The 115,343-nt window shown below is 41.8% G+C and carries 107 protein-coding genes (2 of these 107 running past the window's edge); 59 read left to right on the top strand and 48 right to left on the bottom strand.

The window, feature by feature from the left end; translation table 11 throughout:
- The 5 genes from AC5YCI_RS01450 to AC5YCI_RS01430 all read left to right on the top strand — a co-directional run.
- On the top strand, positions 1-5,593 hold part of the coding region annotated (locus AC5YCI_RS01450; RefSeq protein WP_496175125.1) for a BapA/Bap/LapF family large adhesin (this coding region is incomplete at its 5' end). Its footprint begins 733 nt before the window's first position; 5,593 of 6,326 annotated nt are visible.
- Between the two features lie 72 nt (positions 5,594-5,665).
- Positions 5,666-6,034 (top strand): hypothetical protein, encoded by a 369-nt coding sequence (locus tag AC5YCI_RS01445; protein WP_496129000.1) that lies wholly within the window; start codon positions 5,666-5,668, stop codon positions 6,032-6,034.
- Positions 6,035-6,126: 92 nt separating this feature from the next.
- Positions 6,127-6,723 carry an IMPACT family protein gene (locus tag AC5YCI_RS01440; protein WP_496129001.1) on the top strand — a complete coding sequence of 199 codons (597 nt, stop codon included), beginning with the start codon at positions 6,127-6,129 and terminating at the stop codon, positions 6,721-6,723.
- Positions 6,716-7,333 (top strand): DapH/DapD/GlmU-related protein, encoded by a 618-nt coding sequence (locus tag AC5YCI_RS01435; RefSeq protein WP_496129002.1) that lies wholly within the window; start codon positions 6,716-6,718, stop codon positions 7,331-7,333. The genes AC5YCI_RS01440 and AC5YCI_RS01435 overlap by 8 nt, the downstream gene beginning before the upstream one ends.
- Before the next feature lie 83 nt (positions 7,334-7,416).
- Complete coding sequence (locus AC5YCI_RS01430) at positions 7,417-8,259, top strand: universal stress protein (RefSeq protein WP_496129003.1); 843 nt, start codon at positions 7,417-7,419, stop codon at positions 8,257-8,259.
- A gap of 128 nt (positions 8,260-8,387) precedes the next feature.
- Here AC5YCI_RS01430 and AC5YCI_RS01425 read toward each other — a convergent pair whose 3' ends face one another.
- From AC5YCI_RS01425 to mutS, 4 genes are all read right to left on the bottom strand, one after another.
- A complete protein-coding gene (locus AC5YCI_RS01425; RefSeq protein ID WP_122898154.1) occupies positions 8,388-9,053 on the bottom strand; it encodes an O-methyltransferase in 666 nt (221 codons plus the stop codon).
- 115 nt (positions 9,054-9,168) lie between these two features.
- Complete coding sequence (locus tag AC5YCI_RS01420) at positions 9,169-9,894, bottom strand: D-Ala-D-Ala carboxypeptidase family metallohydrolase (protein WP_496175124.1); 726 nt, start codon at positions 9,892-9,894, stop codon at positions 9,169-9,171.
- 135 nt (positions 9,895-10,029) lie between these two features.
- On the bottom strand, positions 10,030-10,353 hold the full coding sequence (gene fdxA, locus AC5YCI_RS01415; RefSeq protein WP_004696359.1) for a ferredoxin FdxA: 324 nt from the start codon (positions 10,351-10,353) through the stop codon (positions 10,030-10,032).
- A gap of 201 nt (positions 10,354-10,554) precedes the next feature.
- The gene (gene mutS / locus AC5YCI_RS01410) at positions 10,555-13,179 is read right to left on the bottom strand and encodes a DNA mismatch repair protein MutS (RefSeq protein ID WP_496129005.1); all 2,625 of its coding nucleotides are present in this window, start codon (positions 13,177-13,179) and stop codon (positions 10,555-10,557) included.
- Between the two features lie 167 nt (positions 13,180-13,346).
- Here mutS and AC5YCI_RS01405 point away from each other — a divergent pair, with 167 nt between their 5' ends.
- Together AC5YCI_RS01405 and AC5YCI_RS01400 are read left to right on the top strand one after the other, a co-directional pair.
- The gene (locus AC5YCI_RS01405; RefSeq protein ID WP_496129006.1) at positions 13,347-15,410 is read left to right on the top strand and encodes an McrB family protein; all 2,064 of its coding nucleotides are present in this window, start codon (positions 13,347-13,349) and stop codon (positions 15,408-15,410) included.
- Positions 15,407-16,501 carry a 5-methylcytosine restriction system specificity protein McrC gene (locus AC5YCI_RS01400; RefSeq protein WP_496175123.1) on the top strand — a complete coding sequence of 365 codons (1,095 nt, stop codon included), beginning with the start codon at positions 15,407-15,409 and terminating at the stop codon, positions 16,499-16,501. The genes AC5YCI_RS01405 and AC5YCI_RS01400 overlap by 4 nt, the downstream gene beginning before the upstream one ends.
- Here the strand turns inward: AC5YCI_RS01400 and AC5YCI_RS01395 are convergent.
- Positions 16,428-17,636 (bottom strand): GGDEF domain-containing protein, encoded by a 1,209-nt coding sequence (locus AC5YCI_RS01395; protein WP_496129008.1) that lies wholly within the window; start codon positions 17,634-17,636, stop codon positions 16,428-16,430. The genes AC5YCI_RS01400 and AC5YCI_RS01395 overlap by 74 nt on opposite strands.
- Positions 17,637-17,982: 346 nt before the next feature.
- Between AC5YCI_RS01395 and AC5YCI_RS01390 the strand changes: the two genes are divergently transcribed.
- Positions 17,983-18,753, top strand: coding sequence for an iron-containing redox enzyme family protein (locus tag AC5YCI_RS01390; protein WP_496129009.1), 771 nt, complete (start codon positions 17,983-17,985; stop codon positions 18,751-18,753).
- Between the two features lie 38 nt (positions 18,754-18,791).
- Here the strand turns inward: AC5YCI_RS01390 and AC5YCI_RS01385 are convergent, their stop codons facing one another.
- The 8 genes from AC5YCI_RS01385 to AC5YCI_RS01350 form a co-directional block, all read right to left on the bottom strand.
- Positions 18,792-20,783 (bottom strand): esterase/lipase family protein, encoded by a 1,992-nt coding sequence (locus AC5YCI_RS01385; protein WP_496129010.1) that lies wholly within the window; start codon positions 20,781-20,783, stop codon positions 18,792-18,794.
- Between the two features lie 113 nt (positions 20,784-20,896).
- Positions 20,897-21,796: an ABUW_2363 family tetratricopeptide repeat lipoprotein gene (locus AC5YCI_RS01380; RefSeq protein ID WP_496129205.1), complete on the bottom strand. Its 900-nt coding sequence runs from the start codon at positions 21,794-21,796 to the stop codon at positions 20,897-20,899.
- A gap of 108 nt (positions 21,797-21,904) precedes the next feature.
- Positions 21,905-22,708, bottom strand: coding sequence for a serine O-acetyltransferase (gene cysE, locus AC5YCI_RS01375; protein WP_496175122.1), 804 nt, complete (start codon positions 22,706-22,708; stop codon positions 21,905-21,907).
- On the bottom strand, positions 22,708-23,556 hold the full coding sequence (locus tag AC5YCI_RS01370) for an RNA methyltransferase (protein WP_496129012.1): 849 nt from the start codon (positions 23,554-23,556) through the stop codon (positions 22,708-22,710). The genes cysE and AC5YCI_RS01370 overlap by 1 nt, the downstream gene beginning before the upstream one ends.
- 18 nt (positions 23,557-23,574) lie before the next feature.
- Positions 23,575-27,147: a DNA polymerase III subunit alpha gene (dnaE, locus tag AC5YCI_RS01365; RefSeq protein WP_496129013.1), complete on the bottom strand. Its 3,573-nt coding sequence runs from the start codon at positions 27,145-27,147 to the stop codon at positions 23,575-23,577.
- Positions 27,148-27,268: 121 nt separating this feature from the next.
- Positions 27,269-27,964, bottom strand: coding sequence for a methionine ABC transporter permease (locus AC5YCI_RS01360; RefSeq protein WP_496129014.1), 696 nt, complete (start codon positions 27,962-27,964; stop codon positions 27,269-27,271).
- Entirely contained in the window at positions 27,961-28,986 is a 1,026-nt protein-coding gene (locus tag AC5YCI_RS01355; RefSeq protein ID WP_496129015.1) for a methionine ABC transporter ATP-binding protein, read from the bottom strand. The genes AC5YCI_RS01360 and AC5YCI_RS01355 overlap by 4 nt, the downstream gene beginning before the upstream one ends.
- A 73-nt stretch (positions 28,987-29,059) precedes the next feature.
- Positions 29,060-29,926 (bottom strand): MetQ/NlpA family ABC transporter substrate-binding protein, encoded by an 867-nt coding sequence (locus AC5YCI_RS01350; protein WP_496129016.1) that lies wholly within the window; start codon positions 29,924-29,926, stop codon positions 29,060-29,062.
- A gap of 1,031 nt (positions 29,927-30,957) precedes the next feature.
- Between AC5YCI_RS01350 and AC5YCI_RS01345 the strand changes: the two genes are divergently transcribed.
- Entirely contained in the window at positions 30,958-31,584 is a 627-nt protein-coding gene (locus AC5YCI_RS01345; protein ID WP_496129017.1) for a hypothetical protein, read from the top strand.
- A gap of 183 nt (positions 31,585-31,767) precedes the next feature.
- On the opposite strand, the gene AC5YCI_RS01340 is transcribed toward AC5YCI_RS01345, so the two are convergent.
- The 7 genes from AC5YCI_RS01340 to AC5YCI_RS01310 form a co-directional block, all read right to left on the bottom strand.
- Positions 31,768-32,766 carry a hypothetical protein gene (locus AC5YCI_RS01340; RefSeq protein WP_496129018.1) on the bottom strand — a complete coding sequence of 333 codons (999 nt, stop codon included), beginning with the start codon at positions 32,764-32,766 and terminating at the stop codon, positions 31,768-31,770.
- An 85-nt stretch (positions 32,767-32,851) separates the two neighbouring features.
- The gene (gene purD, locus AC5YCI_RS01335; protein ID WP_496129019.1) at positions 32,852-34,135 is read right to left on the bottom strand and encodes a phosphoribosylamine--glycine ligase; all 1,284 of its coding nucleotides are present in this window, start codon (positions 34,133-34,135) and stop codon (positions 32,852-32,854) included.
- 129 nt (positions 34,136-34,264) lie between these two features.
- On the bottom strand, positions 34,265-35,839 hold the full coding sequence (purH, locus tag AC5YCI_RS01330) for a bifunctional phosphoribosylaminoimidazolecarboxamide formyltransferase/IMP cyclohydrolase (protein WP_496129020.1): 1,575 nt from the start codon (positions 35,837-35,839) through the stop codon (positions 34,265-34,267).
- 95 nt (positions 35,840-35,934) lie between these two features.
- On the bottom strand, positions 35,935-36,204 hold the full coding sequence (gene fis / locus AC5YCI_RS01325) for a DNA-binding transcriptional regulator Fis (RefSeq protein ID WP_001086304.1): 270 nt from the start codon (positions 36,202-36,204) through the stop codon (positions 35,935-35,937).
- A gap of 388 nt (positions 36,205-36,592) precedes the next feature.
- On the bottom strand, positions 36,593-37,456 hold the full coding sequence (locus AC5YCI_RS01320; RefSeq protein ID WP_496129021.1) for an MJ0042-type zinc finger domain-containing protein: 864 nt from the start codon (positions 37,454-37,456) through the stop codon (positions 36,593-36,595).
- 14 nt (positions 37,457-37,470) lie between these two features.
- Positions 37,471-38,373 carry a 50S ribosomal protein L11 methyltransferase gene (prmA, locus tag AC5YCI_RS01315; protein ID WP_496129022.1) on the bottom strand — a complete coding sequence of 301 codons (903 nt, stop codon included), beginning with the start codon at positions 38,371-38,373 and terminating at the stop codon, positions 37,471-37,473.
- 179 nt (positions 38,374-38,552) lie between these two features.
- Positions 38,553-38,912, bottom strand: coding sequence for a hypothetical protein (locus AC5YCI_RS01310; RefSeq protein WP_496129206.1), 360 nt, complete (start codon positions 38,910-38,912; stop codon positions 38,553-38,555).
- A 241-nt stretch (positions 38,913-39,153) separates the two neighbouring features.
- Between AC5YCI_RS01310 and mnmG the strand changes: the two genes are divergently transcribed.
- Positions 39,154-41,034: a tRNA uridine-5-carboxymethylaminomethyl(34) synthesis enzyme MnmG gene (mnmG, locus tag AC5YCI_RS01305; protein ID WP_496129023.1), complete on the top strand. Its 1,881-nt coding sequence runs from the start codon at positions 39,154-39,156 to the stop codon at positions 41,032-41,034.
- 298 nt (positions 41,035-41,332) lie between these two features.
- On the top strand, positions 41,333-42,532 hold the full coding sequence (gene mhpT, locus AC5YCI_RS01300; protein WP_496129025.1) for a 3-(3-hydroxy-phenyl)propionate transporter MhpT: 1,200 nt from the start codon (positions 41,333-41,335) through the stop codon (positions 42,530-42,532).
- A gap of 352 nt (positions 42,533-42,884) precedes the next feature.
- On the opposite strand, the gene AC5YCI_RS01295 is transcribed toward mhpT, so the two are convergent.
- Positions 42,885-43,892 carry a helix-turn-helix transcriptional regulator gene (locus AC5YCI_RS01295; RefSeq protein ID WP_496129026.1) on the bottom strand — a complete coding sequence of 336 codons (1,008 nt, stop codon included), beginning with the start codon at positions 43,890-43,892 and terminating at the stop codon, positions 42,885-42,887.
- A 244-nt stretch (positions 43,893-44,136) separates the two neighbouring features.
- On the opposite strand from AC5YCI_RS01295, the gene AC5YCI_RS01290 reads away from it, so the two are divergent.
- From AC5YCI_RS01290 to AC5YCI_RS01270, 5 genes are read left to right on the top strand one after another with little or no spacing between them, the layout of a single operon-like run.
- Positions 44,137-45,678, top strand: coding sequence for a circularly permuted type 2 ATP-grasp protein (locus AC5YCI_RS01290; RefSeq protein ID WP_496129027.1), 1,542 nt, complete (start codon positions 44,137-44,139; stop codon positions 45,676-45,678).
- Positions 45,679-45,705: 27 nt separating this feature from the next.
- Positions 45,706-46,308 (top strand): alpha-E domain-containing protein, encoded by a 603-nt coding sequence (locus AC5YCI_RS01285; protein WP_496175121.1) that lies wholly within the window; start codon positions 45,706-45,708, stop codon positions 46,306-46,308.
- Positions 46,305-47,084, top strand: coding sequence for a transglutaminase family protein (locus tag AC5YCI_RS01280; RefSeq protein WP_496175120.1), 780 nt, complete (start codon positions 46,305-46,307; stop codon positions 47,082-47,084). Before AC5YCI_RS01285 ends, AC5YCI_RS01280 begins: the two co-directional genes overlap by 4 nt.
- A 26-nt stretch (positions 47,085-47,110) precedes the next feature.
- Entirely contained in the window at positions 47,111-47,845 is a 735-nt protein-coding gene (locus AC5YCI_RS01275; protein WP_496129031.1) for a proteasome-type protease, read from the top strand.
- Positions 47,846-47,849: 4 nt separating this feature from the next.
- On the top strand, positions 47,850-48,275 hold the full coding sequence (locus AC5YCI_RS01270) for a BLUF domain-containing protein (protein WP_496129032.1): 426 nt from the start codon (positions 47,850-47,852) through the stop codon (positions 48,273-48,275).
- A gap of 35 nt (positions 48,276-48,310) precedes the next feature.
- Here the strand turns inward: AC5YCI_RS01270 and alr are convergent, their stop codons facing one another.
- From alr to ppsA, 12 genes are all read right to left on the bottom strand, one after another.
- Positions 48,311-49,381, bottom strand: coding sequence for an alanine racemase (alr, locus tag AC5YCI_RS01265; RefSeq protein WP_496129033.1), 1,071 nt, complete (start codon positions 49,379-49,381; stop codon positions 48,311-48,313).
- 25 nt (positions 49,382-49,406) lie between these two features.
- Positions 49,407-50,828: a replicative DNA helicase gene (gene dnaB / locus AC5YCI_RS01260; RefSeq protein ID WP_496129034.1), complete on the bottom strand. Its 1,422-nt coding sequence runs from the start codon at positions 50,826-50,828 to the stop codon at positions 49,407-49,409.
- Between the two features lie 141 nt (positions 50,829-50,969).
- The gene (gene rplI / locus AC5YCI_RS01255; RefSeq protein ID WP_122898061.1) at positions 50,970-51,416 is read right to left on the bottom strand and encodes a 50S ribosomal protein L9; all 447 of its coding nucleotides are present in this window, start codon (positions 51,414-51,416) and stop codon (positions 50,970-50,972) included.
- Positions 51,417-51,425: 9 nt separating this feature from the next.
- Positions 51,426-51,653 (bottom strand): 30S ribosomal protein S18, encoded by a 228-nt coding sequence (gene rpsR, locus AC5YCI_RS01250; protein ID WP_004278792.1) that lies wholly within the window; start codon positions 51,651-51,653, stop codon positions 51,426-51,428.
- A 12-nt stretch (positions 51,654-51,665) separates the two neighbouring features.
- On the bottom strand, positions 51,666-52,055 hold the full coding sequence (rpsF, locus tag AC5YCI_RS01245) for a 30S ribosomal protein S6 (protein ID WP_122898059.1): 390 nt from the start codon (positions 52,053-52,055) through the stop codon (positions 51,666-51,668).
- Positions 52,056-52,248: 193 nt separating this feature from the next.
- Positions 52,249-53,133 (bottom strand): heme o synthase, encoded by an 885-nt coding sequence (gene cyoE, locus AC5YCI_RS01240; protein WP_496129036.1) that lies wholly within the window; start codon positions 53,131-53,133, stop codon positions 52,249-52,251.
- A gap of 10 nt (positions 53,134-53,143) precedes the next feature.
- Positions 53,144-53,479 (bottom strand): cytochrome o ubiquinol oxidase subunit IV, encoded by a 336-nt coding sequence (cyoD, locus tag AC5YCI_RS01235; RefSeq protein WP_122898146.1) that lies wholly within the window; start codon positions 53,477-53,479, stop codon positions 53,144-53,146.
- A complete protein-coding gene (cyoC, locus tag AC5YCI_RS01230; protein ID WP_122898055.1) occupies positions 53,476-54,096 on the bottom strand; it encodes a cytochrome o ubiquinol oxidase subunit III in 621 nt (206 codons plus the stop codon). Before cyoC ends, cyoD begins: the two co-directional genes overlap by 4 nt.
- 4 nt (positions 54,097-54,100) lie before the next feature.
- A complete protein-coding gene (cyoB, locus tag AC5YCI_RS01225; protein ID WP_496129038.1) occupies positions 54,101-56,089 on the bottom strand; it encodes a cytochrome o ubiquinol oxidase subunit I in 1,989 nt (662 codons plus the stop codon).
- Positions 56,090-56,092: 3 nt separating this feature from the next.
- Positions 56,093-57,187 (bottom strand): ubiquinol oxidase subunit II, encoded by a 1,095-nt coding sequence (gene cyoA / locus AC5YCI_RS01220; protein ID WP_496129039.1) that lies wholly within the window; start codon positions 57,185-57,187, stop codon positions 56,093-56,095.
- 292 nt (positions 57,188-57,479) lie between these two features.
- Positions 57,480-58,238, bottom strand: coding sequence for an RDD family protein (locus tag AC5YCI_RS01215; protein WP_496129040.1), 759 nt, complete (start codon positions 58,236-58,238; stop codon positions 57,480-57,482).
- A gap of 69 nt (positions 58,239-58,307) precedes the next feature.
- Positions 58,308-60,689 carry a phosphoenolpyruvate synthase gene (gene ppsA, locus AC5YCI_RS01210; protein ID WP_496129041.1) on the bottom strand — a complete coding sequence of 794 codons (2,382 nt, stop codon included), beginning with the start codon at positions 60,687-60,689 and terminating at the stop codon, positions 58,308-58,310.
- Positions 60,690-60,844: 155 nt separating this feature from the next.
- Here ppsA and ppsR point away from each other — a divergent pair, with 155 nt between their 5' ends.
- The gene (gene ppsR, locus AC5YCI_RS01205; RefSeq protein ID WP_496129042.1) at positions 60,845-61,681 is read left to right on the top strand and encodes a posphoenolpyruvate synthetase regulatory kinase/phosphorylase PpsR; all 837 of its coding nucleotides are present in this window, start codon (positions 60,845-60,847) and stop codon (positions 61,679-61,681) included.
- A gap of 233 nt (positions 61,682-61,914) precedes the next feature.
- Here the strand turns inward: ppsR and AC5YCI_RS01200 are convergent, their stop codons facing one another.
- The 3 genes from AC5YCI_RS01200 to AC5YCI_RS01190 form a co-directional block, all read right to left on the bottom strand.
- The gene (locus AC5YCI_RS01200) at positions 61,915-62,916 is read right to left on the bottom strand and encodes an LLM class flavin-dependent oxidoreductase (RefSeq protein WP_496129207.1); all 1,002 of its coding nucleotides are present in this window, start codon (positions 62,914-62,916) and stop codon (positions 61,915-61,917) included.
- A gap of 117 nt (positions 62,917-63,033) precedes the next feature.
- Positions 63,034-63,501: a hypothetical protein gene (locus tag AC5YCI_RS01195; protein WP_496129043.1), complete on the bottom strand. Its 468-nt coding sequence runs from the start codon at positions 63,499-63,501 to the stop codon at positions 63,034-63,036.
- Between the two features lie 195 nt (positions 63,502-63,696).
- Positions 63,697-64,113, bottom strand: coding sequence for a glycine zipper domain-containing protein (locus AC5YCI_RS01190; protein ID WP_496129044.1), 417 nt, complete (start codon positions 64,111-64,113; stop codon positions 63,697-63,699).
- A 335-nt stretch (positions 64,114-64,448) separates the two neighbouring features.
- Between AC5YCI_RS01190 and prfA the strand changes: the two genes are divergently transcribed.
- Both prfA and prmC read left to right on the top strand, forming a co-directional pair.
- The gene (gene prfA / locus AC5YCI_RS01185; protein WP_496129045.1) at positions 64,449-65,537 is read left to right on the top strand and encodes a peptide chain release factor 1; all 1,089 of its coding nucleotides are present in this window, start codon (positions 64,449-64,451) and stop codon (positions 65,535-65,537) included.
- On the top strand, positions 65,537-66,355 hold the full coding sequence (gene prmC / locus AC5YCI_RS01180; RefSeq protein ID WP_496129046.1) for a peptide chain release factor N(5)-glutamine methyltransferase: 819 nt from the start codon (positions 65,537-65,539) through the stop codon (positions 66,353-66,355). Before prfA ends, prmC begins: the two co-directional genes overlap by 1 nt.
- Positions 66,356-66,389: 34 nt before the next feature.
- Here prmC and AC5YCI_RS01175 read toward each other — a convergent pair whose 3' ends face one another.
- Both AC5YCI_RS01175 and AC5YCI_RS01170 read right to left on the bottom strand, forming a co-directional pair.
- A complete protein-coding gene (locus AC5YCI_RS01175) occupies positions 66,390-66,743 on the bottom strand; it encodes a hypothetical protein (protein WP_496129047.1) in 354 nt (117 codons plus the stop codon).
- Between the two features lie 156 nt (positions 66,744-66,899).
- A complete protein-coding gene (locus AC5YCI_RS01170; RefSeq protein ID WP_496129048.1) occupies positions 66,900-67,874 on the bottom strand; it encodes an AraC family transcriptional regulator in 975 nt (324 codons plus the stop codon).
- 158 nt (positions 67,875-68,032) lie between these two features.
- Between AC5YCI_RS01170 and AC5YCI_RS01165 the strand changes: the two genes are divergently transcribed.
- The 3 genes from AC5YCI_RS01165 to AC5YCI_RS01155 all read left to right on the top strand — a co-directional run bounded on the left by AC5YCI_RS01165 (position 68,033) and on the right by AC5YCI_RS01155 (position 71,740).
- Positions 68,033-68,797 carry a 3-hydroxyacyl-CoA dehydrogenase gene (locus AC5YCI_RS01165; RefSeq protein ID WP_496129049.1) on the top strand — a complete coding sequence of 255 codons (765 nt, stop codon included), beginning with the start codon at positions 68,033-68,035 and terminating at the stop codon, positions 68,795-68,797.
- Positions 68,798-68,818: 21 nt separating this feature from the next.
- The gene (locus tag AC5YCI_RS01160; RefSeq protein ID WP_496129050.1) at positions 68,819-69,955 is read left to right on the top strand and encodes an acyl-CoA dehydrogenase family protein; all 1,137 of its coding nucleotides are present in this window, start codon (positions 68,819-68,821) and stop codon (positions 69,953-69,955) included.
- A gap of 138 nt (positions 69,956-70,093) precedes the next feature.
- Positions 70,094-71,740, top strand: coding sequence for an AMP-binding protein (locus tag AC5YCI_RS01155; protein WP_496129051.1), 1,647 nt, complete (start codon positions 70,094-70,096; stop codon positions 71,738-71,740).
- Positions 71,741-71,852: 112 nt separating this feature from the next.
- Here the strand turns inward: AC5YCI_RS01155 and exaC are convergent, their stop codons facing one another.
- A complete protein-coding gene (gene exaC, locus AC5YCI_RS01150) occupies positions 71,853-73,364 on the bottom strand; it encodes an acetaldehyde dehydrogenase ExaC (RefSeq protein WP_496129052.1) in 1,512 nt (503 codons plus the stop codon).
- Between the two features lie 211 nt (positions 73,365-73,575).
- Here exaC and AC5YCI_RS01145 point away from each other — a divergent pair, with 211 nt between their 5' ends.
- A complete protein-coding gene (locus tag AC5YCI_RS01145) occupies positions 73,576-74,751 on the top strand; it encodes a sigma-54-dependent transcriptional regulator family protein (RefSeq protein ID WP_496129053.1) in 1,176 nt (391 codons plus the stop codon).
- Here AC5YCI_RS01145 and AC5YCI_RS01140 read toward each other — a convergent pair.
- Positions 74,748-75,719: an alpha/beta hydrolase gene (locus tag AC5YCI_RS01140; protein ID WP_496129054.1), complete on the bottom strand. Its 972-nt coding sequence runs from the start codon at positions 75,717-75,719 to the stop codon at positions 74,748-74,750. The genes AC5YCI_RS01145 and AC5YCI_RS01140 overlap by 4 nt on opposite strands.
- Positions 75,720-75,846: 127 nt before the next feature.
- A complete protein-coding gene (gene mdh, locus AC5YCI_RS01135; protein WP_496129055.1) occupies positions 75,847-77,061 on the bottom strand; it encodes an iron-dependent methanol dehydrogenase in 1,215 nt (404 codons plus the stop codon).
- 232 nt (positions 77,062-77,293) lie between these two features.
- Between mdh and AC5YCI_RS01130 the strand changes: the two genes are divergently transcribed.
- The 3 genes from AC5YCI_RS01130 to AC5YCI_RS01120 all read left to right on the top strand — a co-directional run bounded on the left by AC5YCI_RS01130 (position 77,294) and on the right by AC5YCI_RS01120 (position 81,373).
- A complete protein-coding gene (locus tag AC5YCI_RS01130; protein WP_496129056.1) occupies positions 77,294-79,006 on the top strand; it encodes an AAA family ATPase in 1,713 nt (570 codons plus the stop codon).
- A 195-nt stretch (positions 79,007-79,201) separates the two neighbouring features.
- Positions 79,202-80,119, top strand: coding sequence for a LysR family transcriptional regulator (locus AC5YCI_RS01125; protein WP_496129057.1), 918 nt, complete (start codon positions 79,202-79,204; stop codon positions 80,117-80,119).
- Positions 80,120-80,197: 78 nt separating this feature from the next.
- Positions 80,198-81,373 carry an MFS transporter gene (locus tag AC5YCI_RS01120; RefSeq protein ID WP_496175119.1) on the top strand — a complete coding sequence of 392 codons (1,176 nt, stop codon included), beginning with the start codon at positions 80,198-80,200 and terminating at the stop codon, positions 81,371-81,373.
- Here AC5YCI_RS01120 and AC5YCI_RS01115 read toward each other — a convergent pair.
- Complete coding sequence (locus AC5YCI_RS01115) at positions 81,353-81,808, bottom strand: DUF441 domain-containing protein (protein WP_496129208.1); 456 nt, start codon at positions 81,806-81,808, stop codon at positions 81,353-81,355. The genes AC5YCI_RS01120 and AC5YCI_RS01115 overlap by 21 nt on opposite strands.
- 103 nt (positions 81,809-81,911) lie before the next feature.
- Here AC5YCI_RS01115 and AC5YCI_RS01110 point away from each other — a divergent pair, with 103 nt between their 5' ends.
- Positions 81,912-82,628 (top strand): pseudouridine synthase, encoded by a 717-nt coding sequence (locus AC5YCI_RS01110; protein ID WP_496129059.1) that lies wholly within the window; start codon positions 81,912-81,914, stop codon positions 82,626-82,628.
- Here the strand turns inward: AC5YCI_RS01110 and AC5YCI_RS01105 are convergent.
- The 3 genes from AC5YCI_RS01105 to AC5YCI_RS01095 form a co-directional block, all read right to left on the bottom strand.
- Positions 82,620-83,063, bottom strand: coding sequence for a GNAT family N-acetyltransferase (locus AC5YCI_RS01105; protein ID WP_496129060.1), 444 nt, complete (start codon positions 83,061-83,063; stop codon positions 82,620-82,622). The genes AC5YCI_RS01110 and AC5YCI_RS01105 overlap by 9 nt on opposite strands.
- Positions 83,064-83,137: 74 nt before the next feature.
- Positions 83,138-83,437 (bottom strand): type II toxin-antitoxin system RelB/DinJ family antitoxin, encoded by a 300-nt coding sequence (locus AC5YCI_RS01100; RefSeq protein WP_496129061.1) that lies wholly within the window; start codon positions 83,435-83,437, stop codon positions 83,138-83,140.
- Positions 83,438-83,466: 29 nt separating this feature from the next.
- The gene (locus AC5YCI_RS01095; protein WP_496175118.1) at positions 83,467-84,393 is read right to left on the bottom strand and encodes a pseudouridine synthase; all 927 of its coding nucleotides are present in this window, start codon (positions 84,391-84,393) and stop codon (positions 83,467-83,469) included.
- A 101-nt stretch (positions 84,394-84,494) separates the two neighbouring features.
- On the opposite strand from AC5YCI_RS01095, the gene tsaE reads away from it, so the two are divergent.
- From tsaE to hfq, 4 genes are all read left to right on the top strand, one after another.
- The gene (gene tsaE / locus AC5YCI_RS01090) at positions 84,495-84,971 is read left to right on the top strand and encodes a tRNA (adenosine(37)-N6)-threonylcarbamoyltransferase complex ATPase subunit type 1 TsaE (protein WP_496129209.1); all 477 of its coding nucleotides are present in this window, start codon (positions 84,495-84,497) and stop codon (positions 84,969-84,971) included.
- Positions 84,964-86,892, top strand: coding sequence for a DNA mismatch repair endonuclease MutL (gene mutL, locus AC5YCI_RS01085; RefSeq protein WP_496129063.1), 1,929 nt, complete (start codon positions 84,964-84,966; stop codon positions 86,890-86,892). The genes tsaE and mutL overlap by 8 nt, the downstream gene beginning before the upstream one ends.
- Positions 86,893-86,897: 5 nt before the next feature.
- On the top strand, positions 86,898-87,842 hold the full coding sequence (gene miaA / locus AC5YCI_RS01080; protein ID WP_496129064.1) for a tRNA (adenosine(37)-N6)-dimethylallyltransferase MiaA: 945 nt from the start codon (positions 86,898-86,900) through the stop codon (positions 87,840-87,842).
- Between the two features lie 96 nt (positions 87,843-87,938).
- Positions 87,939-88,457, top strand: a complete 519-nt coding sequence (gene hfq / locus AC5YCI_RS01075) for an RNA chaperone Hfq (protein ID WP_496129065.1) — start codon at positions 87,939-87,941, stop codon at positions 88,455-88,457.
- A gap of 217 nt (positions 88,458-88,674) precedes the next feature.
- Here hfq and AC5YCI_RS01070 read toward each other — a convergent pair whose 3' ends face one another.
- On the bottom strand, positions 88,675-89,979 hold the full coding sequence (locus AC5YCI_RS01070) for a peptidylprolyl isomerase (RefSeq protein WP_496175117.1): 1,305 nt from the start codon (positions 89,977-89,979) through the stop codon (positions 88,675-88,677).
- Positions 89,979-92,438: an LPS-assembly protein LptD gene (locus tag AC5YCI_RS01065; RefSeq protein ID WP_496129067.1), complete on the bottom strand. Its 2,460-nt coding sequence runs from the start codon at positions 92,436-92,438 to the stop codon at positions 89,979-89,981. Before AC5YCI_RS01065 ends, AC5YCI_RS01070 begins: the two co-directional genes overlap by 1 nt.
- Before the next feature lie 120 nt (positions 92,439-92,558).
- Between AC5YCI_RS01065 and AC5YCI_RS01060 the strand changes: the two genes are divergently transcribed.
- The 27 genes from AC5YCI_RS01060 to pyrF all read left to right on the top strand — a co-directional run bounded on the left by AC5YCI_RS01060 (position 92,559) and on the right by pyrF (position 113,776).
- Entirely contained in the window at positions 92,559-93,572 is a 1,014-nt protein-coding gene (locus AC5YCI_RS01060; protein WP_496129068.1) for an aminoglycoside phosphotransferase family protein, read from the top strand.
- Positions 93,573-94,262 (top strand): N-acetylmuramate alpha-1-phosphate uridylyltransferase MurU, encoded by a 690-nt coding sequence (murU, locus tag AC5YCI_RS01055; RefSeq protein ID WP_496129069.1) that lies wholly within the window; start codon positions 93,573-93,575, stop codon positions 94,260-94,262. It begins immediately after the preceding gene.
- 81 nt (positions 94,263-94,343) lie between these two features.
- The gene (gene rsmG / locus AC5YCI_RS01050) at positions 94,344-94,976 is read left to right on the top strand and encodes a 16S rRNA (guanine(527)-N(7))-methyltransferase RsmG (protein ID WP_496129070.1); all 633 of its coding nucleotides are present in this window, start codon (positions 94,344-94,346) and stop codon (positions 94,974-94,976) included.
- A gap of 25 nt (positions 94,977-95,001) precedes the next feature.
- The gene (locus AC5YCI_RS01045) at positions 95,002-95,778 is read left to right on the top strand and encodes a ParA family protein (protein WP_496129071.1); all 777 of its coding nucleotides are present in this window, start codon (positions 95,002-95,004) and stop codon (positions 95,776-95,778) included.
- Positions 95,775-96,665 carry a ParB/RepB/Spo0J family partition protein gene (locus tag AC5YCI_RS01040; protein WP_496129072.1) on the top strand — a complete coding sequence of 297 codons (891 nt, stop codon included), beginning with the start codon at positions 95,775-95,777 and terminating at the stop codon, positions 96,663-96,665. Before AC5YCI_RS01045 ends, AC5YCI_RS01040 begins: the two co-directional genes overlap by 4 nt.
- Before the next feature lie 11 nt (positions 96,666-96,676).
- A complete protein-coding gene (locus tag AC5YCI_RS01035; protein ID WP_496175116.1) occupies positions 96,677-97,288 on the top strand; it encodes a MotA/TolQ/ExbB proton channel family protein in 612 nt (203 codons plus the stop codon).
- The gene (locus tag AC5YCI_RS01030; protein ID WP_496175115.1) at positions 97,285-97,713 is read left to right on the top strand and encodes an ExbD/TolR family protein; all 429 of its coding nucleotides are present in this window, start codon (positions 97,285-97,287) and stop codon (positions 97,711-97,713) included. Before AC5YCI_RS01035 ends, AC5YCI_RS01030 begins: the two co-directional genes overlap by 4 nt.
- Positions 97,710-99,437, top strand: coding sequence for a lipid A export permease/ATP-binding protein MsbA (gene msbA / locus AC5YCI_RS01025; protein WP_496175114.1), 1,728 nt, complete (start codon positions 97,710-97,712; stop codon positions 99,435-99,437). Before AC5YCI_RS01030 ends, msbA begins: the two co-directional genes overlap by 4 nt.
- Positions 99,438-99,440: 3 nt before the next feature.
- Positions 99,441-100,448 carry a tetraacyldisaccharide 4'-kinase gene (lpxK, locus tag AC5YCI_RS01020; protein ID WP_496175113.1) on the top strand — a complete coding sequence of 336 codons (1,008 nt, stop codon included), beginning with the start codon at positions 99,441-99,443 and terminating at the stop codon, positions 100,446-100,448.
- A gap of 3 nt (positions 100,449-100,451) precedes the next feature.
- Positions 100,452-101,213, top strand: a complete 762-nt coding sequence (gene kdsB / locus AC5YCI_RS01015; RefSeq protein WP_496129077.1) for a 3-deoxy-manno-octulosonate cytidylyltransferase — start codon at positions 100,452-100,454, stop codon at positions 101,211-101,213.
- 10 nt (positions 101,214-101,223) lie between these two features.
- Positions 101,224-102,201, top strand: a complete 978-nt coding sequence (locus tag AC5YCI_RS01010; RefSeq protein ID WP_496175112.1) for a DNA polymerase III delta subunit-related protein — start codon at positions 101,224-101,226, stop codon at positions 102,199-102,201.
- Positions 102,202-102,212: 11 nt separating this feature from the next.
- Positions 102,213-102,554: a PilZ domain-containing protein gene (locus AC5YCI_RS01005; protein WP_496129079.1), complete on the top strand. Its 342-nt coding sequence runs from the start codon at positions 102,213-102,215 to the stop codon at positions 102,552-102,554.
- A 27-nt stretch (positions 102,555-102,581) separates the two neighbouring features.
- Complete coding sequence (locus AC5YCI_RS01000) at positions 102,582-103,355, top strand: TatD family hydrolase (protein ID WP_496175111.1); 774 nt, start codon at positions 102,582-102,584, stop codon at positions 103,353-103,355.
- A gap of 34 nt (positions 103,356-103,389) precedes the next feature.
- Positions 103,390-103,998, top strand: a complete 609-nt coding sequence (locus AC5YCI_RS00995; protein ID WP_496129210.1) for a TetR/AcrR family transcriptional regulator — start codon at positions 103,390-103,392, stop codon at positions 103,996-103,998.
- The gene (locus AC5YCI_RS00990) at positions 103,998-104,510 is read left to right on the top strand and encodes a prepilin-type N-terminal cleavage/methylation domain-containing protein (RefSeq protein WP_496129081.1); all 513 of its coding nucleotides are present in this window, start codon (positions 103,998-104,000) and stop codon (positions 104,508-104,510) included. Before AC5YCI_RS00995 ends, AC5YCI_RS00990 begins: the two co-directional genes overlap by 1 nt.
- Positions 104,500-104,889, top strand: a complete 390-nt coding sequence (gene gspI / locus AC5YCI_RS00985) for a type II secretion system minor pseudopilin GspI (protein WP_496129082.1) — start codon at positions 104,500-104,502, stop codon at positions 104,887-104,889. Before AC5YCI_RS00990 ends, gspI begins: the two co-directional genes overlap by 11 nt.
- A complete protein-coding gene (gene gspJ, locus AC5YCI_RS00980; RefSeq protein WP_496129083.1) occupies positions 104,876-105,469 on the top strand; it encodes a type II secretion system minor pseudopilin GspJ in 594 nt (197 codons plus the stop codon). The genes gspI and gspJ overlap by 14 nt, the downstream gene beginning before the upstream one ends.
- Positions 105,469-106,416: a type II secretion system minor pseudopilin GspK gene (gene gspK / locus AC5YCI_RS00975; protein ID WP_496129084.1), complete on the top strand. Its 948-nt coding sequence runs from the start codon at positions 105,469-105,471 to the stop codon at positions 106,414-106,416. Before gspJ ends, gspK begins: the two co-directional genes overlap by 1 nt.
- A gap of 102 nt (positions 106,417-106,518) precedes the next feature.
- Positions 106,519-107,115: a 6-pyruvoyl trahydropterin synthase family protein gene (locus AC5YCI_RS00970; protein WP_496129085.1), complete on the top strand. Its 597-nt coding sequence runs from the start codon at positions 106,519-106,521 to the stop codon at positions 107,113-107,115.
- 27 nt (positions 107,116-107,142) lie between these two features.
- Positions 107,143-107,856 carry a uracil-DNA glycosylase gene (gene ung / locus AC5YCI_RS00965; RefSeq protein WP_496129086.1) on the top strand — a complete coding sequence of 238 codons (714 nt, stop codon included), beginning with the start codon at positions 107,143-107,145 and terminating at the stop codon, positions 107,854-107,856.
- Entirely contained in the window at positions 107,853-108,977 is a 1,125-nt protein-coding gene (locus AC5YCI_RS00960; protein WP_496129087.1) for an enoyl-CoA hydratase/isomerase family protein, read from the top strand. The genes ung and AC5YCI_RS00960 overlap by 4 nt, the downstream gene beginning before the upstream one ends.
- Before the next feature lie 3 nt (positions 108,978-108,980).
- The gene (gene tadA, locus AC5YCI_RS00955; RefSeq protein ID WP_496129088.1) at positions 108,981-109,496 is read left to right on the top strand and encodes a tRNA adenosine(34) deaminase TadA; all 516 of its coding nucleotides are present in this window, start codon (positions 108,981-108,983) and stop codon (positions 109,494-109,496) included.
- Between the two features lie 88 nt (positions 109,497-109,584).
- Positions 109,585-110,268, top strand: coding sequence for a (d)CMP kinase (gene cmk / locus AC5YCI_RS00950; RefSeq protein WP_496129089.1), 684 nt, complete (start codon positions 109,585-109,587; stop codon positions 110,266-110,268).
- A gap of 109 nt (positions 110,269-110,377) precedes the next feature.
- Positions 110,378-112,054: a 30S ribosomal protein S1 gene (rpsA, locus tag AC5YCI_RS00945; protein WP_122897953.1), complete on the top strand. Its 1,677-nt coding sequence runs from the start codon at positions 110,378-110,380 to the stop codon at positions 112,052-112,054.
- Positions 112,055-112,216: 162 nt separating this feature from the next.
- The gene (locus tag AC5YCI_RS00940; protein WP_496129090.1) at positions 112,217-112,522 is read left to right on the top strand and encodes an integration host factor subunit beta; all 306 of its coding nucleotides are present in this window, start codon (positions 112,217-112,219) and stop codon (positions 112,520-112,522) included.
- Between the two features lie 18 nt (positions 112,523-112,540).
- Entirely contained in the window at positions 112,541-112,900 is a 360-nt protein-coding gene (locus tag AC5YCI_RS00935) for a lipopolysaccharide assembly protein LapA domain-containing protein (RefSeq protein WP_496129091.1), read from the top strand.
- 195 nt (positions 112,901-113,095) lie between these two features.
- Positions 113,096-113,776: an orotidine-5'-phosphate decarboxylase gene (gene pyrF / locus AC5YCI_RS00930; RefSeq protein WP_496129092.1), complete on the top strand. Its 681-nt coding sequence runs from the start codon at positions 113,096-113,098 to the stop codon at positions 113,774-113,776.
- Positions 113,777-113,868: 92 nt separating this feature from the next.
- On the opposite strand, the gene AC5YCI_RS00925 is transcribed toward pyrF, so the two are convergent.
- Complete coding sequence (locus AC5YCI_RS00925) at positions 113,869-114,777, bottom strand: LysO family transporter (RefSeq protein WP_496129093.1); 909 nt, start codon at positions 114,775-114,777, stop codon at positions 113,869-113,871.
- A 167-nt stretch (positions 114,778-114,944) separates the two neighbouring features.
- Between AC5YCI_RS00925 and AC5YCI_RS00920 the strand changes: the two genes are divergently transcribed.
- Positions 114,945-115,343, top strand: the 5' end (the start) of a protein-coding gene (locus tag AC5YCI_RS00920; RefSeq protein WP_496129094.1) for an AraC family transcriptional regulator ligand-binding domain-containing protein. The gene runs 609 nt beyond the window's last position; only the first 399 of its 1,008 coding nucleotides appear in the window; its start codon is at positions 114,945-114,947; the stop codon falls past the right edge of the window.

Below are 115,343 nucleotides of genomic sequence, written 5' to 3'. Positions count from 1 at the left end.
TGCTCAAGGTAACTGGCGTGTCGATGCACCAGTACTCAAAGATGGTGAATACACAGTTACAGCAAATTCAACAGATGACGCAGGGAATAAAGCTGAAGCTGGTCCATTAAATACCATCATTCATACAGCTGAGCTATTTTTATTAATTGATGTTATAGGTTCGACTAATGACCTTACCCCAACCATTACTGGTAAAACAGATATAGGGAATAAGGTCATTGTTCAAATTCTTGATCAAAGTAAAAATATTGTCGGACAAGGTGAAGCATTTGTTGCAGCAGATGGTAGCTGGAGCTATACATCAGTTGAATTAGCTGAAGGTCATTATTATGTTGATGCCGTTGCAACTAGCATCTCAAATAAAACGACAACAGCAAATCGTGACTTTGAAGTAGATACAACAGCACCAGAATTAACTCTGAACGTGCCTGAATTAACCAATGACACGACCCCAGCGATTAGCGGTACAGGTGACAAAGGCGAAACAGTTAATGTTGTTATCAAAAATGCTGAAGGTGAAACTGTTGCAGAGCTTGAAACAACTGTCGATGCTGAAGGTAACTGGCGTGTTGATGCACCAGTACTCAAAGATGGTGAATACACAGTTACAGCAAATTCAACAGATGACGCAGGTAATAAAGCTGAAGCTGGTCCAAACGCACTCACACTTGATAGTACAGCACCTCAAGCTGAGATTTTGATTGATCCTATAACTGCCGATAACATACTCAATGCTGAAGAGCTTGAAGCGGACACTGTCAAAGTTCAAGGTCAAGTGACTGGCTTAAAAGATGGTGAAACAGCCCAAAGCATCAAAGTGACAGTGAATGGTCAACTTGTCGACGCTCAAGTGACGCCAGAAGGTGTATGGACCGCGATAGTACCAAGCGAGAACTTAGCAACAGCTAAGAACCCGATCATCGTTGAAGCCGTAGTCGTTGATCCTGCAGGTAATACTGCTCAGATCAGCAAAACAGCTGAGATCGTTGTAGATCGCCAAGCACCAAGCGCACCAAGCGTGTCGATTGGCAATGGTGATGACTGGATTAGCCAAGCTGAAGTCAAGGATGGCAAAGTTGCGGTGACCGTTGCTTTACCAGCAGATGCACAAGCAGGTGATACTGTTTCAGTGAACGGTGTTGAACACGTAGTGACTGCAGCGGATCTTAGTGCCAAACACGTGATCGTTGATGTTGCAATGGACGCAGCCCAAGGCGCTGAATTTGTAGCGACAGCTACCATCAAAGATGCAGCGGGCAACCAGTCTGCACCAGGCAAGGATCAAGCGGTTGTAGATACTCAGATTGCTTCAGCAGATGCCGTACATACGATTACTTCAATCGAAGGTGCGGATTTTGTTGTGAATGCAGATGAGTTAATGGATGGCTATGTAACCGTTACCGGTCAAGTCGCTTTAACACAAGGTGATTTAATCTCAGCTATTGAGTTAACGTTTACTGTTGCAGATCAAACTTATACAGTGAAACTCAATGCAGCTGATGACAACATTACTATTTTAAGTGATGGCTCTTGGACAGCGAATGTTGCAAATGATCTTATTGGATTAATTGATGGTCCTGCAGAGTTAACAGCCTATGCAACCGTTTACGATGCGGCAGGTAATACAGCGCTTGTGCAATCAAATACACAGAAATTTGATATCTCTGTAGGTTTGGCATTACCAGATGAACAAGCCTTTGACACTAAGCTTGAAGCTGATATAGCGCCAGTCATTAAAGTTGAATCATCACAGTTCTTGAATTTACTCGCTATCGATGACTCAATGAACGATGATATTCAGCAAGGTACAGTATTCACCATTGGTGATGCTACCAAACCAGCGCAAAGCTCAGATTCAATTGGCGCTGTAACTGTCTCCTTTAAGAGTGAGTCGTTATTAACAGTTGCTAAAGCCTATGGTGTGATTGTACAAAAACAAAACCCAGCTACAGGGGCATGGGAGATCTTTATGTCTGCGCCACTGGGTGGTGAAGGTGTAGTGGCATCCTTAGGGACACAATATGCACTTGGCGCAATTGATAACGGTACACATACATTAAGCTTCTATGGTTTACCTGAGGGTGAATACCGTGTGAGTACGTATGCCGATGAGAGCGCTTTAACTGAATTATTAACGGATATTGAGTTAGGTAATTTGGGGGCTGAAGGCACATTATTAGGTTCACAAAGTCAACAAGCTTTACTTGATACAGTTTCTAACTTACTCGGTGCCAAGAGCCCATCAACGCAAGGTCTGGTTGACCTACTAGGTGCAGTTCTTGGTGCAGCAAATGTTTTAACTAGTCCAGTATCGGTATTGCTGAATGCCTTGCTTAATCTACCTGTCATTAACGAAGTGGTTGGCTTGGTTGATAAACTTGTAGATAGCGTCGTCGCACCTTTAGTGTCGAATACCTTATCATTGCTTGAAAATATGACGGTGGAAGTTTCACATACAGAGTATTTCTATGCACCAGGTACAGTAAATGACAACGTGCTAGACAATGACTTTGGTGGTGCTGCTGATTTACAGGTAACGCATATTGCTAACCATTTGTTAGACGAAACAAAAAATCAAAATCTAACAGTAGACCCAAGTGTAGAAACCGGTACTCAAATTGTAGGTAAACATGGTGTACTCACGATTTGGTCAAATGGTGAATATAGTTATCAAGTCAACCCAACAGTGACACAGTCGGGTAAAACAGATGTATTTAGTTATACCGTGACCAATGGTAAAAATGTTCAAGAAAATGTGACCTTAACCATTGATATTAATGGCGGGGAACAAAGCAGCATTGAGGCAGTAAATGATGCTGTTGATCTAACTTTAATGGTAGATCCGACGGTTTCTGAACAAGCGCTGGCAAGTAAGAGTATTGTCAACGTGGCATATGTAGGCTTAGGTAGCGTTTTAGACCTAGGTGCAGTCAAACCTGAAAACCGTTTTGAAGTGAATGTTGCAGCGGATACCAAGCGTGAGATTACCTTTAAGGCACAAACAGGTGGTATACAACTGCTGGCTGACTTCGATCTATTTATTTATAAATGGAATGCTGAATTTGAACAATATGAGCTGTTTAGCCAAGAAGAAAGCTGGTTTGGTGCGGCATTACTTGGTGGTGTGTCTGATGAGTTAACTTATACCTTAGAAGAAGGTCAATATATTGCTTTATTAGAACCAACTCGTGGTGTCAACGTACTGTTTGGTTATACCTTAGAAACCACACAAGACTTGTTACTTGATTATGCCAACCCAATTGCAGTTGCAGGTCAGGCACAAGGCAACGTGATTAAGGACCTAAATTTAGAGGAAGGTTCAGCAGATTATGTGTTACCAACCACTTATGTCACGATGGTCAATGGACAAGTTGTACAGACGGATCAGTTGTCAGAGCTAACCATCATTGAAGGTAAATACGGTACTTTAACTATTTCTGCCAATGGGGATTACACTTATACCGCCTATAGCACCAAGAACTTTAACTATGGTGATGTAGATAGTTTTGAGTACACTATTTTTGATCCAACTTTGGGAACCAGCAGCACTGCAAAACTCAATGTGACTTTAGATTATATACCACGTAATCAAGATGTGGACACTGTAATTGCGGAGTTAACCATTGACCCAGGTGTAACGGAATATCCGAAAGTCAATGTCGCTAACCCAATTACCAATGGCGAAAATAAAACCACAGCATTTGGTGTGGCAGGTATTGGCTTAGGTAGTGTGGTTGATGCGAGTGTGATTGGCACTAACAAAGGCTTAAACATTACCGTAAAACAAGGTCAAATCGTGGATATGACCTTTAGTGCCACGGGTAGTTCAGTCGTCGGCTTAGGCAATGTATCTGACTTAGTCATCTACAAGAAAAACCCAACTACGGGTCAATATGAAATGTATCATGTCAATGAAAGTTTCTTAATTGTACCGTTGGCTGTATTAGGTATTCCGTTGGGTGGTATTCACAATGATCCTGAAACGGTGACTTTTGTTGAGGGTGAGTATGTGGCTTACCTGACGACAGGTGGAGTAAGTGTAGCGGGTGGTTCAACCTTAACAGCCGACAACATGACCGTATATGACTATAATCAAGTGAAAACATACCAAGGTGGTATTAGTGATGAGCTTGGTTTGAGCCCAGAATTTGCAGTAAGCACTGTAGATGGCCAAGACATGACGCCTGCAGGGGTTGTGGTAAAAGGCGATTACGGCACGATTACCGTTTATTCGGATGGTAGCTATAAATATGTTGTAGATAATACAGCAGTACCACCTAACTACGGTAAAGTGGACACCTTTAGCTATGTCATCAAAAACTTAGTGACGGGTGAAAGCGAAGTTGCCATCTTAAATGTCAAGTTAGGTACGGTTGATGCTAAGGCAGATACTGTAGATGCTGCAGGACAAGAGTTGTATACCACAGCTGTAATGATCAATAAGGTCAATGACGAAGCTGTTATATTTGACAAGTCTAGTGATATTACAGCCAATAAAAATGCAATTGGTCCAACCAACTCGAGTGGCGTTAAAATTACAGAAACCTTCAATATTCTAGCAAGTGATACAAATGCGAAGAGTATTGAACTGAGCTTGCAAACTTTAACTGAGATTTCAGGCTATGACGTCAAAGTCATTTACTCGATTATTCGTGTAAAAGATGAGTTGGGTAACACGATCAATGAAGTTGTGAAACAAGCGACAGTGACGGGTGAAACAACAGCAATTGCAACGGCAGAGTTGCATAATTTGGCTGCAGGTCAGTACCAAGTGGTATTAGAAGTACCAGGTCGTACATGGACACGTCAAAGCTATGGTTATGACATTAAAGTCAAAGAAGCCTATGTTGACCAATGGAGCACTGATCCAGAGGAAAACTATACTGAGCATCAGGTGAATGGTAACTTCCTTGCCAATGATATGTTGATGGAAGATTTGCTTGAGCAAACCATTGTTAAGTTTGGCAATAAAGTATTAGGTCTTGACGCTGCGCCTGATGCTAAAGAACCATCTCAAGAAATTGTAGTATTGGGGCAATACGGTAGCTTAACGGTGCGTGCTGATGGTAGTTACACCTATACGCCAAATGGTAAAGGTGGTGGTAAAGACATCTTTGTTTACGAAATCGTATCACCAACAGGTGAATCCGATAAAGCCACCATTGAAATCAATGTGGGTAAAAACGTACTGGGATCATCAAAGGCAGATATCGTAGAAAGTGGTGCAGCCAATGATATCTTTACGATGGGCGCTGGTAGCGACACGGTAATCTTTGATTTACTCGATCGTCAAGATGCGGTTGGTGGCAATGGTCTAGACACTTGGCAAGATTTCGAGTTAGGTAAAGGTGGTGATCAGATTGATGTTTCGGCATTGCTTGATCAATACAACTCAACTCTTAACCTTGGCAACTTTGTTAGCGTGACACAACAGGGCAAAGATACTGTGATTTCGATTGACCGTGATGGTAAACAATTCGAAGCTGATGGCAGTGTGAAGAAAGATCAATTTACTGATACTCAGTTGTTGATTCTAAAAGACACCACAGTCAGTCTTGATGAGTTAATCACAAACAACCAAATCCTTTACTAAGACCGAGGTCAAGGAAGCAGCATGCTGCTTCCTTGCTTAACTTTAACTTGCAAGATAGAGCGAGAATCTTACATGAAAAATATGTTACTAGGTCTAGGATTAGCCAGTATCAGTGTTGCCAGCTATGCTGAATTGCCACAGCAATTAAAAGGTCGCTATGCCTTAAATTGTCAGATGGAGCAAGCAGCGGAGTTGTCTTATATTCTAGGTGATCGAACCTTAGTGCGTTTGGTTGAAGGTTTAGCTACACCACATGTTTCTGTAGAGAAATCCTTACGTCAAGTACCTGAAAATTATCAAAAACTGCAAGTACAAAACTATGGTAAAGAACAAGTCACCTTTTATGGATTTGAGCAGCAGCATTATGCTTTTGTTGAGTCAAAACGATTATTCAGCTTTTTAAGACCTGACAATAAAGTGTTATTAAAGCAATGCTTATAAGCTGTTAAGCGTTGTGAAAAGAAGCGATTTTCTAAGGAAAGTCGCTTTTTTTTGGTTAAAATAGGCCACAAAGATTGTTTAAGATCAGTGCTATGTTTACATTAGCTGCGTCAGTACGCTATGAAGAAGAGATTAAAAAAAGTCGTTTTGAAGCGATTGCTGTACCTGTAGAAAGTGAGCAGGAAGTGAAAGATTTTTTAGACGCGGTTAAGGACCCAAGTACCACGCATCAATGTTGGGCATGGAAAATTGGCGTAAATGTGCGTTTTAATGATGATGGTGAACCTTCAGGCACAGCAGGGCGTCCTATTTTGGCCACCATTGAAGGCAATGATTTGACCAATGTATTGGTTTTGGTCAATCGTTGGTATGGTGGCATAAAACTCGGCACAGGGGGCTTGGTACGTGCTTATGGAGGCTGTGCAGGGCAATGTTTGCTACACGCAGAAAAAATTGAGCTAATTGAAAAAAAACACATTGCATTTGCCTGCCAATTTAATGAATGGGCGATTTTGCAGTATGAGTTGAAACAACAGCAGATTGAGTATCAAGAAGAATATACCGCCACAGGTGTAGCAATTCAGGCACGTTTACAAGTCCATCAAATTGAGCCTTTAAAAATTAAAATACAAGATGTCACACGCGGTCGTGAAGTGATGAAAATCATTGAGGACACAGCCCATGACTGAGATTGATCCATTACTTAAATACCGGGAACAACACAAGCAACGTTTAAATTATATGCCATGGCTGTATTATTCTTTAAAACCTAAACATCGGGCGTGGGCTGAAGCGTGGCAGCAAGAATACCAAGACTATTTAATGCAAATGGAAACGGTACACATTGGTAAAAACTGTTTTATCTCGCCGCTAGCACATATTTTTGCTGAGCGTGGTCGTGACATTGTGATTGGAGACAATACGTTTATTGCCGCCGATTGCACCTTACATGGCCCACTTGAGATTGGTCGTGAAGTTGCGATCAACCATCACTGTATTTTAGATGGCGGACGTGTTGGTATTAAGCTGCATGACCAAGTCCGTATGGCGGCATATTGTCATTTATATGCTTTTGATCATGGCATGGACTTAGATATGCCCATTTATCAACAGCCAGTACGCTCGCAAGGCATTGAAATTGGTCGTGATGTTTGGCTAGGCGCGCATGTTGGTATTAAAGATGGGGTAAACATTGCTGAACAAGCGATTGTAGGAATGAACAGTATGGTCACCAAAGATGTCGGGGCACGTGAAATTGTGGCAGGTAATCCAGCCCGTTTGATTCGTTATCGTGAATAAAACGCCATAGGTAAATAAAATATGTTAATTTAAGGGCAACAATTAAAAACATCCGCCACAAAAACATGCGAAGAGAGGCGAACATGAAACGCGTTATTGCCTGTATCGATTCATCACCCTGTGTCAATGCATTAGCTGATGCTGCAGCTTGGGTTGCCAAGCAAACCGGTCGCGAATTGGTCTTATTACAAGTTCTAGATTACTATCCAGCCAGTTACCATTTAGGTGAAATTAGTGGCGTCATTGGTTTTGAAAGTAATGCCATGTTACTCAAAGAGTTAGGAGAGCTTGAAGAAAAGCAAAGTGAATTGGCATTGAGCTATAGCAATAATTTACTCAAACATATTTCAGATTTAATTGCCTTTAAACATGGCATTAAAACCACGCATATTCAGGAAAAAGGTGATTTTTTAGAACAAAGCTTTAATGTATTACGCGAAGATGATTTCGTGTTAATTGGGCGGGTAGGTGAACGTGCTGCAGAAAAAAATAAGATCTTAGGCGGCAATGTTGAAAACTTTATTCGTGGTGCGCGCTGTGCCGTGATGACCGTGGGTGAAACATTTAAGCCACCGACACGTTTTATTTTTGCCTATGAATACTCGCCGACCTGCCTACAAATGATGAAACGCGTGGCAGAGAGTGATTTACTACGCACGCTACAATGCCATTTACTCTATGTTGGAGATCACCCAGAAATTCTCACCGAACCGAGTCAGTATTTACGTGAGCAAGGCTTAGATGTGGTGGTGGAATACCGTTATGGCGATGTGTCAGAAAATATTTTGGCGTATCAACAGCAACATGGCATTCAACTGATTTTATTGGGGGCCTTTAGTCACAGTAAAATTCATCAATTTTTCTTAGGTAGTATTACCACCAGTATTTTTAGGAACAGTAAAGTCCCATTGCTCGTGGTCAAATAAGCTGCTATAACTTTAAGATAGGGAAAAGTTATCCCAAAGTTATCCGCATTAATTGTGGATAACTTCGTGGATAATATTGTTAAATAGATGAAAAATATAACAAAAAACCAATAGGTTACTTTTTAATCTTATTTTACAATAGCTAAGGCAAAACCATCATGACCCTTTGAACCTACAGTTTGTAAAGCGGTACAAGAGAGAATTTTTGGATGATTTTGCATCAGGCTAAACATATCACGTAAGCCTTCAATACTTGGTTTTTTGTTATTTTCATCTAACAAAGCACCCGCACGAATCACGTTGTCTAAGAAAATCACGGTACCAGAATGTGAACGGGCTAAGCACAGTTCTAAATACTCTGGGTAACTTTGTTTATCAGCATCAATAAAGATAAAGTCAAAGGCTTCAGTGTCTTCAGGTAGGGCACGTAAGATATCCGCAGCACGACCACATTTAAGTTCAACCGTTGGTTTTAAATTGGCACGATCAATGTTTTCTTGACCCATTGCAGCATGGGTATCACGTCCTTCCATGGTTAAGATGTAGCCATCTTCAGGTAAAGCACGTGCCAGCCACACCGTACTGTAGGCGGCAAAAGTACCCAATTCCAACACGCGTTTGCAGTTGTTCATTTGAATCAACATTTGCAATAACATGCCTTGGTTGGCAGCAACTGCTAAATGATCTGGAAAACCATGCGCGGCGGTATTTTCTAAGGTTTGGGTTAAAATTGGGTCTTCAGGAATTAAATGTGATTCGATATATTGGTCGAGTTCAGTCCACATTTGTTGCATAGTCAGGGTCATCGTATCAATCATGCATGCATTTTAAACTTTTCCATCTAGAGTGCAATTTTTAAGAGGATGGTTGGGTAAATCTTAAGCAATAAAAAAGAGGTCATCGACCTCTTTAAAAATCACTATTGTAATTACACATCGAACTGTGGCGACTTAAATCGGGCCCCCAAGTACGGAAACCTTGGGTATCAATATGAATTTGTCCAGAGGAATACAGCCCTAAGCCCATATTAAAGCTTTGGCCATGCTGGCTCCAAAATTGACACAGTTTAAACTTAGTGGCTTCAATAAAGGCGTAATCTTCCGCGCGCGGATACTGTGGCCCAATTCGAAAATCAATCGCTGAGTTAAATAAATGCCGTGACGAGCTGGCGCCACCTGCGCATTTATTTAAGGTGAGATCACGATATACCGAAGTCACTTCAAAATCTGTTAGCACTTTAGAGGCCACTAAGTATTTAAACACCCGTAAGGTCGGGATTTGGTTATTCCAAAGTTCACGCGTGGGCACCATATACTCAGCACGCCCACACTTTTGCCAATCACGTGCAGTACGTAATAACTCATGCATGGGGATAATATTACCCACCTGATGACGCTGTAAAAATTGATCATAATCACGTGCTAAGCTTAAGTTATAGCTGACACTACTCCAATTATGATAAGAGTTAGGAATCACTTTGGGGGGAATAGGACGCTCAATAATAATTTTTTCACGCGGAATATAAATGCGTTTCCCGTCGCTGGTGGTGATCCCTTTTTTAGGACTCGCGCTACAACCAAGAATAACAAAAGGCACAATAGCGACCGCCAGTGCAGCCTTAACAAAATGCTTCATTCGGCAATTTTAATGATTATGAGTGTGAGCTTAAGTGTAATGCAAATTAAAGTGTAACAGCGCAAGTAATTGCAATGAAATGTGTAGTTTACGTATAAAAAAAGACCAGATTAACTGGTCTTTTTTACACAATACTTATTTTTCTAAATATTGTAATTTGTCTGCTTTACCGTTCCATTCTTCACGGTCAGCGGGTTGATCGCCAATTTGCGTGATATTTGGCCAAGTTTGTGACAATTCAGCGTTGAGCTCAATAAATACTTCCTGACCTTCTGGCAGTTCATCCTCAGAGAAAATTGCATTGGCAGGGCATTCTGGTTCACATAATGCGCAGTCGATACATTCATCTGGGTTAATAACCAAGAAGTTTGGACCTTCGTAGAAACAGTCAACAGGACAAACTTCAACGCAGTCTTGATATTTACATTTAATACAGTTTTCAGTGACAACAAAGGTCATGGCGACAGCTACCTAAAAAATATGCTTCGAATAACTAAGGTGTATTTTAGGCAAAAAACTCCTGAACTAACAATTCCTTTTATTGATATTTGTTATATATCCGGCTGCTTAGATTAATAAAGCTTAAAATTTGCTTAAAAAAAGCACAAAAAAGACAATCCGAAGATTGTCCTTTTTAAAATAATTGAATTTAAATGAGAATTACTCTGATTTAAGTAAGGATTTTAAAGCATAAAGTTGTTCTAGCGCTTGGCGTGGGCTGAGGTCATCCACATCAATTTCAGCTAAAGCAGCTAAGGTGGCAGATGGCTTAACGACTTCGACCACTCGCTCTAGCACTTGAGGCGTGTTCAATAAATCTGCTTGTGGTAATACAGTAGCATGACGCTGTTGTTGTTTTTCCAAGAGACTTAAACGTTGTTGTGCATCAATAATCACATGCTGTGGAATACCCGCAAGTTTAGCCACTTGTAAACCATGACTTTGACTGGCAGGGCCATGCTGCACTTTATGGAGTAAAATTAAGTTGCCATTGAGTTCTTTGGCCGTGACATGGTAATTGTCAATTGCCGTCTCTTGGCCTAATTCAGTGAGCTCGAAATAATGCGTGGCAAATAGACAGAGGCATTGAATACGTTGAGTTAAATCGAGCACACAGGCCCAAGCGAGAGACAAACCATCATAAGTACTGGTGCCACGACCAACCTCATCCATCAACACTAAAGATTGGTTGGTGGCATGATGTAAAATTTGTGAAGTTTCCGTCATTTCTACCATAAAGGTGGATTTACCCGTTGATAAGTCATCGGCTGAACCAATACGGGTAAAGATGCGATCAATTGGACCTAAAGTTGCTGCTTGTGCCGGCACATAAGAGCCGCAATAACCAAGCAGCGCAATTAATGCAGTTTGGCGCATAAATGTGGATTTACCGCCCATGTTGGGTCCGGTAATAATGGCCATACGATGGTTATAGTCTAGGCTGGTATCGTTAGGTGTAAAAGCGGCTTTACTTAAAGCTTCGACCACAGGATGACGACCGGCAATAATTTTGACTCCTACTTCAGGAGAAAATTCAGGCCGTGACCAATGGCGTAAACGCGCTTGATGGGCAAAGTTGCTAATTAAATCCAGCTGCGCAATGGCGCTGCTCATCATTTGCAAACTGCCAATATCTGCTCGAAGTTCTTCCAGCAAGGCTTCAAATAGCATTTTTTCCCGTGCTAAAGCACGTGATTCGCTGGATAAGACTTTATCTTCAAAGGCTTTCAGTTCTGGAGTGATATAGCGCTCAGCATTTTTAAGGGTTTGACGACGGATATAATGCTCAGGTGCTTGTTCTGCTTGGGCGCGGGTCAATTCAATATAATAGCCACTCACGCGGTTATAGCCGATTTTAAGCGTATTAATGCCCGTGTTTTGGCGTTCTTGAATTTCAAGATTAATGAGGAACTGCCCAGCATGATCACGAATTTGGCGCAGCTCATCCAGTTCGGCATCAAACCCCTCGGCAATGACGTTACCGTCACGTAATAACACTGGTGGATTTTCGACAATTGCCGCCATTAACTGTTGATATAAATCGTTAAAATCGCCCAATTCATGATTCAGCTGTGTCACTAGGTCAGAATGCTCACTAAGGCGTTGAATACTGTGACGCAACTCTGGAATTTGTGCACAAGCTTGGCGTAATTGCACCAAATCGCGTGGACGCGCTGTACCTAAAGCAACACGGCTCAAAACGCGTTCGATATCACCAATATCTTTGAGGACTAAACGCAGAGGCGCTTCAAAATAACCCTCGACACAGGCTTGAATCGCATCTAAACGTGCATCTAAAATTTTGCTGTCACGCATCGGTTGCATCAGTGTGCGATGCAGTAAACGTGCCCCCATGGCAGTTTGGCAGTCATTGACCAAATCAAACAGGGAAGTGCCATGCTCGAATAATGGCTCAACCAATTCTAAATTGCGCCGTGTGACGGGATCTAAGGCAATAAAATCAGAACTTTGTTCCAGCTGAATACTACGAATATGCGGTAATGCCGTTTTTTGGGTGTCTTTGGCATAATGAATTAAAGCCGCCGCTGCCGCTTTGGCTAGCGGTAAATGGTCAATTCCAAAACCAGATAAAGTGCTCACCGCAAACTGATCACATAAAGTTTTTTGGGCATTGTTTAAGTTAAAGTCTACGTTTGGACGTTTAGATACCGGACATTCTAATTGTTTTTTTAAGTTTTCAATCAGTTCTAAGTCAGCAAAATCTTCATCAATCACAATTTCGCTTGGCATTAAACGTGCCAGTTCAATGGCTAAATGTTCAGGCTGAAACTCGAGTTGTTGAACTTTAAAAATACCTGCACTTAAATCCAGTAACGCAATCCCAATTTGTTTTTGTTGTAAGCATAGCGCGACTAAATTAGAGGATTGATGACTATTGAGGAGTGCATCATCGGTTAAGGTGCCGGGCGTTAAAATACGCACCACTTGACGATCAACAGGGCCTTTGCCTGTGACTTCACCCACTTGTTCGCAAATGGCGACCGTGACGCCTTTTTTGACCAAACGCGCCAAATAACCTTCTGCAGAATGATACGGCACACCTGCCATAGGAATTGGATCGCCATTGACCTTGCCACGGTGAGTTAAGGTAATCCCTAATAGTTTTGCTGCTTGCTGCGCATCTTCAAAAAATAGCTCATAAAAGTCGCCCATGCGATAAAACAGCAATGAATCTTGATGTTGGAGTTTGACTTTAAAATATTGCTGCATCATCGGGGTAAGCGAAGATAAATTAGCAATTGCTGCTGCGCTGGAGCTACTCATAGATCAAAAAGCCTGAATGAAAGTCAAAAGGTCATAACGTAAGGGGTTAGTTTAGCAAAAATTAAAAACTGCTCAAAATGAATCATTGTGCGTTACGCGTCTGTAATTTATCAGCAGCAGCGCACTATGAAGCGCTATAATAAGCCAATCGAGATAGGTAGGTTTTCATGACACAGCAGACGCTTTGGTTGATTGATGCAGCTTTGAGGGTACAAGATTCAGATTCACTTTACGTAATGCCGCATGTATTAAAGCGCATGCAAGTGGGTGACGTGGTGGCAATTAAAAATCTCAGAGAGTTTGATCAGGCAACTCAAACATCGTCTCTGGACATTCAAGCGCTAGGTTCTATTCAAGACAAAAGCAGTCAAAGCATTACCATCACTTGGCAGAACAATTTTACAACCAAAACCTGGTATCATTATATTAATCAGGCCAAGATTTGGCCAGTTCAAGCCACACATTGGATGAATCAAGCCTTAATTGACTTTGTGTTGCAGGATAAACCGCAAAATACGGCAGCCTTTTTAAACGCTGCGTATTGGCAGCAACCCAGTTTAGACTTACGTTTTGAATGGACCGAGTTTTATCAAGCCCTGGCCACAGCTTTACTCAACTATCAAAATAAACGTCAGTCGCTGTTGGCATTTGTGTTGCAATTGGCACAGCGCTATCAACTGAGCTATTTACTGGGTAAAAATTTAACCGATATTTGCCCATTTACCGTGCTCGGTATGTTTAACCGTGGCATCACTTGTCAAAAACGTCATGCTATTGCTCAAGATTTAGCAGATTTTTTTAATATTAAGCGTGCTGCACCGCTCAGCTTTGATGGTATTCCTATTTTAAATAACCAAAGTTCATGTTTTTTTGCTGTGAATAAAAGTAATTACAATCAGGATATTGAACAACTGTGGCAGTTTTTTGCTATTGCGCATGCCTATGCCAAGCAGCCCACAGCCAGCTTAAAACAACAGTTTATTCAGCACTATGATCATGTCAGTCAGCAACATGCTGTGGGCTGGAATTTGAGCATGGGCTTGTTTTGGCTAGCACCTGAATTTTTTGTCAGTTTAGACAGCCAATCGCAGCAATATATTCAAGATGATTTACAATTGAGCATTGCCAAACATGGCAGTAAAGGGCGCTGTAATGCTGATGATTATTTAGAGCTGTTGTATCACTTACAGCATCATTTTCAAACACCCTATAGTTTGCCGCGTAATTTCCCACAACTGGCTTTATATGCTTGGGAGCAATTAGGCGGCTTAAAAAGTTTGGCCAATGATAATGATCAAGACTTAAGTCAAGTGGAGAACTATTTGCAAGATTTACCTGTGCAAAATTATAGCCTTGCACATATTATAGATGAAGGTTGTTTTTTAAGCCTAGAGAGGCTAAGTCAACTCCAGCAGCGTGTGCTGAATAAGAAAAACTTAATTTTACAAGGTGCTAGTGGTACAGGTAAAACGTGGCTCGCCAAGCGTTTAGCGTATGCATTGGTGGGACACAAGGCACAAGGTCATGTCTGTGTGATGCAGTTTCATGCCAATACCAGTTATGAGGATTTTATTCGTGGTTGGCGTCCCTTGGCCAATTCACAAGGGCAACATGAGTTACAATTGGTAGATGGCCCTTTTTTACAGCTCATTCATCAGGCGCAACGCGCTCCCAATGACCGCTTTGTGATGGTGATTGAGGAAATTAACCGCGGTCAAACCGCACAGATTTTTGGTGAAATGCTCACCCTATTAGAAAGTTCTAAACGGCATCCTCAAGAGGCGCTTAGTCTGACTTACGCCAAAGCACAGGAAAAAATTTATATTCCAGAGAATCTGTATGTGATTGCCACCATGAACCATGCAGATCGCAGTTTAACCGCTTTAGATTTTGCCCTAAGACGCCGTTTTGCCTTTGCGACTTTAACACCAAGTTTTAATCAACAGTGGTTAGAGTACAGCGCTCAATATGGCTTAAGTATGAGCTTATTGGCACATATTCAACGTAGCATGCAACAGCTGAATCAGGACATTGCAGAACAGCCTTATTTAGGCTCTGCCTTTGTAATTGGGCAGAGCTATTTTACCCCACGGCAGCCTATTCGCGATGAAAGAAGTTGGTATCAAGATATTATTGAGGCGGAAATTTTACCGCTGTTAGAACAATATTATGCTGAAGATGCTGCACAGCTTGCTGCATGGCAACAGCAGCTCTTGGATCTGCCTCAATGAAGCATTATGCAGGAATTCCGATAGCCAATATTTGGCTACTGATGTTGTATGCCTCGGATTTTAATTTAAGTCAAACACGACAAGCCATACAAAGCCTTTCCTATCACAGTGCTGATGCCGCTTTGATCAGCTGGTTTACCGATCTACTCGAGCAATATTTGCAGCAGCCTAATGCTGCTTATGTGACTCAGCAACAGGCTGTCTCCTATATTCGCGGTAAGGTGGATGTACGCCAAACCTATCAACGGCAAAGTCTGCAACAGGGTAAGGTCTATTGTCAGTATCAGCAGTTCAGTGTGAATCATCCGCTGCATCAATATCTTTTGCAGGCCGTGCATGCTGTGTTAAAACGTAGTCCAGCACGCTTAAGCACACGTTTAAGGCGTTGCCAGCGACAACTCCATGCCATGGGCATCCAACTGCCAGCACAGCCGATTACACCACCTAAAGCTCAATTGCACGCACCATGCCAACAACTGCTGGTATTGGCAAAATTACTGCAAGAATTTGCCATTCCATCTACTGACTTAGGCCCTGAGCAATTACAACAGCCACAGACCAGTCATGCGCATTGGCTGCGTCGTTTATTTGAAAAAGCGATGGCAGGCTTTTATAAAAAATATTTGCCTAAAGACTGGCAAGTCTTACATGGTGTGATTTTAAGATGGCCACAGGAGTTCATACATGCGGCCTTACCCCACATGCAAAGTGATATTATTTTACGCCATTCACAGGGGACATGTATTTTAATTGATACCAAATTTACTCAAATTTTTCAGCAAGGCTATTATAAAAAACAAGATTTATTTAAAAGTCAGCATATTTATCAGTTATATACTTATTTACGTTCGCAGGAATATCAGGGCAGTCGTTTTCGATTTAGCCAAGGGATTTTGCTGTATCCTAGCGTGGGACAAGTCATTCAAGCTGATGTGCACTTGCAGCATTATCCCATTGGTTTTTATAGCGTTGATTTAACTCAAACCCACACTCAGATTGAACAGCAACTCCTCGGCTTTATAAGCGCAGCAAAGCATACTGATTACGACCGTATTTCTTGGCCTGATATAACGCTTGATCCGCTTGCATAATGAGATCTGACAGCTGATGATGACGCTGTGGGATGGTGCTAATCACCCCGATACTGACGGTAATATGGTCACCAATCAAACTTGTGGGATGAGGTAAGGCTAAGTCATTGACGCGCTGTAACAGGTTTTCGGCAATTTTTTCTGCCTGTAGCGCATCGGTCATCGGGAAAATCAGCATAAATTCTTCGCCGCCATAGCGTGCAGCCAACTCATTGCCACGCGAAGTCATTTGTTTTAACACATGAGCGATGACTTTTAAGCAATTATCGCCTGCCACATGACCAAAGCTATCGTTGTAGTGTTTAAAATAATCAATATCTAACATCATCACCGTCAAAGGGTGTTGATAGCGTAAGGCGCTAAACCATTCCCGAGTAAGGACTTCTTCTAAATAGCGTCGATTAGCAAGATTGGTTAAGGCATCTTGCCGGGACAAAGATTCGAGCAGTTCAGCTTGTTGGCTTAATTTTTGTTGATTGAGCTCAATAATACAGTTTTGCAAATAGTTTTCACGATGTTGACGGTCAATGGCGTAAGCAAGCGCCATCCCTAAAAAACTGCTAAAGGTATAGGTGCGGTTAAACAAAACCCAATCAATATTATAGTTCAGTAATATGCTCACAATCATGGCCATTAAGCCACCTGACCAGCCTGCAATAAAAGCCGTATAAAAGCGTAAACCAACAAAACCGTAAATAATGACTACTGCATACATCATGGCCACATGAAACAGCGCATTACTTTGCACAGGGCCAATGACGGTAATCATTAAAAAGGTCAGCGCTACGGCCAGCATCGCGCCAATGCCAACATAAAGATCAAAGAAATGGCTTAGCCTTGGGATAAAAGATAAGATCCACGCAATAAAAATAATTAGCCCGACCCACGTGTAATAATACATCCACGTGGTACCCACATCATGGCCGAGGCTGATTTTATAAATACCAAAAGTTAAAAAGCTATACAGCGCCAAAATAATGGGGGCACGATAACGAAACTCACGTGCAGCTTCGCGACAATAATGAAGACGATAAAGCGCCTCAATCTGCCAAGGGAAATGCACAAAATTTAAGCCGTTTTGGATCAACTTTTGAATCTGATCATAAGTAAATTGATTTGATCCGGGCAGCTTCATAACCCTAACTCAAAATTAAAAAAAATAAGCAGCATATCCATGATTGTTATTGGTCTAAAGAGATAATGAAAGATGCGGTATTAGCACTTGCAAAATGTGCAAATTGTTGTAGATTAATGTTCAATATATACGATATTTGCTTTTAATAATAGTGGCTTACATTAAACAATGCACAATCAGAATAAAAAATAGACCTTGATTGCAGTTTTTTTATAAGCTGTGATGTGAGTCACTTTTTGTACGAATTGTGAGTGAATTTAATGCAAATTTAAAGTGAATAATCTTAGAAAAAATCAAACATTGATGCCAATAAATGACTCAAAAAATCGACATAAAGGGGAATGACATGACGACCAAATACCATGACGAATTGGAAATTACACCGCACAATGCCTGGTCGCAAAAATTTTGGGATGATTTAATTCCTTTTAAGGATCGCATTAGTCAGCATCCATTTTTTACCAATATGGCTGCAGGTCATCTGACTTTAGAAAGTTTTCGTTATGCTTTACTTAATTTTTATCCTTTAGTGGCGCATTTCCCATCCTATATGTCACTGGCTTTAGCCAAAGCAACCAATTTTTCTGATCCGGGTGTAAATGAGGCGCGTGATTGGCTGATTCAAAACATTAAAGTTGAAGAGCGTCATTTAAATTGGTACCGTGATTGGGCGGCAGGTTTTGGTTTAACTGTCGAAGAGCTAGATAATGTAAAACCGAGTGCTGCGATGAACGCCGTGAACCATTTCTTATGGAGTAACAATAGCCGCGGTAATTTGGCAGAAGCCTTAGCAGCCACCAATTTGGCCATTGAATGGGCAACAGGTGACTGGAGTAGTCGTGTTTACGAAGGTATTCAAACCTACGCCAATCATCCCGAAATTAATATCAATAAACGTACCATTGCGTGGTTACGTGCCCATGCGCATTATGATGATATCCATCCCTATGAGGCTATGGAGCTGATTAAACGTTTAGCCAATCATGATGTGCTGATGCAGCAACAAGCTTTTCATGCAGTCAAAGAGGGCTTGGCATATTACGAACTAGCACTAGATGAATGTCAACGTGTCCATGAACAAAGCCTAAAAAAAGCAGCACAAGCTGAACTTGCTTAGCTGAAAAAAAAGCCGAAGTGATCACTTCGGCTTTTTAATTAAGGTTTATATAAACCTTTTTCGCTTAAATGTAGGCGTAAAATGCGACGCAACTCTAATACTGCCTCAGGGGTTTCCTGAATAGAATGGCTGCCTTTTAAGATTTTCTCTGAACTTGCCCCTTGAAGATGGGCGCTTTGATAAGGCACCACGTCATCATTGATTTTCAATGGATCATCAAGCCCTGTATTGTTGCCTATAATGCTATGAAACGGTAAATCAGGACGCGGCATAATATTTTCAGTGAGTCCAATAAACTTAGACTGATGACTCAAATCACTTGGTCCATTTTGAATCAAACTATGATCAATATGTTTCCAAAGCTCTCTTAAGCTTGGGTCTTCATCAATTAACGCATCACCAATGGCTGTTAAAAAAGCGCCTGGTAATTTAATAATTTTACGTGCGGCTTTGGTAAACCAACGATCGGCAAAATCAGTGCCGCGATGTGGTGTGGCTAAAAAAATGGCGCGGTCAATATTGGGAATCGAATTCATAACCATACGTTGGCGCACAATAGGTAAATTACGATATTGATTCAGTTGCCGTGAATTCATTAAGGCTAAGGTTTGTTGCGTAATATCAGCATTACTCACCAATAGCCGTGAAATAATACCACCCATGCTATGACCAATTAAAACCGCGTCGTTTTTGGCAGCGGCATTATGATCCACTTGCTTAAAGGCTTGGGTGAGCAGGGCATAAATCTGAAAACGACTTTCAATAATTGGCATATTGGTGGAGTAAAACACCTGCCAGACTTGATAATGTTGGCGCAGTACCGGATCACCCATCATATCATTGGTTAAACGTACCCATGCTTCAGGACTGCTGGCCAAACCATGCACCAAGATAATAACTTTCTTTTTAGGATTATACGGCTCGAGCATATATAAATGCGGCATGGTCAGACGATCATCACGATCAATTAAACTTAAATAGGCGGCTTTACCCAAATTATTCTGTGCCAGCCATAAACCATAAGGTGCAGAAAAATTGGCTGCTAATGGATAGGTTTTACGCGCTACTTTCACCGTATCATATTGATAAGGATCAAAAGCCGAAAGTTCAAAATCACTATGATTTAAAATGCGCTCTACGGATTGTATGCCTTTGGGCTGGGCTGTAATAGTGGCAGCCAAATAGCGGGCTGCATGAATATTAGGGTTGACGCCATTTTTATAGGCATAACGCAGTGGATCGATAATATACGGAATCTTGGTGTGTGGTTGATGTTGTTCAGGTAACACCACCGCAAACTCAGATCCAAAACCATCACGACGGGTAATCGAGCGTAAGCCTGAAAAATTTAGGTTATAGGTGGAAATCAGCTGTTCAATGGGCTGATTTTTCAGTTCAGGATAAGCATCAAAATTTAAATGATAACGGCTCTGTCCAACCTGAATAGTATTGGGCATTTGGCTCGGTTTATGGCGCATGGCATAAACGCTCACCATTTTAGCAATCGATTGATTATAAAAATCACGAATTTGCACTTGGCGGTTATCAAAAATCCGATCTTCTGGGCCACGCTCACTTTGGAACATATAGGCATAACTATAACGTAAACTTTTGTCCAGCATGGTGAGCTGTTGATCGAGACAGTTTTGCTGTGCTTGCTGTTTTTGTTGTTGTTTATCTTTGGATTGCACAGTGTTCATAAGGCCACTCTTACATTCAGTGGATTTATCTAATTCAATGGCTTTGGCAAGATAAATTTCACTGGCTGTTGAGAAGAGTTGCTCATCTTGAATTTGTGGAATCTCTTGGAGTTCAGATACACATTGTTCAGGTGTAAGAGTACAGGTTTTAGCTTCACGGCCTGTCATCGACAATACATTGAGACTCGCTTCACTGAGTTGGTTACGTGTTAAGATACTGTCACGCTCATTGGCAATCGTGACATTTAAAGCCTGACTTTTCACGCTGACCACCTGACAGCCAGACACAAAGAGCGTACTTGCTAAACTGAGCAAGAGGAGTTTATTCATAGCATGCTGCAAAATGGAAAATTATTTTTATCATACGTGATCTTAAGCGTTTACAGCATTTAAACTATTCAAAAAAAGACCGCAGTAAGCGGTCTTTTTTCAAATTTTTACATTTATTTGTTCATGACTTGCCACACGTTCCAACGACCTTGTTTTTCAATTTCTTGAATCAGGCGGTCTGCTACAGCGGCTTCTTGTGGATACTTAACTTTATAATTTTTTAAGGTTTGTACCGCATTTTTCTTTTGTTCCATGGCAATGTAGTTATTTGCCGCAGACAGATAGGCTTCTTGTACACCTGCTTGCATGGCTTTATTTAAGTAGGGGATTGCTTCTTTTTGGCCGCCGCCTTCAGATAAAGCAAAGCCAAACCAGAAATTTACCTCTGGGTCATTTGGATTCATACTTAAAATCTTTTGTGCATAATTTAAAGATTTAGTGGTGTAAGCCGAACCTAAATCTAGATTACGACCCATGACTGCTGCTTTAAAAGCACGTAACAGCACGTCAAAAGAGGCATTGGGAGCTGCGGCTAAGGTATCAAGTTGAGCGCTGACTTGCTTAAGTTTATATTCAAAGCCACGGCGCTCTTTACGGTCGCTAAAGCGTGGTGGATAGTGACGGGCTTTGCCTTCCACCATGTTTAAAAAGTCATCAATATCAGTAATGTCAATTTGATTGTCACCTGCCAATGCCGCATAGCTCATACTGCGCGTAGTGCTATTGACCGTTGGAATGATTAACTTATTGGTATCTAAAGTCAGTTTGCGATTTGGATCATCTTGACGATTAACCAGCATTTTGGTCACAGGTTGTTTAGCCGCTGCAATTAAGGCCAATTCAAAATCAGATGGTTTGTCGTAATGGATTGGATTAAGCGGGTAAAAAGGTGCAGAAATTTCAGGTTCTGCAAAAACTGTTGCACTGCCGTTATTATTTTTACTTGCTGTACTCGCGCAACCCACTAGAAGTGAGGCTGCAACAAAAGCACATGCCAATGGCGTTAATTTCATCATGGTGATCCATTCAATTTATTGTAAACATAAGGGTTTAAGCTGTTCGTCAGTCTAAAAAAACTCTGACGAACATGCAAGTCTGACTACATATTGAAACCGAAAAGCTTATTTCGCTAAGGTGCTTTGTGCTTCACATTCACGGCGTACTTCATCAATAATTTTTAGCTCTTCTGCACTAAAGGGTTGGGCATTGGCTGAAGATTTATTAAAGGTCGGATCAAGCAAAGATAAACGTTGGCAGAGCAGGTTCATGCGCTGTTCATTATGTTGAATACGGTCTAATAATACGCGCATTCCTTCGAGCATTGGATCAGTTTGATCTTGAGTCGCAGCATAAGGCTGAAAACCAATGCTTTGTGCATAATCACGACGACGACTTTCTTCATCAGCAGCCTTATCTTTACTAATAAAACGTGCAGGGTTGCCCACTGCCGTGGTTTCGGCAGGTACTGCTTTGGTCACCACCGCATTAGAACCGACTTTGGCATTTTTACCAACCGTGAAGGGCCCCAAAATTTTGGCACCTGCACCCACTACCACACCATCTTCTAAAGTGGGGTGACGTTTGCCTTTATTCCATGTCGTGCCGCCTAAAGTCACACCATGATATAAGGTCACGTCATCGCCAATTTCCGCAGTTTCACCAATCACCACACCCATGCCGTGGTCAATAAAGAAACGACGACCAATTTTAGCGCCTGGGTGAATTTCAATACCTGTGGCAAAACGGCTAAATGACGAGAGGAGGCGTGCTGAACCTTTACACTCTTTTGTCCATAACTCATGCGCCATACGGTGCATAATGAGGGCATGAATACCTGGGTAGGTGGTTAAAACTTCTAACGTATTTCGAGCGGCAGGATCTCGCGCGAATACAGCTTGTATATCTTCTTTGAGCTGTTTAAGCATTAGGACTGATCCTCATGATCTGGGGTAGATTTACCCGATGGTTTCCATGTTCCATGACGCATTGCCTGTACACGGCTAAAAATGCCGCGTAGGAGGTGATATTCCATTTTATCCAATTGTATACGTCCAAAAAGGCGACGCAAGCGTAAAGGCAATAATCGTTTATTATTTGGATCCATAAATTCAATTTCTGCCAGCATTTGTTCTAAATGCGGATAGAATTTATCCATGTCTTTATGGGTCACTAAGGGTTCATCCCAATGCATATGCTGACCATCAATCACTTGCATATCGGCAGTGTCATCGGTTGGCATATTGGCTTGTTCAATGGCTGCCATACGCATTTCATAGCAAATCACTTGAATGGCTTGCGCGACATTGAGCACACCATAATCTGTATTGACAGGAATGGTGACATGATAATTGGCAAGCGCGAGTTCTTCATTGGTTAAACCACGGTCTTCGCGACCAAAAATCACAGCCACTTCTTGTTGCTGCTTTACCACCGCTTGCATGGATTTTTGTGCCGCAGGGCGCGCATCTAGTAAAGGCCAAGGAATGGTGCGGCTACGTGCGCTGGTCCCAAACACAATATGGCAATCTTGAATCGCGTCTTCGAGGGTTTCAACAATTTCAATTTGCTCGATTAAATCGGTTGCACCAGCGGCCAGCGCATCAATATCTGGATGCGGATAGGTTTTGGGTGCAACCAATACCAGTTTGCTTAAACCCATGGTTTTCATAGCACGCAAAGCACTACCAATATTGGCGGGTAAGGTGGTGTTGACCATCACAATACGCACGTGGGAGAGCGTTGCATTGAGTGCGGTATTATCAAATTGGTTCATGTGTGATCCGAAGTTCATTTAAGAATATTGTTGTTGCAGCTGATCGTTATACGCGTCTAAAGCATCTTCAAGACTTTGTTCAGGTGGTGGTGCTGCCACCTGTACCGGTTGACCATATTGCATAGGTGCAGCTTTCGCGGCTTTGGATTTGACTTGGTATTCGACCTGAATACTGTCTTTACCAAAATAATCACGTAATTTTGCGAGCAAATCATCTAAAGGCGCAACTTTCCAATTTACACCTAAGTTTAAATCGGCACGGGCATAGTCATAATCCAATTGCAGCTGCAATGGAATATGCTGACACATATCCACATTGCAAAATGGCAATAAAATTTGCGCCAAATCTTGGCTAAAACTTTGACTGATATGCTCAGGTCGTAATTGAATTTTGAGGCAATTGGCGCGTTTTTGACGAATGTCATTTAAGGCAAAAGCTTTGGTTAAGCGTCCCATTGGACGGTCAAAACCTTCACGTTCGTAAATTTCCCCTTCAATCACCACCACTTTTTCGACTTGCACAATGTCTTTAAAGCGTTGGAAGCGTTCATGGTTACACGACACTTCAATTCGCGCTGTACCATCGTCTAGGGTAATTACCATACGATTTGGGAAATTGGCAACATCTAAGACTAAACCTGCAAAGACAGTGGTGACGCCACGGCGGGTTGGGGTCAGTTCATTGAGTTTACTTGGAATAAAAGCTTTAAGCTCACTGCGATACACATCAATCGGGTGACCGGTTAAATAAAGTCCTAAAGTGTCTTTTTCGCCTTTGAGACGTACTTCATCTGACCATGGCTTTACAGGTTTTGCTGGCTTGCGCTGTACTTCAGCCACTTCACCAAACAAATCCATGATACCCGTTTCGCGGTTTTGACGCGCTTGATCGGCTGCTTGTACTGCTTCAGGGAGCTGCGCCATTAAATCGGCACGTTCCACCCCTAAGCAATCTAAAGCACCAGCACGAATCAGTGCTTCTAAGGTGCGCTTATTAATTTTTTTTAAATCAATGCGATGACAGAAATCAAACAGATCGGTATATGGACCTTGTTGTTGGCGTGATTCAATAACCGATTGCATTGCGGCTTCCCCCACGCCTTTAATCGCCCCTAAACCATAGACGATGGTTTTTTCATCGACAGCATGGAAGTTATACAGTGACATATTGACCGAAGGCGGTAGAACGTCTAGGTTGTTAATACGACAGTCATCAATTAAAAACACGACGTTGTCAGTGTTTTGCATCTCTGAGGTCATTACCGCCGACATAAATTCGGCAGGGTAATGCGCTTTGAGCCATGCGGTTTGATAGGCAACTAAAGCATAGGCCGCGGCATGTGATTTGTTAAAACCATAGCCTGCGAATTTTTCCATATAGTCAAAGATATGGTTGGCGGTATCGCTATCGATATCTTTTTTGGCCGCACCTTCAATAAAGATTTGGCGTTGTTTGACCATTTCTTCGGGTTTTTTCTTACCCATGGCACGGCGTAGTAAATCAGCACCACCTAAGCTATAACCCGCACAAAACTGTGCCGCCTGCATCACCTGTTCTTGATAAACCATAATCCCGTAAGTGGGTTCGAGTACGCTCTCTAAAAGAGGATGTAAGTATTCAAACTCACCACCGTGCATACGATGGATAAAGTCAGGAATCAGATCCATTGGCCCCGGACGATACAGCGATACGAAGGCAATAATTTCTTCAAATTTGCTTGGGCGTGCTTCTTTGAGCATTTTTTTCATGCCCACGGATTCAAACTGGAATACCGCGGTGGTGTTGGCTTCGGCAAACACCGCATAAGCTGCTTTGTCATCGAGTGGAATTAAAGAAATATCCACCGGCTTGCTCATGTCTGAGCGGCGATTAATATGCTGAATGGCATCTTCAATCACGGTTAAGTTACGCAGACCTAAGAAGTCAAACTTGACTAGACCTGCGGATTCGACATCGTCTTTATCAAACTGGGCCACACGGTTGGTACCGTCGGCATCACACATCACGGCAGAATAGTCAGTCAGCTTGGTGGGTGCAATCACCACACCACCAGCATGTTTACCGGTATTACGGGTAATGCCTTCAAGCTTAAGCGCCATTTCCCAAATTTCAGCAGCATCGTCATGATCAGGATTGGATGGATTAGTGACAATGTCTTTCAGCTGGGGTTCGGCGGCAAGTGACTCTTCCAAACTTAAACCCAAAGGTTTAGTTGGAATCATTTTAGAAATACGATCGGCTAGACCATACGATTTACCCAACACCCGTGCCACGTCACGAATCGCACCTTTAGCCGCCATAGTACCAAAAGTCGCAATTTGCGATACCGCATCACGCCCATAAGTACGTGCCACATAATCAATCACGCGGTCACGACCGGCGATACAGAAATCCACGTCAAAGTCGGGCATCGAGACACGTTCTGGGTTTAAGAAACGTTCAAAGAGTAGGTCATAACGCAGTGGGTCAAGGTCGGTAATTTTTAAGCTATAGGCCACCAAAGAACCAGCACCCGAACCACGCCCCGGACCGACCGGCACGCCATTGTTTTTCGACCATTGAATAAAGTCCATCACGATGAGGAAGTAGCCGGGGAAACCCATGGAGTTAATAATATTAATCTCAAAGGCTAAGCGCTCATCATAAGGTTTACGTACTTCAGGCCAATCTTCGCCACGCGTTTCTGGGGGATAGAGGAAGTCGAGTCGCTCTTCTAAACCCTCTTCGGATAAATGCGCAAAGAAGGTATCAATGGTATGACCTTCCGGAATTGGATAATCAGGTAGGTCGTTAAAACCTAAGCGTAGGGTAACGTTACAGCGCCGTGCAATATGGTAGGTGTTTTCAATCGCCGATGGAATATCAGCAAACAGCTCGCTCATTTCGGCTGCGGTTTTAAAATATTGGTCTGGGCTATAGCGTTTAGGACGGCGGTTATCGCCTAGCACATAACCATCGGCAATACACACACGCGCTTCGTGGGCTTCATAATCCTCGGCATGAATAAAGTGCACATCATTATGTGCCACCACACCAATATTATATTTACGCGCCAGTTTGACCGCTTCACTAATAAAATCATCTTCATAAGGACGGTTGGTACGCGTTAAAGCCAAATAGACTCGATCCCCAAATTTGGCAATCCAGTCTTCTAATAAAGGCTCAGCTTTTTGTGGATTGGAAGACACTAACATCTTACCCACATCACTATGCACACCCAGTAATACGATCAGATCTTGTTGTTGTTCTAAAATCCATTGTTTTTGAACACAAGGAATATCGAGCTGTTGGCCTTCGATATAACCACGCGACACCACTTCGGTGAGGTTACGCCAGCCTTTATTGCTCATGGACAACAAGGTCACACGATGCTCGGCATCATTGAGGCGAATTTCTGAACCTAAGATGGGTTTAATGCCTTTGTCCAAGCATTTTTTATAAAATTTAACCGCGGCATGCAAATTGGATAAATCTGTGAGGGCCAAAGCGGGCATCTCATCACTGGCTGCGGCTTTTACAAGCTCTGGCACACGTACAATAGATTCCGTGATTGAAAATTCTGTATGAATACCAAGATGGACAAAGTGCATAGATGAATCCTTGCTAAAACTGTCGTTATTTTATCATGTTCAGCAGCTATTCTTTTAGTCTTGACGCATTTTATGGGTAAAAATAAAGCCCTCATAGTGAGGGCTATGATTTAGGGATGGGTTAACGTAGCTTTGCCAACCATTCACCAGTCATTTGGACAATTTGTACCAAGATCAGCAATACAATCACCGTTAAAATCACCACAGAGGTATCAAAACGCTGATAACCATAAGAAATGGCTAAATCACCAATACCACCTGCACCTACGGCACCGGCCATCGCTGTGGCACCAATTAAACTAATGGTGGCGGTGGTTAAGTTTAAAATGAGTGAACTACGTGCTTCAGGCAGTACAAATTTAAAGATAATTTGCATTGGCGTTGCACCCATGGCTTGCGCTGACTCAATAATCCCGTCATTGACTTCAAGTAATGAGATTTCAATTAAGCGCCCAATGTATGGCCCGATATAAATAGTAAGTGGCACAATTGCGGCCCATGTACCAATCGAACTGCCTACCAAGAACTTGGTTAACGGAATCACCGCAATCAATAGAATAATAAACGGTAACGAACGTAATGCGTTTACAATCGGGTTTAAGCCGTGATAGATAATTTTATTGGGTAAAATCCCTGCAGGACGGGTCAGCAATAAAATAATCGCCTGAATAAAGCCCCAAATACAACCAAACAGCAACGCAAAAAACACCATATGCATGGTTTCTTGCAACGCCGTGACAAATTGGTCAATTGAAAGTGAACTTTTCCAAAATGGCGCAGTAACATCGGTCAGCCAAGCAACAATTAAATCTCTCATGCTTGTACTCCTGCTTGTTCCACTTTCACGCCACGCGCTTGTAAAAACTCAATCGCTTGTTGAATGATACGTTCATCACCCAATAACTGCACAAACATTTGCCCAATCACCGAACCATCAATTTCGGTCATATTGGCAAATAAAATGTTTAAGCTTAAATCAAATTGTTTAATCACTGCTTGTACTACAGTTTCTTGTGCTGAAGTGCCTAAAAATTGCAAACTATAAATACTGTGATGATTTTTATTTTCTAGGTTATTTAAAATATTCACAGGCAAATGCTGCTGCAGCACAGTTTGAATAAAGGTTTTGGTGGTTGGATGTTGCGGTTGGCTAAAGATTGAGAGGGTATTACCCATTTCAATCACTTGACCTTGCTCCATCACCGCCACATGGTCACATACCGATTCAATCACATCCATTTCATGCGTGACCATCACAATAGTAATGCCTTGCTCTTGATTAATCTTTTTCAAGAGTTGTAATACCGATTGCGTGGTTTGTGGGTCAAGTGCAGAAGTGGCTTCATCACAGAGTAAAATTTTAGGATGATTGGCAAGGGCACGCGCAATACCCACACGCTGTTTTTGCCCCCCTGAAAGTTCATCTGGATAAGCATTACGTTTATGTTTAAGGTCAATAAAATCCAGTAATTCTTCTAAACGTTTTTCGCGCTCAGGCTTGCTCCAGCCCAAAAGCTGCATTGGCATTTCAATATTGGCCGCCACGGTCTTGGTTTGCATTAAGTTAAAATGCTGGAAGATCATGCCAATATTGCTACGTTGCTGACGTAATGATTTCGCATCAAGCGCAGTTAAGTCTTGTCCATTGACAATCACTTGGCCTTCACTTGGGCGCTCGAGTAAGTTAATCAAACGGATTAAGGTACTTTTACCTGCACCACTATAGCCAATAATGCCAAAAATACTGCCTTCTGGAATTTCCAAATTAATTTGGTTTAAGGCGCGTAAAGTTTGACCTTTAAGCTGGTAGTGTTTTGAAATGTTTTTAAATTGAATCATATCGTCAACATTTGCCAAAAAAGAAAAAAATAGGCAAATTGCTTTGCCTATTTTATAAAAGCTGATTATAGGACTATTTTACGTCAGCAAAATAGCTCATCGGTTTATTTACATCAATTTTTGTACCACCGAAGTGATCAGCCACATATTTTTTCACTGCTTCTGTGTGATACAGCGTACCAAGTTTTTGCAATAAAGGATCATTTTCACGACCTTCAGCTGTCACCAATAAGTTGACATACAGCTTAGTTGATTGATCTACTGGCTCATAGAATACCGCATCTTTAAGTACGTTTAAGCCACCTTCCATTGCCAAGGTATTACCCAACACAATCGCATCGACTTCACTTTTTACACGTACCGCAGTTGCCATTGGAATGGTTTTTAAAGTGATGTTCTTTGGATTTTCAACTACATCTTTGGTGGTACCTAAGATTGGGCTGAAATCTGATTTAAGTTTAATTAAACCAGCAGTTTGTAATAAAGATAAAGAGCGTGCTTCATTGGCTGCATCGTTAGGAATTGCAATGGTTGCATTAGCAGGGAATTGGTCAATTTTTTTGTATTTATCTGAATAAATACCCATTGGCTCAATATAAGTTGTCGATACAGCAGCCACTTTTTTGTCTGTGGTTTCTGTATTGTACGCCACCATATAGTTATATGATTGGAAGGTATTAACATCAATTTCTTGGTTGGCCACAGCCGTATTCATTGCAACGTAGTCATTGAAGTTTTTCACTTCTAACTTGATGCCAGCAGCTTTGGTTTCAGGCAAAGTCGCGATATAGCGCCATACATCAGCATCCGAGCCTGTAGATGCCATAGTAATGGTTTGTAATTCACCTGGTTTTGCAGCATCTTGTTGCGGCGCTTCAGATTGACCGCAACCCGTTAGGGCAACAGAGGCACCTAAAGCAAGACCGAGAAGCTTTTTCATATGTTCGTCCTGATTAAATTTAACTCAATGTTAAAGCACGCATCTTCGCTTGTGAAGTTTAAATTTTATGCGGATTTAACCTTGCTTAAGTGACAGTGCGGCATTTTAAATCGGTATCAAGAGAGAGTAATGCAACGCATATAAAACCGATTTAAACTGCAACAGCTTTTTTGCATCATAGCAATAAAACGATATTCTATATAGTGGATAAAGAGCTTTTCTTTATCTAATAAAGCGCATAAGAAGTATACAGTATAAATAAAAAAGATTTGGTAAAACAAGAGATTAATAAATTTTGTTTTGTTAAAAAATAACCAATTGTTATTAATGCTTGCTTTATAAGATTTTGTCTGATGAATATCTTAAAAATGAATATAAACATCTTAGAACTTGGGAAATAGGTCATAAAAAATATAAGTTTTTATCGACTAGTCAAAAAATCTAAATATGAGCCAAAACTAATCCTATGAATTCTTACAATTTAATTCAGTATTAATCATGGATATTAAAGATTTACCATATTTAGCTTTAAGCTCCATTGAATGGTTAAGGCTTTAACAGCGCGTCAAATTTTAATGCCTTAAGAGCTTAAATCTTGCTTTTAGCTCATCATAGACTGGCATAACCAATAGTTTTTATTTTGTACAATTAAAACAGGAAGAGCTTATCGCATGACTTACTGTATGACTGCATACGCTGTAGTGCTTGAATTTGGCATATATTTTAACAAAATGGATGGTGTAGAAAATCACTGCGATGAATTTCATAGAAGACATCTTGGTTTAAAGGTCGCTATCCAGTTTTTATAAAAGTAAAGCATAACTTCATCATCTGCACACATTTGGATAAATGGCGCAGGATTAGGCGAGGGGTTTGGATGCTGGAATTCATCTTCTGCTTCTAGTTTAAGGTTGCTTGATATTTGAACGAATTTGATTATTTTCGCATATAAAAATTATATAGTGCTTTTGATAATAGGTTAATTCTAAATGTCAGAAGAATTTTAATTCAACACTAGGACTTAATCAGAGATGAATAGTAAAAATTGTTATTTGACCTTACTTCAAAATTCCTTAAACTTTGCGAATCAAATTGGAGTACAAAATATCAATACTAAATTTATAGATAAAAATTATAGAGATAAACAAGATTTATATAAAATAGAGAATATTGTTAAGGGTGAATTATTTAATTTTATTGAAGATTTTTTTAAATTTCATCCTTATCTAGGTAATATGTGTCTTGATCTTTCAGCAATTACTTTTATGTATTTAAGGGCTAAGGGGTTTAATGTAGAAATGATATTTGGTAATGTAAATATCAATAATTCTCCCGAAGATGAATGGGATACCACTTTTCATTACCTAGAAAATGAGTTCTCTAAAAAAATTAAAAAAGGGGAGCAAGATGTGCATGCTTGGGTTGGATTAGGTGGAGATGTTATTATTGATTATGCATTACCTGAGCGATTATGGAAAAATTATCATTATCCAAAAGAGATTAACTTTCCTATAGGGCATGCTGACTTTTTTGAGCAATCATTGAAAGTAAAATATAAGCCAATGCTTGTAGGTTCTGATTTTTTTAAACAAACCAATAGATATGATCCCTTGGGTGATATTTTTGGATTTAAAGAGCTTTTGAAAAGAAATTTTTGATTAAAAAATAAACAAAAAATTAATTTTTCGCATATAGTTTAATGGTTGATTTATTGATAATTAACTTACCGAATACACGGTAAATTTAAGGAAATAAAAAATGTCAAAACCAGTTAATGCACCAAGCACAACAGGTAATCCTTCAGGTGGGGGGCGTGGTAATAATCCACCACGGAAGTAACTTTACATAATTAAGTCAGAAGGCCATTGATATGTGCCTTCTGATTTATATTGAGTTTTAAACATTAAGTATATGGCATCAAGATCTTTAACAGTTAAGTTGGCGAGAATTGAGTTTGGTGTGATTAAAATCTTGCAGTATATATATATGAACCATAAGCCTGTGATTGAACAATGATTAAAGCATTCTGTATTTTCAAAAAGTTTTTTTGCACCAAGTAATTGATAAAAATGAGTCAGATAGAAAAATGTGTTTTTTCCTTCTTTTAATTTTCTTACAGCATATTTGATTCGTTCGGCTTGATCTTCATTGAGAAAGGAAAAACAATCCTCATCTTTAGGAAATTTTTTCTTTGTATCAAAAGATATACCTAATTTTTTATTTGCTTCAATACATGAAAGTACTTTGACTAGATTCCAAAATAGATGGTTTTTAGATTTTTGTTGTCCTTTTATTTTTCCTATTAATAAAAATTTAGAAATAGATGCTTGTTGAAAATCCTTAAAAATGAGTGAATCTAAATGGAATAAAATTAGAAAAATATTGAAATATCTATTTATTAGCATATTGATTTCGATATATCTATATTCAGGGATTAAGAAAGTATCTAATAAAAAACTTTGTATATTTTTGGCATTTTCTGCACAAAAATTATTTTTCTCTAAAAGATCATAAAGTTCTAAATGCTGATTCCATAGTGGAAAATTTGGGTTTGGATAAAGCTTAAGTTCTATAAGAGATTGTAGAAATGAACATGTTTTTTCTGACCGATATAGAAAATCATCAAATTTTTCCCTATGTTCTTGTGATACTTCTTTTTTAGTAACTTGATGGTAATAACTAAGGGTATTTATTTTCAACGCATCATGACTGTCATTCTTGATTATTTTTTTAAATTTTTTTGCTGAAGCTAAATCATGATGGAGGCTACTTAAATGGCTAGTAAGAATCCATGATTCAAATAGAGTCTGTTCTTCTAGTGGAGTATGTAAGTCTTTCATTTTAAGTATTTTCTAGATTTTATACAACTTTGTGGTAATTATACAAAAAAACCCACCGAAGTGGGTTTTTATTGCTTAAACTAAATTAAGCATTTTCACGCGCAATGGCACGGTAACCAATATCTTTACGATATTGAACACCATCAAACGTTACTTTTTCACAAAGCTCAAGAGCTTTTGCTTGCGCTTCACCAATGGTATTACCTAGTGCAGTTACACAAAGTACACGTCCGCCAGCAGTCACGATATCGCCATTCTCAAGCGCTTTTGTACCCGCATGGAATACTTTGGCATCTGTCATTTGGGTGTCTAAACCTGAAATCACATCGCCATTGCTAGACGTTTCAGGATAGCCTTTAGATGCTAAAACGATACCTACAGTTTTACGCTCATCCCATTCAGCTTCTGCTGGTAAATTGCCTGCAATACCTGCTTCAACTAAATCAACTAATGATGATTTTAAACGCATCATAATTGGTTGAGTTTCAGGGTCGCCAAAACGACAGTTAAACTCGATCACTTTAGGTTGACCTTGTTCATCAATCATCAAACCTGCGTATAAGAAACCTGTATAAACGTGACCGTCTTTTTTCATACCTTCAACGGTAGGACGCATCACTTCATTCATGGTTTTTTCAAATACTTCGGCCGTTACAACAGGCGCAGGTGAGTAAGCACCCATACCGCCCGTATTTGGACCTTGGTCGCCTTCAAAAATACGCTTATGATCTTGAGAAGTTGCCATTGGTAAGATGTTGTCGCCATCAATCATACAAATGAAAGATGCTTCTTCACCGGCTAAGAATTCTTCGATCACAACGCGAGAACCGGCATCACCAAATTTGTTGCCTGCAAGCATGTCGTCAATCGCAGCAAATGCTTCCTCGTTGGTCATGGCAACAATCACGCCTTTACCCGCAGCAAGACCATCCGCCTTAATCACGATTGGCGCACCATTTTTCTCAACAAATGCTTTGGCCGCATCCACTTCGGTAAATACGTCATAAAAAGCGGTTGGGATGTTATGGCGTTTTAAGAAATGCTTGGCAAATGCTTTAGAGCCTTCTAACTGCGCTGCAAACTGCGTTGGACCCCAAATTTTTACACCTGCTGCACGGCAAGCATCCACCACACCGTTCACAAGCGGTGCTTCTGGGCCAACTACAATCAACTCAACCGCATTGTTTTTTGCAAAATCAATAATTGCAGCATTATCTAAAATGCTTAAATTTACGTTTTCACATTTTGGCTCAGTTGCTGTGCCCGCGTTACCAGGTGCAACAAACACTTTAGCCACTTTTTCATCTTGTGCGATTTTCCATGCCAATGCATGTTCACGACCGCCATTACCCAAAACTAAAATATTCATCGGTTCATACTCCATGAATCGAAAAGCATAAAGTCCTCAGCCTGCAAGCAGGAGAGGACTTTATGAAGATTAGAAATCTAATGTAGTAAGCATTATTGCGTGCTTATACGTCATTATACAGGCGCCAGATTAGTGACGGAAATGACGCATACCTGTGAACACCATGGCAATACCTGCTTCATCAGCTGCTGCAATGGTTTCTTCATCACGCATAGAACCACCCGGTTGAATAATGCATTTGATGCCCGCTTTTGCAGCGTTATCAATACCATCACGGAATGGGAAGAATGCATCAGATGCCATTACCGCGCCTTCAACTACAAGACCTGCATGTTCAGCTTTAATTGCAGCAATACGCGCAGAGTTTACACGGCTCATTTGACCTGCGCCAACACCGATGGTTTGACGGTTTTTAGCATACACAATCGCGTTTGATTTCACGTATTTCGCAACTTTCCAAGCGAAGATCATGTCATCAATTTCTTGTTCAGTTGGGGCACGTTTAGTCACAACTTTAAGATCATCTTTAGTAATCATACCTAAGTCTTGATCTTGAACGAGTAAACCGCCATTCACACGTTTATAGTCCATTTGTGGCGCACGTTCGTCAATTGCTGGTAATTCGCCACATACAAGTACACGTACGTTTTTCTTCGCACCAGTTACTTCTAGCACACCTTCAGCAACGCTAGGTGCAATAATCACTTCAACGAATTGACGGTCTACAATGGCTTGAGCAGTTGCAACATCTAATTCACGGTTAAATGCGATGATGCCACCGAATGCAGATTCTGGGTCAGTTGCATACGCAAGATCATAAGCAGCTTGAATGCCGTCTAAAGATACCGCAACGCCACATGGGTTCGCATGTTTTACGATTACACATGCAGGTTTAGCGAATGATTTAACACATTCTAGTGCTGCATCGGTGTCCGCAATATTGTTATAAGATAATTCTTTACCTTGTAACTGTTTAGCTGTTGCAACAGATGCTTCAGTTGCAGCAGGGTCAACATAGAATGCAGCAGATTGGTGTGGGTTTTCACCGTAACGTAAATCTTGTGCTTTGTTCAATTGCGTATTGAAAGTACGTGCAAATTGATCTGCTTGACCCTCGATTTTACCTACGCGTGCACCTAAGTAAGAAGCAATCATGCCGTCATACTGTGCAGTATGTTCAAATGCTTTAACAGCAAGGTCAAAACGAGTTGCATAAGAAAGTGAGCCTTCAGCTTTAAGCTCAGCAACTACAGTTGCATAGTCAGACGCATTCACCACGATACCCACAGATGCATGGTTTTTCGCAGCAGCACGAACCATGGTAGGACCACCGATGTCAATATTTTCGATCGCATCGGCCAGTGAACAGTTTGGTTTTGCCACAGTTGCAGCAAATGGATAAAGGTTTACAACCACTAAATCAATAGCATCAATGTTGTGTTCAGCCATCACAGCTTCGTCTAGACCACGACGAGCTAAGATACCCCCATGAATCTTTGGATGTAGTGTTTTTACACGGCCGTCCATCATCTCTGGGAAACCAGTATGCTCGGAAACTTCAACTACGGCAACATTATTGTCTTTTAACAATTTGTATGTTCCGCCAGTAGATAAAATTTCTACCCCCAGAGCCACTAGGTTTTGTGCAAATTCGACAATACCAGTTTTGTCGGAAACAGAGATTAAAGCGCGTTTAATAGTCATGATCTTCGTCACAGTTTTCAAGGAACAGATTAAAACAAATAAGGCAAAATTTCGGTCAAAAAAAATGCCTGCGTTCAACGCAAGCATCTTATCATTTATTCACTCATTAAACCGTGAGCTTTCAACTTTTTACGTAAAGTACCACGGTTAAGTCCTAGAATCTCAGCAGCGCGAGTTTGGTTGCCGCGTGTATATTCTAAAACAACAGATAGAAGAGGTTTCTCCATTTCTGCTAGAACCATGTCATAAACCTGAGATGGTTGCTCGCCTTGCAGTTGTGCAAAGTAATGGCGAACTGCGCGATCTACGTGAATACGCAAAGCGACATCAGATTGTGCAGTAAAAATAGGAGATTTGCTATTCATGCGAATTAATCCGAAAAATAAAATATCACTGGGATAAAGTGATATATCAATGTGGTCTAAAAATAAAATGAACCCCGGTTTTAGATCTTAAATCCAGAAGCTCTAAAACAGAAAGGCTAGCTTGCCACAGTCCCACGCCTTGATGTTTTTTTGATCGTAACAATAGATGAATTTTTGTTACGGGCAAAAATAAACAAAAAATCGGCTCGTACGCTGTTATGGGAAATAAAGCGCAGTCAAGCAGAAGTTGTATTTGTTCTTACGTAAAGCGAGGTGTTTGCAGCATAAGCTGTAATGGCGCGTATAATACCATTGTCTAAGAAAAAGTGAGCAAGAAAAGTGCATTTTTTTTCAATTTTTTTTGCACTTTGCATCGTTTTTTTTGATCTTAAGGTTGAATGATTTCTAAATGTGGCTCTTGTAAGTGCTTTTTAGCAACAGGTACTTCAAAACTAAATTTAAAAGGTGTGTCAGCGGGTAGACGCTCAATTCCTTGATACTTTTCTTCTAAATAGTCATCGGGATGAAAAATATATTCCACTTGGCCCACTTCGGTTTGTGTAGTCACTAATAGGCGAGGTAAGGGAATACTCTTTAGATCTGTATTGTTTAAGGCGCCACTAAATTCAGTTGCATAAAGGCCTTTAGCATTTAAGCGTAATTGCTCAATTGTAACTTTTTCATAGCGCTGTTCTAGGCTTTGACAATTGATCATGCTACAGGCGTAGCTAAAACCTTGCTTTAAAGCTGGGTAATGTGCCACGATTTTTGGATTGAACCATAAAATTTGAAAGGCTAAAAATCCCATTAGGCTAAGATTAATGGCACTCCACATAACATAATAACCAAGCCCAGGTTTTGGTGTACTGCAGCGTTCTTTTTCTGAAAGTTTTAAGGCTGGAAATTGGTGAATGGGTTCGCTACTAAAATAGTTTAAATTATTTAAGTAGGTATATAGGTCAATATTAGAGTGCTCAATCTTACGATCAAAAATATCGAGTAAGTGGTGTTGACTATAGCGGCGTACTACGCTTGGCTGAGTGGCGGGTTGCTGAACCTCAGGTTGGACTAAGCTAGCGTGCGCGTTGCTTACTGTTTCCTGCTGAGCTGAGATTTCAACCAAATGTAGTAGGGCATTAAAGCTAGAAAAACATTTGGGGCAACAAACCATGCCCTGTGCAATGGTGAGCTGTTCAACAGAGACTTTATAGATTGTTGTACATTCAGGGCATTGGGTTTGTTTTTTATTCATACTTTAAGATATTTTTAGTGAGATTGACGTTTACCAGAAATACGGCACCAGTATCCGTCGCGTTTTTCTACTTCTAATATATCAAAAAATTCAGAATAAACATTAGAAACATCAGAGACTTGCTCTTCAATTACCCCTGCAAGTGCGAACTCACCCTCAGATTTAACTAAAGTTGCGAACTGTGGCGCAAGCATCATTAAAGGGCCAGCTAAGATATTAGCAACAAATACATCAGCTTTTTGGTCTTTAAGGGTTTCGTTAAACTCATCAGGTAAACCCACATAAAGGTTGTTCATTACACCATTGAGCTCAGCATTTTGTTGGGTTGCGAGTACCGCTTGTGGATCAATGTCCGTCGCATAGACTTTTTTCGCGCCCAATAATAAAGCTGCCACAGCTAAAATGCCTGAACCACAACCGTAGTCGATGACAATTTTATCTTTAAGATCAGTTTTACCGAGCCATTGTAAGCACAGGAAAGTTGAAGCATGGTTGCCTGTACCAAAGGCTAAACCTGGATCCAATTTAAGATTAACGGCTTGAGCATCCGGTGCTGTCATCCATTCAGGTACAATCCAGAAATTGTCGCTAATTTGGATTGGCTCATAGGCATCCATCCAAGTACGTTCCCATTCTTGATCTTCAATAAACTCATGCGTTAATGGTGCTTCTGGCATTTGTGTTTGAATAAAGGTCACAAGAGAGTCGACATCAATCTCTTCGCCATCTTCTTGCGCATAGATGCCGGTTACAATCACTTTATTCCAAAGCGGCGTTTCACCCGGAAGTGGCTCGAGTAAATCTTGGTTTTCAGCATCATCTAAAGTAACACTCAGCGCACCTAAAGACTCTAATAGGGTCTCGGTAAAATCGACTTGGGCTTGATCAACTGTAATATGAATTTGTAACCATTTCACGGGCGTAACCTAAAACAAAATAAAGTGCCTAGTGTAACGTACCTCTAGGGTAAACCGCGAGTGTTGCGTGCAATTGATCTGCTCAACTGGTGATAGGATTGAATTTCTAAGCAGCCATAAAAAATGCACATCGAGCTTAAGCTTGACGTGCAGCTATTTTGCAACACACGCCAATTGAATTAGCGGTTACCTGCTTGTGGGCGCGGTGGGCTAAATGCTAGGGCACATTTGCCATTATAGGTACGACCTTCAATCGTGACCGTTTTGCTATTTGGGTCTTGACGGCACACGTTTAGTAATTCAGGTTCATCCCCATAAATCACAGCATTTTTATCAGAGCTAAAAAATTGATTCTGACAACTCCCATTCCAAATAATGCCACGGTAGGCAAACTCGACCCAATCACCTTGTGTTTTGCCTTGGCAAATTTTTTGAAAGGTTTGTGGATGATAAACAGTCGCCACTTTGTCATTGGCAAAGCTGCTGATCGGGCTGAGCAGACCACATAAAGTGGCAGCAAGTAAAATTTTCTTATTCATCATGACTGATCCTCTATGGATATAGTTGTTAGCATAAAAAATAGCGTAAAGAATACAAACACAGATGCTAATTTTTTGTAAAACTAAGTTGCAACCTTAAACTAAATAGCCAATAAATAGAACTTTTTAATCTAAACCAGCATGGTTTTTTTTTGCTAAAGAAAATCTGCCAAGATGTCAACTTATAGGCAATTTTTTGCTATAATCTGCGGTCTTCTTTTTCAATCTCTCTAATACCACTATGCACTATCCTAAAGTTTATGATGTCATTGTTATCGGTGGCGGTCACGCAGGTACTGAAGCCGCGCTTGCTGCCGCGCGTATGGGACGCCAGACGTTGCTCTTAACTCATAACATTGAGACTCTAGGGCAGATGAGCTGTAACCCAGCCATTGGTGGTATTGGTAAATCACATTTGGTACGTGAAATTGATGCCTTAGGCGGTGCGATGGCATTGGCTGCTGATAAAGGCGGTATCCAATTCCGTATTTTAAACTCACGTAAAGGTGCAGCAGTACGTGCTACACGTGCCCAAGCAGACCGTGTACGCTTTAAAGCTGCCATTCGTGAAACATTAGAAAACCAAGCCAATTTGGATATTTTCCAACAAGCGGCCGATGACTTAATTGTTGAAGGTGATACTGTAAAAGGCGTAGTGACCCAAATGGGCGTACGCTTTGATGCCAAAACAGTGGTACTGACTACAGGTACATTCTTGGGCGGTGTGATCCACATTGGTCTCAACAATGCCTCTGGTGGCCGTGCGGGTGATCCACCTTCAATTTCATTGGCTGCGCGCTTACGTGAATTAAACTTACCTGTGGGTCGCTTAAAAACAGGTACACCGCCACGTATTGATGCACGTTCAGTTGATTTCTCGGTGATGACTGCACAGCCGGGTGATTTCCCATCGCCAACTATGTCATTTATGGGGGATGCATCAATGCATCCTGAGCAAGTGAACTGTTATATCACCCACACCAATGAAAAAACTCATGACATTATCCGTGGCGGTTTAGATCGTTCACCGATGTATACGGGTGTAATTGAAGGTGTAGGCCCACGTTACTGTCCATCGATTGAAGATAAAATCCATAAATTTGCTGATAAAGACTCACATCAAGTGTTTTTGGAGCCTGAAGGTCTAGATACACACGAACTTTATCCAAATGGTATTTCAACATCATTGCCATTTGACGTACAGTTTGAATTGGTACGCTCAATCCGTGGTATGGAAAACGCGCACATTCTGCGTCCGGGTTATGCAATCGAATACGATTACTTTAACCCACAAGCACTTAAATTCTCACTTGAAACCAAAGCCATTAATAACTTGTACTTTGCTGGTCAAATTAACGGTACAACGGGTTATGAAGAAGCTGGTGCACAAGGTTTACTGGCTGGTCTAAACGCAGCACGCCGTGCATGGGATCAAGAACAATGGACACCAAAACGTGACGAAGCCTATATGGGTGTATTGGTGGATGACTTAATTACTTTAGGTACCAAAGAACCGTACCGTATGTTTACCTCACGTGCCGAATACCGCTTAATGCTGCGTGAAGACAACGCGGATCAACGTTTAACGGCGATTGGCCGTGAAATGGGCTTAGTCGATGACACACGTTGGGATGCATATTGCGCCAAAATGGAAGCGATTGAGACTGAAAAAGGTCGCTTACAACATCTCTGGGCTGCACCAAACAATGCGTTAGGTAAAAAGTTTGTAGCATTAACAGGTGACGATTTATCTAAAGAAACCAATGCGATTGATTTGTTAAAACGTCCAAATATCAATTTCTCACAAATTGCTGAAATTACAGGTTCTGAAGTGTCTGCATTTGTCGGTGAGCAAATTGAAATTGCAGTGAAATATGCGGGTTATATCAACCGTCAGCAAGAAGATGTAGCGCAAATGAAGCGTCTGGAAGAAACCAAAATTCCTGCCGATTTTGATTATGATATGGTTTCAGGTTTATCTCGTGAAATTACCTTAAAATTAAAAGATGTACGCCCTGAAACACTGGCGCAAGCAGGTCGTATTCCAGGTGTAACACCTGCGGCAGTACAATTGGTGATGATTACGATTCGTAAAAATAACCAAGCGAAAAAATCTGCTTAATAGATCCGAAAATATAAAGCTTAAAAGCCCGCCAAGTGCGGGCTTTTTTATACGCTATTATTTTTAATGATGGCATGATAGTTAAGAACTTTCATATTTATAAGTATATGTTTTTAAATCATTAAAATAAATATTAAGACTTAAAAAGTATTGATAGTGAAACTTTTGTGTATAAATAAATGAGATCAGTGTTATTTTAGCGCTGAATGCTGCGACTATTGTCTTGCTAGGTATTCAGATCAAGGCACTTCAAAATACTGCCCACATATAAATGCACTGTGAATAACTGAGGTTCGCCATGGCATATAGCACTAAAACCCAAAAAATATTAACCGTATTTCTATGCTTTTGGGTGGCCTTTTTTGAGGGCTTCGACTTGCAAGCCCCCGGTATTGCAGCACAAGGTATTGCCGCAAGTTTTGGCTTAGATCAAGTTCAAATGGGCTATGTGTTTAGTTTAGGGGTGTTTGGTATGCTGTTTGGCGCCTTCTTTGGTGGGCGTGTTGCAGATTTTTTAGGTCAAAAGAAAGTCCTGATGCTCTCGATTGCCATTTTTGGCGTGTTTATGTCTTTAACTGCAATTGCGCCTAATGTAGAGATTTTATATGTGGCACGTTTTTTGACTGGTCTGGGTTTAGGTGCAGCCATGCCAACCATGATTTCGGTGGTTGGGGATGAAGCCACTGAGGCCAACCGCGGTAAGTTGAACAGCTTAATGTATTGTGGTTTACCTGTAGGCGCGATCTTTGTGGCAGGTCTCGCTATGCTAATCACTGATATTCAATGGCAGACGCTGTTTTTAATTGGTGGTTTAACGCCGTTGTTGCTGATTCCGTTTATGGCAATGATTTTAAAAGATAAACCACGTGTAGAAAAGCAAGTAAGCACAGAAGCTGTGCCGGGCATGGCGCAAGTTTTATTTAAACAGCAACAATACAAGCATACTTTACCGCTCTGGGTAGGTTTCTTCTTTACCTTAATGATTAACTATATTTTAATTAGTTGGTTGCCTAACTTACTTATGCAGCAAGGTTTAGAAAAACAACAAGCCTTTTTAGTTATGCTGGTGTTCCAAGTCGGTGCAGTGGTTGGTACTTTAGGGCTGGGTTATCTACTTGACCGTCTTAAATTATGGCAAATGGCTGTGATTATCTATAGCGGTTTATTTGTGGCGCTTTCCTTATTGTTTACCACAACTTCAATTCCACTCCTTATTCTAGCAGGTGTGATGGGCGGCATCTTTTCAACGGGTGGTCAGTCGATTCTGTATGGAATCTCACCCATCTTTTATTCAGGTTTAGGAAAAGTCACAGGAGTGGGCAGTGCGATTTCTTTGGGTCGTCTAGGTGCCATGACTGGGCCACTACTGACCGGAAAGATTTTAGCATTGGGTTTAGGCACAACAGGCATCCTCATGGCCAGTCTTCCTGCTGTCGTGGTTTCAGCTGTCGCAGTGACTGCATTATCGCGCTATAAAGCCAAGCATCATGATCAATAGCACATAGACTGCTGTTGCAATAGGTGGCTAAGGCTGCCTATTTTTATGCATGAGGTTTAAGCTATTTTCTGCAAAGTTTAGCAAAAATCATTGTTTTGCAGCGGATAGATCAGCATCTATGCTGTATTGACCCGCTTAATAAGGAGATCAAAACAATGACTAAAAAGACGATCCGTTATAACCGTGCAGAAATCGCATGTGGTTGCTCAATGTGTTAAGGGTCAACAGCGGCTTGGCAAAGCGTAGGGGGATTTGGCACACGCTTTGCTTAAGTCAAAGAAAAAAACTCAAAAAAAGCAATCATAAAAATATAAGTTATCAATTATAGAGTCCCGCAGCTTGGGACTCTTTTTTATGCTTTGCTGTCTGTTTCGTAAACTGCATGTGCCACGGCCTCAGGTTCAATCTGTAAGATCTTTCGTCCAAAGCCTCTTAACCACCACACCAATTGTGAAGTAAACGGTACGGTCGCACGCACCTGATATAAATTATCGGTTAACTTCTCAATCACTTGATCGCGACTTAAAGCACTCTCCTCAAAAAAATGCACTGAATTTGCATTCATGGTCAGTTTGAGTTCAATGTTTTCGGTAGGTTTTTGATAATCCACACGAAAACCTAAAGCACCTGATTCAATATAATGGTCTAAGTGAAAATCATTTTGGTGCACGGTACGACTGTCTAATACTTTTGCTGACCTAAAACGGTGCAAAGCAAAAGTTTGAATGGCAGTTTTGTCATGCCGCGTACAGATTAAATAAATCACAGCACCTTTTTGTACCAAGGCCAAAGGATTTAAAGTATAGTTTTTTTCACCACTGGTATGGCTACGACTTTGATAAACACACTCTAATTGGCGATCTTGTAGCAGGGCTTCATAAATGGCTTGCTGTGCATCTTGATCCACGGTTGGTGGGATCAAAGGTTGGCTAGAAGGCACAATACGCACACGATTGACCCATTGTTTAACATGATTTTGCTCGAGCAAGCTGCGTCTGGCGGCATCAAACCAGGGGTTCATTTCTGCAACTAAACTCGGCGGAAGTAAATGTTTTAAATGTTCCTCAACCATCATGAACGTTACTGCTTGTGAACTGGTCATATGCGGTAAGCTCTGAATTGGTGCATCGCTACACCAGCGCCAACCTTGTGGCACGGTTTTATTACTCTCAATTGGAAAGCGTTGTGCAATTTGGTTTAAGTCACGTTGAATGGTCCTTAAACTGGTCTCAATGCCCTCACGTTGTAACTGTTGTTGCAGTTCACGTGTACCCATCCATTTGCCTGTAGATAAGCGTGACAAGATTTGCCATTGCCGATATAAGCTATTGGAGGTTTCTTTTTCTGAAGTTGCAGCCATAGATGTATGATGCTCAAATTTAATTTCTTTCCCATTGTAAAGCCTGTTGTTGGCAAAAATGAATGCTTTTGCTGTTTAAAATATGAGCTACATCACAATTGTCCTGAAATAAGTTGGAGTAAAAGACCATTGGCAAGCCTATAGCCAATCTATTAACATAGATTACATGCCAATTTGTAACTATGGCATTGATTTTGCTTACATATATAAACAATACATAACAAATACATAAGAGAGGGTAGGCATGTTAAAAGAGACGAAACAAGGTGAAATAGCACCTGCCAAGAGCAAAGAAAGTTTACAGCCTAAAACGGTACAAGAAGCCAAACGAACACCAGCACAGGCACATTATTTATTTCAACAATTAAAGTCTGAATTTTTTAATGAATTACGTGATGACAAAACCATGTCTGCTGAAACCTTTGCCAAAATTGAGCATTGGTTATCACAACATGACCTCACTGAACTTAAAGGTCTCAACGAAGCAGCCAAACAACATTTCTTATATGAGGGCATTACCTTTACAGTTTATGGTGAAGACACGGGTATTGAGCGCACTATTCCATTTGATGTGATTCCACGCGTTATTGCTAAACAACAATGGAATAAAATCGCCCTAGGTTCAGCGCAACGTGTGCGAGCCCTGAATTTATTTTTACATGATATCTACCATGACCAAGAAATCTTAAAAGCAGGTATTGTTCCAGCCCAGCAAGTGCTGACTCATGAAGCTTATTTACCTCAGATGTTAGGACATCATCTTAAAGGTGGAATTTATAGCCAAATTAGCGGTATTGATATTATTCGTGATCGTGCGGGCGAATTTTACGTATTAGAAGACAATCTACGCACCCCATCAGGTGTTTCTTATATGTTAGAGAGTCGTAAAATCAGCCAGAAACTTATACCTGATCTATGTCAAAGCAATAATATTTTATCAATTGAGCAATATCCACAACTACTACGTCAGATTTTGGCTGAAAGTGCCAACGTCGATCATCCATTTATTGTGGTGTTAACACCGGGGCGTTTTAACAGCGCGTATTATGAACATTCGTTCTTAGCACGTGAAATGGATGTACCTTTGGTGTCTGCGCGTGATTTGTTTGTAGAAAATGACAAAGTTTATGTACGTACGATACGTGGTCGTCAACAAGTAGATGTGATTTACCGCCGTGTCGATGATGCCTATTTAGATCCATTGTGCTTTAAACCCGACAGTACTTTAGGGGTGGCGGGTTTAATGTCTGCCTACTTAGCGCAAAATGTGGTGATTACCAATGCGCCAGGCACAGGTGTTGCTGACGACAAATCAATTTATCCTTATGTGGATAAAATGATTGAATATTATTTAAATGAACAACCGATATTAAAGAATGTGCCGACTTACCAATGCCGTGAACAAAAATCTTTAGAATATGTGGTTGAAAACTTAGAAAAACTGGTTGTCAAAGAAGCACAGGGTTCAGGCGGATATGGTATGTTGATTGGTCCACAGGCATCGGGTCAAGAAATTGCCAGCTTCCGTAAAAAACTATTAGAAACGCCGCAGGCTTATATTGCTCAGCCTACCCTTGAGCTTTCGGTCTGTCCAACCTTAGCTGAGCATGGCATGGCAGAACGTCATATTGATTTACGTCCATTTGTTTTAAGTTCGCCATTACGTACTGAAATTGTACCAGGTGGCCTAACACGTGTTGCCATGCAACCTGGTTCATTGGTGGTCAACTCGTCGCAAGGTGGTGGCATTAAAGACACTTGGGTTGTTGACGCATTACATTCTTAAAATAAAACAATGATAAGGAGGGAATATATGATTTTACTCAGCAGTAATGCACAGCAAATTTCTTGGTTAGGCCGTTATTTAACCCGTGTACAGTATTTATGTAGCCAATTTCCTTTTGAGGATGACGCACTAGCGAAACAGTATGCAGAGGCTTTTGTATTAGATGCTCAAGATGCTGAAGCTTTAAATCGCTTAGTGCAAGATGAACAGCAATTGGCATCGTTTGCTCAGCAATTCCAATGTGCTAAAGATAATATTCAAGACCTGCGTGGCGTTTTATCATCAAAAAGTTATGCTGAGTTAAATCAATTGATTAAAGCGGCAAGTGAAAATAAGAATTATATCTGTGATGTAGTGGGTGAGTGTCATGATATTCTCGAGGCCGAATCACAAGATATCTTCTTATTTTTTGTTTTAGGACAAAACGTCGAACAACTGGATCGTCAATTACGTTTACAACAAGACACCCAACATACCCTGAATGATTTAGAAAAAATTATTGATTTACTCAACACGATGGGCTGGAGCAAACTCAAAGGCGCATGGTTACAACTACAAATTTTACCCAACAGTATTAACTTCTATCGCTTTAGCGACCATATCCAACAGCTGTTTGAGGTTGATGTATGAAATTGATGATTAATCATCAAACCCATTATTACTATACGGATGTTGTGCAAAGCAGCATCCAATATATTCGTATGTCACCGGGTTCTAATCGGCATCAACAGGTACAATATTGGGATGTGAGCGTGCCGGGTGAACGACAGATAAAACAAGATGCCTTTGCCAACATTTGGATTACCAGTTCACAGCGTTTTAGCTACCAACAAATGTCAATTATGGCACAAGGCATTATTGAGATTGAGCCTGAAACTGAGGCCATGCCTGTTGATCATCTTCATCCGACTTTATTTTTACAACCCACGGTCGCCACACAGTGCAGTTTAGAGATGCTGGAATTTGCCAAGCGTTATGTCAAACAGCCTTCTCGGCAACAGTTAATTCACTTGGCTGGGGCAGTTTTAGATTATATGCCATATTTGCCCGCCACGACCTCAGTGACTACATCGGCACCACAGGCCTTTGCCTATCGTCAAGGCGTGTGCCAAGACCATAGTCATGTCTTTATTGCCATGTGCAAGGCTTTAGGTCTGCCAGCACGTTATGTATCGGGTTATTTATATGTGCCCAATTCAGCGCATCTTGCCAGTCATGCTTGGGCTGAGGTATTTTTAAACAATCATTGGTATAGTTTTGATATTAGTAATCAAATTTTTACCCCATCTTCCCATATCTATGTTGCGATTGGACGTGATTATTGGGATGTGGCACCGGTGCGTGGTGTACGCCAACAAGGTGGTGTAGAGAGCATGCATTCAATTGTACAAGTGTTGGCCTGCTAATTTAATCAATCATCAGAGGAGGATGTATGACCTATTGTTGTGCGCTACGTTTAAAGCAAGGACTTATTTTTATTAGCGATACCCGAACCAATGCCGGTGTCGATCATATTTCAGTATTTCGTAAGCTCTATACTTTTGGTATAGAGGGCGAGCGATTTATTGCCATACAAGCTGCAGGGAATTTAGCCACAACACAGGCGGTAATTGGCCATTTAAAAAATCAGTTAGCACTTGAACAAGAACCCAACTTAAACAGTGTTAATACGCTGTTTGAGGCAGCTGAACTGGTGGGTAGTTTAGTGAAAAAAGTGATTCATAATGTCGCGCCTGATCCTGAAGATCAAAGCACCTACTATTGTAGTTTATTGGTTGGTGGCCAAATTGGCGATCAAGAAATGCAGCTCTATAATATTTACCCACAAGGGAATTTTATTTGTGCCACCAAAGATACGCCATTTTTTCAAATTGGTGAGAGTAAATATGGTAAGCCAATTTTAGATCGTGCGCTTAGTTATGACATGCCTTTAGATGAAGCACTACGTTGCAGTTTAATCTCGTTTGATTCGACTTTACGTTCTAATGTATCTGTAGGTTTGCCACTAGATTGTTTAGTTTACAATATTAATAGTTTGCATATTCCTGTAGGCAAGCGTATTTATGAAGAAGATCCATATTTTTCTGGCATTAGTAAACAATGGTCAGAAACCCTAAGAAAAGGTTTACATGAGTTACCCACTCCAACTCATGATTATTTAGAGTAATCCTATGCAAAGACTATGTTACGTGAGTCAAGCAACGTTTAAGTTGCCCGAGCAGCTGCAATGTTTAACTGATATTTTAACGGAAGCACGCGACTTTAATGCTAGACATCACGTACAAGGTGTTTTGTATTTTGCTGACGGTTATTTTTTACAATGTTTAGAAGGGGAAAGCCAGGCCATTGAGCTAGTCCTGCAACGTTTAACACGTGATCCTCGTCATCAGGATTTGCGTATTATTGCTACAGACATGGTTGAACAAGCGATTTTTAAGCATTGGTCAATGAAATTTGTGGCAAGGCACAATCAGGTTAAGCAGTTTTTCCAGCAACATGGTTATGCGCAATTTTATCCACATCTGTTAAATCCAAACCAATTGAACCAATTGTTACATCTACTGTATCAATTGGAAGCACCTGATTTAGTGGCATAAAAAAAGAACCTTTCAGGTTCTTTTTTTATAGATGCTTAAATTAATTTACGCTGTGGTCGATTGCTTAAACGACACAGTAATTCATAACCAATGGTACCATTGGCAGTCGCGACATCATCGACTAAACGCTGTTTACCCCACAGTTCTACTTGCGTACCTAAAGCTACATCTAAGCCTGTGACATCAATGGCAATCATATCCATCGCCACACGACCGACTACAGGTGTCAGCGTACCATTTATCGCCACTGTATTAGGCATTACAAAGGCACGCGGATAACCGTCGCCATAACCAATCGAAACAATGGCTAAATCCATGGCTTGGCTGGCAACAAAGGTTGAACCATAACCCACTGATTCACCAGCTTGAATAGAATTTAAAGCAATCACTTCAGCAGTAAATTGCATCACTGGTTGTAAGTCAAGGTCATGGACAGTTTGATCAGCAAAAGGGCTTGCGCCATAGAGCATAATGCCTGGACGCACATAGTCAAAATGCAATTCTGGGTACTTATAAATGGCCGCAGAGTTACAGCATGAAGCTAACAGTGGGGCACAGTCATGTTTAATGTCTAAAAATTGACGAATTTGTTCATCATTTAACGGATGATCGGCATCGGCATTGGCAAAGTGCATTACCAGTACACAAGTAAAACCTTCGGCTTTTAAGCGATTGATAACATCTTTGATCTCAGCAATTTTAAAGCCAAGACGGTTCATACCGCTATTGAGCTTGACCCAAACTTTTAAGCCTTTAGCAATATAAGCAGCCTTGTGTTCAAGTAACCAACCGACTTGTTGCTGATGATGCACGACCACTTCAATATTTTGTTCAAGCACCATCTGCATTTCATCAGCACTAAATACACCTTCAATTAAGGTAATCGGTTGTTCAAAGCCTAAGTTACGAATTTCCAAGGCTTCTTCTAAGCAAGCGACACCAAAGGCGTCAGTTGCACTTAAGGCTGCTAAGCAGTCTTTTACACCATGTCCGTAGGCATTGGCTTTAACCATACTTACCACTTTGGCATTGGGGGCAAGTTGTTTGACACGGTTTAGGTTATATTGCAGTGCTTGACTGTCAATATAGACGGTTGCTTGGCGCACCTTAAGTCACTCCTTCGTGATTAAATTATTCGTCGTCGTTGTATTGGTTATAGTACTCTGGTGAAAGGTTACTAAAACGGGTGTAGTGACCTTCAAACGCCAAACGCACTGTACCAATTGGACCATTACGCTGTTTACCAATAATAATTTCAGCTGTTCCGGCTTCTTTGGATTCTTTATTGTAAACCTCATCACGGTAAATAAACATAATCAAGTCGGCATCTTGTTCGATGGCACCAGATTCACGTAAATCGGACATCACAGGGCGTTTATTTGGACGGTTTTCCAGTGATCGGTTCAGCTGTGATAAGGCAATCACAGGGCACATCATTTCCTTGGCTAAGGCTTTAAGACTTCGAGAAATTTCCGAGATCTCACCAACACGGTTATCGCCCATACCCGGCACTTTCATGAGCTGTAAGTAATCGACCATGATGCAGCCGAGTTTACCGCCATGTTGTTTGGCAATACGACGGGCGCGGGCACGTAATTCCGTAGGGGGCAGCGCAGAGGAATCATCAATATATAGATTCTTTTCTTGTAATTGTAAAATGGTACCAGTGACTTTTGACCATTCATCACCATCAAGTTTACCGGCACGTAAATGTCCTTGATGAACCTTACCATAAGACGAAATTAAACGCATAGCGATGGAGTCAGCCGGCATCTCCATGGAGAATACCAGCGCGGGTAAATCACAGTTAAATAGTACGCTTTCCACTAAGTTCATAGCAAAAGTGGTTTTACCCATCGATGGACGGGCTGCAACAATAATTAAGTCACCCGATTGCATGCCTGAGGTTTTGTTATCCAATTCAACAAAACCTGTGGTCAGGCCAGTAATATTGCCATCCATTTGTGACAGTTCATTGAGTTTATCAAAGACATCTGCCACCACAGAGGTAATGGCCTTTGGTCCTTGTGCTTTAGCATTGTTATTGTGTTGTTCAGCAATTGAGAAAATATTGGTTTCAGCTAAATCTAAAATTTCAGAAACGCTGCGGCCTTTGGTGTCATAAGCACTTTGTAAAATTTCGGTGCTGACCTTAATCATATTGCGCAGTGTGGCAAATTCTTTAATTTTGCCGGCATAGGTTTCTAAATTATAAAAACTCGACGGCGATTCTGCCATGAGTTGCATTAAATACTCTTCACCGCCCACAGCATCAATTAAATTTTGTTTAATCAGCCAGTCATTCACCAACACGGCATCATAAGGTGAGCTGTCTTTGGCAAGTTGATGAATTGCACGAAAAATATATTTATGCCGTGTGGCATAAAAATCGTCTTCAACTAAGATGTCACCGACTTGTTCGAAGGACTCAGCCACAGTCATGAGCGCAGCTAATACAGCTTGCTCAATTGCAAGGTTGTGTGGGGGAGTGCGAAACTCTTTGAGTTGTTCTGATTTTTTTTCAGAACTCGCAGTGGCATTCGCCTGAGACATATAAAACCCTATAAGAAGCTAGTGCAAAACAAACGGCAAAGACCGATATTAACAAAAAATGGCTGGGTACAGCGGGGGATTTGCAAATTTTACAGATAAAAAAAGAGCATGCCAAAGCATGCCCTTTTTTTTGGCGAGAAATTACTCTGCTACGATAGTAACAAGAACTTCTGCAACAACATCATGGTGCAATTGGATTGCGATGTTGAATTCACCAGTATTGCGAAGCGCACCGTTTGGTAAACGAACTTCAGCGCGGTCTACAGTAAGACCAGCATTCGTTAACGCGTCAGCGATATCACGAGTACCGATTGAACCGAATAATTTACCTTCATCACCCGCTTTCGCAGTGATTACGATATTTACTTCGTTTAATTGGTCAGCACGTGCTTGAGCAGCAGCTAAAACGTCAGCTTCAGCTTTTTCAAGTTCAGCGCGACGAGCTTCAAAAGCAGCAGTGTTAGCTTCAGTTGCAGCAACAGCCTTACCTTGTGGGATAAGGAAGTTACGGCCGTAACCAGCTTTAACAGATACTTTATCGCCTAGTTTACCTAGGTTTTTAATGCGTTGTAATAAGATAATGTCCACAGCTCAACCTCACTTATGATTGTCAGTGTAAGGGATCAACGATAAGTAGCGAGCTTGTTTGATAGCAAGCGCTAATTGACGTTGGTAACGAGCTTTAGTACCTGTAATACGGCTAGGAACAATCTTGCCGTTTTCAGTGATGTACTGTTTTAAAGTATCGATATCTTTGTAGTCGATGTACGTAACGTTCTCAGCTGTAAAGCGGCAGAACTTGCGACGACGGTAAAAACGTGCCATTTAGTGTTCTCCTTATGCTTCAGCAGAGTCTTGGTTAACTTGTTGTGCTTCTTCACGTTGAGCTTTACGCGCACGTTTTTCTTCAGCACTCTTAGCCAATAAAGACTCTTCAGTGATTGCGTTTTCACGACGGATGATAAGGTTACGAAGGATTGCATCGTTGTAACGGAACAATTCTTCTAATTCATCAAGCGTAGTTTGGTTACATTCAACATTCATTAAAATGTAATGCGCTTTGTGAATTTTGTTAATTGGGTAAGCCAATTGACGACGGCCCCAATCTTCTAAACGGTGAATTTGACCTTCAGCGTCTTTGATGTGAGTTAGGTAACGTTCTACCATACCCACTACTTGATCGCTTTGATCAGGATGTACTAAAAGTACGATTTCGTAGTGACGCATTGTCAGCTCCTTACGGATTATACAGCCGCTAACGCAATTGTTAGGGGCAAGGAGTCACAACCTAAGTTGTGCGAAGCCGCAATTCTAGAGGGTTTGATTGAAAAATACAAGAGAAGCGCAATAAGAAAAATAGATTGTTGTTTTTATCAGCAGAGAGGGCGATACCTTTTAAAAGATAGCACGCAACTATCTTTTAAAAGAATACCGTATTGATTGATGGTGCTGTAGATGTAAAGCTAAAGCACAAACTTACTACAGTAATTAAAATCACTGAAAATAAGAAAAAGCGTTTGGCCCAGAGCACATCTTGTTCAGCCGAAGCTTTAAAACCAAGGATGGCAATATACAGCCAGTAGATACACAAGGCATTTAAAATGATCGCGTAAATCCAATTGGCATAACCATAGATAAACAAGCCATTCATTGCGATGGTAAATAACACCACATAAATCAAGGATTCAATTTTGGTGCGTAAAATACTACGCGCCACAGGCAGAATCGGAATACCTGCATTTTTGTAGTCGTCAAAACGATAAATCGCAATCGCCCAAGAGTGGGGCATTTGCCAAAGTGCATAGCCTAAAAAAATCAGCAAAGCAGCTAAGTCAAATTGATTGGCAATCGCGGTATAACCAATCACCGGAGGACTCGCTCCAGAGATACTACCAACAACAGTTTGATGAATTGTTGTGCGTTTGGTCCATAAGCTATAAAAGCCCACGTAAAACACATAACCAATCATGGCAAAGAGAAAAGCGTATGCATTTACCCAAAACCATAAAATGCTAAAACCCAAAGCACCTAACACCAATGCGTAAACAAGGGCAACAGGAACAGAAACGGATTTTTTTACCATCGCACGATTTTGTGTGCGTTGCATTTTTTGATCGATGTCTTGGTCAATGACGTTATTGACTACACATCCAGAAGCGACAACCAAAGTTGTGCCAAGTAGGGTAAGAAGCAGGAGAAGGAAATCTACAGAACCTTGAGCAGCTACAAAGTAGCCGCCCAAGGTGGTAACGAAGTTACCAAAGAGAATCCCTGGTTTTGTCAGGAATAAATACTTCTTCAGCATGACAACCAGTTTAGATCATCATGTTGTAGTGTAAGTAGTTCATAATCCATACAGAACCGATGAGTAATACAGCGATACATAGGATTGTATAAACGAATGCAATCACGTTCCAGCGTTGTTCAGACGAAGAGTTCATGTGCAAGAAGTAAACTAATTGTACAAGAATCTGAGCAACAGCAGTAATCGCAATTACAGCAACAACCATGCCACGATTGTCATGGTGCATACCTGCCATTACCATACCGAAAGGAATTACGGTAAGAATGACAGAAAGGATGAAACCAATCGTGTATTGTTTGACGTTGCCGTGTGAAGCACCAGCTGCGTTATGATCGTGACTCATTATAGAACTCCCATCAAGTAAACGACGCTGAATACACAGATCCAAACGATGTCAAGGAAGTGCCAGAACAAGCTTAGGCAAGCTAAACGACGTAAGTTGATTAATGTCAAACCATTTTTCTTGATTTGATACATTAACACTAACATCCAAACTAAACCTGAAGTTACGTGAATACCGTGCGTACCAACTAAAGTAAAGAACGCAGATAAGAACGCACTTGTGCTTGGACCGTGACCAGCATGAACTAAATGATTAAATTCATACAGTTCCATACCGATGAAGATAGCACCAAATAACCATGTGATACCTAACCAAGTTAACACTTTTGCAACGTCTTTTTTGTATGCAGCAAGCACTGCAAAACCAAACGTTACAGAAGAGATAAGTAAGGCAAAAGTTTCAGTTAATACGAAACCTAAAGAGTTTTCGAATAAATCTTTTGCACTTGGTGTACCCACAGGAATATGGCTACTTAATACAGCGAACGCGATGAAGAGTGTACCAAATAGTACAAGGTCACTCATCAAATACGTCCAGAAACCAAAGACAGTGATGTCAGTATCATCGTGGTGATGATGCTCATCATGTCCATGATTGTCGTGATGAAGTACGTCAGCCATTGTCTTAGTCCTTCTTCAAGTGTTTTTCAAGGATCGCATAGCGTTCGTTTTCAATACGTTCAACTTCAGCAGCAGGAACATAGTAGTCCACTTTCTTCGTGAAAGAAGAAACGATGAAGGCAATGATCGAAGCAACGAAAGTTGCGATAGCTAACCACCAAATGTGCCAGATTAACGCAAAGCCCATCACGGTAATAATTAACGCGATGACAATACCCGCAGCACGGTTAGTTGGCATATGGATGTCTTCGTACTTGGTTGGTTTTGCATAAGCAATACCATTTTCTTTGTCATTCCAGAAAGTATCAATACCATTGATCTTAGGAAGATGAGCAAAGTTATAGAACGGAGCAGGAGATGAAGTTGCCCATTCTAAAGTACGGCCATCCCATGCATCGCCTGTGTAGTCGATACGTTGGTTGCGTTGTAAGAAACCAACCACGATTTGCATGATGAAGCAAAGAATACCGAAAAGCACAAGCACAGAACCGAATAAAGCAATGGCTAAGTACGGATCCCACTCTGGGTTGTCATATGTATTCAAACGACGTGTCATACCCATGAAACCAAGGATATATAACGGCATGAATGCAAAGTAGAAACCGAAGAACCAGAACCAGAATGCAGCTTTACCCCAAGTCTCATTGAGTCTCCAACCAAACATTTTTGGCCAGTAGAAAATGATACCTGCGAACATACCAAACACTACACCACCAATAATTACGTTATGGAAGTGAGCGATTAAGAATAACGAGTTGTGAACAAGGAAGTCCGCTGGTGGAACCGCCATTAATACGCCCGTTAAACCACCGATACCAAAAGTCACAAGGAAGCCAAGTGTCCAAAGCATTGGTGTTGTAAATGTAATGCGGCCCTTATACATGGTGAATAACCAAGAGAAGATTTTCACACCTGTTGGGATCGCAATAATCATGGTCATGATACCGAAGAACGCGTTAACGTTGGCACCAGCACCCATGGTAAAGAAGTGGTGTAACCATACTACGAACGCAAGTACAGTAATCGCGATCGTTGCATACACCATAGATTTGTAACCGAACAACGTTTTACGAGAGAACGTTGATACCACTTCTGAGTAAATACCAAATGCAGGTAAAATCAGAATGTATACTTCTGGGTGACCCCAAGTCCAAATCAAGTTCACATACAACATTGGGCTACCACCCATGTCGTTGGTGAAGAAGTGGAAACCGAAGTAACGGTCAAGAGTAAGCATTGCAATAGTTGCAGTTAGTACAGGGAATGATGCAATGATTAACACAGAAGTACATAAAGATGTCCAAGTGAAAATCGGCATATCCATTAACTTCATGCCAGGCGCACGCATTTTGATGATGGTAACGAAGAAGTTAACACCTGTTAAAAGCGTACCAAGACCAGAAATCTGAAGTGCCCAGATGTAGTAGTCCATACCTACGCCAGGAGAGTATTCGATACCTGAAAGCGGTGGATAAGCCATCCAACCTGTTGCAGCGAACTCACCAAGAGCAAGAGACACCATCATTAAGCCCGCAGCGCCGGCAAATAACCAGAAGCTTAAAGAGTTTAATAATGGGAAGGCAACGTCACGTGCACCAATTTGAAGTGGTACAGAGATGTTCATTAAACCTACTACAAGACCCATTGCCACGAAGAAGATCATGATCACACCGTGTGCGGTGAAGATCTGGTCATAGTGTTCTGGGTGTAAATAGCCTTCACCGCCACCTTTTGCAAGGAACAATTGAAGACGCATCATGATCGCATCGGCGAAACCACGTAATAACATGATGATCGATACGAACAGGTACATAATACCAATTTTTTTATGGTCGACTGATGTGAACCATTCGTTCCACAAGTAGCCCCATTTTTTGAAATAAGTGATACCCGCAAATACCGCGATACCACCTAAAATCATCATGAGAACGGTCACCTGTACGATTGGATCGTACGGAATCGCGTCTACATTTAACTTACCTAAGAAGCTCATGTCTTATTCCCCTACAACTGAAGAAGCAGGTTGTTCAGCATTCGCAGCAGCAATTTCTGCAGCAGCAACAGCATCATGTGCAGGTACAGCATCTACATCTGCTGCTGAATGGTCAGCACCATGGTAGTTAGACATGTACTTGTTAATCACAGATTCGAACAATTTAGGCTCAACTGAAGCATAGTAAGTCACAGGATGAGGCTGAGTTTTGTATGCACCTTCAGCTTCAGCTGTTGCAGCAAGCTGCTTCTCTAAGTCAGTTTTCGCGTTACGAACCATTGCAGCGATTTGTTTCTCTGAACGGTTACCATCACGTAACGATGCAAATTCAGCTTGGTCTAATACAGTTTTTTGTACTGCTTCAGGATTCACAGAAGTACCGTTACCTGTTTTAACAGCCGACACCCACTCAGCAAACTGAGCATCTGTCACAGCATGAGCTTTAAAGCGCATTTGTGAGAAGCCATAGCCTGAGTAGTTAGAAGAGAAACCGCGGAATACACCTGGTTCGTTAGCTAACATATTCAAATGCGTCTGCATACCCGCCATTGCATAAATCTGACCAGATAATGCTGGGATAAAGAACGAGTTCATTGTGAAGTTAGAAGTTAAACGAAGGCTAAGCGGTGTTTTTTCCGGGAAGCGTAATTCGTTTACTGTCGCAATGTCTTGTTCTGGGTAGATAAAGATCCATTTGAACTGTTCAGCAATAACTTGAACTGTTACTGGTGCTTTATCAGATTCAAGCGGACGGTATGGGTCATATTTGTGTGAACCCCACCACGTTAAGTACGCAAGAATACCAATAATAATTACAGGGATACCCCATACTACAATCTCAATTGTAGTTGAGTGTGCCCATGTAGGTTTATAGTCTGCATCTTTATTCGACGCGCGATATTTCCAACCAAACCATAATGCCATGATGATTGAAGGAATCACCACTAACAGCATTAAATAGATCGCTTTCATCATCAAGTCAGACTGACCTGCTGCGACTGGACCTTTAGAGTTTAGAAGTACCATATCACCGCCACACCCTGTTAAGAGTGCAGCCATTGCGGATAAAGACAATACAGCTAAAGTCGTTTGTCTCATTTTACAACCTCGGTGAAGAGTCCCATTCCCTAATAATATGGGGATAGCGATTATAAGTGTCGCATGATTGAAAAGCCTTTTTTCAGATGTGAAAAATCCTCTCAATGATGAGACACCGCTACGTTTGAGGCATTATGCCCTATATCAACAAACTAAGCTATACATAAAAGTGCTTTAAATGACTGTATTAAAAACTGATTTTTTTACTCGGATTTAAATTGCGAGGCATATAATTTTATTGGAATATCAAGGTTCTGTATTTAAAAAGAGGCGCGATGCGCCTCTTGTTTTGTTATCGGTTTTGCTTCTTAATTACCTTGGTTTTTGCTAACTTATCGTGCAAAGTTTGACGTTTTTGACCAAAGCCAAAGGCATAGTCAAGGAAGGTAATAAACGGAAATAGCAATAAATTTAAGAAAATAAACACAAAGCTACGTAAGGTAAAGCCACGCCATAAGCTAACAAGGCTGTGATCATTTTGATCGACAATCTGAATTTTGGCCAAACGTTTACCAATACTTTGGCCAGTTTTGCTAATCAGCACAGCTTGAATAATCAGCATAATCACAATGTAGAGCAACATCATGTACCAAGCTTGATCTGGAACCAGTGCAAATAGCTCAGATTGAAGCTGATTGGTTTGTGCAGCAGTGGTGGCATTTTGCATTTTCTCTTGCAGTGTATTGAGCTGCTGTATTTGCTCAGGTTGCAAGAAAAATGATGGGATGGCCACAGCAGGCAGCCAAAGCAGTAGATCTAAACCTTTAGCCAAAGCCCTTTGCCCGATGGATGCCAGTTCAGTTTGCGTTTGGGTTTTCGCCTGTACTTCAATTTTAGGCTCAAAACTTGGTTGGGCAGGAGATGCCGTATAGCCTGTAGGTTGATAGACCAATTGACCTTGAGTCAAATCACCCAATGCTTTCCATTCAGTTAAACCCTGATGCCAAGCTAAATCGGTGAGCAAGACCTGCTGGCTGGCCAACATCTGATTGAGTTGTTCTAAGCTATATGGACCGGCTTGTTGATTATTGCGTGCCAAATATATTTGCATAAAGATTTAATCTCAAAAACGGAAAATAAAAAAAAGACCCATGAATGGGTCTTTTTTTAACACAGATTGTTAAGCTTGTTGAGCTTTTTCTTCTTCAGCTAAGAAGAACCAAGTCTCAAGCACTGAGTCTGGGTTTAAAGAAACAGAGTCAATGCCTTGTTCCATGAGCCATTTTGCAAGGTCAGGGTGATCTGATGGGCCTTGACCACAGATACCCACGTATTTACCTGCTTTACGACATGCTTGGATGGCCATAGAAAGTAAAACTTTCACTGCTGCATCACGCTCATCAAATAGGTGCGATACGATACCTGAGTCACGGTCTAAACCAAGCGTTAACTGAGTTAAGTCGTTAGAACCGATAGAGAAACCATCGAAGTGTTCAAGGAACTGTTCAGCTAACAACGCGTTCGTTGGAAGTTCACACATCATGATCACTTTAAGACCATTTTCGCCACGTTTAAGACCGTTAAGCGCTAACAATTCAATCACACGTTTCGCTTCAGCAACAGTACGTACGAAAGGAATCATGATTTGAATGTTGGTTAAGCCCATTTCTTCACGTGCTTTTTTCAGTGCGCGGCATTCTAATTCGAAGCAGTCACGGAAGTTGTCAGACACGTAGCGGCTTGCACCACGGAAACCAAGCATTGGGTTTTCTTCTTCTGGTTCGTATAACTTACCACCGATCAAGTTTGCATATTCGTTTGACTTAAAGTCAGACATACGCACGATCACTGGTTTGTCAGCGAATGCAGCCGCAAGAGTAGAAATACCTTCAACTAGTTTTTCAACATAGAATTCGATAGGCGATGCATAACCTGCAGTACGTGCCATCACAGCAGCACGTGTTTCGCGTGGAAGGCTGTCAATGTTAAGTAATGCTTTTGGATGCACACCGATCATACGGTTAATGATGAATTCTAAACGTGCTAGACCAATACCTGCGTTTGGAATTTGCGCAAAGTCAAAAGCACGGTCAGGGTTACCCACGTTCATCATCACTTTGAATGGAAGCGCAGGCATAGATTCGATTGAGTTCTTTTGAATTTCGAAATCTAAAGAACCTTCGTAGATGAAACCAGTATCACCTTCAGCACATGATACAGTCACTTCTTGACCGTCAGTTAAAAGTTCTGTTGCATTACCACAACCGACAATTGCAGGCACACCAAGTTCACGCGCAATAATCGCAGCATGACAAGTACGACCACCACGGTTCGTCACAATTGCAGCCGCACGTTTCATGACTGGTTCCCAATCTGGGTCAGTCATGTCAGATACAAGTACGTCGCCTTCTTGTACTTTGTCCATTTCTTTAATAGACGTTACGATGCGAACTTTACCTGAACCAATACGTTGACCGATTGAACGACCTTCGCACAGGACATTACCTTTTTGTTTTAATAGGTAACGTTCCATCGTACCCACGTTTTCACGGCTTTTTACGGTTTCAGGACGTGCTTGAACGATATAGATTTGACCATCATCACCGTCTTTTGCCCATTCGATGTCCATTGGCGCACCGTAATGGTCTTCGATGATCAGTGCTTGTTTTGCAAGCTCTTGTAATTCGTGATCGTTTAGCGCGAATTGTTGACGATCCGCTTTTTCAACTTCAACAATTGATACAGATTTACCTGCAGATGCTTCTTGGCCGTAAATCATCTTTTGATGTTTAGAACCTAAGTTACGACGTAAAACAGCGTGTTTACCTGCTTTAAGTAATGGTTTAGAGATATAGAATTCGTCAGGGTTAACTGCACCTTGAACGACCATTTCACCCAAACCATAAGATGCAGTAATAAATACCGCGTCACGGAAGCCTGATTCTGTATCTAGGGTGAACATCACGCCCGCAGCACCCGTTTCAGAACGAACCATACGTTGTACGCCTGCAGATAAGGCAACCACGTCATGGGCAAAGTTTTGGTGTACACGGTAAGAAATCGCGCGGTCGTTGTATAAAGATGCGAATACTTCTTTAATCGCGATCAATACGTTGTCGATCCCACGGATGTTTAAGAAGGTTTCTTGCTGACCCGCAAATGATGCGTCAGGTAAGTCTTCTGCTGTCGCAGATGAACGAACGGCAACCGCGATATCAGGGTTGCCGTTTGAAAGTTCTGCAAATGCAGCGCGAACTTCTTGTTCTAAACCTGCAGTAAGCGGAGTTTCTACAATCCATTGACGAATCTTAGCGCCTGTTTCAGCAAGGGCATTCACGTCATCAACGTCTAATGCAGCCAGCTCAGCGTTAATTTTAGCGTTTAGGCCACTTTGCTCGAGGAATTCACGATACGCTTGCGCGGTTGTTGCGAAGCCACCTGGTACCGATACACCAGCGTTAGCTAAATGGCTAATCATCTCGCCTAAAGATGAGTTTTTACCACCCACGAGTTCAACGTCGTGTTTCCCTAATTTTTCCAGACCAATTACGCGCGCTTCCAAAGTTGTTACTCCACTTTTTGCAGTATGAATCAGTATCTCGGCATGATTTTATGAAAAAGCTTAGTTTTTATATTTTTACTAAGCGACTCTCATGTAAGATGGGTTTACTATAAAGATAATCGCGCACTTAGACAAATATTTAAGGAGAAAATTTGATGTCAGACGAGAAACCGATTAAGCGCAGTGTGTTTTTCATTTCAGATGGCACTGCAATTACGGCAGAAACGTTAGGTCACTCGCTACTGGCGCAGTTTCCACATGTGGATTTTGATATCCATATTATCCCGTATATTAGCTCTGAAGAAGCAGCGATGAATGTGGTGGCTGAAATCAACCAACGTGCTGATTTAGATGGAGAAAAACCACTGGTATTTGACACATTGGTTGATCCTTATGTGCGCGATATTATCAACACAGCGAATGCGATTAATTTGGACGTATTTGAAGGCTTAATTAGCAAGCTTTCAGAAGAATTAGGCACTTCACCTACAACTTTAGTCGGACAAACCCATGCTGTAACCGATTCAGAGTCGTATAAAGCGCGTATTGATGCGGTGCATTTTGCTTTAGATAATGATGATGGTGCGCGTACCCGCCACTACGATAAAGCCGATTTAATCCTCATTGGCGTGTCACGTTCAGGCAAAACCCCAACGTCAATCTACTTATCACTACAGTTTGGTATTCGTGTAGCCAACTATCCATTGACGGAAGAAGACTTAGATGACAACCGTTTACCTGCAGTTTTGCGCCCACATAAGCACAAATTGTTTGGTTTAATGATTGATGCAGACCGTTTGGTCGCGATTCGTAGTGAACGTAAAGCCAATAGTCGTTATGCGAGCTTTAGTCAGTGTCAAATGGAATTGCGTGCCATTGAAGGCATTTATATTTCAGAAGGGATTAAATACTTAAATGTCTCTGAAATGTCGATTGAAGAAATTTCAACTCGTGTTTTACAAATGACGGGTCTAAAACGTCGTATTGGATAAAACTTTGTGCAGCCACTTGGTGGTGGCTGCATACTCACTTTTAACTTGGGATTAATAGAAAAATAATATAAATAAATGAGTATAGTGAGGTCATTTAGTTGCGTGATAATGGCTATAGAGGCCCCGAAGACCTAAATTGAATGTCTAGTTTTTAATCAATTTAGCGAAAATAATATGAAAAAAAGCACCACTATCACGAAAATAAATGGTGCAGCGTTTTCAATAAATACCAATTAGACCAATTTCATGTCACTTAAGTAGCTAAAATTGGCTAAACGTTGTTCAGTATCGTAGATGTCACAAGTAAAAATAAACTCATCAACCGCATATTTTTCCAATAGGTTTTCCAAGCCAGCTTTAACTGTGGCGGGTGAACCAATTTGTGCTAAAGCATAAAAGTCATCCACTGAACGTTTTTCCATCGGTGACCAAAGACCTTCCATACTCGGCACGGGTTTGGGTAATTGACCGCGTGTGCCACGAAACATATGTAAAATACGTTGATATGGCGTAGTTGCTAAATACTGGGCTTGTTCATCAGTCTCAGCAATCACTGTGGGTACACCAATCGATACATAAGGCTGAGTTAAATATTCAGAGGGTTGGAAATTATCACGGTAGAGCTCAATGGCTTGACCTAGCATACGCGGGGCAAAGTGCGAGGCAAAGGAATAGGGTAGACCTAAACGCGCAGCAAGCTGAGCACTAAATAAACTTGAGCCGAGTAACCAAACTGGCACATGCGTGCTTTGACCTGGCGTGGCGACAATACGCTGACCGGGTTCTGGGTCTTTAAAGTAGTGCAAAATTTCGAGCACATCTTGCGGAAATTGATCTTCTGTTTCTTGTCGACCACGACGTAAAGCACGCATGGTGGTGGGATCTGTGCCGGGCGCACGACCTAAGCCAAGTTCTACTCGATTTGGATATAAAGTCGCTAAAGTACCAAATTGCTCAGCTACAATTAATGGCGCATGGTTGGGTAACATGACGCCGCCAGACCCCACTTTGATGTGATGAGTATTTGCTAAGATGTAGCCGAGTAAAACACTGGTCGCAGAACTGGCAATACCAGACATATTATGATGTTCAGCCATCCATAGACGTTCAAAGCCTAATTTTTCTGCATGCTGGGCTAAAGCTAAGGCATGGGTGAGGGCATCTCGAATATGATGACCTTCACGCACGGGAGCGAGTTCTAAAATGGAAAAGCGAGTATTGGCTAAAGTACGCATAACAATCTCAATCATCTTTATATATCGAAATAATACGATATAAGAATGTTTTTGTATATCGAAAATATTCGATAAATAAAAAAGCACCCAATTGGGTGCTGAACAACTTTGTTTGAGTTAGCGGCCGTGATAACGACCATTATTGTTGTAGCCAGCATGCTTATAACGGTAGCCACGTTGCTGATAACGACGATCGTCATCGTTATCATAACGGCGATCTTCATTGACCTTTTGACCTAAGATCGAACCGCCTGCACCACCTAAGGCTGCACCAATTAGTCCACCACCATTACCGCCCATGCTGTTACCTACACTATAACCACCAGCACTGCCTAGGGCGCCACCAATAGCAGCAGCATTGCGATCACGACGATCGGCACTAGCCGCTGCACCGCCAGCCCCACCTAAAGCTGAACCAATCATGGCACCGGTATCACCACCTAAACGTTGACCTACGGCAGCACCTAACACACTTCCTAAAGCAGAGGTAGCAGCCACTTGTGTGTTGCTGGCTGCTTGTACGGTTGTGGCACCAAGGGTAGAAGTTGCAAGGACGCCAGCCACTAAAATTGAACGAAATTTCATTGCAGAACTCCTGCATCACTATCTTTATATATAGCCATAAGCTTAAAGACAAGTTGCGGATGAAGATGCAAGCTCAAGTGCTATAAATATTTCAAATTGTAATTTTGAGTTAAACAGTCTGCTGAATCTGTTCATAGTTACATGAAGTAGATATTAAAAAAGCAGCCCTCAGGCTGCTTCATAGCGCGTTACTGATTAACGACGTTTTTTCCAGCGTTTTGATACGCGCTTATCTGCCGCTTTGTCTTTGGCAATTTTATTACCTAATGCAGCGCCACCCGCTGCACCTAAAGCTGAACCAATGTAGCCACCGTTGGTGCCACCCATGTTTTTACCTACTGCATAGCCCGTACCACCGCCTAAAGCACCCCCAATCGCAGATTCAGTACGGTTTCTTTTGTTGCTAGCGACAGCTGCACCACCGGCACCGCCTAAAGCTGCACCAATGGTTGCACCCGTAGTACCACCCATATTTTTACCTAAAGCAGTACCTGCAACACTGCCTAGGGCACTCGCTGCTGCTACACGTGCAGTGCTGTCTGCATGAGCTGATACAGTGAACATTGAACCTGCAGCAATCACAGCACTCATTAATACGGCATTTAATTTCATGGCTAACTCCATGTCCAAATGGACTCAAAAGTAAAATAATCTCAATGGCGCTAATGTAACAGCCAGTCTTTGAATAAATATGGAGAAGCTCGGGAGAGATGCTACAAAACAGCATGACTTTGTATAGCTTTTATTAACATTGTGAACAAAGATGTAAATTGCGGGATGATTTATATGAAATATGGAGGAATTAAGGACGTCGTCACAGCGCTTTTAACCGAAAATACCAGCGTAATGTAGGGCAAAGATGTCTTTTAAAGGCTGGAGTAGGTAAACTATAGGCAATATAAAGTTAATGCAGCCAATGTTGCAGGTTATTTGAGAACTATTATCCCATGAAAGAATCGTTACGCTTACGTTTGGATCAACTTTCCGATCGTTATGAAGAGCTCAACGCTTTATTGGCCGATGTTGAAGTCATTTCTGACAATAAACGTTTTCGTCAATTGTCACGTGAACATAGTGACTTAAGTGAGTTAACGCGTGTATGGCAACAATATACCCAAGCAGAAGCGGATATTGAAACAGCTGAAGCCATGCTCACTGATCCTGATTTTAAAGAAATGGCGCAAGAAGAAATTAAAGAAAATAAAGCTTTAATTGAACAACTTGAAGCTGATCTTAACATCTTAATGATTCCAAAAGATCCAAATGATGCCAACTCAGCTTATTTAGAGATTCGTGCCGGAACCGGGGGCGATGAAGCTGCCATTTTCTCAGGCGATCTTTACCGTATGTACAGTAAATATGCTGAATCACAAGGTTGGCGTATTGAAATTTTATCGGAAAATGAAGGCGAACACGGTGGCTACAAAGAAGTCATCTGTTTAATTAATGGTGAGGGAGTTTACGGGCGCTTAAAATTTGAAAGTGGTGCGCACCGTGTGCAACGTGTCCCAGCGACTGAATCACAAGGTCGTGTCCATACCTCGGCATGCACTGTGGCGATTTTACCTGAAGTGGATGTAGATACCTCTGTAGAAATTAACCCTGCAGATTTACGTATTGATACTTACCGTGCCTCAGGTGCGGGTGGTCAGCATATTAACAAAACCGATTCGGCAGTCCGTATTACCCATATTCCAACTGGTACAGTGGTGGAATGTCAGGATGAGCGTTCACAGCATAAAAACAAAGCCAAAGCCATGGCTTTATTGGTTTCACGCTTAGAAAACGCTAAACGTGCAGCAGCAGATGCCGCGACCTCAGAAATGCGCCGTGATTTGGTCGGCTCAGGGGATCGTTCTGAGCGTATTCGTACCTATAACTATCCGCAAGGTCGTATGACCGATCACCGTATTAACCTCACCTTATATAAGTTAGATGCGGTGATGGAAGGTGATTTAACCGAATTATTAAATAGTTTACACCGTGAATATCAAGCAGATCAGTTAGCGATGCTTGCACAGCAGAATGGTGGCTAATGAATATTGCACAGGCTTTAGCCTTACGTGGTGAACCCGAAAGCTACGAACGTCAAGAAAATGCATGGTTGCTAGAACACATTACTAAAATTGATTCATTTGATTTGGTCATGAAAAAAGATCAAGTGCTAAGCGCTGAGCAGGTACAGGCATATACAGCTGCTCTAGCACGTATTGAGGCAGGTGAGCCTTTAGCATATGTGACGGGTTCACAGCCATTTTGGACGTTGGATTTAAAAGTGACCAAAGACACGCTGGTCCCACGCCCAGACACTGAAGTGCTTGTTGAAACCGTACTTAAACTTGATTTGCCTGAAGATGCGCGTGTAGCAGATTTAGGGACAGGCACCGGTGCTATTGCACTATCGCTCGCATCTGAACGTCCTGAGTGGAAACTTGTGGCCTCAGATATTTATGAGCCAACCTTACAAGTTGCGCAGTACAATGCTGAGTTGCATGAGATTGAAAATGTCGAATTTCTTTTGGGACCTTGGTTAAAACCGTTTGGACGTCAGTTCTTTGATGTGATTGCCTCTAATCCGCCTTATATTGATGCCAATGATGTGCATATGCAGGCACTCGAGACTGAACCACGTCGTGCTTTAGTGGCAGACAAACAAGGTTTAGCGGATTTAGCTGAGATTATTGTCCAAGCCAAAAAGCATTTAACTGTAGGCGGTTGGGTGGTGCTTGAACACGGCTATGATCAAGCTGATGCCGTGCAGCATCTATTTCGCCAAGCTGGGTATAAGCAAGTGCGTACCGTTAAAGATTATGGTGGCAATGACCGCGTAACATTAGCGCAGTGGCCGCATTAATCGCCAAAAAAAGCGACCTGAGGGTCGCTTTTTTTCACATTGGAAAATCGTGTAAACTGTCTGCGATATCAATTTGATGCAAAGCATTGGTTTCTAAAGCCAAACATAAAGCTGCAATCTTAGCAGTTTCAGTTAAATACTCAGCCTTAAGTGCTACACCTTGTTGCAAGGCATGAATCCCTTCAGCACTAATATCTAAATCATGAGCCGTTTGCAGGGCATCAGGGCGCTGGAAAAAGTCATTGATCAGATTTTTTAGGGCATGATCTGAGGCATTTAAAATGCTTTGGTTAAGCTGTTCATCAAGCTGTGACACAGACGTTGATGAAAAACCGTGGGTGAAATTCTGTACTAGACTTTGCTCTAATACATCAGTCATCTTAAGCATGAATAGACCTTAATCAGGTAATTGAAGCGGAGAATTACAGCCAAATAAGAGCCAACTGGACTCTAAATTTGGGTGAAATTTAACCTATATAAACAGCTTTAGCAAAACACTTAAGATGAATGGTCAGTCATAAAAACCGCTTGGCAAAAGCTAAACTCAGTTTTTAACTCGGTAATTTCCGGGGTTGAGTCCTGTCCATTTTTTAAAAGCACGGTGAAAGGCGCTCGGATCGTGAAAATTTAGAAGCTCGCTAATCTGTTGTAAGCTTTGCTCGCTGTTGACTAGTAAATCAATAGCACGATCACGTCGAATATTATTTTTGAGTTGTTGATAGCTGAAGCCTTCAGCTTTGAGTCGACGTTGTAGTGTCGCCTCAGACATATGTAGACGACGTGCCAATTCACCTAAGTCAAGCCATTCACTCGGTGATAAATTCATGAGTTGTTTACGAATTTGTTGGCTGAGCGCACAAGGATTTTTAAAGCGCACCAACAAATTATAAGGTGTACCTTGTAAAAATTGATAACGTGAGGCCATATCTTGTTTAATGGGGAGTTGAAGATAATTCGCCTGAAAAGCTAAAGCGTTTTGTTGGCTTTGATAGCGAATGTCGCTACAGAAACGGGTTTGATAATCATGATGGGCCATGGTAATTGATGGCTTAAGTTGCATATAGGTTAAACTGATACGCTGACCTGCTAACCAACACATTAAGCTATGCAGCAACATCCAATAACATGCATAAGCAAAAATAGGTTTTACCTCACTTTGATCGTGAATGACGATTTTGGCGATCCCATCTTCTTCAATGAGTTCACCGTGTAGATCATCTAAAAATAAATTAAAGAAGCGCAGAGCCTCTTGAATGGCTTGCTGTAAATTTTCACAATGAATGAGCCACTTACTGAGTAACTGAAAGCTACCGCGTCGTAAAGGCCGACGATCCATCCCAAAAAACTCATCATTCATGGCATCGGCAATCGCCACCCAGAGGTTGCCATATTGTTGAATTGAAACGCGGGCTTTGGCAGAGTCTATAAGTTCCATCCCTATACCGGCACGCTGCAAGATGACTTCGATTTGAAGCGCTTGGGATTTGGCATGGCGTAGTGCCTCGTGTACCAAACTCATGCATATACTGTGCTGATCTTTTGCTATCACTTTGAAATCCTTGTGGTTATTAATGTCCAAATCCATCATGCAAGCTGCAAGCTTTGGAAATTGTACTTAAAAAAAAGACTGATTACTCTGAGCCATAAGTCGAGTAGAAAAACGTTGAGAAAATTACAATGAATATTCAAGGGAAAGTGGCAATTGTCACAGGCGGTGCATCGGGTTTAGGCGCAGCAACAGCAAGCTATTTTGTCAGCCAAGGTGCCCAAGTGATTCTAGTGGATATGAACGCTGAACAGGGCCAAGCTTTGCAAGCGCAATTGGGTGAAAAGGCGCGTTTTGTCGCACTTGACGTGACCCATGAGGCACAAGTCGAGGCGTTCTTCCAAGAATTAACTCATCGTGAAGGACAGGTAGATATTTTAGTCAACTGTGCTGGTATTGCACCTTCTGCCAAAGTATTAGGTCGTGATGGTTTACATGGCTTAGATTTATTTCAAAAAGTCTTAAATATTAACGTCAGTGGCAGCTTCAATATGCTGCGTTTTGCTGCACAAATCATGGCAAAAAATAATCTGGATGGTGAAGAACGCGGTGTGATTATTAATACGGCATCAGTTGCAGCTTATGAAGGACAAATTGGACAAACTGCTTATGCTGCTTCTAAGGGTGCCATTGTCTCAATGACTTTGCCTCTAGCACGTGAGTTGGCGCGTGATGCGATTCGAGTCATGACCATTGCGCCGGGCATTATGTACACGCCAATGATTGCAGCCATGCCTGAGCATGTGCAACAGGCATTAGGTGCGATGGTACCATTTCCAAGCCGTTTAGCACGTCCAGAAGAGTTTGCTCATTTGGCGGGGCATATTGTAGAAAATAGCTATTTAAATGGTGAAGTAATTCGTTTTGATGGTGCCATTCGTATGGCTGCAAAATAGCCTAAGCATTGGAGTGACAGGATGTTGTATAGCCAAGAGCAGCACATGATTCAAGATATGCTGCGTGATTATGCCCAAAATCAACTTAAGCCTACTGCTGCAGAACGCGATCAAAATAAACGCTTCCCCGCTGAAGAATTAAAACAACTCGGTGCTTTGGGCGCTTTAGGCATGACCGTTGATCCTGCATGGGGCGGCGCAGGTTTAGATTATATTTCCTTAGTGTTGGCCTTGGAAGAAATTGCCGCAGGGGATGGCGCCATCTCAACTATTGTAAGCGTACAAAACTCCTTACCGTGTGGCATCTTAGAGCGCTATGGCAGTGAGGCGCAAAAACAGCAGTATTTAACCCGTTTAGCGACTGGCGAATGGTTAGGTTGCTTTTGCTTAACTGAGCCACAGGCCGGCTCTGATGCCAGTGCCTTACAATGCCGCGCACAACGTGATGGCGATGAATGGGTATTAAGTGGCACCAAACAGTTTATTACCACAGGCAAACATGCCCAGCTGGCTTTGGTGTTGGCTGTGACGGACCCACAAGCAGGCAAAAAAGGCATTTCCTGCTTTTTGGTGCCCACCGATACCCCAGGCTATATAGTGTCGCGCTTAGAAAATAAATTGGGACAGCATTGTTCTGATACAGCCACCATTGTGCTCGACAATTGCCGTATTACACACGATCACTTGATTGGGCAACAAGGTGAGGGCTATAAAATTGCTTTATCTAATTTAGAGTCTGGGCGTATTGGTATCGCAGCTCAATCGGTTGGCATGGCACGCGCGGCTTTAGAAGCTGCCGTTGACTATGCCAAAGCGCGTAAAGCCTTTGGGGTGGAGTTGGTTCAGCATCAGGCAGTGAGTTTTCGTTTGGCTGATATGGCCACCCAAATCGAAGCAGCGCGACAGCTCATTTTACATGCAGCAACACTAAAAGATGCTGGTTTACCTTGTTTAAAAGAAGCGTCTATGGCTAAGCTTTTTGCGTCAACCATGGCTGAAAAAGTTTGCTCAGATGCCATTCAAATTCATGGTGGCTATGGTTATGTCAGCGATTTTCCCGTTGAGCGTATATATCGTGATGTTCGGGTCAGTCAAATATATGAAGGCACCTCTGACATTCAACGTATGGTGATTGCCCGCGCAGTCACACAGGCTTAAGCCTCAAAACACCGCACAGCATGTGCGGGGTTTTGAAATTGTATTTAATCTAATAAACATGCTTAACTCCAAAAATAATGATCAAGGTTGATCACATCAGCAGACGGATGTCGCATAAAAAACAATAAGGAATAGTACATGCAAACACTTGAGCAAGCCTATCAAGAATTTGATTTAGAAAAATATATTCAAACTCAATTATATGGCAATGCAGATGACTTAAATGCCTATGACGAGTGCTGTGGTCGTTATCTAGGACAAAATAAAGTTGCCCTGATTTGGCAGGGTAAACACGGTGAACAGCAGACATGGACCTTTGATCAACTGGCCCAAGCCTCAGCCCAATTGGCTAATTACTTGCACAGTATTGGTATTCAAAAAGGGCAACGTATTGCCGGTTTATTGCCACGCACGCCAGAATTGATCATTACAATTTTAGCCACATGGCGCGTTGGTGCGGTCTATCAGCCACTATTTACTGCGTTTGAATCGAAAGCCATTGAGCATCGCCTTGAAAGCGCAGACACCCAATTGGTAGTGACCAATATTGAACAACGTGAAAAACTAAATCGGTTGGAAATCAATCAGATTTTAACAGTAAATGCCCATGCTGATGCTCAAAATATTGATGCTGATTTTTGGGCTGAAATCAATGCGCAGTCAACTGAGCATCAACCTGTTAGGCTGCGCTTTACTGATGATTTTTTAATGATGTTTACTTCAGGTACTACCGGTCTATCTAAATCAGTAGCCGTACCGCTAAAAGCCTTATTGGCGTTTAAAGGCTATATGCACTATGCACTGGACTTACGTGAGCAAGACAGTTTTTGGAATTTGGCTGATCCAGGCTGGGCATATGGTTTGTACTATGGCATTGCAGGCCCATTGGCGTTAGGGCACAGTATTATTTTCGATGAGCGGAATTTTACTGTTGATCATGCGCTTGAGATCATTGAAAAATATCGCGTAACTAATCTGGCTGGTTCACCAACAGCATTTCGCATGTTTTTTGGCTATAAAGAAAAATTTAAGCCGCAGCTGCGTGAGCATTTACGCGTAGTCAGTAGTGCGGGTGAACCCCTAACCCCTGAAGTCATTCACTGGTTTAAACAAGATTTAGGGGTCAATATCTTCGATCAATATGGTCAAACCGAATTGGGTATGGTGATCGCCAATCATCATGGTTTACTCCATGACAAAAAAGTCGGTTCGGCAGGCTTTGCTATTCCTGGGCACCGTTTTGCTGTGTTAAACCAAGAGCATCAAGAACTCGCAGCTGGTGGTATTGGCATCTTGGCTTTGGATTATACCCAGTCGCCGTTATTTTGGTTTAAAGGCTATGGCGGCAATAATCGTCAATCCTTTGTTGGCAATTACTATATCACAGGCGATACGGTACGTTTAAATGAACAAGGGGCGATTGAGTTTGTTGGTCGTGCCGACGATGTGATTACTACCTCAGGCTATCGCGTAGGACCATTTGATATAGAAAGTACCTTATTAGAATGTGAAGAAGTGTTAGAGTCAGCTGTGGTAGGTAAACCAGATCCGGAGCGCACCGAAATTGTCAAAGCCTTTGTGGTACTTAAAACACGTTATGCTGCAACTCAAGCACTAGAAGAAAAACTGCAGCAATATGTGCGCCAACGTTTATCTAAACATGTTTATCCACGTGAAGTGGAATTTGTTAGCAGTTTACCTAAGACTTCAAGTGGAAAAATTCAACGAAATCTGCTTAAAAAACAAGAAATTGCCAAACTAGAGCAGCTTAAACAGGTCAGCTAAACCCTATGACAAGCAAGCAGTCTACGGACTGCTTTTTTATACTTAAATAACGAAAAATCATAAAAAATAGCGAACACGAGGTTCGCTATTTTATGTTGTTATAGACAAAAACTTAGAAGAAGCCAGCCGGTTTAGTTGAGTAGCTGACAAGTAAGTTTTTGGTTTGTTGGTAATGATCTAGCATCATCTTATGGTTTTCACGGCCAATACCTGATTTTTTGTAACCACCAAATGCCGCATGTGCTGGGTAAATATGATAGCAGTTGGTCCATACACGACCGGCTTGAATAGCACGACCTGCACGGTAAGAGGTATGCGTTGAACGTGACCAAACACCTGCACCTAAACCATAAATGGTGTCGTTGGCGATTTTAATCGCATCATCAAAGTCTTTAAACGTGGTGACTGCCAGCACAGGTCCAAAAATTTCTTCTTGGAAGGTTTTCATGCTGTTATGCCCTTTAAAGATGGTCGGTTCAATATAGAAACCTTCGCCCACTTCGTGACGCGCAGCACCACCTGTCAAGACTTGTGCACCTTCTTCACGACCTGTGGCAATGCAGCCTAAGATTTTATCTTGCTGCTCTTGAGAAGCTTGTGCACCAATCATGGTGGTGGTGTCTAAAGGGTGACCGGTTTTAATACGTTTAACGCGTTCTACAGCCATTTCTAAGAAACGATCAGCAATACTTTCTTGTACCAAAGCACGTGATGGACAGGTACAGATTTCACCTTGGTTTAAAGCAAACATTGCAAAGCCTTCTAAAGCTTTGTCTAAGAACTCATCTTCTTGGTCTAAAATATCTGCAAAGAAGATGTTTGGTGATTTTCCACCGAGCTCTAAGGTTACTGGAATAATATTTTCAGTGGCATACTGCATGATCAATTGACCAACGGCAGTTGAACCGGTAAAGGCAATTTTTGAGATACGTGGGTTGGTTGCCAGAGGACGACCGACTTCAACACCATAGCCATTGACAACATTGAGTACACCTGCCGGTAATAGATCTTGGATTAATTCAACCAATACCAAAATACTCGCGGGTGTTTGTTCAGCAGGCTTTAATACAATACAGTTGCCTGCAGCAAGCGCTGGCGCTAATTTCCATGCAGCCATTAAAATAGGGAAGTTCCATGGAATAATTTGACCTACAACGCCTAATGGCTCATGGAAGTGATAGGCCACTGTATCGTGGTCAATTTCAGAAATACCACCTTCTTGCGTACGAATACAGCTGGCAAAATAGCGGAAATGATCAATTGTAAGGGGAATATCCGCCGCTAAAGTTTCACGAATAGGTTTACCATTGTCCCATGTTTCTGCAACCGCAAGCTTTTCTAGATTTTCTTCTAGACGATCCGCAATTTTAAGCAAGATATTGGCACGTTCTGTAGGTGACGTTTTACCCCAAGCATCTTTGGCTTTGTGAGCCGCATCTAAGGCCAATTCAATATCTTCTGCCGATGAACGTGGTACTTTGGTAAACACTTTGCCATCCACAGGTGAAATATTCTCAAAGTATTCACCATTTAAGGGTTTAACCCATTCACCACCAATAAAGTTTTCGTACTGAGCTTTAAATTCTACTTTTGAACCTGGTTGATTCGGATCGATATAGCGCATATTTATTTTCCTTTGCGTCGTGTAATATGTAGCCCAAAGAGCATAAAAAAATTGGAACTGAATAACTCAATCCGCTACATTATGTCTCAAGCATAACTAGCATAAGGTTGGAAAAAGGTAGGCAAAAGTCGAATTACAACACCACGACAATTGTTTACATCAATGACGCCTAGGAAGCGCGTCAATCATTACGTTGTTGTGAGAAGACCAAATGATGACCAAACATAATTTAATAGAAAAAAGACAACAAATTGAGCAGCTAAGAAATGGAATTTCTCGCTCAAGCACACAAGCGAATTTACTCGGTCAAAGTATTATTAGTTCATGGCAGCGTTCAGAAAATGCTGCGATTCCTAAAGAGCGTGTGGCAGCGCCTTTAACTGAGCTCAATGACAGCAGCAGCCCCTTGCAGCATGCTTTGAATTATTGTGCAGATGAGTTGCAACATATTGCTGAGCAATCTCACATGGCATTGGCCGTAGGCGATGTGGGCAGTACCATTATTTGGAGTGCAGCGCATGGACAGATGCGCCGTGAAGCAGAAAATGTTCATTTTATTCAGGGCGGACAGTGGCGTGAAGAATTGGTCGGGACCAATGCTTTGGCGCTGACCTTAAAAACTGAGCAATCTTCTTGTGTATTTTCTAACGAACACTATATGCATTCGGTACAAAACTGGGTGTGTTATGCGGCGCCTATTATAGATCCATATTCTAAAAATATTTTAGGGGTGGTAGATTTATCTACAGTATGGGATAAACACAACAGTTTAGGTTTACTGGCCGCCGAACGCTGCGCATCTATTATTCAAAGCGCGCTGCTTGAGCATCAACGTCAACAGCTTTATATTCGTGCCTTTGCTGTACCTCAAGTCTTATTTAATGGCAAAGTGTTGGTGATTACCCCAAGGCAAATTGAAATTTTGACCATTTTGGCATTATGTCCGCAAGGCCTGACCTTAGACTCATTGCATCAAGCCTTATATGGTGAGCGTAAAGTCAGTATGGGTACCTTAAAGGCAGAAATGTCGCAATTGCGTGAATTGCTGGGCGGGATGCTAGGCTCTAGACCTTATCGATTGCTAGCAGATGTTGATGCAGACTTTTTGCAAGCGGAGACTGCTTTAGATCGCGGTGCAACTGAGGCAGCACTTAAACTGTGCGCAGGCGTGTTTTTGGCCAAAACCGAAAGTCCATTTTTAACGGCATGGCGCGATTGCTTAGAATCGCGCTTAAGTGATGCGATTTTTAAAGCCAATGAAACTGATGTACTGCTTAAACATGTAGCACGCTGCCCAGAAGCCATTGATGCCGTTGAGCGCCTGATTGAATTAATGCCCAAAGCACATCCGGTGCATCAAACCTTACTCAAATATAAAGAACCTTAAAGCCCGCGTGCTTTAAGCCAAGTAAACAAAGTTTGATACGCCAGCTCGCGCACGGGTTTTTGAGACAACACTACATCATGCATGGCCTGTTGCAAGGCAATAATTTGTACGTCGCCTGCAATATGCCGTGTGCAACGGTCAATATCACCCACATTTAAGATAATATCGCTTTTTTGCACCTGTGCTGACCATGTTCGCGGGCGACTGCTTTGATGGCTGTGCATGACTAAGGTGGGCAAATTCAGTCGAATACCGCGTTGCAATTCTTGCTGTACCACATACACCGCGCGTAAAAAGCTTAAACGCACAAAAGGATAGTGTTGTGGTTTAAGCTTTAAATTAAATTCCCACTCGCCTTTAAGCTCTTTATGCAGACTTGGTACATAAAGTGGGTTTAAACTACTTGGTAGATATAAATTAGGAAAAACTTGACCCAGTTTAATCAGTTGGCTTAAAGCAAACTGACTCATTTTAGAGCTTAAATTAAAATCAAAAAAAGGACTATTCAGCCATAGGGCTTTAAGTAAAGGATGCTTACTGTTACGCGCAGCATATGAGGTACAAATCAGTCCACCAGTCGAATGTCCGGCTAAAATTAAGCTTTGATGACCCTCACGCCAAATAATGTCCAAGGCTTGGCTAATTTCGGCATCGTATTCACGTAAATCATGCACGTTATAGGCTTTTTGATGGGCGAGAAGCGCGCGACCATATTTGCGTAAATCTAAGGCATAAAAATCATAATCATGCTGATTAAATTGTAATGCCATCTCGGCTTGAAAAAAGTAATCAATAAAACCATGAATATACAGCACAGCCTTTTTGGTGGGCAGATTGGCTTTTTTGCGAATCAGTTTTGCCACTACTTGCCCTTCATAGTCATTGGGTAAGTCTAAGGTGGCGCAGGCAAAACCTGCACCTAAAGGATCATCTTGATACTGAACTGGAAATTGAAAAGGACTGGCCATATAGCGTTAAATTTTATTCTTGTAAAAGAACATCTTTGAATAAGTTGTCTGCGTTGTCAAATAAAAAAAGTCAACCCATTGAGTACGGGTTGACCATAAAGCATGTAAGTACAAAGACTGGGAAAACTTACATTGCCGCTTTAAAACTCACCACATCAGCATGAGAGGCCTTCATGGCTGATTTAAAGATACTAACGACATCGGCATGGCTAGCCTTACGTGGATTGGTCAGCATGCAGGCGTCTTTTTGTGCATTTTCTGACATTACATCTAGATCTTCCTCTTTGACACCAAGTTCCGCTAAGCCTGCTGGAATACCAATCGATTGAGAGAGGGTGCGAATGGTAGCAATGGCAGCATGGGCCGCTTGAGTGGTGGTTAAACCTTGCGTATTCACACCCATGAGTTCTGCAATACGGGCATAGCGCTCAGGGCAGGCAATCAGGTTAAATTCACAGACATGCGGTAAGAGCACTGCATTACATACGCCGTGTGGAAGGTTATAGAAGCCACCTAATTGATGCGCCATGGCATGTACATAACCCAGTGATGCATTGTTAAAGGCCATACCTGCTAAATACTGTGCATAACTCATGGCATCACGGGCTTCTAAGTTATCGCCATTGGCAACCGCTGGACTTAACCACTGACTAATCATGCTAATGGCTTTTTCTGCACAAGCATCGGTAATTGGGTTGGCTGCAGTAGAAACATAGGCTTCAACAGCATGCGTTAAGGCATCCATCCCTGTCGCTGCAGTTAGAGCTGCGGGTTTGGCCAACATTAATTTTGGATCATCAATGGCAATAAGAGGGGTACAACGCCAGTCCACAATTGCCATTTTGACATGGGTGTCGGTATTGGTGATGATACAAAAACGTGTCATTTCTGAGGCAGTACCTGCGGTGGTGTTTACAGCAATCAGCGGTGTCATAGGGACTGAGCTTTTGTCAATGCCTTCATAGTCACGAATATGGCCGCCACCTGCGGTCACTAAGCCAATACCTTTGGCACAGTCATGCGATGAGCCACCACCTAAAGAGACAATAAAGTCACAGCCGTGTTGGTTATAGGCATCTACGCCATTGTGGACGTTAATGTCGGTTGGGTTAGGTTCTGCACCCGCAAAAATATGACTTTCTACGCCAGATTCTGTTAAATAGCCAGCAATCACATCGGCTACGCCAAATTTATATAAACCGGCATCCGTCACAATGAGTGCTTTTTTTGCGCCTAAATTTTTGGCTTTATTGCCAATTTCTTTGGCACAGCCGGGGCCAAATAAAGATACACACGGGATGTAAAAGCCGTTGGTTTGATCTGCAAGATGTTTAAACGCCATGGTCTGATTCCTTCTACCATTCTTTTGATTATTATCGGTGACCCTCACCGTTGCTTAGAGTATCTAAACTAAAGCAGAAAATGAAAACCTACCAAATACCTACCATGAGATTTTTTCATAGTGATGTTATCGTTCAATTCAGGAAGTTATAGGCGACAAGGCATGTCTTTTGCTAGCTGAAAAGTTTGCGAAAAAATGCTAGGCTACAGCGGTTCTTTGATGGTATGGGCTTATGAAACAAGAAACTGCACTGAAACTTTTAAAAGCAGGAGAAAATGTCTTTTTGACTGGTTCGGCCGGTGCAGGGAAAACCTATACCTTAAATCAGTACATTCAATACTTAAAGGCACGTAAAGTCCCTGTTGCGATTACTGCATCCACTGGCATTGCAGCCACGCATATGAATGGTATGACCATTCATACTTGGGCGGGGATTGGCATTAAAGACGTGCTGAGCGATCATGATTTAAAAAACATGAAGGAACGTAAATATTTAAAAGAGCATTTAGAAAATGCACAAGTCTTGATTATTGATGAAATCTCGATGCTACATGCCAAGCAGCTCAATCTCGTTAATCAAGTGTTAAAATATTTTAAAGAAAGCGATGCTGCTTTTGGCGGCATTCAAGTGATTGTGGCAGGGGATTTTTTCCAGTTGCCACCCGTGGGTAAACCTGAAGAACGCAATCGTGATAAATTTTGCTTTATGTCTGAGGCATGGGTCGAAGCCAAGTTTCGGGTCTGTTATTTGACCGAACAACATCGTCAAGGCAATGACTATTTAAACGATATCTTAAATGCGATTCGTCGCCAAAGCATTGACCAACAGCATATTCAAGCCTTGCGTAATACTCAGCAGCAAGAGATCGGCGATACTTTTACCCGTTTATATACCCATAATGCCGATGTTGATCAAATCAACTTTCAGCATTTAAATGCCTTAGAAGCTGATGCGCGTCAATTTGATGCTAAATGTGATGGTAATGCCAAGTTGGTTGAAACACTCAAATCCTCGGTACGTGCGCCAGAGAGCTTGATTTTAAAGAAAAATGCCAAAGTAATGTTTGTTAAAAACAACTTTGAAATGGGCTATATCAATGGCAGCTTAGGCGAAGTGGTGGGTTTTAGCGAAGATGAAGAATACGGCATCTTACCTAAAGTGAAACTGACCGATGGCACCACTTTAGTGGTGGAGCCTGAAACTTGGTCGGTGGATAACGATGCCGGTAAAACTATTGCCAGTTTTCAGCAAATTCCACTGCGTTTAGCATGGGCGATTACCATTCATAAATCACAAGGCATGACCTTAGCGGCTGCGGAGATTAATCTCAGCCATACTTTCGAAAAAGGGCAGGGTTATGTGGCGCTATCACGTTTAAAAAGTTTAGATGGCTTAAGGTTACTGGGTTTTAATTTACAAGCCTTAGAATTAGACAGTTTGGCCTTAAAAGCCGATCGACGTTTCCAAGAACTGTCTAGTGAAGCAGAAACCAACTTTATGGATGTCGATCTAAGCTTACAACATAAAGCCTTTATTCGTCATTGTGGCGGCACACTCAATGAAGCTGAAATTCAGCGCAATGAGAAAAAAATGGCTAAACATTCGAGCAAGCAAAACATGGGTGCACAAACCATTGAAGAGACACGTATTTTGTTTGAAGAAGGTTATCATGTTCAAGATATTGCCAATGAACGCGGTTTAACCCCTGCCACGATCATTAACCATTTAGCCAAATTACAAAAAGATGGTCTAGATATCTCTGAAGCGCATCCGGGCGAGGATGTGGTCGAGCAAGTGCGTAAAATTTATAAACGTTTAATCAAACGCCAAAATCCTGAACATTTTGGTGAAGATGGTGCCATTAAATTGCGTCCGATTGTGGAGGCCAGCAGTCCACGTATTGGCTATGATCAAGTACGTTTGGCCTTACTTTTTATCAAATAACTGTGCTTTAAATCGTGGGGCTCAGCTAAAACCAAAGCTGCTCCACCTCAGTCAGGCAGAGCTGTTCTTGAAAAATAGCCTAAGCATAAATATAAGCACGATTTTTGTCTGAAAATCAAACAATTAAATATTGCTGAATTTTAATCAAAGATTTTTATGGTAAATTGAATTAAATTCACTGTTTAATGCGCTGCTATGTTAGAAATTCGGCATTTAAAAACCTTATTGGCATTACGCGAACATGGTTCTTTGGTAGCAGCTGCCAATGATCTATGTTTAACTCCTTCAGCGATTTCCCATCAACTTAAAGAGCTCGATCATTGGTATGGAGTGGAGGTGGTCAATCGTCGTAGTCGACCGGTCAGTTTTTCAAATGTAGGGCAGCGCTTACTCAAATTAGCCGATGATGTGATTCCGCAGATTCAAATTGCCCAAACCGATATCACGCGCATTGTGTACGGACAAACTGGACGAATTATCTTTTCATCTGAATGTCACAGCTGCTTTGATTGGTTAATGCCACTGCTCAATCAATACCGACAGCAATATCCAGATGTTGACCTTGATTTTGCCTCGGGCTTTGAAGCCAATCCACATGAATTATTGCAAAACTCAGAATTTGACTTACTGATTACCGCAGATCCAATTGCATTAAAAGGGATTGAATATTTCCCAATTTTTGAATACGAATCGCGCTTAGTACTGGGAATCACTCATCCTTTAGTTCGTGCTGCAACTATTAGCATACACGATTTAGCAGAAGAAACCTTAATTACCTATCCTGTCGACAAGCACCGTTTAGATATTATGGCCAAGCTATTTATTCCGGCCAATATTCAACCCAAAAGTATTCGTACCACCGATTTAACCCAAATGTTGATTCAATTGGTGGCCAGTGGGCGTGGTGTGGCGGCTTTACCGGATTGGGTGGTAAATGAATATGAGCAAAAAGGCTGGGTCACTTCAAGACGTTTACAATGTGTGTCAGAACACGGTTTAAGACGTACCTTATATGCAGGCTACCGTACTGATGATAAAGACAAAAGTTATTTCGAGGGCTTTTTAAAGCAGCTCGAGAAATTTTCAAAAAAACGTCAGTATTATTATCCTTAAACAGCTTGATCCTATAAAGGATTTCATCTAAAAAGCCTGCTGTTAATTCACTTAGTTCACCATGCAAAGGAGGGAAGCATGCGCCGTGATGGATGGATTATTGTGGCAGGTTTTATGGCTGCAATTCATGTAGGAAAGTTACCGCCCGCTGTGCCAGTGTTACAACGTGATTTAAATATTTCGTTGGTGGAAGCGGGACTTCTGCTGTCTTTGGTACAAGGCGCAGATATGCTCTTGGCTTTACTCCTAGGCAGTTATAGCGAGAAAATCGGTTTAAAACGCTGCATGGTCTTGGGTTTATTGCTTTTGGGCAGTGCCAGTAGTGTAGCGGCAATCTCTCCAGACTTTAAAATCCTACTGTTGTTACGTGCCATAGAAGGATTAGGCTTTTTATGCATTACCTTAACTGGGGCAGCTTATTTACGCCAACTGGTTACAACTCAACAATTACAAAAAAAATTAGGCTTATGGAGTGCCTATATGGGCGGTGGCATGGGCCTTGCATTATTGTTTACGCCGCTATTACTGAGTTTTTGTACTTGGCAGCAGGTCTGGTTAGGCTATGGTGTGCTGAGTTTTACTTTGGCCTTAATATTAACCTTACAGTTACCCATACCACCTGCCAATCCACATAGTCTTAATGTGTTAAAAGTATTGCGTCTAGTGTTGAAGCATCGACCTGCATGGTGGTTGGCGCTGATTTTTGCCTTATATGCAGGCCAATGGTTGGTGTTGGTAGGATTTTTACCCACGATTTATGAGCACAATCATATTTCATTGAGCTTGGCTGGGGCATTGACTGCCGTTGTCGCAATCAGTAATGCATGTGGTACAGCATTATGCGGACGCTTATTACAGCATGGCATACCTGCCTCTAGGTTGATGCGTATTGGCTTTGTGGTGATGCTCCTGACTGCGCTAACTTTCTATATTTTCTCAGCCTACTTGCCATTTTTTGTGCAATATACGTGTGTCATTGCATTTTCTTTATTTGGCGGATTAGTACCAGCGAGCGTATTTTCTCAAGCCATGCACGTTGCACCGCACGCCCATTGTATTCCCGCCACCATTGGTCTAACGCTGCAATGTTCAGCATGCTTACAATTTTTATTGCCACCTTTGGCAGCAAGCTTGGTGGCGTGGACAGGCACATGGGGATGGCTAGGCGTCGCCATGCTGCTTTTATCCTTGCTTGCCTTGATCTTGGTGCAGGTCTTATTTCAATTACAGCGTTCAAGACTGACCAATCAATAGTGATAAAATACCTGCGGCAATGAGTGGTCCGACTGGTACACCACGTAAGACTGCTACACCAGCCACGGTGCCAATGAGTAAACCTGCGACAATATTGGGTTGATGGCTCATTAGACTTACACCGCGCGCACCTAACCATGCTACAAACATGCCGACAGCGATGGCCATTAATGATTTCCAATGTAAAAAAGATTTTAAAATGGCGTCACCTGGAATCTTGCCACTGGCAATTGGGGTAAGTACGCCAATGGTTAAAATAATAATACCCAGATTTAAGCCATGTTGTTGCAGCAAAGGAAAAAACTCAGCCAGTGGTGTGATCTTAAATACAATTAACACCGCAGCAGCAATGGTTACAGCACTGTTATGACTGAAAATACCAACAGCCAATAATAGCAACAGCACAATTAAATTTAAATCAAGATGGGAGAGCATACGCGCAGTAACGTCAAAAGGGCAGTGGCATTGTAAGCCCATCAGGCAATTTCTACAATTTCAGTATAAAATGGCGTTTTACCAGACCAGAAGTTTAAGCTCAATGTTGTTAGAAAAAATGTTGCAATCACAAGGTTTTGGCTCACGTAAAGCTTGTCAGCAGCTGATCAAAAATGGTGCTATTGCGATTCATGGCCAAGTCGTGACTGATCCAAAATATAAATTGGAGATAAATGAGTTAAATTTTTCTGTGTATGATGAGCAATATCAATATCGCGACAAGGTTTACATTGCCTTACATAAACCACAAGGCTATGAATGCTCGCATCAAGCCACGCATCATTTTAGTGTCTTTGATTTGTTTGATTCAGTGTTGGTAAACCGCGGTATTCAATGTGTGGGACGTTTAGATCAAGACACCACGGGTTTACTGTTGCTGACCGATGATGGGCAATTTTTACAAGCGCTGACTCATCCTAAAAAGCATGTACCCAAAGTTTATATCATGCATACCGCCGACCCTGTCACCGATGAACAAATTGCAAAGCTGAGCCAAGGGGTAGCGCTACGTAATGAAACGGGTATTTTTGCTGCTACGGATGTTATGCGTTTAGACACACACCATTTACAAATGACGGTGCATCAAGGGGTTTATCATCAAGTTAAACGCATGTTGGCCGCCGTGGGCAATAAAGTTGAGCAGCTGCATCGTCAACAAATTGGAGCATTTAGCTTGCCACAAGATCTTGAGGTAGGTGAGTGGATGTATTTAAATGCCGCGCAAATTGAACATGCCAGAACTCGGGCAGATTCACTTTAAGAAACAATGATAAGTTTGAAACTCATCATCTTTGACAAATCCCATACTTTCATAGAGTTTATGTGATTGGTAATTGCTTTTTTGAGTTTCTAAACTTAAACGTAGAGCATTTTCATGCCGTGCAAATAAAATTGCGGTATCAATCAATTGTCGTGCTGAACCTTGGCGACGATAAAGTGGTGTGACGTAAACATCATCTAAAATATAATAGGTGGAACACGCCACTGATGAAAAACCCAAATACAATAAAATAAAACCGGTAATCACATCATCTTTGACATGAATAAAAATCACGCTTTCTTGGTTTTCAAAACGTTGTTTGAGAAAACCATAAGATAACTTCAGCTGCGAAGAGGCACCATAAAATTGACGATATTCATCAAACAGAATCGCCAATTGTTGTAAATCATCTTGGGTGGCACGTCGGACAATCATGTGCTGTTCCTTATTGTTTTTATCGCGTTTTAGCATACAAAAGATTAACAGCACGCGCGTTGATTTTTTGTGACTTAAGGTTTTTTGTCCTGTTGTAACAGCGCATTTAAAGTGGCAAAAAGCTCTGCATCTTGCTGCTCTAAGCCGGTAAGGGGCAAGTTTTCTATAGCTTTGTCAGACGCAGCAGAATTTTGTAACGATTTTTGAACGGCATGATGTTCAATCTGAAAAGGAATAGATTGAGTTTTTACCACCTGTTTAAAAAAAAGGCGAACCGCTTGTGCGGGACTCATACCAAGCTGTTCAAATACGGCAAAGGCTTGCTGCTTCTCTTCGCTGCCAATTCGAATTTGATAGACTTCTGTTTTACGCATCAGGATATTACCGTTGTGAGGGCTAAGTTTTAAATGACATTGTCATTACAAGGTAATTGCAAGTCAAGCTTGGAGCTAAATTGCATTGCTTGCCCTGTCAGTGGATCTGTAAAGGCAATCTGTTTTGCCAGCAACTGTAAAGGCGCGCTAAAATCATCATCGGCTTTATGGCAGACAGTGGGATAGAGCGGATCATTTAAAATCGCAATGCCTAAATAATTCAGATGCACTCGTAATTGATGCTGTTTTCCAGTCTTAGGTCGAAGTTCATATTTGGCAAATTGATGATTATGCGCTAGCACGTCAATATGAGTTTCGCTGTTAGGGGGACCCTCAAGCACCTGCATGGTATAAAACGGCTCGCCCTTTTGCATATGTAGTTTTAAGGTATGTGGCAGCGTAACTGTGTGACAACATGGGGCAATCGCATGATAGGTTTTTTGTACCAAACGTTCGGCAAACATCTGTTGATAGGCACCGCGAGAAGCAACTTGCTTAGACATTAGCACCACGCCAGCAGTTTCACGATCTAAGCGATGAATTGGGGTTAAATCTGGGTTTTGGGTGCGTTTTTTTAAGCGAACCAACAAGGTTTCTTGGACATACTGACCACTTGGGCTCATGGTTAAAAAATGTGGTTTGTCTACCACCAACAGATGTTCATTCTCAAATAAAATCTGTTCTTGAAAGGGCACATGAGTTTCATGGGCTAAAAAGCGATAATAAAATACATGTTGATTGGGCGTATAGGCGCTGTTCATACTCAGCTTATCCCCACTCTGGTTATAGACTAAGCCAGCATCCAAACGTTGTTGCCATTCACTCGCTTGAATATGCGGAAAATTTTGACTTAAGTAAGTAAAGAGAGTGGCAGGTGTGGTCTTAAGTGGAGGTAAAAACACTTTACTGGCAGTGACGCCATCAATCATGGGAGGAACAAATGCAGTGTCAATCATGCTTGGCCTTGCTAAAAAATATACAATTCCACTGCTGAACATGGGCATTGCAACAGGGCAATGTTATGATATTCGATCTTTACCCTCCTGTCGTGAGTATTATGCAGTATTCCTTCCAGCTTCAATTGAATAACGAAAACGATACCCAAGCATTAGCCCAAGTATTGGCCGCCAATTTTAAGCAAGGGATTGTGTATTTGATTGGTGATTTGGGTGCAGGTAAAACCACCTTAAGTCGTTATTTTTTACAGAGTTTAGGCCATCAAGGTGCGGTTAAAAGTCCAACTTATACCTTAGTTGAGCCGTATCAGATCCAAGGTCAAGATATTTTTCATTTTGATTTATATCGTTTAAATGACCCTTATGAGCTTGAATTGATGGGGATTCGTGACTATTTAGATACCCCAAATGCACTATTTTTATTTGAATGGCCATCTAAAGGTGGAGATGAAATTCCAGCTGCGGAATTAATCATTGATATTGCAAAATCAGAAGATGAATTGACGCGTATTGCCACCTTAACCAGCCAGCATAGTGCCTTACAACAGGCTTTGGAGACACGTTTTAACCATGAATAATGCTGTGAGTGTACGCCGTATTCAAACCTTAGATGCGGCACTTGCCAACCAAATTGCTGCCGGTGAAGTAATTGAACGCCCTGCGTCTGTGGTCAAGGAGCTACTTGAAAATGCCATTGATGCGGGTGCGACACAAATTACCATTCGTGTGGCACAAGGTGGTACTACACTGATAGAAATCATGGACAATGGTCGCGGCATTCATCCAGATGATTTGCCCCTGGCGGTGATGCGTCATGCCACCAGTAAAATTTATCATGCTGATGAATTACACGCGATTGTTAGTTTGGGTTTTCGTGGTGAAGCCTTAGCATCCATTGCTGCAGTATCGCGTTTGAGTCTAACCAGTAGCCAAAATGAGGATGGCATCGGTTATATGGTTGAAGTCAATGGTACTGCTTTTAATGGCGAGACTGCCCAAGCGGTGGCGGCGCCAAAAGGTACCCATATTCGGGTACAAGACTTATTTTTTAATGTACCAGCAAGACGTAAATTTTTAAAAAAACCTGGTACAGAGTTTGGGCACATTGAAGAAGTGGTGCGCCGTTTAGCCCTGATTCATTTTGATATTCGTTTTGTTTTGGAACATAACGACCAAATTCGCCTTAATTTGCCCATCGCCCACAGCGGTGAATTACGTATGCAGCGCGTACAGCAGCTTTTGGGTAAACAGTTTAGTCAAAATGCCTATTGGATTGATGCCCAAGGGCAAAGCTTGAGTTTATCTGGTTGGTTAGGCCATCCCTCGGATGCACGCGCGCAAGCGGATTTACAGTATGTCTATGTCAATGGACGGATTGTCAAAGATAAAACCATCAGTCATGCCTTAAAAATGGCTTATGACGGGATTTTGCATGGCCATCAATATGCGGGTTATTTACTGTTTTTAGAAGTTGATCCGCAAGATGTAGATGTCAATGTGCATCCCACCAAACATGAAATACGCTTTTTAAATCAACGTGAAGTGCACGAGTTTGTACGCCATCATGCTAAAGCGACACTCGCGCAATTTCAAACCGCCACAGCTGATTTATCAGAGGCAATGAAGCCTACGCCTGCCTTGATAGCTCCGCAGCCCAGTCAGCAAGAACAATTGCCACTGCATCGTCCAACAGTAGCTTCTGTTGCCGATGTTGTACCGCCATATAACGACTATCATCAAGATAGGTCAGGACCAAGTGTGGCGTATCAGGCACGCAGTCAATATCAGCCTTCACAACAGGTCAATAACGCTATTCAGAGCTATTTAGCCCCTTTGCGCGAAGAAGAGGCACACAGCAGCCTTACTGCGCCTGTAGCTGTAACTCCACATCAGCCTCAAGCTCAAGTGGATGAGTATCCTTTAGGCACCGCAATTGCGCAATTGCATGGTATCTATATTTTGGCGCAAAATCATGAGGGCTTAATTATTGTTGATATGCATGCCGCACATGAACGCATTGTATTGCAAAAAATGAAAGCTGCATGGGATCAACCAGAATTTTGGATGTCACAACAGCTTCTGATTCCAAAAGTGGTGAGCATTAATCGTATGCAAGCGCTACGGGTCAATGAGTTAAAGCCACAGCTGATGCGTTTAGGTCTAGAGATTGATCAATATGGTGAAGATCAAGTTATTGTGCGTGGGGTACCTGCCATCTTACAAAAGGCTGATTTCTCCGCCTTAGTGCCTGAATTACTTAATGATTTAGATCCCAATGATCAAGCTGCAGGCTTACAGCAAAAACGTGATGAAATTTTAGCAGGTATGGCTTGTCATGGTGCAGTGCGTGCCCACCGTATGTTGAGTCTATCTGAAATGAATGCCTTATTGCGTCAGATGGAACAAACGGAATTTGCCAGCCAATGTAACCACGGTCGCCCAACTTGGCGTGCCTTTCCATTGGCACAGCTCGATAAACTTTTTGCTCGAGGAGAGTAGTTTTCATGTCAACACAATTGCCGGTCATCAATTTAATGGGACCTACTGCAAGTGGTAAAACCGCTTTGGCATGTGAACTGTATGAACAAGGTGGCTTTGAACTGATTTCAGTGGATTCCGCCTTGGTATTTAAAGATATGGATATTGGGACAGCCAAACCTACTCAAGCCGAGCAGGCGCAATATCCGCATCATTTAATTGATATCATTAGCCCTGTAGAGGTGTATTCTGCGGCTGAGTTTGTTCGTGATGCCAGTCGTTTAATTGATGAAATCCATTCGCGTGGTAAAACCCCAATTTTGGTGGGGGGTACCATGCTGTATTTTAAAGCACTGCTTGAAGGTTTAGCAGATAACCTGCCGAATGCCGATTATGATATTCGCCGTGCGATTGAAGCCCAAGGGGAGGCTCAAGGTTGGGAATCTGTCTATGCAGCGCTTTGTGCAGTCGATCCACAAGCAGGGCAAAAATTCAAACCCAGTGATAAGCAACGTATCATACGTGCCTTAGAAGTCTATCAATTAACCGGTAAGCCGATTAGCCAGTTACAAGCAGAACAGCCTAAAAACCTACCATATCGTTACAACTTTCATAACTTTGCTCTAATGCCAGATCGTGCAGAATTACATCAACGCATTGCCAAAAGACTCGATATAATGTGGGAAATCGGATTTTTACATGAAGTGATTTCAATTATGGGAAAATACGATTTAAGCCCAGAAATGTCGTCGATGCGCTGTGTAGGTTATCGTCAAGTGTTAGATTTTCTACAAAAAGGTGATAAAAGTCGCGAAAGTGTACAAGAAATGCGGGATAAAGCCTTATTTGCAACACGACAACTCGCCAAACGTCAATATACTTGGTTACGTTCTTTGCAAGAAGCGCATCAATTTCAAACATATTTAACAATAAAGCAAGCGCAAGAAGACTTGCGAAACCGCTACAGATAAAGCAAAATTTAACAGCTATCTTTTTTATAAATTTTAATTGAAAAATAAAGATAGATTTTTTGCGCTGATTTTTAAATTATTTTTTGGAGTTATAACATGTCTAAAGGTCAAACTTTACAAGATCCGTTCTTAAATTCTCTCCGTAAAGAACGTATTCCAGTGTCTATTTTCCTTGTGAACGGTATTAAATTACAAGGTCACATCGAATCTTTTGACCAATACGTTGTTCTATTAAAAAATACAGTAAGCCAAATGGTTTACAAACATGCAATTTCTACAGTTGTTCCTGCACGTAACCCACGTCCTGCTGGCGCGCCTGCTGGTGGTCAAGCAGCTGGTGGCTTTGGTGGTCAACCGACAGGCGGCTTTGGCGGTCAACCTGGTGGCTTCGGTGGTCAAGGCGGCTTCGGTGGTCAAGGCGGCTTCGGTGGTCAAGGTGGCTTCGGTGGTCAAGGTGGCTTCGGTGGTCAAGGCGGCTTCGGCGGTCAACCTGCTGGTGGCTTCGGTGGTCAAGGCGGCTTTGGCGGTCAACCTGCTGGTGGCTTCGGTGGTCAAGGTGGTTTTGACAACGATACAAAATTTGACGATGCACAAGAAGACGACAACAATCGTTAATTCAGCATAAAAGAAGGCCTCGCGATTGCGAGGCTTTTTTTATGACTATAACAGTAACCCTTATAAAACAATCTAAGCCGTATGCTGATAGATACGTATGCAGCACTGCTTTAAGGTCAAAGCTTGAACTGAACTTATCTAGGGCTTGTAGGATGAGGTATGGTAAAAGTTAGCCATTAAAAAGCCAGTACATAGACTGGCTTTTTAATCAAATCCATTAAGAAGGATTTTTCTTACTGTCTAAACGTGGATCTTTAATTTCTACATAGGCATTGTTACGTACCTCGCGTAGCCAATGATCCAGTTCAGTTTCAAACTGACGTTCTGCCAAAATTTGACGCGCGACACGTTGTTGATATTCTTCAGTCATATCGTGTTGACGGGTATCAGTGACTTGCAGAATGTGCCAACCAAATTGACTTTCAAACGGCTGACTGATTTGTCCCACTTCATTGGCTTTCATTTGGCTTTCAAATTCAGGCACCATCATGCCTAAATTAACCCAACCTAAGCTACCACCGTCACGTGCTGAACCTGGGTCATTGGAGAAAGTGGCAGCTAAAGTAGCAAAATCTTCACCATTTTTTAAACGGCTATGTAAGTTGTCAATCATTTGCTTAGCTGCTTCTGGGCTGACCACTTCTGAGGTTTTAATCAAAATATGGCGGGTTTGATACTGCGGCACAATGACTTTTTTCTCAGTCGATTTGCGTTCTAGTAATTTCATGACATGAATACCATCGCTTGATAGAATCAGCTCAGACACTTGTCCATGATTCAATGGCGCAATACGTGCTGCAAGTTCGGCTGGAATCTCAGACAAGGCACGAAAACCCATGTCAGCACCTTGTACATCGCTGCCATTTTGGCTAAAGCGTTTGGCAATGGCATCGACATCATTGCTGTCTTGTAAAGCCGCTTTAACCTGCTGTGCCACTGCTTGTGCATTTTCACCCGCTACGCGTAAGTGTAGTACATGTGCTTGTGTACCTAGTGCTGCTTGTCCTTGGGGTGTTTTTAAGAAGTTGGCCACGTCTTGGTCAGTAATTTTAATACGTGAGTTGACTTGTTGTTGGCGCACACGTTCTAAGCTTAAATCTGCAGCAATAGTGCGACGTAAATTGGCATAGCTACCTGCTTGTTTAGTGTCGATGCTTTTTTGGAAGCTCGCTAAATCTTGAAAGCCATTTTGTTTGGCAACGGCCAAAGTTGCTTCATTTAAGGTTTTTTCATCTAGAGGGATATTATAGCGTTTAACTTGCTCAAGCTGTGCTTGACGATCAATCAATTGCTCAAGTGCCATCTGGGCGAAATACGGCTGTGGTGGCACTTCACGTTTTTGTGCAGCAAATTGTTGTTGCATTTGTGCCATGGCTTGCATCACATCACTGGCTAAGATCACGCTATTGTCAACTACAGCCACAATTTGATTATTGCTTTGAGCAAAGGTTGCGATGCTGGTTGACATCAGCACAGCCAATGCAGTTGCTTTCATTAAATGTTTTAACTGTTTCGTCTTCATTAACGCTGTGTCCAAGATTGCTGAGTTTTATCAAAACCTAAAATACGGTTTTGCATTAAAGATACAAGTTTATTATTGAAACCGCCTAAGCCTTTTAAGCTAAATTCTGCCATCACAGCACGTTTGGCTTTGCTGTCTGGTGCATTGACATCATCTAAATCGTTATAGTAAGAACGACCATAGACTGAAACGCCCCAACAGCATGATTCATAGTTAATACCCAATAAGTACTCACGACCGACATTGTTGTCAATGTCATATTGGGCATGACCCAAAATACGCCACTGCTCAGAGATCGGTTGAATAAAAGAGGCGACCACTTGATCGTAACTCTCTTGACGGTTAGCTAGGTTTTGACGATAGAAATAGCCAACGTTATACAACTGACCACGGTCATTGCTGTAGAACATTTGTAAGTCACGCTGAGCATTGTCACCATTGGACATCCATGCGCTATTGGCACTCACCAACACGTTTTCTGATAATTGGCTTGCAAGGCTGACCACAGGACCCGTACGGTCTTCACGGTCAAATTCATCACTTTGGTTGTTTAAAGTGACGCGGCGATCTTCAAAGAAGAAACTTTGACCAACGCTAGCTTTTAAACGCTCTAAACCAACATCATCAAATAAACTATAGCTTAAGCCAAGTGAGGCAAAGTTATTGTCTTCAAGACGATCATTACCATAAAAACGACGCGGACTAAACAATTGATCATAACTGATGGATGCATTGACGGAGTCAAAGTTTGGATAACCTTGTTGTTCTTCGTATGGTGCATAGGCATAGAATACGCGTGGTGTTAAGGTTTGTAAGAAATGACCTTCTTTTTCAAAGGTTAAACCTGCATCTACACTCAACTGCGGTACAGTCACCGATTTATTTTTACTCGATGAATTGGTTTGGTTTTGTGCATCACGGGTATCTTGATCAAAGAAGGTATTGACGTTGCGTACCGATACTTCAGGCAAGATATATGACCATGGGGTACGGTAGTTATAACGTACGGCAAAATCATTATAAAAACGTGTACCGCTTGGCTGGAGTGAATCAGGATTGTTATTGCTCAGCAAGTTGACGTCTTTTTTAAAGTAAGCTGTGTCGTTGTTATATTCGTATTGTAAACCTTGTGGATTACCGCCTTTGTAGTTAAGCAAGAACTGCGGTAAACGCGCATAAGGACGGTCTACGTCAGGAATTGTTTTATCTAGCGTTTGGAAATCTTCAACTTTGAGCTGTGCTTTTAACCCAGGTACACCATTACGGTAATTAAGTTCCCAAGCACGACGTAAATTCAAATCAGTTTTTGAGTTCGGGTTGTTGTCTAAATCAGTAAAGACATCTTTATCCGATGCATAGTTATAGTCTAAACGGGTATTGAATTGATCATTGATTTGCCAATCATGATGAAAACGTAAGTGTTTACGATCTTCACCAGCATAGTCATCATCAGATGGTAAATAACCACCAAAGACTTCACCTTGACCAAAATTTTCGGTTAAGTAACGGAATTCACCTTCAAGCATGGCACCACGGCTGCCTAAATAACGTGGCGTAACCGTGGCATCAAAATTAGGGGCTAAATTTAAATAAATCGGCAGCGAAATTTCAGGCCCACCATCACTGGTATAACCAAAGCTTGGCGTGAGTAAACCTGTGGTACGACGATCATCAATCGGGAAGTTAAAATAGGGTACTGCTAAGACAGGTGTGTCTTTAATATACAGCTTAGTGCCGCGTGTTTCACCACGTCCTGTTTCACGATTCAGCTCAATTTCATCCGCCTGAATTTTCCACGTTGGTTTCTGCTGTGGTGGACAAGTGCTGTAAGTGGCATTATTAAGCACCACCACATTTTCAGAGGTTTTGGCAATTTTTTCAGCGTAGCCATAAGCATGCTGCTGTTCGGCAATGTAATAGCTGTTATTTAAATCGCCTTGTTGGGTTTTTAAATTGTAATTAATTTGGTCACTTTGCGACAATAAACCTGCTTGAGACATTTGCACTCGACCTTCGGCATTGGCATAGGTCTGGGTTTGGTCAATGGTAATTTTATCGGCACGGATTTCACGCCCCGGTTGGCTAATCACCACGTTGCCTTCTAAAACAGAATCACCCGTTGGATTATAATGCCCATAATCTGCAGTTAAGGTTGAAGCGGCATCGTTCGGGTCAACGGCTTTGACATCCGCGCCAATTGGAGTCACCCATGCACCTTGGCAATACGCAGCAGTTAAGGCTTGACCGTGACGTTGCTGTGCCTCTGGACTGGATTTATCAACATAATACTGCTCAAAAAATGCCTGCCCTGGGTAGGTATCATTTAAACTTTGTTTTAGTTGTTGATTATCAAGCGCTGATGGCCCATCCATAGAATCAGCATAACTGGAAATTGAGCTACCACATAAAAGGGTAAAAATCGCAGTCGCTAAAGGATTAAATTTAAACTGATGCTTCATTTGTCTCATTAACCAAGAGTGCTTAATCGCAATTAATTATGGTTGCATCATAGAGAAAAAGTTGATAAGTAGCTACACTTAGCACTTTAAAAACTCAGCCTGTTTTAGAATTTATCGCAAATGAATACACAACGTGAACAATTGATACAAACATGGATTCAATCCGTACTCGGTTCAGATCAATTTGAAATTAATTTTCTGGCAGGCGATGCGAGCTTTCGGCGTTATGCACGAATTGGCTTTGATCATAAAACATTTATGTTGATGGATGCACCGCCTGAGAAAGAAGATTGTGCACCATTTATTAAAATTGACGAATTTTTTGCCGAAAATGGCGTGCGTGTGCCACAGATTGTCGCCAAAGACCTTGAACACGGTTTATTACTCTTAGAAGACTTTGGTGATGTACTGCTTTCGACTTTATTAAATGATGACACCGTCGATGCATACTATGCACAAAGCTTTAAACAATTAGTACAACTACAAAGCATTGATGGCACAGATGAGTTTCCTGAATACAGTTATGAAAAACTGATTTCTGAGATGGAGTTACTCACTGATTGGATGTTGCCATCACTCAATATTCAGCCAACTCAAGAACAAAGCGCCTTAATTAAACGCAGCTTTGCGATTTTAGCCAATGCAGCGTTGGCACAGCCACAAGTGATTGTGCATCGTGATTTTCATAGCCGTAATTTAATGCAAATTACAGGCGAAACAGATTTAGGTGTGATTGATTTCCAAGATGCGGTGATTGGTGCTGATACTTACGACTTAATTTCGATTACCCGTGATGCTTATGTGCAATGGAACCCTGAGCGCGTCTATACATGGTTTAAAGTGTTCTATGACTTATTGCCAGAGGCACAAAAACAAGATCGTGATTTTGCCCAATTTAAAAAAGATGCCGATATGATGGCGATTCAACGTCATATCAAAATCTTAGGGATTTTTGTGCGCTTATTTGAACGTGATGGCAAATCAGGTTACTTAAAAGATTTACCGCGTGTGATGTGGTATTTACGAGAAGAAAGTAAACCTTATCCTGAACTTGCGCCATTTATACAGTTTATCCAAGATGTAGTGATCCCAAAATTTGCCGAAAAATATGGCACTTATGAGGTGGTTGCTTAAATGAAAGCCATGATTTTAGCAGCAGGTTTAGGTAACCGGATGCGTCCTTTGACGCTGCATACGCCTAAGCCTTTGCTGAGCGTTGCTGATAAGCCTTTAATTGTCTGGCACATCGAAAAGCTAAAACACATTGGAATCACAGAAATTGTGATTAATACCGCATGGTTGGCCGATAAATTGGTAGACGCTTTAGGCGATGGTGCTGCACTGGGTGTGAAAATTCTGTGGTCACACGAAGGTGAGGGTTTAGAGACCGCAGGTGGCATTATCAACGCTTTGCCATTACTGGGCGATGAGCCGTTTATTTTAGTCAATGGTGATGTCTGGACCACCATGGACTTCGCGCCACTGTTAGAGGTGCAATTAAACGAAAATTTAGCGCATTTGGTCTTGGTGGAAAATCCTGCTCAACATCCAAATGGTGATTTCACTTTAAGTAAGGGGCGTGCTTATACCTTTGAACAAGGCGTTCAAGGTGAGAATCTTACCTTTAGCGGCGTTTCCGTGATTCACCCGAAAATGTTTTTAGGACTAGAGGCGGGTAAGCGTCCTTTAGCACCTTTACTTAAAGCTGCGATGTTAGATGGCAAAGTTGCAGCATCAAAACTACACGGGACTTGGGTAGATGTGGGAACACCTGAACGTTTAATGCAATTAGATCAACAAATTCGCGCAGGGCACTACGCTTAATTGCGTGTTTGCTAAACAGTATTGAGCTGTGAGTTGAGCGATAAATCGGTATACTGCCACTAATTTTTTTGGGATAACGTTATGCATCCGTTTTTTAAAGACCTGCAACAAGGCGCACAAGCATTAGGCTTAAACTTAAGCGAAGAGGCGTTAAACTTATTGCTCAAATATCAAGATGCACTGGTGCTTTGGAACAAAGCCTATAATTTAACGGCAATTCGTGAACCTAAAGAAATGCTGGTCAAACATCTACTTGACAGCTTAAGTATCTTAAATGATTTACCAGAAGGTCGTTTACTCGATATTGGTACAGGCGGTGGTATGCCAGGTATGATCATTGCGCTGTGCCAACCGACACGCCAATGTGTGTTACTGGATGCCAACGGTAAAAAAATTCGTTTCTTAAAACAATTTATTGCCGATCTAAAATTACAAAATGTGATTGCTGTACAAACCCGTGTCGAAAACACTGACAGCATTAATGAATTGGGTCAATTTGATGTCATTACCAGTCGTGCTTTTGCGTCATTAACAGATTTTGTCAATGCCTCAAAACCGTATATGCATCAAGACAGTATTATTGCATCAATGAAAGGCTTGATTCCTGAAGAAGAAGTCGAAGCATTCAAAGCCCAGTTTAAGATTGATATTGTGGCCTTAAAAGTGCCACGTCTTGATGAGCAACGTCATCTCATTTTAATGAAACAACTTTAATTTTTTCTAAGGATTAGGATTTACCATGGCACACATTATTGCGATTGCGAACCAAAAAGGTGGCGTAGGTAAAACCACAACCGCAGTAAATTTGGCTGCCTCGCTTGCAGTATTAAAAAAACGCGTGTTATTGGTTGATATGGACTCTCAGGGCAACGCCACCATGGGTTCTGGGGTACAAAAAAACGATCTGCTTTACTCTGTAACTGATGTGCTACTGGGTGAAGTGCCGATTGAAACCGCAATTACCAAAGCTGAAGTAGGCTACAAAGTCTTGGGTTCTAACCGTGATTTAGCAGGGGTAGAACTGGCGATTGCTGAGCAAGATGGGCGTGAGTTTATTTTGCGTGAAGCCTTAAAACAAGTAGAGCAAAGCTATGATTTTATTATCATTGATTGTGCACCTAGTTTAAGCCTCATTACTATTAATGCCTTGGCTGCGGTCGAAGGGGTGATTATTCCGATGCAATGTGAATATTATGCCTTAGAAGGTTTAGCAGATCTTACTCAGACCATTGATCGTATTCAACAAGCGGTAAATCCAAATCTAGAAATTATTGGCGTGTTACGTACCATGTACGATGCACGTAATGCCTTAACCCGTGATGTGGCTGAAGAATTACAACAATACTTTGGCAAAAAACTCTATGACACTGTGATTCCACGTAATGTGCGCTTAGCTGAAGCACCTGCACATGGTTTACCGGTCATTTATTTTGAAAAAAGTTCAAAAGGTGCAGTGGCATACTTAACTTTTGCTGCTGAAGTGATTAAAAAAATTAAAACAGGAGCTAAAGCATGACCATTAAAAAACGCGGACTAGCTAAAGGTCGTGGTTTAGATGCCTTACTTGGCTCAATTCAAAAAGAAAAACTACAACTTGAAGCACAAAGCTTAGACCACGGTCAACTCAAACAGCTCAACGTGCATTTACTCAAACGTGGTGAATATCAGCCGCGTCGTTCGATTAATGAACAAGATTTACAAGAGCTAGCAGCATCGATTGAAAAACATGGCGTCATGCAACCGATTGTGGTGCGCCCTGTAGATGGTGATGAGCAGCGCCCCTACGAGATTATTGCGGGTGAACGTCGTTGGCGTGCAGCGCAATTGGCAGGTTTAACTGAAATTCCTGCGATTGTGCGTGATTTACCTGATCAAGTGGCGATTGCTTTAGCGTTAATTGAAAACATCCAACGTCAAGACTTAAATCCAATTGATCAAGCTATGGCGCTACAGCGTTTTCATGATGAATTTGGTTTAAGCCATCAAGAAATTGCAGAAACTGTAGGTAAAGCACGTACCACGGTGAGTAATTTATTGCGCTTATTGACCTTAGCAGAGCCTATCAAAGATTTTATGCAGCAAGATTTATTGGATATGGGCCATGCACGCGCCATTTTGACGCTCAAGCCGAAAGAGCAAGTCAAGATTGCTGAATTAGTGATTGAGAAAAGTTTGTCTGTACGCCAAACTGAACAACTGGTACGCGATTTAAACACCCCAAAACAAGATCGTGTTAAGCCTGAGCTTGCAGCAGATATTCAGCAATTAACCCAGCGTTTATCAGAACGCTTTAGTGCCGATGTGAAAATTGATTATAACAAACATGGCAAAGGTAAATTGGTCATCCATTATCATTCATTGGATGAATTAGATGGCATTTTAGATATCTGCTTAGCGGATTAGGGGACTGGTGCATGTGGGAGTTGCTAAAAGCAGGTGGCTGGCTCATGCTGCCGTTAATGCTGTGTTCTATTTTTATGCTGGCCATTAGTTTAGAACGCTTGATTCGCTTAAAACGTCAGACCATTCTCCCAAGTGCATTACTGTTACGTGGGGATGAAAATACCCAAGCCGTATTAGATGCCCTCCATCAGCAGCCCCATTTGAAAGAGTCAAGCTTAGGTCGAATTTTTATGGCCGGTGAGCGTAGTCGTATGCAAAGCCCTGACTATGCACGGGCACAAATGGAAGCGGTGGCTTCAGAAGAAATTGGCTATTTAGAAAAAAATATTAATTTTTTAGGCACCTTAAGTGCAGTTGCGCCTTTGTTAGGTTTATTGGGCACAGTACTGGGTATTATTGAATCATTTTTAATTTTAGATTTAACCCATAACAGTCAGCCAACTTTAATGATTCCTGGCATTTCGAAAGCATTAATTACCACGGCAGTGGGCATGCTGATTGCGATCCCTGCTTTATTTGCTTATCGTTATTTTCAGCGTTTGGTGCAAGATTATGTCGCAGTGCTAGAACAGCAAGCCACCTTATTTCATGCCGCTTACTTCTATCAACAAGGTCAGCGATGAAGTTTAAGCGTCGCCAAATGACCGATGATATTCATATCAATCTCACACCGATGATTGATTGTTTATTATTTATCTTAATTTTTCTACTGCTCTCGACCAGCTTTAATCAATATAGTCGTATGAACTTAACCCTACCTGATGCACAAGGTGTCGCAAGTAAAGCATATGAGCATAAAATTGAAGTGGTGGTGGATGCCAAAGGGCAGTACACTTTAAATGGCCAAAGCTTAAATAGTCAGCATAGCCAAGATTTAAGTCATGCAATGCAACAGATTGCCAAGCAACGCCGTGACTTAACGCTGATTATTGCGGCAGATGCCAAAGCTTCCCATCAAGATGTGATCCGTGTCATGGATGTCGCCGGTCAGCTGGGTTTTGTTAATATCAATATCAGTACCAAAGTGCCTGCTCGAGGTGATGAGTGAATCAAGATTTAAAGATCTATATGCGTCTGCTGAGTTATTTAAAACAGTATTGGGGCATAGCGATCTTAGTGGTGTTGGGTTTTACCATCAATGCCGCAACCGAAGTGTCTGTTGCAAAACTGCTTGAATACATTATTACGGCTATCCAAGGCAAAGACCAAGGCTTTACCACTTTATTTCCAATGTTGGTGGTCTTGCTGATGTTCTTTCGTGGTTTAGGAAGCTTTATGGGAGGCTATTTCACCGCGGTGATTTCACGCAACCTGATTTTTAATGTGCGACAAGAAGTGTTTGCTAAATTGCTGCGTCTACCGTCGCAATATTATTTAGACAATACCAGTGGTCATATTACGGCCAAAATTATGTATAACGTGGAGCAGCTCACTGCCGCTTCGACGGAATCTTTAAAAACCATTTTGCAACAAGGTTTAATTGCTTTGGGTTTGATGGGCTATTTAATTTATAGCAACTGGCGTTTAACCATCTGTATTTTAATTTTTGGCCCTTTGATTGGTGTCATTATCCGTCAAGCCTCTAAACGGATGCGTAAGCTGTCTAAGCAAGTGCAAAATACCATGGGTGATGTCAACCATGTGGTACAAGAAACCGTCAATGGCCATATGGTGGTCAAAGGTTTTGGCGGACATGCTTATGAGCAAACACGTTTTCGTGAAAGTTCACTTGAGAACTTGCGCCGTGGTTTAAAAATGGTGGCGGTGCAGCAGCTCAATAGCCCTGTGGTACAGTTTATTATGTCACTGGCCATGAGTATCATTATTTGGATTGCACTACGTCCCGAAATTTTGCGTGAAACCACAGCGGGTGAGTTCGTGGCGTATATTACCGCCGCAGGTATGTTGGCCAAGCCAATCAAAGCCTTAACCGATGTCAATGAAAAATTACAACGTGGTATGGCAGCAGCGCATTCGGTATTTGAATTGTTAGATTTACCCGAAGAACAAAATACGGGTACACAAACACCAACCTTAAAAGGTCATTTAAGCCTGCAAAATGTCAACCTAGTCTATAGCGATGGTCATCATGCGATTCGTGACTTTAATTTAGAGGTTAAAGCAGGACAAACCGTGGCCTTAGTCGGGCGCAGTGGTGCGGGTAAAACCTCGTTGGTCAATTTATTGGTGCGCTACCAAGAACTCAGTAGTGGGCAAATTTTATTCGATCAATATCCAATTCAAGACATTGAAATGAATAGTTTGCGTACGCAAATTGCAATGGTGAATCAACAAGTGGTGCTGTTTAACCGCACGGTGCGTGAAAATATTGCTTATGGTCAATTGGAAGGAGCAACTGATGATGAGATTGTCGCAGCCGCGAAAGCCGCTTATGCGCATGATTTTATTATGCAACTGCCAGAGGGTTATGACACGGTGCTTGGTGCGCAAGGTTTAAATCTATCAGGTGGTCAACGTCAGCGTATTGCGATTGCGCGTGCCATCTTAAAAAATGCGCCAATTTTAATTTTAGATGAAGCCACCAGTGCCTTAGATAACGAATCAGAATATTTTATTCAGCAGGCCTTTGATGCTGCAATGCAAGATCGTACCACGATTGTCATTGCGCATCGTTTATCGACTATTGAAAATGCTGATATTATTGTGGTGATGGATCAAGGGCAGATCGTTGAGCAAGGCACACATGCCGAACTTCTGGCCAATCAAGGCGCTTATTATCAATTGCATCAACGCAATTTTGAGGAGCATTGATTCATGGCATTGGCACAGTTGATCCAACAGGCTTGGCATAGACAAGCAAAATGGCTGGTGCTGCTGCGACCTTTGTCATGGCTGTATCGTGCAGGATTTTTACTCAATCAAACCTTGTATCAAAAAGGCTTAAAACGCGCTTATCGTGCACCTGTACCTGTGATGGTGATTGGCAATATTACCGTGGGCGGTAGCGGCAAAACCCCACTTTTAATTCAATTGGTCAATTATTTACACAGCCAAGATATTCGTGTTGGGGTAATTAGCCGTGGTTATGGCGGACGTGGTCCATTTCCAGCTTGGGTGGATTTAGATGCCACCCCAGAGCAAGTTGGTGATGAGCCATGTTTAATTGTGCAATCCACTGAAGCACCGATGGCTGTGGGACCTAATCGCCGTGAAAGTATTGAGCTCTTATTAAGCCGTTATGAACTCGATTTAATTATTAGTGATGATGGTTTACAGCATTTGGCCTTAGCACGTGATATTGAATGGATTGTGCTTGATCAAAATCGTGGTTTAGGTAATGAGAAAATTTTGCCTGAAGGCTATTTGCGCGAGCCTAAAAGTCGCTTAGAGAGTGCCACTGTGATTGAACATAGCCGCCAGCCTACGCGTGGCATGCATATGCATTTACAACCTGCAGCACCTTATTTATTGCATGCAGCAACGCCTGAATTGTTTGATGCCAAACAAAATTTTTATGCTGTAGTGGGAATTGGTTTTCCACAGCGCTTTTATCAAACTTTAGAAGCGATGGGTATTGTGCATTTCCAATGCCATGAATTTCCAGATCATTATGACTATGAACTCTCAGACTTAGTCTTTGATGATCATCAACCGATTATTACCACTGAAAAAGATGCGGTGAAACTGTTGTCATTACTCAAGCAATATCCTGATTTTAAAAATAATATTTGGGTGGTGCCTGTGGAAGCAGTTTTATCGGAGCTGTGTTATTCCACCCTCATGCAACAACTCAAGTTGCTGGGTGTTTGTTCAAAAGGTTAAGACATGAAACATATTGTGATTCCCGCGCGTTTTGCCAGTTCACGTTTACCAGGTAAACCACTGCTTGACATTCATGGTCGTGCCATGATTTTACGTGTGGTCGATCAAGCCAAAAAAGTACAAGGTTTTGACGATGTCTGCGTGGCGACCGATGATGCCCGCATTGCCGAAGTGTGTCAGGCGGAAGGCATTGATGTGGTGATGACCTCACCCAATCATCCATCAGGTACCGACCGTTTAAGTGAAGTGGCGCGTATTAAGGGTTGGGACAGCCAAGATATTATTGTCAATGTGCAAGGTGATGAACCGCTGTTGCCAGCTCAATTGGTACAACAAGTGGCTGATTTGTTAGAAGCCAAGCCAGATTGTTCGATGTCAACCTTATGCGAACCGATTCAAGCCTTAGATGAATTTCAGCGTGATAGCATTGTGAAAGTGGTGATGTCAAAATTCAATCAGGCTTTGTATTTTAGCCGCGCGACAATTCCTTATGACCGTGATGGTGTAAAAGAAGCTGCGCCAAAACTGCATGATGCAGCATATCGTCATTTAGGTTTATATGCATACCGTGTCCAATTACTACAAGAATATGTGACTTGGGAGATGGGTGTATTGGAAAAACTTGAATCACTGGAGCAATTACGGGTACTCGAAAATGGGCACCGTATTGCGATTAGTGTTGCTGAAGCCAATTTACCACCCGGTGTTGATACCCAAGCTGACTTAGACCGTTTAAACGCGATGCCTGTCACAGCATTTGAGTAAAGAGGAATTTATGCAAGACGTTGCGCCGCAGGTCTATCCTTGGCAACAAAACCTTTGGCAAAGCCTCACCAGCCGTTTTCCCAATCTGGGGCATGGCTTACTGTTTTATGGTAAAACAGGTTCAGGTAAAGATGCGTTTGCCAAACAATTTGTGGCTTGGGTACTTTGCCAAGCGCGACAGCCGCACGCAGCCTGCGGGCAGTGTAGTAGCTGTCAATGGCTGTCTGCCCATACCCACCCCAACTATGTTTATGTGAGTACTGATGAAGAAAATAAGAAACAAAACGCGCAAATTAAGATTGAAAAGATCCGCGACCTATTACCATTTGTACAACAAACCGGCGAAGGTTGGCGGGTTATTGTTATTCAGCCGGCTGAAGCGTTAAATACGGCCGCAAGTAATGCCCTGTTAAAAACCTTAGAAGAACCGGGTGAGCAGGTATTAATTATTTTATTGGCACAACATTATCTTAAATTACCGGCCACGATTCGTAGCCGTTTACAGCATTTTGCCTTAGATCGGATCAGCCCCGAACAAGCCCAAGATTATTTAAGGCAACATTTACCCAATGCTGGGCAAAGCCAATATGATTTACTCATGAATCTGGCCAATCAAATGCCGCTACACGCTTTAGAGTTGGCGGGCAGTGAATGGTTGGGGCGCCGTGCTGAGTTTTTACAAGACTGGTTAAAGCTGGTCAGCCAAAAAAACATGCCGATGCACATGGCCAATAAATGGAACAAGGCCTTGGTATTTACAGACTTTTTAATGATGTTTGAATATTTACTGGCAGATCTAACTGCTTCTAAATTGGGTCAAGCAGTTAAAAATATTGATTTGGACTTTACAGCACTTGCTGCACATTATGATTTAGAGTATCTATTTCATTTATATAGCGATCTACAACAAGCCAAACAATTGCTCAAACAAAATGTACAAAGCAATTTGCTTGTCGATCAGCTGTGTATCAAACTCATGCATGTTTAAAGGGGACAATCATGCAATCACGTATGGGCGGGATTATTCAAGCCAATATTTTAGATAAAGAAACACTCTACGCCAGCTACATGCCTTTTGTGGCAGGTGGCGGTTTATTTATTCCCTCTAAATTACCTGTAAAATTAGGTGAAGAAGTTTTTGTGATTGCTACCTTGCCGGATAACCCACAAAAAGTACCACTGACCGGTAAAGTAGTTTGGATTTCACAGCGTCAAAACGGCATTAGCGTACCGGGCTTTGGTATTCAACTCAGTGGTGAAAAGGGACTTTATTACAAATCAGAGGCAGAAAAATTGCTTGCAGGTATTAAGTCTGAAGGCAGGACTAGTTACACTATGTAATTGTTGATCATTACATAGGATGAGATTGTGTTTGTCGATACTCACTGTCATTTAACGCTCTTAGATTTAACCCCCTACCAAGGTGATTTAGATGCAGCATTGGCCCAAGCACGTGCTGCGGGCGTGTCTAAATTTATGAGTATCTCAGTAGATCTTGATGATCATATTGCTTTAGCGGATATCGCTGCGCGCCATGCTGATGTCGGTTATACCGTTGGGGTACATCCATGTGAAGATCCCGCTGTTATGGCGCGTGCCACCACAGAACACTTAATTGAACTGGCCTCTAAAGACAAAGTGTGGGCTTTGGGGGAAACAGGTCTAGATTATTTCCATAGTACCGATTTTATTACTGAGCAAAAACAATGTTTTGTGCGTCACATCCATGCGTCTCAAGCACTAAAAAAACCAGTTGTGGTTCATACCCGTTCAGCGAAACATGATACGGTGGATATCATTCGTGCTGAAAAATCCACGCATGGGATTTTACATTGCTTTACCGAAGATTGGGAAACTGCCAAAGCAGTGCTAGATTGTGGCTACTATGTATCCTTCTCGGGTATTGTATCGTTTAAAAATGCGCAAGATTTACGCGATGTTGCCAAGCAGGTGCCACTCGATCGCGTTTTAATTGAAACCGATAGTCCCTATTTAGCTCCTGTGCCATATCGCGGTAAAACAAATGAGCCAAAATATGTGCCTTTTGTAGCCAAAGCGCTAAGCGATGTATATGATAAGTCGCTAGAGGAGATGGCAGAAATTACCATGCAGAACTTCAATAATCTCCTCGCGCAAAAGTAAATAAAAATTAACGGAAGAGAGAACCGCGGTGAAGATGGATCGTCAGGCACAATTTCGAGCACGTGAAGCGCTTATTTTTCAGATTGCAGAGCAATTACTGCTCGAAAATGGCGAAGCAGGGATGACCTTAGACGCATTGGCAGCCGAACTCGATCTGGCTAAAGGTACCTTATATAAGCATTTTCAAAGTAAAGATGAGCTATATATGCTGCTGATTATCCGCAATGAACGTATGTTATTTGACATGATTCGTAGCCCCAATCGGCAATTTCCTGAGCATCTAGGTTATTTTATGCTGCACCATCTTCACCACCCTGAACGCACCGTGTTGTTTCATCAAATTGAAGAGCGTTTGTCGATGACAGGACAAGGTATTCAACACTTATTTAGTGAACTGTATAAAATCCGTCGCCAACGCTTACGCATCATTATTCCCATGACCGAACAATATTTATTAGAGATCGGCAGTCGTATGTCTGGGCGTGATTATCTAGCCGCGATTTGGGCAATTACCCATGGTACAGCAGCGATTTTAAACTCCAGTTTTTATCAGCGTTATTTAGGCTCGCGAGATAGTTTAAGGATTGCCACGATTGAGCAGGCGTTGCATTTACCACAGCAAAACACAGGTGTACTGCATTAATGTCAGAGCGTGGTTTTACCTTAGTCGAAGTCATGGTTGTCATTGTGGTGATGGGGATTGTGGCATCTTTAGTGATCATGAATTTGTCAGGTGTAGAGCGGCGTAAAGCTATGCAGGCACGAGAGCTACTACTGTTTGACTTAAAGCATATTAATCATCTGGCGAATCAGCAAGCTCAAGTGTTGACCCTAGAGTTTCAGCCGCAGCAGGATGCCACCAACTACCAAGTGTTACATTATCGAGCTGAACAAAACTCAAATGAAGCGAAATGGCAACAGCTTAATGTGTTTAAAGCAAAAACTTTAACGCCAGGAATACGGGTTGAAATTACACCGATTGAGCAGTCTTATCCAAATGCTCGTAATCTAGACTTATTGGCTGACCAAGCTCCTAAATTAATGTGGTTAGGCAATGGTGAAGCGAAACCTGCCCGTATTCAATTGTATTTTGAAGAGCAAGCTTTAGGTCAAGAAATTGAAATTGATTACTTAGGGAAAGTGCATGAACGTTAAGGGCTTTACCCTACTTGAGGTGATGGTAGCATTGGCGATCTTTGCGCTTGCTGCGATGGCACTGACCAAAGTGGCTATGCAATATACCCAAGCCACCAGTCATGCGGTGTTACGTAGCAAAGCCCAATTTGTGGCCATGAACGAAGTGGCCCGTATGGAAATTCAACAAGAATGGCTCACAGGTACGGCATCCAATCAAATTGAGGAACAAGGCGAAACATGGCAGATTGATAAAACCAGTCAAACCACCCTCAGCCCCAATGTACAACGTATTGAAGTCAAGGTCAGCTTATATGATCAAGAGGCCAGCAAAGTGACAGGGCAAATCACCCAATTGAGTTTTTTTAATTATAGGCAAGCGCAAAATGGCAGCTCGTAACGGTTTTACTTTGGTTGAGCTGTTAGTAGCCATTGCAATTTTTGCGGTTCTCTCAGCTTTGGGTTGGCAGGTTTTTGATTATTTAAATAAAGTCAAAACACGTAATGTAGTACATGAAGCTGCTTTAGAACAATTGCAAGCCAGCTATCAACAGCTATTAAAAGATACTACTCAAATGATACCGATTGCTCCCCAGATCCAAGGTGAAATTCAGCCCGCACTGCAGTTGCAAGATGGCCGTTTGAGCTTCACCAAAACAGGAGTCACTGATCCCTTGCAGCAAGGTCTGCTTGCGCAGGAACGTATTGAATATCGTTATGATGCCACAGCGCAAAAATTATATCGTTTAAAGTATCAGCATGTGCATAAAGATGGACAATTACAGCCGATTTCGAGTGAACTGCTCACTCAAGTTGAGGATTTTAAAGTGCTGTTGCTGAATCCAGAGATGATTAACACATGGCCACAAAATCCGCAGCAAACCACAGCTTTACCGCGCGGCTTAGAGGTTCAACTGAAAGTGCAAGGCACTGAATATTTATGGCGTTTTAGCTTAATGCCACATCAAGGAAGCAGCTAATGCAAAGGCAGCGTGGAATTGCTTTAATTACCATCTTAATGATGGTGGCTTTGGCCACTATTTTGGCGGCAGGTATTGCCAAACAGCAAGGGGCTACTGCACAGGGTACCCAAAGCCTGATGCAGCAAAATCAGGCATTACTCTATGCCAAAAGTGCGGAAGCTTTTTTTTCTGAATTATTAATTGATGATGCAAAAAATGCTGCGGAGCTGGATCATTTACAAGAAACTTGGGCACAGCCCATGCCGCCATTTCCAGTCGATGGTGGATTGGTGACGGGGCGCTTAGAAGATCAAAATGCCAAGTTTAATCTCAATAGTTTGGTGCAAGCAGATGGTGAAAAAATTAACCCTGCTGCGCAAGCCTGGTGTATACGTGTTTTGCAGCATGCTAATTTGGCACCAGAGTTGGTTGAAGCGCTCATTGATTGGCAAGATCAAAATGATGAGCTAACTGGAACCATGGGTGCTGAAAGTGGTTATTATCAAAGTTTAGGCCAAGGCTATCTCGCACCCAATCAGGCTTTAACAGATGTGGCTGAGCTAAAACAAATCCGTGGTTTTGATCAGCAGCATTATCAGGTATTAAAACCCTATGTGGCGGCCTATCCGCGTGAGCAAAAGGTCAATGTCAACACCGCATCTGCTTGGTTACTTAGCACTATTGACCCTAAACTTAAACTGAGTGAGGTAGAAAACCTATTAACCCAGCGCCGTGGTCAACTCAAACATTGGCAAAACTTAAATGAATTTTGGCAAACGCCGCCTTTTGATCAAGTTGATCCTGCAATACAAAGTCAGATGAATAGCTTGCTTGCTGTACAATCCAATAGTTTCTTAGGCTTGGTTGAGATTGAGTTTTCAGGCTATAAACGTTATATGCAAAGTCAATTGCAACGCGATGGGCAGAATATTCGGGTGTTATCTCGTAGTCTAGCACCGTTTTAATAGCCTTTCCCGATGCAGGCAAACAGGAAAATAAATGCCCAGTCTGAGTGTTTTGCTTTATAATCTAAATAAATTCACAAATTTTGGATCCTATTACGACATATGTTAATTCGTAAATTATTTAAGTTCGAAAATGCCCATATTGTCCGTAATTGCACCTCGGATCGTTGCAAACGTTCAATTCATGGACATAGCTATAAAGTGGAATTACTGCTCAAAGCCTCAAAACTTGATCATGGGCAAATGGTCTATGACTTTGGTTTACTCAAAGGCGTGATTAAAGATTTATATGATGCATTTGATCATGCCATTTGTTTTTGGCAGCATGATGATGCTGAGTATATTCAAGCCTGCAAAACCTTTAGTGCGCGTTGGGTGGCTTTACCTGTATCACCCTCAGCTGAACAATTCTCCCGTATTTTCTTTTATCTTGCGCAACAGGTCTTGGCTTCAACCATTACTCAAAATGGCGAAGGCGATGTAGAGGTCTATTCAGTGATTGTGCACGAAACCGACACTGGCTATGCACAAAGCTTTTTAGAAGACATTAATAATGCACAAATGGGTGAATTACGTTTAGAAGATGTTGTGTTTTCTGCACAAATTCAAAGCGAATGGACTGATCCTGAGATGTATGAAAAACTTAAAGCGGGTCAAGCTTTCCAAAACCCACCGGTTGAACTTCAAGTTAAACTTTAATTTTCCTGCATCTTTATGGATATCATCATGTCTTTGACTGAGCAACAACAAGCAAAATTGGACAAAGTTCAGTTAGATCACAGCTGGAAGGTGGCGCTGAGTGAATTTTTACTCAGTCCTAAAATGGATGAACTCAAACAATTTTTAGTGCAGGAAAAGCAGGCGGATAAAATCATTTATCCACCCAGCTCACTGATTTTTAATGCGCTTAACACTACACCACTAGATCAAGTGAAAGTGGTGATTTTAGGTCAAGATCCGTACCATGGGCCCAATCAAGCCCATGGTTTAAGTTTTTCTGTACAAAGAGGGGTTGCAATACCGCCATCTTTGCGTAATATTTTCCATGAGTTACACGCTGATTTAGGCGTAGATATTCCTAAACATGGCAATTTAACCCAATGGGCTGAGCAAGGGGTATTGTTGTTAAATGCAGTACTTACCGTCGAGGCAGGACAGCCGACATCACATCAAAAACGTGGTTGGGAAGATTTTACTGACCACGTGATTGATGTCTTGAATCAGCAGCGCGAGCATATTGTGTTTATTCTTTGGGGCGCATATGCACAGCGTAAGGGACAACGTATTCATTCAGATAAGCATTTGGTGTTAAAAGCGGCACATCCGTCGCCATTGGCAGCCAATCGTGGTGGTTTTTTTGGATGCAAAGCGTTTTCAAAAACAAATAATTATTTAACACAACATGGCATTGAGCCGATCAATTGGCAGCTGGACGCATGACATATTCTCCCTTAACAAAAGATTATCATCCCGATTTAATTGTAGAACAAGCTGCCAATGGCTGGCGTATTGTACGTTTAAATCGTCCTAAATCTTTACATGCTTTGGATGAAAGCATTGTTTCAGCTTTACTGGCTGTATTCCAAGATTTTCACCATGACGATAACGTCAAAGCCATTTGGTTAGATTCCACCACCCCTAAAGCCTTTTGCGCCGGTGGTGACGTACGTAAATTACGTCAATTGGTCATTAATGACGAAGTGGATGTAGCCAATAAATTCTTTGAGCAAGAGTACGCACTGGATGCTTTATTACATAATTACGCCAAGCCTGTATTGGTTTGGGGCGAAGGTTATGTGATGGGCGGCGGTTTAGGCCTATTTATGGCGGCACCGTTTCGTTTAGTAACGCCATATTCACGTCTAGCTATGCCAGAGATTAATATTGGTTTGTATCCTGATGTAGGTGCAACGCGTTTCTTAGCGGATCGTGGCGCTATTGGTCTATTTACCGGTTTAACGGGTTCAATCATGACCTCAGCGGGTGCTTATGGGATTGGCTGGGCCACCCATATTTGTGATGCACATCGTGACAAAGTCTTAGATAAAATGGTGAATATCGACTGGGATCATTATCCAGCAGGTGATTTCCGCGCCATTGATGACACTTTAAATAGTATGCATCGTCCAGTAGGCCCTGGGCCATTACAAAATTCTTTAGATGTGATTCAAAGTGTCTGTCGCGGGCTGAATTTTGAGCACGATTATGAATCGATTATTGGTTTAAGCGATGCGCGTAGCGATTGGTTACGTCAGGCCAGTGAAAATCTACAAAAAGGCTCACCAGCAACAGCGGCTTTAACTTGGTTGCTATGGCAATGGGGTAAACAAGATCATTCTTGGACTGAAGTCTTTGAGTTAGAACGTCAAATTTCAGCTTGGAAGATCCGCCATCCTGACTTTGTTGAAGGCGTGCGTGCGCGTTTAGTTGATAAAGACTTAGCACCTGAATGGCAAAAAGGCACGGATTTATCCTTAAAAGGCATTTTAAGTGCTCATCCACCTGTTACTGATATTCAAAGCTGGAATGATTTGCTTCAACATTATGGTGTGATTGCCTAAGCCATGAGCGATGTAATCAAAACAGATGAACAATGGATGCAGCTTGCTTACGAGCAGGCTGCATATGCTGCAAGTTTGGGTGAAATTCCCGTAGGTGCGGTGTTGGTCAGTCAAAATCAAATTATTGGCACAGGCTTTAACACCCCAATTGCAGCCAATGACCCAACCGCACATGCCGAAATTCAAGCCATTCGCATGGCCTGTCAAAATATACAGAACTATCGGTTACCCGAAGATGCGGTTTTATATGTGACCTTAGAGCCATGCACTATGTGTGTAGGGGCATTAATTCATGCCCGTGTTCAACGCGTGGTCTTTGGAGCAACAGAACCTAAAGCTGGCGCTTTAGGCAGTGCGCGGGATTTATTTGCCACAGGCTATTACAATCATGTCTTTCAAGTCGATGCAGGCTGTCTAGCTGAACAGTGTTCAACACAATTAAGTGCCTTTTTTAAAATGCGCCGTGAACAAAAACGTGAACAAAAACGTCAGCAACAACAAGCCTCAGATTTAATTTAGCCGTATACTGATCGTGTCGCATCATTTTGATTTTTGTCCCATTAAACTTGGCAATGTCATTCTAGTTAACCAGCAAAATGGAAACACCATGAGCGTTAAAATTATTACTATTGATGGTCCAAGTGGCTCTGGTAAAGGCACACTGGCTGCCAAACTCGCTGCCCATTATCAATTCCATTTATTGGACTCAGGTGCTTTGTACCGTCTGTTAGGTTTAGCTCTACAGCAAAAGCAGCTTTTAGAATCTTTAGATACACACTTGCAACAATGTATTGAAATTGCAACAGCTTTAGATATTGAATTTAAGACGAGTGCTCAAGGAATTCAGGTACTCCTAAACGCTGAAGATGTGTCACACACTATTCGCACAGAACGTGTGGGGGAATTTGCTTCAAAAGTTGCAGCGATTCCTGAACTTAGAACAGCCCTTTTGACACGTCAACATGCTTTTGCCCAAGCCCCAGGCTTAGTGGCAGACGGACGTGATATGGCAACAGCCATTTTCCCACAGGCCCAAGCCAAAATTTATTTGACTGCATCGGCTGAATCTCGTGCATCACGCCGTGTAAAACAGTTGCAGGCAATGGGGCTGGATGTTAAAATAAACGACATTTTAGCTAATATCGTCGCCCGCGATAAAAGAGATATGGAGCGCCTCGTGGCTCCACTTAGACCCGCGGATGATGCATACATCATCGATAGCTCTGATTTAAGCATTGATGAGGTATTTGCACTGATGACCACTTATGTGGATCAGCGCTTAGCCAATTAACCTATTTGTTACAGCAGAAGCATAGCTTGATCAGTTTATATGGACTATGTAGACGTTTTATTAAACCGGCCTTGTCTGATCCAAGACCGCTGACTTTATCGGAAATATCATGACCGAATCTTTTGCAGCCCTCTTTGAAGAAAGCGAATTAAACCTCAACGTTGAAAAGGGTGCAGTCATCCAAGGCGTTGTAGTAAGCATCGACTCTGACTGGGTAACAGTTGACACTGGCCTTAAATCTGAAGGCATCGTTGACCGCGCTGAATTCTTAAACGACCAACGTGAGCTTGAAGTTGCTGTTGGCGACACAGTTGATGTTGTTGTTGAAGCACTTGACAACGGTATGGGTCAAACTGTTCTTTCTCGCGAAAAAGCTAAACGCGCTGAGACTTGGACTAAACTTGAAAAAATCTTTGAAGACGGCGAAATCGTTACTGGTGTTATCTCTGGTAAAGTTAAAGGCGGTTTCACTGTTGACATCGGTCCAGTACGTGCGTTCCTTCCAGGTTCTTTAGTTGATACTCGTCCTATTCGTGATACGACTCACTTAGAAGGCAAAGAGTTAGAATTTAAAGTAATCAAACTTGACGCTAAACGTAACAACGTTGTTGTTTCACGTCGTGCTGTTATGGAAGCTGAATCTTCAGCTGACCGTGAAGCGCTTCTTGCTCAGCTTGAAGAAGGCCAAACAGTTACTGGTACAATCAAAAACCTTACTGACTACGGCGCGTTCGTTGACCTTGGCGGTATCGACGGTCTTCTTCACATTACTGATATGGCTTGGAAACGCATCAAGCACCCTTCAGAAGTTGTGGAAGTGGGTCAAGAAGTTACTGTTAAAGTACTTAAATTCGACCGCGAACGTAACCGCGTATCTTTAGGCCTTAAGCAATTAGGCGAAGATCCATGGTTAGCGATCATGAGCCGTTACCCTAAAGGTTCTATCGTTAAAGCACGTGTTACTAACTTAACTGACTACGGCTGTTTCGCAGAAATCGCTGAAGGCGTTGAAGGTCTAGTACACGTTTCTGAAATGGACCACACAAACAAAAACATCCACCCATCTAAAGTAGTTCAGATTGGTGACGAAGTTGATGTTATGGTTCTTGAAGTAGACGAAGAACGTCGTCGTATTTCTCTTGGTATCAAACAAACTCGTGCTAACCCATGGGAAGAGTTTGCTAAAAATCATGACAAAGGCGAGAAAGTATCAGGTACAATCAAGTCTATCACTGACTTCGGTATCTTCATCGGTTTACCAGGCGGTATCGATGGTCTAGTTCACTTGTCTGATATTTCTTGGAACGAACAAGGCGAAGAAGCAATTCGTCGTTACAAGAAAGGTGACACAGTTGAAGCGGTTATCTTGTCTGTAGACGCTGAAGGCAACCGTATCAGCCTTGGCATCAAGCAAATGAACAGCGATCCGTTCAACGACTTCTTAGCTGCTAACGAACGCGGTGCGCTTGTTAAAGGTACTGTAACTGCTGTTGACGCTCGTGGCGCAACTGTTAAGTTAGCTGACGAAGTTGAAGCAACTTTAAAAGCATCTGAAATCAACCGCGACCGCGTTGAAGATGCAACTAAGTTCCTTGAAGTTGGTCAAGAAGTTGAAGCGAAAATCATCAACGTAGATCGTAAATCTCGCTCTATCAACTTGTCTATCAAAGCGAAAGACGAAGCTGAAGAGAAAGAAGCTGTTGCCAACTTAAAAACTGCAACAACTGCTCAAGACAACGGTCCTAAGACGATCGGTGATTTGATCAAAGCTCAAATGAACCACTAATGTGTATGGGTAAATTGTATTGTTAATGTAATTTAAGCAATACTTTTTACACAAATACTATAAACGGTAGCGTAGTATTCACTTATTGCGCTACCGTTTTGTATTTAAACAGGTTATTATCTTTTTAAGTTAAAAGTAGCTTGATAATTAAAGAGGTCGATGATGACTACAGAAGCACTTAATAAGTCTGACTTAATAGAGCGAATCTCTCTCAAAAACCCACACTTAGCTGAACCCCTTGTGGAAGAAGCGGTGAAAATTATGATTGACCAAATGATTGCAGCTTTATCATCGGACAATCGTATCGAAATTCGTGGTTTTGGTAGTTTTGCTTTGCACCACCGTGAGCCGCGTGTAGGTCGTAACCCGAAAACAGGTAAATCGGTAGAGGTGGCAGCTAAAGCAGTGCCACATTTCAAACCTGGTAAGGCATTACGTGATGCTGTGAATGAATCTGCCAATCAATAAAATTCCGTAGGGGTGTCTATGCGTTACGTTTTAGTCGTTTTATTGCTGGTTGTTTTTGGTTATTCCTTAGCATTGGTATTGCAAAATAGTACAGAGCTATCAGTAGATTTACTCTTTACTCAAGTTCCAGCAATGCGCTTAGGTTTGTTGCTCCTAATCACCTTAGGATTGGGCATCACTTTAGGCTTGCTTATCGGTGTACAAGTATTTCGTGTATTCCAAAATAATTGGGAAATTAAACGATTACGTAAAGACATTGAACATCTACGCAAAGAACAAATTCAAGTGGCTCAAGCTGCAGCTGCAGATGCTGCTGCCCATACGCGACATGAAAAAACTGTTTTAGATATTCATTCTGAAGATCGTCCATCGGTGTAAAGAATTTTCGCTAAAATATTTTGCTTTGGTGTATCACCAAAAACAATAAAAAAATCACACTCTAAGGTGAAAACGTTAGAGTGTTTTTTTTTGATAATTTTTTATAAAGCAAATAGATAATTTTGCCACCATGCTTGAGCTTGGCTTAATAAGCTTTATAATGCGTCTAATTTGTTTTTTAAAAGGGTAAGTCTCTTGAGTATTATCGTTGCATTAGATGCCAAAAGCCAATATGACGCTTTAACTATTGCCGAACAACTTGACCCTACTTTATGTCGTGTCAAAGTTGGTAAAGAGTTATTTACCCATGAAGGTCCAAGTGTGGTTAAAGCCTTACATCAACAAGGTTTTGAAGTGTTTTTGGATCTTAAATTTCATGATATTCCAAATACTACTGCACAGGCAGTGTGTGCTGCAGCGGATATGGGCGTCTGGATGGTGAATGTGCACGCTTCAGGTGGACGTCAAATGATGGAAACTTGTGTTGAGCGTTTAAAAGCAGGTAACTACAACACACAGCTGATTGCTGTGACTGTATTAACATCAATGGGCCGTGAAGATCTCAAAGATTTAGGTTTGGATATTGAACCTTTTGAACATGTCAAACGCTTAGCAAGTCTTACCAAAGACAGTGGTTTAGATGGGGTGGTATGTTCAGCGCAAGAAGCAAAAATGCTACGTGATACTTTAGGGCAAGATTTTGCCTTAGTCACACCTGGCATCCGTCCTGCAGGTTCAGCAGCTGATGACCAAAAACGTATTGTGACCCCTAAACAAGCCATGCTCGATGGTTCAACGCATTTGGTTATTGGTCGCCCGATTACCAAATCTGAAAATATGCGTCAGACTCTAAAAGATATTTTAGCGACATTGTAAAAACCCTTTCCAACCTCCCTTTTTCAAAGGGAGGAAATTGCCTCTTTGATAAAGAGGGATTTAGAGAGATTTTAAATGTAGGGATGATTCAATCAAATCGCCGCTAAAACACTCACCGCAATTGGGGCAAGTATAGATAACAGAAATCCACTGACCATGGCATGTGGAATAAAATCATGACCACAAGCTTGTTTGACCATAGGTAAGGTTACATCCATTGCGGTTGCACCTGCAGAGGCAATTGCAGCACGCGGATAACGCCAACCCACACAATACATCAGTAAAATGGCAAATATTTCTCTAAATAAATCATTGATTAAGGCAATACTACCTAATTCAGCCCCCTTTAATTCACTAATGACAATGCCTGACATCGAGTAAAAGCCATAGCCTTGCGAAAATAATAAGGCATCTTGAAAAGTCAATTGCTCTAGCAGCAGATAACTGATGTAGGCACCAAAAATTGAACCGACAATACACGCTAAGGGCACCAGTAAAATTTTCCAATTTAGCCATGAGCGATTAAGAGGTGTGTAGGCGAGGTCTAAACCAATCAATAACATAAAGGCTAGCAATAACCACCAACTATTGATGTGTAGGCTTAACTGCGATAGTTCAGCATAATAAGCGATTAAAATACCTAACATTAAAGCTAAAAGCGCATAACTAATATTCAATAGTGAGCTGAGCACTAAGGATAAATTAACGCGACCATGGTTGGTTTGATACCCCAAGGCTTTAAAACACAAGTAGCAGCACATAAATGCACCTAGAGAGGTGCTAGCGGCTAAGGTCAAGGCAGGGCGCAAAATGACATCTAAATTTGGTATGGCATGTAAGGCTTGAAAAAACTCAATCGCGATCGCGACTAATAGCATATAACTAAAATAAGGCAGTATTTTAAAAGCAAGTGTTTTGATGAGGGCCGGAAGTTTGTCTGCCAATATAAAACCCAAGCTTAAACACAACAGCAATTGCAAAATCAGCCACACAGAGTACATAAAAAGCGCAAAAAAATAATCTAGGCTTATGATACTTAGCTCGAGCAGCCGATGAAATAGTTTTGTATATAGATTGAGCAGTTAAACTTAAAAGTGATCATTTCGGCAATGTTCAAACACCCTAAAATAGCGTAAAAACGTAAGTGTTGTTTAGCTGTGGCAAAATTATGAAGAGATCGATTTTAGGGCTGATGTACTTAATTCAAGGCATGCGTAAGGCAGGTCTAGAGGTTGATCCTAAGTTACATGCAGTAGGCTTAAGGGCTGAAGCTTTAGAAAGCAGTGCAGTGATTCATCCAAGTCTAGAGTGGAATTTGCTACAAGTCGTGGGCAAAAACGTCAATCCTGCTTTGGGTCTATGGATTGGGCAACACTATAATTTAGTGGGTTATGGACCCTTGCTCATGTTGCTAGTGACCAGCGCGAGGATAGAGATTGCCTTAGAAAAAGCGGTTGAATATCAACGCTTAACACATTTGACTGGTGAACTAAGTTTGCGTTATGAAGCTGACCGGGTAGGTCTATGTTATGTGCCAGAACAGCTGAATACCGACTTAGGCTTACTA

The sequence above is a fragment of the Acinetobacter sp. CY17 genome, assembly GCF_059515825.1.
The sequence above is the reverse complement of the archived record's forward strand: the minus strand, read 5'-3'. Positions and strand labels throughout refer to the sequence as shown.

Excerpts from the sequence above, each read along its gene's own strand:
- AC5YCI_RS01445 (WP_496129000.1), top strand. The coding sequence starts at position 5,666 with ATGAAAAATATGTTACTAGGTCTAGGATTAGCCAGTATCAGTGTTGCC.
- AC5YCI_RS01440 (WP_496129001.1), top strand. The coding sequence starts at position 6,127 with ATGTTTACATTAGCTGCGTCAGTACGCTATGAAGAAGAGATTAAAAAA.
- AC5YCI_RS01435 (WP_496129002.1), top strand. The coding sequence starts at position 6,716 with ATGACTGAGATTGATCCATTACTTAAATACCGGGAACAACACAAGCAA.
- AC5YCI_RS01430 (WP_496129003.1), top strand. The coding sequence starts at position 7,417 with ATGAAACGCGTTATTGCCTGTATCGATTCATCACCCTGTGTCAATGCA.
- AC5YCI_RS01425 (WP_122898154.1), bottom strand. The coding sequence starts at position 9,053 with ATGCAACAAATGTGGACTGAACTCGACCAATATATCGAATCACATTTA.
- AC5YCI_RS01420 (WP_496175124.1), bottom strand. The coding sequence starts at position 9,894 with ATGAAGCATTTTGTTAAGGCTGCACTGGCGGTCGCTATTGTGCCTTTT.
- fdxA (WP_004696359.1), bottom strand. The coding sequence starts at position 10,353 with ATGACCTTTGTTGTCACTGAAAACTGTATTAAATGTAAATATCAAGAC.
- mutS (WP_496129005.1), bottom strand. The coding sequence starts at position 13,179 with ATGAGTAGCTCCAGCGCAGCAGCAATTGCTAATTTATCTTCGCTTACC.
- AC5YCI_RS01405 (WP_496129006.1), top strand. The coding sequence starts at position 13,347 with ATGACACAGCAGACGCTTTGGTTGATTGATGCAGCTTTGAGGGTACAA.
- AC5YCI_RS01400 (WP_496175123.1), top strand. The coding sequence starts at position 15,407 with ATGAAGCATTATGCAGGAATTCCGATAGCCAATATTTGGCTACTGATG.
- AC5YCI_RS01395 (WP_496129008.1), bottom strand. The coding sequence starts at position 17,636 with ATGAAGCTGCCCGGATCAAATCAATTTACTTATGATCAGATTCAAAAG.
- AC5YCI_RS01390 (WP_496129009.1), top strand. The coding sequence starts at position 17,983 with ATGACGACCAAATACCATGACGAATTGGAAATTACACCGCACAATGCC.
- AC5YCI_RS01385 (WP_496129010.1), bottom strand. The coding sequence starts at position 20,783 with ATGAATAAACTCCTCTTGCTCAGTTTAGCAAGTACGCTCTTTGTGTCT.
- AC5YCI_RS01380 (WP_496129205.1), bottom strand. The coding sequence starts at position 21,796 with ATGAAATTAACGCCATTGGCATGTGCTTTTGTTGCAGCCTCACTTCTA.
- cysE (WP_496175122.1), bottom strand. The coding sequence starts at position 22,708 with ATGCTTAAACAGCTCAAAGAAGATATACAAGCTGTATTCGCGCGAGAT.
- AC5YCI_RS01370 (WP_496129012.1), bottom strand. The coding sequence starts at position 23,556 with ATGAACCAATTTGATAATACCGCACTCAATGCAACGCTCTCCCACGTG.
- dnaE (WP_496129013.1), bottom strand. The coding sequence starts at position 27,147 with ATGCACTTTGTCCATCTTGGTATTCATACAGAATTTTCAATCACGGAA.
- AC5YCI_RS01360 (WP_496129014.1), bottom strand. The coding sequence starts at position 27,964 with ATGAGAGATTTAATTGTTGCTTGGCTGACCGATGTTACTGCGCCATTT.
- AC5YCI_RS01355 (WP_496129015.1), bottom strand. The coding sequence starts at position 28,986 with ATGATTCAATTTAAAAACATTTCAAAACACTACCAGCTTAAAGGTCAA.
- AC5YCI_RS01350 (WP_496129016.1), bottom strand. The coding sequence starts at position 29,926 with ATGAAAAAGCTTCTCGGTCTTGCTTTAGGTGCCTCTGTTGCCCTAACG.
- AC5YCI_RS01345 (WP_496129017.1), top strand. The coding sequence starts at position 30,958 with ATGAATAGTAAAAATTGTTATTTGACCTTACTTCAAAATTCCTTAAAC.
- AC5YCI_RS01340 (WP_496129018.1), bottom strand. The coding sequence starts at position 32,766 with ATGAAAGACTTACATACTCCACTAGAAGAACAGACTCTATTTGAATCA.
- purD (WP_496129019.1), bottom strand. The coding sequence starts at position 34,135 with ATGAATATTTTAGTTTTGGGTAATGGCGGTCGTGAACATGCATTGGCA.
- purH (WP_496129020.1), bottom strand. The coding sequence starts at position 35,839 with ATGACTATTAAACGCGCTTTAATCTCTGTTTCCGACAAAACTGGTATT.
- fis (WP_001086304.1), bottom strand. The coding sequence starts at position 36,204 with ATGAATAGCAAATCTCCTATTTTTACTGCACAATCTGATGTCGCTTTG.
- AC5YCI_RS01320 (WP_496129021.1), bottom strand. The coding sequence starts at position 37,456 with ATGAATAAAAAACAAACCCAATGCCCTGAATGTACAACAATCTATAAA.
- AC5YCI_RS01310 (WP_496129206.1), bottom strand. The coding sequence starts at position 38,912 with ATGAATAAGAAAATTTTACTTGCTGCCACTTTATGTGGTCTGCTCAGC.
- mnmG (WP_496129023.1), top strand. The coding sequence starts at position 39,154 with ATGCACTATCCTAAAGTTTATGATGTCATTGTTATCGGTGGCGGTCAC.
- mhpT (WP_496129025.1), top strand. The coding sequence starts at position 41,333 with ATGGCATATAGCACTAAAACCCAAAAAATATTAACCGTATTTCTATGC.
- AC5YCI_RS01295 (WP_496129026.1), bottom strand. The coding sequence starts at position 43,892 with ATGGCTGCAACTTCAGAAAAAGAAACCTCCAATAGCTTATATCGGCAA.
- AC5YCI_RS01290 (WP_496129027.1), top strand. The coding sequence starts at position 44,137 with ATGTTAAAAGAGACGAAACAAGGTGAAATAGCACCTGCCAAGAGCAAA.
- AC5YCI_RS01285 (WP_496175121.1), top strand. The coding sequence starts at position 45,706 with ATGATTTTACTCAGCAGTAATGCACAGCAAATTTCTTGGTTAGGCCGT.
- AC5YCI_RS01280 (WP_496175120.1), top strand. The coding sequence starts at position 46,305 with ATGAAATTGATGATTAATCATCAAACCCATTATTACTATACGGATGTT.
- AC5YCI_RS01275 (WP_496129031.1), top strand. The coding sequence starts at position 47,111 with ATGACCTATTGTTGTGCGCTACGTTTAAAGCAAGGACTTATTTTTATT.
- AC5YCI_RS01270 (WP_496129032.1), top strand. The coding sequence starts at position 47,850 with ATGCAAAGACTATGTTACGTGAGTCAAGCAACGTTTAAGTTGCCCGAG.
- dnaB (WP_496129034.1), bottom strand. The coding sequence starts at position 50,828 with ATGTCTCAGGCGAATGCCACTGCGAGTTCTGAAAAAAAATCAGAACAA.
- rpsR (WP_004278792.1), bottom strand. The coding sequence starts at position 51,653 with ATGGCACGTTTTTACCGTCGTCGCAAGTTCTGCCGCTTTACAGCTGAG.
- rpsF (WP_122898059.1), bottom strand. The coding sequence starts at position 52,055 with ATGCGTCACTACGAAATCGTACTTTTAGTACATCCTGATCAAAGCGAT.
- cyoE (WP_496129036.1), bottom strand. The coding sequence starts at position 53,133 with ATGCTGAAGAAGTATTTATTCCTGACAAAACCAGGGATTCTCTTTGGT.
- cyoC (WP_122898055.1), bottom strand. The coding sequence starts at position 54,096 with ATGGCTGACGTACTTCATCACGACAATCATGGACATGATGAGCATCAT.
- cyoB (WP_496129038.1), bottom strand. The coding sequence starts at position 56,089 with ATGAGCTTCTTAGGTAAGTTAAATGTAGACGCGATTCCGTACGATCCA.
- cyoA (WP_496129039.1), bottom strand. The coding sequence starts at position 57,187 with ATGAGACAAACGACTTTAGCTGTATTGTCTTTATCCGCAATGGCTGCA.
- AC5YCI_RS01215 (WP_496129040.1), bottom strand. The coding sequence starts at position 58,238 with ATGCAAATATATTTGGCACGCAATAATCAACAAGCCGGTCCATATAGC.
- ppsR (WP_496129042.1), top strand. The coding sequence starts at position 60,845 with ATGTCAGACGAGAAACCGATTAAGCGCAGTGTGTTTTTCATTTCAGAT.
- AC5YCI_RS01200 (WP_496129207.1), bottom strand. The coding sequence starts at position 62,916 with ATGCGTACTTTAGCCAATACTCGCTTTTCCATTTTAGAACTCGCTCCC.
- AC5YCI_RS01195 (WP_496129043.1), bottom strand. The coding sequence starts at position 63,501 with ATGAAATTTCGTTCAATTTTAGTGGCTGGCGTCCTTGCAACTTCTACC.
- AC5YCI_RS01190 (WP_496129044.1), bottom strand. The coding sequence starts at position 64,113 with ATGAAATTAAATGCCGTATTAATGAGTGCTGTGATTGCTGCAGGTTCA.
- prfA (WP_496129045.1), top strand. The coding sequence starts at position 64,449 with ATGAAAGAATCGTTACGCTTACGTTTGGATCAACTTTCCGATCGTTAT.
- prmC (WP_496129046.1), top strand. The coding sequence starts at position 65,537 with ATGAATATTGCACAGGCTTTAGCCTTACGTGGTGAACCCGAAAGCTAC.
- AC5YCI_RS01175 (WP_496129047.1), bottom strand. The coding sequence starts at position 66,743 with ATGCTTAAGATGACTGATGTATTAGAGCAAAGTCTAGTACAGAATTTC.
- AC5YCI_RS01170 (WP_496129048.1), bottom strand. The coding sequence starts at position 67,874 with ATGAGTTTGGTACACGAGGCACTACGCCATGCCAAATCCCAAGCGCTT.
- AC5YCI_RS01165 (WP_496129049.1), top strand. The coding sequence starts at position 68,033 with ATGAATATTCAAGGGAAAGTGGCAATTGTCACAGGCGGTGCATCGGGT.
- AC5YCI_RS01160 (WP_496129050.1), top strand. The coding sequence starts at position 68,819 with ATGTTGTATAGCCAAGAGCAGCACATGATTCAAGATATGCTGCGTGAT.
- AC5YCI_RS01155 (WP_496129051.1), top strand. The coding sequence starts at position 70,094 with ATGCAAACACTTGAGCAAGCCTATCAAGAATTTGATTTAGAAAAATAT.
- exaC (WP_496129052.1), bottom strand. The coding sequence starts at position 73,364 with ATGCGCTATATCGATCCGAATCAACCAGGTTCAAAAGTAGAATTTAAA.
- AC5YCI_RS01145 (WP_496129053.1), top strand. The coding sequence starts at position 73,576 with ATGATGACCAAACATAATTTAATAGAAAAAAGACAACAAATTGAGCAG.
- AC5YCI_RS01140 (WP_496129054.1), bottom strand. The coding sequence starts at position 75,719 with ATGGCCAGTCCTTTTCAATTTCCAGTTCAGTATCAAGATGATCCTTTA.
- mdh (WP_496129055.1), bottom strand. The coding sequence starts at position 77,061 with ATGGCGTTTAAACATCTTGCAGATCAAACCAACGGCTTTTACATCCCG.
- AC5YCI_RS01130 (WP_496129056.1), top strand. The coding sequence starts at position 77,294 with ATGAAACAAGAAACTGCACTGAAACTTTTAAAAGCAGGAGAAAATGTC.
- AC5YCI_RS01125 (WP_496129057.1), top strand. The coding sequence starts at position 79,202 with ATGTTAGAAATTCGGCATTTAAAAACCTTATTGGCATTACGCGAACAT.
- AC5YCI_RS01120 (WP_496175119.1), top strand. The coding sequence starts at position 80,198 with ATGCGCCGTGATGGATGGATTATTGTGGCAGGTTTTATGGCTGCAATT.
- AC5YCI_RS01115 (WP_496129208.1), bottom strand. The coding sequence starts at position 81,808 with ATGCTCTCCCATCTTGATTTAAATTTAATTGTGCTGTTGCTATTATTG.
- AC5YCI_RS01110 (WP_496129059.1), top strand. The coding sequence starts at position 81,912 with ATGTTGTTAGAAAAAATGTTGCAATCACAAGGTTTTGGCTCACGTAAA.
- AC5YCI_RS01105 (WP_496129060.1), bottom strand. The coding sequence starts at position 83,063 with ATGATTGTCCGACGTGCCACCCAAGATGATTTACAACAATTGGCGATT.
- AC5YCI_RS01100 (WP_496129061.1), bottom strand. The coding sequence starts at position 83,437 with ATGCGTAAAACAGAAGTCTATCAAATTCGAATTGGCAGCGAAGAGAAG.
- AC5YCI_RS01095 (WP_496175118.1), bottom strand. The coding sequence starts at position 84,393 with ATGATTGACACTGCATTTGTTCCTCCCATGATTGATGGCGTCACTGCC.
- tsaE (WP_496129209.1), top strand. The coding sequence starts at position 84,495 with ATGCAGTATTCCTTCCAGCTTCAATTGAATAACGAAAACGATACCCAA.
- mutL (WP_496129063.1), top strand. The coding sequence starts at position 84,964 with ATGAATAATGCTGTGAGTGTACGCCGTATTCAAACCTTAGATGCGGCA.
- miaA (WP_496129064.1), top strand. The coding sequence starts at position 86,898 with ATGTCAACACAATTGCCGGTCATCAATTTAATGGGACCTACTGCAAGT.
- hfq (WP_496129065.1), top strand. The coding sequence starts at position 87,939 with ATGTCTAAAGGTCAAACTTTACAAGATCCGTTCTTAAATTCTCTCCGT.
- AC5YCI_RS01070 (WP_496175117.1), bottom strand. The coding sequence starts at position 89,979 with ATGAAGACGAAACAGTTAAAACATTTAATGAAAGCAACTGCATTGGCT.
- AC5YCI_RS01065 (WP_496129067.1), bottom strand. The coding sequence starts at position 92,438 with ATGAAGCATCAGTTTAAATTTAATCCTTTAGCGACTGCGATTTTTACC.
- AC5YCI_RS01060 (WP_496129068.1), top strand. The coding sequence starts at position 92,559 with ATGAATACACAACGTGAACAATTGATACAAACATGGATTCAATCCGTA.
- murU (WP_496129069.1), top strand. The coding sequence starts at position 93,573 with ATGAAAGCCATGATTTTAGCAGCAGGTTTAGGTAACCGGATGCGTCCT.
- rsmG (WP_496129070.1), top strand. The coding sequence starts at position 94,344 with ATGCATCCGTTTTTTAAAGACCTGCAACAAGGCGCACAAGCATTAGGC.
- AC5YCI_RS01045 (WP_496129071.1), top strand. The coding sequence starts at position 95,002 with ATGGCACACATTATTGCGATTGCGAACCAAAAAGGTGGCGTAGGTAAA.
- AC5YCI_RS01040 (WP_496129072.1), top strand. The coding sequence starts at position 95,775 with ATGACCATTAAAAAACGCGGACTAGCTAAAGGTCGTGGTTTAGATGCC.
- AC5YCI_RS01035 (WP_496175116.1), top strand. The coding sequence starts at position 96,677 with ATGTGGGAGTTGCTAAAAGCAGGTGGCTGGCTCATGCTGCCGTTAATG.
- AC5YCI_RS01030 (WP_496175115.1), top strand. The coding sequence starts at position 97,285 with ATGAAGTTTAAGCGTCGCCAAATGACCGATGATATTCATATCAATCTC.
- lpxK (WP_496175113.1), top strand. The coding sequence starts at position 99,441 with ATGGCATTGGCACAGTTGATCCAACAGGCTTGGCATAGACAAGCAAAA.
- kdsB (WP_496129077.1), top strand. The coding sequence starts at position 100,452 with ATGAAACATATTGTGATTCCCGCGCGTTTTGCCAGTTCACGTTTACCA.
- AC5YCI_RS01010 (WP_496175112.1), top strand. The coding sequence starts at position 101,224 with ATGCAAGACGTTGCGCCGCAGGTCTATCCTTGGCAACAAAACCTTTGG.
- AC5YCI_RS01005 (WP_496129079.1), top strand. The coding sequence starts at position 102,213 with ATGCAATCACGTATGGGCGGGATTATTCAAGCCAATATTTTAGATAAA.
- AC5YCI_RS00995 (WP_496129210.1), top strand. The coding sequence starts at position 103,390 with ATGGATCGTCAGGCACAATTTCGAGCACGTGAAGCGCTTATTTTTCAG.
- AC5YCI_RS00990 (WP_496129081.1), top strand. The coding sequence starts at position 103,998 with ATGTCAGAGCGTGGTTTTACCTTAGTCGAAGTCATGGTTGTCATTGTG.
- gspI (WP_496129082.1), top strand. The coding sequence starts at position 104,500 with ATGAACGTTAAGGGCTTTACCCTACTTGAGGTGATGGTAGCATTGGCG.
- gspJ (WP_496129083.1), top strand. The coding sequence starts at position 104,876 with ATGGCAGCTCGTAACGGTTTTACTTTGGTTGAGCTGTTAGTAGCCATT.
- gspK (WP_496129084.1), top strand. The coding sequence starts at position 105,469 with ATGCAAAGGCAGCGTGGAATTGCTTTAATTACCATCTTAATGATGGTG.
- AC5YCI_RS00970 (WP_496129085.1), top strand. The coding sequence starts at position 106,519 with ATGTTAATTCGTAAATTATTTAAGTTCGAAAATGCCCATATTGTCCGT.
- ung (WP_496129086.1), top strand. The coding sequence starts at position 107,143 with ATGTCTTTGACTGAGCAACAACAAGCAAAATTGGACAAAGTTCAGTTA.
- AC5YCI_RS00960 (WP_496129087.1), top strand. The coding sequence starts at position 107,853 with ATGACATATTCTCCCTTAACAAAAGATTATCATCCCGATTTAATTGTA.
- tadA (WP_496129088.1), top strand. The coding sequence starts at position 108,981 with ATGAGCGATGTAATCAAAACAGATGAACAATGGATGCAGCTTGCTTAC.
- cmk (WP_496129089.1), top strand. The coding sequence starts at position 109,585 with ATGAGCGTTAAAATTATTACTATTGATGGTCCAAGTGGCTCTGGTAAA.
- rpsA (WP_122897953.1), top strand. The coding sequence starts at position 110,378 with ATGACCGAATCTTTTGCAGCCCTCTTTGAAGAAAGCGAATTAAACCTC.
- AC5YCI_RS00940 (WP_496129090.1), top strand. The coding sequence starts at position 112,217 with ATGACTACAGAAGCACTTAATAAGTCTGACTTAATAGAGCGAATCTCT.
- AC5YCI_RS00935 (WP_496129091.1), top strand. The coding sequence starts at position 112,541 with ATGCGTTACGTTTTAGTCGTTTTATTGCTGGTTGTTTTTGGTTATTCC.
- AC5YCI_RS00925 (WP_496129093.1), bottom strand. The coding sequence starts at position 114,777 with ATGTACTCTGTGTGGCTGATTTTGCAATTGCTGTTGTGTTTAAGCTTG.